Below are 115343 nucleotides of genomic sequence, written 5' to 3'. Positions count from 1 at the left end.
TGCGTGGTGTCTTCCGGGCCGTTGTCTTTTTCATCGGCCAGGATATCCAGCAGCGCTTTTTCGGAATCGCCACCTAAAGGTGTATCAACCGAGGTGATGCGCTCGTTGAGACGCAGCATACGGCTGACATCATCAACTGGCTTGTCTAACTGCTCGGCAATCTCTTCAGCACTTGGCTCATGATCAAGCTTGTGCGAAAGTTCACGCGCGGTACGCAGATAAACATTCAGCTCTTTAACAATGTGAATTGGCAGACGGATAGTACGGGTTTGATTCATGATCGCCCGTTCAATTGTCTGACGAATCCACCAGGTGGCGTATGTTGAGAAACGGAACCCACGTTCTGGGTCAAACTTCTCTACAGCGCGAATCAGGCCAAGATTACCCTCTTCAATCAGATCCAGCAGAGCCAGACCACGATTGCTATAACGGCGGGCAATCTTTACCACCAAGCGTAAGTTACTTTCAATCATGCGGCGGCGAGAAGGAATATCACCCCGCAGTGCACGGCGCGCAAAGAAGACTTCTTCTTCTGCCGTCAGCAGTGGTGAGTAACCAATCTCTCCGAGGTAAAGCTGCGTCGCATCCAAAACGCGTTGCGTCGCACCCTGTGACAACAGCTCTTCTTCCGCTACGTCGTTGTTATCACTAGGTTCGTTCTCAACGAGAGCCTTCTCATCAAAAACCTCAGCTCCGTTGTTTTCCTCGAATTCCGCATCTTCATTTAAATCGGTAACTTTCAGCGTATTCTGGTTCATTAGCGGCTCCTACCCGTGATCCAAGGGCAGAACCAAGGTTCTGCCGGATTATCGCTGCGGTAAATAACGCAACGGGTTTACGGATTTCCCCTTGTAACGAATTTCAAAGTGCAATCTTACTGAACTGGTACCGGTGCTACCCATGGTAGCGATTTTTTGCCCCGCCTTAACTTCCTGTTGTTCCCGGACCAGCATAGAGTCGTTGTGGGCGTAGGCACTCAGGTAGTCATCATTGTGTTTGATGATGATTAAATTGCCATACCCGCGGAGCGCGTTGCCTGCGTACACCACTCTTCCCGAAGCTGTGGCGACAACAGGTTGTCCACGCGAACCGGCGATATCGATTCCTTTGTTTCCGCCTTCCGCAGCGGAGAAGTTATCGATGATCTTCCCATCAGTCGGCCAACGCCAGCTTCCCACTGGAGTTGTGCTATTTGTCGTGCTGCTGACTGTAGGTGGTGCGACAACCGGAGCTGTGGTCGTTGCCACATTATTTGCTCCTTTCGACGGCAGCAATTTGCTACCTGACGAATTACCCGAATCATCAGAATACGTAATAACAGGTTGCTGTGCAACAGGGGTCGATTTAATTTGCGTCTGGTTTGGCGTTGCAGGTACGCCCCCCTGGGTTGCATCCGCTACGGTTATCGCATTGCCGCCGGTAATCGTCTGGCCATTCGCGTTACCTACCTGCAGCGTTTGGCCTGCGGTCAAGCCATACGGGGCTGCAATGTTATTGCGCTGAGCCAGATCGCGAAAATCGTTGCCGGTAATCCAGGCAATATAGAACAGGGTATCACCGCGTTTTACGGTATAAGTCTCGCCACCGTAGCTACCTTTCGGAATATTCCCATAATTTCGATTGTACACAATATGACCATTTTCTGTGGTCACATTATTATTATCACTAACCATTGCACCAGAGGTTGGCGCTGAAGAAGTACCGCCACTTAACATTCCACCACGCGGCATCGCTGGCACACCGCTGTTTTGCGAGGAGATCATGCCACCACTTGGGGCTGAAGCCATACCGCTGTCGCCGCCGTTACTGCCTACCTGGCTAATGGGTGCCTGAGTATTATCGCCTGAGCTACAGCCCGCCAGCCAAAAACCTACCAAAGAAAGTGCCGCCAAACGGCGTAATTGAAATACTGTGCTTCCCATGCTCACTGATCCCCCGTGATGGCAACCCTGAATATTAATGTGTAACGACTGAAACCGCATTATTCACTGCGCGTAACGTCAAAAACGGTTTTTAGCATTGATAAACAAGGATAGTAACAATATCAACTGTGCCGTGCCATGTAACAGTTGTGAAGAATTGCGTAATAACGGCTCAGGCCAGATCGCCCTGCACCAGCGGTACAAACCGGACAGGTTCTATGATTTCTTCAATCAGTTCTCCGCCCTGGCGACGTAAACGCTTCAACACTTGCTGGTCGTCGCCCACCGGCAGCACCATTTTGCCGCCTTCGCCCAATTGCGCTATCAGCAAAGTCGGAATTTCAGGTGGCGCTGCAGTCACGATAATGGCATCGAACGGACCGCGCGCTGCCCAGCCCTGCCAGCCATCACCATGCCGCGTTGAAATGTTATGCAGATCGAGTTGCTTGAGGCGGCGCTTAGCCTGCCACTGCAACCCTTTGATTCGTTCTACGGAGTAAACATGATTGACCAGATGCGCCAGAATCGCGGTCTGATAACCCGAACCGGTGCCGATTTCCAACACGCGCGATTCCGGTGTGAGTTCGAGCAGTGCGGTCATCCGCGCCACCATATAAGGCTGTGAGATGGTCTGACCGCTGCCAATGGGCAGGGCAACGTTTTCCCACGCTTTATGCTCAAATGCCTCATCGATAAAACGCTCACGAGGCACTTCAGCAATGGCTTTCAGCAGGTTTTCATCATGAATGCCCTGCGCGCGCAGTTGCTCCAAAAGCGTTTCGATGCGCCGATTCACCATGCCAGCTTTACCTCGGCTTGCAGCAGCCAGTCGCTCAATACCTCTTGCGCAGCATGTGCAGTCAGATCCACATGTAGCGCGGTAAGCGATACATAGCCCGCATCGACGGCGGCAAAATCCGTATCCGGACCAGCATCCAGCTTCTCACCCGGCGGACCAATCCAGTACAGTGGCTGGCCGCGCGGATCCTCGGTACAGATCACCTGATCGGCCGGATGGCGGCTACCACAGCGTGTGACGCGAAAACCTTTGATTTCGGCTAACGGTAGATCGGGGACATTGATATTGAGAATGCGGCCGGTACGTAATGGCGCCCGCGAGAGCGCGCGCAGCAGAGTGCAGGTTACGCTCGCAGCGGTAGCATAGTGCTGATGTCCATTGAGCGAGACGGCGAGTGCAGGCAGTCCAAGATGCCGGCCCTCCATGGCCGCAGCAACCGTTCCGGAATAGATCACGTCATCGCCAAGATTAGGCCCGGCGTTAATACCCGACACGACAATGTCGGGACGCGGCTGCATCAGCTTGTTGACACCGAGAAACACGCAATCGGTCGGCGTCCCCATCTGTACGGCAATATCGCCATTTTCATGGGTAAAAGTGCGCAACGGGGTTTCTAATGTCAGAGAGTTTGATGCGCCACTGCGATTGCGATCGGGCGCAACCACCTGCACCTCAGCAAACTCACGTAGCGCGCGAGCCAGCGTCTGAATGCCGGGAGCATGAATTCCATCGTCGTTGCTGAGCAATATCCGCATCTATTCCTGACCTTTGTTCATTCAACTGGCCCTCAACCCACCTGCTAAACGCAGCTCAACCGTAAAAAGAGGCAATCTGGCGGGACAAGGATGTTTGCATTCTAGCGGTGAGGCGCGGGAAGTGGTAGGCGAAAATCAAGGAACTGCCGGTGTTTGCCGTAACAATATGCAATTAGTGATGATGCGTGAAACAGAAATGCCCGGCGAAAAAGCCGGGCAAATGTGAAGATTACTGACGGTCAGGTAAGCTGACCGCATACAAGTACCAGGCCGAATGAGGCAACCAACCCTCCGCCCAGCGCCAGTCATCGTCTTTTCGTGTAACCGCATAACCTTCGTCGAAGGCGATGCCATCGGCAACCTGATTGGATGCACCGGTAATACCGTTAACAATGCCACCCGGCAGCGTGGTGTATTTCCATGAATTGAAGAACAGATAGCTGATATGGCGATAACCGCTGCCAGTCAGCATGCTGACATCATACGGATTGTTCCCCAGAATCCAGTTAAGCTGATCCCAGGCATAATTTTGCAGCTGCAGCGTAAAGGCTTTGTCTTCAGCAAACAGCGGCATTGCCTGACGTGCCGCCGCAGCCAGCGACGCGACGCGCGCATTTTCACCCTGCCACCACGGCGCGGCTTCACTGTCATGCGGGAAGAAGAAGCTGGTGCGCTTCTCGCCATTTTTTAGCTGAATCAACTGGCGTGCATAGCCAAACGGATTACTGGTTTCTTTTGTCACCGCCAGCTCAAAGCCCAGTGAACGTTTCACCGTATCTTTGATTTTTGTCTGCTGATCGGGGGACGCAATGCGGGCATACTCCAGCAGCGCGATCACCGGCAGGCCAGCATCCGATGGGTGGAAGAAGGGACGCTGCTGCGCATCCGCTCTCCAGTAATCATGCCAGTTATCCAGGGATGTCAGGCGCGCCATCAGGCTTTGCGCCCGCTGTTGTGCTGCCGCCAAATAGTCAGCTTTATGCGAAGCACGATACAGTTCAGTTGCCGCCAACAGCGCGGTATAGTCATCAACGATATTTTCCTTACCGTCGTTAACCATCTGCACATTGTGTTTTTGCAGGAAAGCAAAGGCGTCTTCGGCGGTTTGCAGATACTGTTTGCGACTGAAGTTACCGTCATTTTCCATGGTGCTAGCCAGCGCCAGCGCGGCAATCGACATACCGGCACCGGAACGGAAGCTTGCCTGCCACGCCAGTGGCCCAACGGCATCTTCCTCAACAATGGTTGAATCTGACTCTTTCTCTTTAATCTGCGTACGCCAATTCGGATTAGCAATGACCCGATCCTGCGCCAGCTTCTCTTTACCCGGAGAGGAGATCGCCTGGAAGAACGATTCACCAGGACGTTTCATGCGCACCAGGAAATCTGCGCCGTAGAGACCTTCATCCAGCATACGTTGGCGATACTCATCAAAATTCTGATTATGCCGTTCGCCAAGATGTTGATATCCACGCAAGAGGCTCCAGGCCACCAGCGGAGCCTGCTGTGGATTGAAATAGGAGGTCAGATTTTGGTGTGACAGGTGTACACCGTAATCGCCGGTGGCATCATACCAGCCACCGTGCACATCAACGGTGCCCGATCCTGTGCCGGCTGGCAGCGGGAGTTTCCGATCGGCTTTGTCAAACAGGCCGGTAACGCGCTGGCTTTTGAAGTAAGCAATCACATCAGAAAGCGTGTAGCGTTCCAGCAAATCGGCACCGATGATAAAGGGCCCCGAACGGACGTCACCATCGCTACTGGTGGTTTGCAGCACGTAGCGCCCCGCTTTTTTCCAATCCGAGAAATCGGCACGGTAGAAGGTGCGATCGCCCCAACTCTGCACTTCACCCTGCGGCTGCAAAGTGCCGCTCAGCACTTGCTGATTGGTTTCACTGTCGAGCAATACAAAGTTGACCGGCGGTTTAACGCGTGATTCGCCAGTCAATTGCACTATCGCGTTTTTCGGTGCGGCAATGTCGTAGCCCACCTGATTAATTAAAACCTGGGTTTCGGCGTGCGCGAGACCGGCCACCAGCAGCGCTGCGGTTAGCGCGGAGAAACGAATCCTCATACTCATCATCCTTTGTGTCGTGAGTGATTAAAACAGGCTAAAAGGGGCAATCATCAGGAATTTGATGTCCTTTTCGTCCTGGAAAACGTTGCCATAGCCACCACCCCAACTTGGGTTATCGCTATGATTATTGAAGGCGGTGAGATGCAGTTTGAATACGGTGTCTTTAGCCCAGCCAGATTGCACCTGCCAGACCAGATCGCCATTAATGGCGGTTTCGGTCAGGCGCTGGTTCTGTGACCAATCACCACCGCGCGCCGGTTTGCCATCCCAGCCCCAAGCAAAGGAGCCGCCGATGCTAACGCCAGGCCAGACGATATCGCTGAGATCGACCATCATGCCGGCAAACAACGCCTTCTCGCCGTCGGCATTGAAGTCAGAACGCGAGTCCCACCACATATCGATGCGGCCTGCGGAGTTAGGGTAAATCGGTGTCATCGCGACGGTGTAATAGCCCTGTTTACCCGGCGAGTGCACCACACTGCCCTCCAGACGGAACTGATAACGATCCACCTGATACGACAGCGTTAACCCTTGTTGCCAGGCGAATTCATCATAAACATCATGGCGGCCCGTACGATCCTGCGAGCCGTAAAATTGCCAGCTCATGCTCAGCGGATTTTCCCAAAGCGTGGTTTGACGCGCGGCCTTGGCGAAATATTTATCGAGATAGTGCGGTGATTCTCCCCACGCCAGCTCAAGCGTGTTGCCGTTTTTGAAGTCGTATTTGCCGCCTAACGAATGCAAATAGCGAATGCGCGTCTGGCGGTCAATTTCGCGAAACTCGTACATTTTGCGATACCACGGCGCTTTATATTTGTTGGCTCCCATCCATGAAAGCGACAGCGCCCCGGCTGAGCCATAATCATATACAGCTCCGACTTCAACACCCTGATAAGTGCCGGGTAAAAATCCCCACTGCGTACCCAACAACGTCTGGCCGCTCGGCTGGATATAACCGGCACGTAGCCAATAATCACCGGCATTGACCTTCAGCGCTGCACGATAAAGATCGAGGCTATTTTTTTCGCCGACGCCGCGGTCTTCCCACATAGAGGGACCATGGCTAAAGCTAATTTCGTTAGGATGTGCCGGGCTTCCTTCAAACAGATCCCAGGTTCCAAAGGCGGCGATATCAACGCCGACAACGTCCGCCAGATAGCCCGATTGATAATCCAGCGCGCCAGTCAGCGTGCTGTGATGCAAATTGGTTTGATAGTGCTGGTAATGGCTACTATCGGGATTGAGATCTTTGCGTTCGCGATGGCGCTGCCAGTAGTACAGCGTGCCATCTAATTTGCTGTCTTCAATAAAACCTGCGGCTTCAACCGCGGGCGGTGCCGCAAACAACATCAACGTTGCCAACGGCAGCAGCGCCACTTTTTTTCCCTGAAGTAAAGCGTTCATTATATTTCCTTAAGGTGTACGCAACCCTGCGATAGCGGCCGCATACCTATTCCCTGTTGGTCAGTATTTAAAAAATGTTGCGCGTCAGGCGCGGGGCGTCGTCACACTCGGCCGCGTCCAGCGACCATAAATCAGCGTTAGAATGAAGGGGACCAGGAAGGCCACGGCAATTGCCGCCACTTCATAAATCATTTTCGACTCGGGTCCTTCAAACAGACCGAGTTCAAACACGTTTAGTACTGGCAGGAAGCTGTAGGTTTTTACCTGTAGCAGTCCGGTAATGCCGCCGCCCAACGCCGCACCGATGCAGCCGAAGATAAACAACATGCGGAATTTGAGGTTTACGCCGTACAGCGCGGGTTCAGTAATGCCGAAGAAAGCGGAGAGCGAAGCCGAGATGGCAATCTGGCGGTCACGAAGATTACGGGCAATAAAGATCGCGCCGCTCACCGCGCCAAACTGCCCCATCACCGCCGACATGAACATCGCCATGATGGTGTCATAGCCCTGCACCTGAATATTAATCAGCGCGAGGGGGATGATGCCCCAATGCACACCGAATACCACGAACAGCTGGCCAATACCCGCCAGTAGAGCGCCGGAGATCATAGGACTGAGCTGATATAGCCAGCTGTAACCATTGGCGATACCGATCCCCACGTAATCGGCCAGCGGGCCGATGATGGTAAATACCACAAAGCCACAGATAATCAGCGCGAGACACGGCACAAAAACCAGCGCCGCGACGTCCGGAATCCACTGCTTCAGTTTGCGTTCAACTTTGCTCAGCAGCAGGACCGCCAGAATCGCGGGGATCACCGCTCCACCGTAAATTTTCAGGCTGATACTCAAACCAAACAGGGCGAAGTGCTGCGGCAGATCGGGCTGCGTAAGAGGAAATACCATTGCTGCGGTTAGCGCCAGCGCGGTGAAGCGGCTGGCCCCGAAACGATCGGCGGCAGTCACGGCGATAAACAGCGGCAAGAAGACAAATACGCCGCTGGCCAGGGCATTGAACATGGCAAAAAGCAGGTCATCACTGGAAACCAGACCCTGCGTTTGCAGCAGCACCATAACCCCTTTGATGACGCCAATTCCAGCCAGCACGCCGATATAGGGGGTGAAAATGGCGCCAAGCGTCGCCAGCATTTTTCCAGCAAGGCCGCGTTCGTCAGTACCCGGTTTAGCGGGCTCCACTACCGGTGCAGCACCGTGCTGCATGGCCTGATACAGCTGCTCAACCTGCGGGCCTACGACTACCTGCAGTTGTCCAGGTGCATTCACGACGCGAATCACCCCCGGCAAACCGCTAATTGCGGGGATATCGACCTTGGCTATATCGTGAATAGCCAGGCGTAAGCGAGTCGCACAGTGCGAGATATGGCTGATATTATCGTCGCCGCCGATCTGCTCTTTGATGGCTTGCGCCAGCTTCACGTAATCGAGTTTCATCGTTATTATCCTTATTACATCGCGCCCGATGTTAGTCGTAATCGCCCGGTTTGGTTTTGCTCTTCATCGACACACCAAAGTCGGTGAAAATACGCTGCGGCAGATTGTTGCCCTTCGCTTCCGCAATGTGGTGCGCCAGGATTTGGAAGGGCACCACCAGCAGCAGCGGCGCGATCCATTCGCTCACTTCTACACCCAGCGCCAGCGTGCGTTCGTCATTGCTTTCGCCCAGGCACAGGCTCCAGACATGAGGCGTCACGCGCTGTTCATAGTCACGTAGCAGGCGCAGACGTTCGCGAACAGGCGCATCAACATCAATAAAGAACAGGCGGTGCTGCGGGTTAATCTCAAAATAGGGGCCGTGCATAAACGCCTCTAGCTCAATTCCCTGCGAAGGTACGCGCACCGTTTCACTGAACTTGGTCTCCATCTCCTTAATCACACCCAACGCTGGACCAAAGCCAATCGAGATAAAACGTGGCGCGGCGGTAAGATCTGCCTGCCAGCGCTGCCAGAAGGTTTCGGTACGCGCAATAATGTCTGGAAGGGCTGCCGCACCGCGCTGCAGCATCGCGAGTTCTTGTTGCTCTTGTTCAGCACTCAAACGGCCGCTCTGGCGAGCGCTATGCAGGCCGATGAGCATCAGCGTCATGATGGTGGCTAAATAGCCTTTCGTAACATAGCCAACGCGCTCTTCGCCGCTGCGGATCTCCACGGCGCGATCCACCGTCTGAGCGAGAGGACTCGCCATCTTGCTGGTCATTCCCCAGGTTGCCACGCCGTGCTGCTGCTTGAGCGCCTCAATGGCGGCCAACGTTGAAGTGCTTTCACCGCTTTGTGAAATCGCGAAAACCAGATCGGTGGTGGGATCCCACTGCTCGTAATGCTGGAAATGAAACGGCTCCTGCACGCTGATGCGCACGCCCGTTAGCCGTTCAACATAATATTTTGCGCTTAGTGCGGCGTTAATGCTGGAGCCTGTGGCAAGCACCAGCACCGATTTTGCAGCGCCAAGCGCGGGCAAACCTTCTGGATAGTTCGCTAGCAGGTTGCTCAGCACCTCAGGCTGCTGGTGGATGTAAGTCATCATGGTGGGTTTCATTGCCGCTCCTTAAACCGATTTCCTGAAAAAACCTGAAAACGTTTTCAGGTTGCAGGCAAACTTATTTAATGGCGCAGATTAAGTCAACGAGATGATCGACAAAATGCGATCGCGCTAACAAAGCGCGGATCGCTGGGAATTAAAGGAGCGCGTAAAGAATCAGGCGGATTCGCCGGCGATCAGCGCCGGTAGCGGCGGTGCAGTTCGACGCGCCTCATCGGCTAAGATCCCGTCGAGTTGGGCCATCATCATCGTGATGATGTTCTGCCCAAGAAGCGGATTTTGATGATCGACGCTGGTGATGCGGGGAATGAAGAATTCACTACCGGGAAAGCGCTCGCAGCTGATCACGGCAACCTGTTGAGGCACCTGAATGGCGCGATCGTTGAGGGCGCGAATGGCCCCCATCGCCACACGATCGTTGATAGCCACCAGCGCCTGCGGCGGCTGAGGCAAATCCCATAGCGTTTCAACTGCTTGATAACCGTGCTGCGGATAGAAGTTATTCAGGCAAATCCACGCCTCGCACGGCGTAACGCCCCCCTGTTCAAGAGCGCGACGAAAATGGCTGACGCGCTCGCGCGTAACCCATACTTTGCGCGACCCGCCGATAAAGGCGATATCACGCAGACCACGCGACAGCAAATGATTAACCGCCAGCTCGACACAGTGTTGGTGGTCGCGCATCACGCACGGCCAGAGATTATCCGGATGAGGTTGCCCCACCACTACCACCGCCATTTTGCTCATCAGCGTGTCCAGCATCGCCAGATAGCTCGGAGGAATAGGCGCATAGTCGCTATGACCACCCAACACGATCACGCCATCAATTTGGCTATCAATAATTGATTGAAAAATAGCGCTTTCGTCGCCTGAAGCCTCCTGACTGCGGTTGGCGGACTGCGTATCGTAAAGCGTAATTTTATAGCCGATGGCCAGGCAGGCTTGCTGAATCTGCGCCACCAGCGTAACGAAGTAGGGGTTGGTGATATCGGAAACGATGACAGCCAGAGTGTAACTCTGGCGCGAAATCATGCCGCGCGCCATCAGGTTAGGACTGAACTGATGCTCAGCAATCACTTTATCGACGCGCGCGCGCGTCTTTTCTGAAACCCACGCATGCTTATTGAGCACGCGCGAGACGGTAGTAATGGAAACACCGGCGAGCAGCGCAATATCCTTAATAGTGAGATTTTTGCTCATGATTGCCGAATGAGCCTATTCATCGCCAATCGGCGCTGCCGCACCGTTGCTCAGCAGCTCACGCACGACGCTGGTAGCAAAGCTTCCGGCGGGTAGCCAAAACTGCATCTCCAGCGTGACATCATCCCACCAGCTCCAGCGCAGATCTTTTGGTACCACGAGCATGGCGCGACGTGCCGCATCAACGCGTTCGCGATCCAGCAAAGCCAGCAGATCGGATGCGGTCGCCAGCTGTTCCTGTTCGAACGCCAGCACCTCACCCTGGGTCCCTAATTCCCCGCGTCCGGCCAGTGGCGCGGTGATACGCAGCTCATGGTTCGCAACGCGCTGTTGCAGCGACGGCAGCTCTTCAGCTTGCGCGACAAACCAACTGCCGCGACCGGCCAGCTGCAGTGCATCGCCTACCTGTACGCGATCGAGGGAACCTTCGCTTACCAGTCGCGCGCTGGTGAGCTGGTTGAACAGCTGGCTGCGCGTAGCGGAGAGTAAAATGCCTTTCATACTGCGATCGCGCGGGCGGAATTTACCCTCAGCCCACAATTTCGCCTGCGTCAGGTTGTTACCACCGCGACCAAAGCGCTGCTCGCCAAAATAGTTCGGCACGCCGTGCTGCTGGATTTGCTGCAGGCGCGTTTCAACGTCGCTGCGATCGGAAATCTGGCGCACGATTAACCGAAAGGCGTTGCCTGCCAGCGCGCCGGTGCGCAGTTTGCGTTTGTGACGGATCACCTGCAGAATTTCGACGCCCTCCAGCTGAAAACCGGCCAGATTGGGCATCGCATTGCCCGGCACGCGGAAGCACAGCGTCTGCTCGGTGACGGCATGACGATCTTTCATGCCGGCATAGCTGAGATCGCGTACCGGCACCTTAAGAAATTTAGCGATAGCTTCGGCGACAAAGCGGGTGTTGCAGCCAATTTTACGAATGCGAACTAAAACCTGCTCCCCTTCGCCATCGAACGGATAGCCAAGATCTTCAATCACGACAAAATCTTCGGGATTGGCTTTAATCACGCCGCTGGCATTGGGGACGCCGTGCAGGTAACGCAGCTCACTCATGCCCGATCGGCCTTAATCAGCAGCGCAACCGCCTCACAGGCAATGCCCTCACCGCGACCGGTAAAGCCGAGCTTTTCTGTGGTCGTCGCTTTAACGTTAACTTCATCCATGTGACAACCGAGATCTTCGGCGATATTGACGCGCATTTGTGGCACGTGTGGCAGCATTTTGGGGGCCTGCGCAATGATCGTCACATCAACGTTGCCGATGCGGTAGCCTTTCTGCTGGATACGACGCCAGGCTTCGCGCAGCAGGCCGCGGCTGTCCGCGCCCTTAAACGCCGGATCGGTATCGGGGAATAACTTGCCGATATCGCCCATCGCCACGGCGCCGAGCAAGGCGTCCGTCAACGCATGCAGCGCCACATCGCCATCAGAATGGGCGATAAAACCGTGTTCGAAGGGAATACGCACCCCACCAATCACTAACGGACCTTCGCCGCCAAAAGCGTGAACGTCAAAACCGTGACCGATACGCATTATGCGCTCTCCTGTAACTGAATCTGGGTAAGATAGAAGGCCGCCAGCGCCAGATCTTCTGGCCGCGTCACCTTAATATTGTCACTGCGCCCGCTCACCAACTCAGGATGATAACCGCAATACTCCAGCGCTGACGCTTCATCAGTAATGGTAGCGCCTTCATGGAGTGCGCGCGTCAGGCAAGCGGTGAGCAGTTGCTGCGGGAAAAATTGGGGTGTTAACGCATGCCATAAATCTTCGCGATCCACGGTATGCGCAATGGCGTTTTTGCCCGGCTCGCCGCGTTTCATGGTGTCGCGTACCGGCGCGGCTAAAATCCCGCCCACCTTGCTGTATTCACGTATTGCCAGCAGGCGCGCTAAATCGTCAGGATGCAAACACGGACGCGCAGCGTCGTGTACCAGCACCCATTCGTGATGCTGAATGGCGTTTAAACCCGCCAGCACCGATTCGGCGCGCGTGTCGCCACCCGTCACTCTGACAATTCGCGAATCCTGCGCCAGCGGCAGCGAATCAAACCAGCCGTCGTCGTTACTGACCGGCACAATGACCTGTTTAACCGCCGGATGAGCCAGAAGCCGTGCGACGCTGTGTTCAAGAAGGGTGAATTGACCAATGGTCAGATACTGTTTTGGGCAGGCAGCCTGCATACGGCTGCCCACACCTGCGGCGGGCACCACGGCAATCACATCCGCAAGGATCGGGCGCTGGTTCATGGCTTATCGTTGTTGGTTTTGCGCAGCTTGTTGCGCGTTACGTTTGTTCTGGTCTGGCACCAGACGATAGAAAGTCTCACCGGGCTTAATCATGCCCAGTTCATTGCGTGCGCGTTCCTCGATCGCTTCAGAGCCGCCATTGAGATCGTCAATTTCGGCAAACAGCTGATCGTTACGCGCTTTAAGTTTGGCGTTATTCGCCTGTTGTGACGCCACGTCATCGTTGACGCGCGTATAGTCATGAATACCGTTCTTACCCAGCCACAGGGAATATTGGAGCCATCCCAGCAGCACGAGTAGCAGTAACGTCAGTTTTCCCATCCCCGCCCCCTGAAAAACGGCCCAATCATCCCATAACTTGACGCAGGACTCCACTGCGGCGGCGAAAATGCTGCGTACCCGCGATGATCCGGACAAATAATGACAGAGAGAGGCGCGAGACGGCAGGTAAAGTTTTGTAACCAGCCGATGCGTTTGCACATCAGGTGCGGGTTACCAACCTGAAAGAAATGAGAACAGCAGCCAGAACAGGCACACCACCACCATCGCCGTGGCGATACCGCTCCAGAATAAGTGGGTGCGGAAAGTCAGGCTCAGCACGATGCCAATCAGCACCGAAACCGGTAATAGCGCGAGGAAGAAGGGCCAGGTGTAGAGGAAGAAGAACAGCGTGTTGGAGCCGTAGAGCAAGAACGGAATCGCCAGCGCGCACCAGTACGAGAGAAAGCCAATCACGCCGCCCGGCAGCGATGAGCGAGGCTCATCTGGGGTGCGTTCATCTTTACGGGCTAGCATGGGCGTTACGTTCTGCATAGAGATCCTGTTGACGCTAAGCGCGGCAAACCCAAGAGGATTCGCCGCTGTCGATTCAGGATTTGATGATATCGCGGTGACGCAGCAGGTCTAACAATTGGCCGGTCAGTTTTGTAACCAATTGTTCGCCATCAAGATGGATTTCAGGGGCATCTGGCGCTTCATATACGCTATCAATGCCGGTGAAATTACGCAGCTCGCCGGCACGGGCTTTTTTGTAGAGACCTTTGGGATCGCGCGCTTCGCATACTGCTAATGGTGTATCGACAAACACTTCGATGAACTGCCCTTCAGCGAGCAAATCCCGCACCATTTGACGCTCGGCACGATGCGGCGAGATAAAGGCGGTCAACACCACTAAACCGGCATCGACCATTAATTTCGCCACTTCGCCCACGCGGCGGATGTTCTCTTTACGATCGTCATCGCTAAAACCAAGGTCACGGCACAGGCCGTGACGCACGTTGTCGCCATCCAGCAGGTAAGTGTTCACCCCGGCGCGATACAGCGCCTGCTCCAGCGCGCCGGCCACGGTGGATTTGCCCGAGCCGGAAAGTCCGGTGAACCACAGCACCACGCCTTGATGGCCATGCTGCTGTTCACGCTCCTCACGCGTTACCGGATGATCGTGCCACACCACGTTTTCATCGTGCTGCGCCATTACTGACCGCCCAGCAGATCGCGTGCGTTCCAGTGCGGGAAGTGACGACGCACCAGCGCGTTCAGCTCCAGCTCGAAATCGCTGAACTGACCTGCTTGCGCACGCACATCGCTAAGCGGCTGATTGATCATCCCCGCGCCGACCGTGACGTTGCTCAGGCGATCGATAAAGATCATGCCGCCGGTGACCGGATTCTGACGATAGGCATCCAGCACCATCGGTTCGTCAAAGGTCAGTTCCACCAGGCCGATGCCGTTGAGCGGCAGGCTATCAACCGTGCGTTTCTCTAGCGAGTTAATCTCCACCTGATGAATCACTTTCTCCACGCGCGCACGGGTTTTCTTCCCGGCGATCTTCACTTCATAGCTTTGACCCGGCTGCAGCGGCTGCTCGGCCATCCACACCACGTCCACCGTGGCGGATTGCACCGCTTGCAGATCGGCAGCGGCATCTACCAGCAGATCGCCACGGCTGATGTCGATCTCATCTTTCAGCACCAGCGTAATGGCTTCACCGGCACCCGCTTCAGGCAAGTCGCCATCGAAGGTGACGATGCGTGAAATGGTGGATTCCACGCCTGATGGCAGCACTTTCACGCGCTGGCCCACTTTCACCACGCCAGATGCCAGCGTACCGGCATAACCGCGGAAATCGAGGTTGGGACGATTGACATACTGCACCGGGAAACGCATCGGCTGATGATCCACCACGCGGTTCAGCTCCACGGTTTCCAGTACGTCGAGCAGCGTTGGGCCGCTGTACCACGGCATGGTCACGCTCGGCGTCGCCACGTTGTCGCCTTCCAGCGCCGACATCGGCACAAAGCGAATATCGAGATCGTCCGGCAACTGCGCGGCGAAATCGAGGTAATCCTGTTTGATTTGTTCGAAGGTCTCTTGCTTATACTCCACCAGATCCATCTTGTTGATGGCGACCACCAGATGTTTGATGCCCAGCAGCGTGGAGATAAAACTGTGACGGCGCGTCTGATCCAGCACGCCTTTACGCGCGTCGATCAGCAGGATCGCTAAATCGCAGGTCGAGGCGCCCGTCGCCATATTGCGCGTGTACTGTTCGTGTCCCGGCGTGTCGGCAATGATAAATTTGCGCTTCTCGGTGGAGAAGTAGCGGTATGCCACATCAATAGTGATGCCCTGCTCGCGCTCGGCCTGCAAACCATCGACCAACAAGGCGAGGTCAAGCTTCTCGCCTTGGGTACCGTGACGTTTGCTGTCGTTGTGCAGCGAGGAAAGCTGATCTTCATAAATTTGACGCGTGTCGTGCAGCAGGCGACCAATCAGCGTACTTTTGCCGTCGTCGACGCTACCACAGGTGAGGAAACGCAGCAGGCTTTTGTGTTGTTGCGCGGTCAGCCAGGCTTCTACGCCGCCCTGATCGGCAATCTGTTGTGCAATAACGGTATTCATCTGCGTCTCCTTAGAAATAACCCTGACGTTTTTTCATTTCCATCGAACCGGCCTGGTCGCGGTCAATCACGCGCCCCTGGCGTTCACTGGTGGTGGAGACCAGCATCTCTTCAATAATTTCCGGCAGCGTCTGCGCTTCGGATTCCACCGCGCCGGTTAACGGCCAGCAGCCGAGGGTACGGAAACGCACCATACGCTGTTTGATCACTTCGCCGGGCTGCAGATCGATACGGTCGTCATCGATCATCATCAGCATACCGTCACGCTCCAGCACCGGGCGCGGCGCAGCAAGGTACAGCGGCACGATTTCGATATTTTCTAGGAAGATGTACTGCCAGATATCCAGCTCGGTCCAGTTGGAGAGCGGGAACACGCGAATACTTTCGCCTTTGTTAATCTGGCCGTTGTAGTTGTGCCACAGCTCCGGGCGCTGGTTTTTCGGGTCCCAGCGGTGGAAGCGATCGCGGAACGAGTAGATACGCTCTTTAGCGCGAGACTTCTCTTCGTCACGACGTGCGCCGCCAAAGGCCGCATCGAAGCCATATTTATTCAGCGCCTGCTTCAGGCCTTCGGTTTTCATGATGTCGGTATGCTTGGCACTACCGTGTACGAAGGGATTTATGCCCATCGCCACGCCTTCCGGGTTGCGGTGCACCAGCAGCTCCGCACCCATCGCTTTCACGGTGCGATCGCGGAACTCGTACATTTCACGGAACTTCCAGCCGGTATCAACATGCAGCAGCGGAAATGGCAGCGTGCCTGGATAGAAGGCTTTGCGTGCCAGATGCAGCATCACCGAGGAGTCTTTGCCGATGGAGTACATCATCACCGGATTACTGAACTCGGCCGCCACCTCGCGGATGATATGGATACTCTCTGCCTCCAGCTGGCGCAGATGAGTAAGACGATTTTGGTCCATAATTTTTCCTCAAGCCAAATTGACAACGGCGGACTCGCGAGCCCCCTGCTGTGCCGAATGTTGGAACCAGGCCAATTGCCCGTGCAAATTCACTACTTCGCCAATCACTAACAGTGCGGGCGTGGGCGCGGCGGCTGCCAGCGACTCCAGTTGATCTAATGTCCCGGTCAGCACCTGCTGATCCTGACGCGTGCCGCGGCCAATCACCGCCACCGGCGTGGAGGCCGCGCGCCCATGTTCGATAAGCCCGGCGGCGATTTCCGCTGCTTTCACCGTGCCCATGTAAATCGCTAAGGTTTGCCGTGCGCGCGCCAGCGACGGCCAATCAATGCCGTCACCCTCCGCGCGGCAGTGCCCGGTAATAAACAACACGCTCTGCGCGTAGTCGCGATGAGTGAGCGGGATACCAGCATAGGCGGTTGCGCCCGCTGCCGCGGTAATGCCGGGCACCACCTGGAAGGGAATCCCGGCGGCCTGCGCGGCCTGCAGCTCTTCGCCACCGCGACCAAAAATAAACGGATCGCCACCTTTCAGACGCACCACGCGTTTACCCTGCTGCGCCAGGCTCACCAACAGCTGATTGGTCTCTTCCTGCGGCACCGAATGCGCACCGGCGCGTTTGCCGACGCAGATGCGATCGGCATCGCGGCGCACCAGCTCTAACACTTCGTCGCTGACCAGATGGTCATACAACACCACATCAGCCAACTGCATCACCTGTAAGCCCCGCAGCGTCAGCAACCCGCTGTCGCCTGGACCGGCGCCAACCAGCGTAATTTCGCCCTGGTTATCGCTGTCATTCTCCAGCTCATGATCGAGCGTGCGGCGCGCTTCGTTCACGTTGCCCGCCGCCATCTGGCTGGCGAACAGCCCGTTAAAGGCGCGCTCCCAAAAACGACGACGTTCAGACATGCGGTGATAGCGCTGCTTCACTTTGTCGCGCCACTGTCCCGCCACTTCGGCCATCTGCCCAAGGTTGGCAGGCAACAACGCCTCAATCTTTTCACGCAGCAGACGGGCCAGCACCGGCGCGGTGCCGCTGGAGGAGATCGCAACCACCAGCGGCGAGCGATCGACAATCGATGGGAAGATAAAGCTGCATTTCGGCTGATCGTCCACCACGTTCACCAGCTTGTGGCGCGCGTTGGCGGCTTCAAATACCTGGGCATTGAGCGCGTTGTCATCGGTAGCGGCAATCACGAGGAACACGCCGTCCAGCTGGGCCGGATCGAAGCTGTGGGCGATCCATTCAATCGCCTTAATCTCCAGCAACGCCTGCAGTTCATGGCCGAGATCGCGCGCCGCTACCAGCACGCGCGCGCCGGCGCGCCGCAGCAGCTCAATTTTGCGCGCAGCAATGTCGCCACCGCCGACAACCAGCACCGGACGGCTTTTGAGATCGGCAAAGAGAGGCAGATAATCCACGTTAACCTTGCTAGTTTTACAATAAGTTAACGCGACTATACGTCCCGCCCTTCCGGCAGATGAAATTACGAATTGGAATGAGTAGTTACCGAATGGAATAACGACCCAGGATTACTGATAACATTTTGTGCTTAACAAATGATATTGCTGGTGTTTCGGAGCAAATCAAATTGTGCAAGCGTCGTCACAGTTTCATACTATCTCGGAATTTTTTTAGCATGACGGGATGTCAGAAAAGGATAATAACTATGTTTGCCACTCTCCGCCGCAGCGTGCTGGCTGCACTGATTGCGGGCGGTTTGCCTTTCTTTGTTCAGGCAGCGAATCCCCTCGCGCCGGGACACTTTGCAGAACAGCAGCTACGCCATATCGCCACCTATTTTCCTGGCCGCATGAGCGGCAGTCCGGCCGAATTGCTGACCGCCGATTATTTACAGCAGCAGTTTGACCAGCTCGGTTATCAGAGCAATACCCGCCAATTCAACACCCGCTATGAATGGGTGGAGAAAAAGGGTGAGAGTCGCACCCATAAAGTCACCGCCACGTCGGTGATTGCCGCACGTGCCGGGGAAGTGCCGCAGGAGATCCTGATCGTTACCCACCTGGATACCTGGACACCGCTCAGCCGCCATGAGGCCGATAACAATCTCGGCGGCCTGCGTTTGCAGGGCGTGGATGACAATGCGTCTGGCCTTGGCGTGATGCTGGAGCTGGCACAGGCGCTGAGCAAAACCCCGCTACACTATGGCGTGCGCTTTGTGGCGCTGAGCGCCGGTGAGGCAGGCCTGCACGGCATGGATGATTACCTGGCGCGCATGAGCGCGCAGGAGAAGAAGAACACGCTGTTGGTGGTTGATCTCAATAGCCTGATTGTGGGCGATCATCTCTACTTTAATAGCGGCATCAATACGCCGTCGGCGGTGCGCAAGCAGACCAGCGCGCGCGCGGTGCAGATCGCACGTCGTTATGGTATTTCCGCCGCCAGCCATATTATGACCGCACGTGATTATCCGGGCGTGAATCCGTTTGATAAAGCCGGTATGCCGTTAATGGATGTCACCGCCGCCAACTGGACGCTGGGCAATAAAGATGGACAGCAGCAGCGCGCGCGTTCCAGCCATTTTCCGGAAGGCAACGTGCGCCATCAAACCGATCGCGATAACCTGAATTATCTCGATCGCTGGCTGCCAGGCCGTATTACCCAACGCACGCGCGATAGCGTAAAGATTTTGCTGCCGCTGCTGACCGAACTCGCCAATCCGACAACCTAAGGATTCACTATGTACGTGATATATCTGAACTATTTTCGTCCGGTAGAAGAAGTCGAAGCGTTGCTGGCACCGCATATCGAATGGCTGGACCGCTATTTCGCCAATGGCGTGTTTATCGCGGCGGGACGTAAAGAGCCGCGCACCGGCGGCGTGATCCTGGCTAAGGATATCGATCGCGCCCGGTTGGATACCATCCTGGCGGAAGATCCGTTTGTCGCGGTGGCGCATTATGAGGTGACGAAGGTGAATGTGACGCGGGCGGCGGAGGCGTTTGCGGGGCTGCAAGGGGATTGAACAAAAAGGAGCGCATGAATGCGCTCCCTACGTTGTAGGGTCGGCATTTATGCCGACCTGGCTAATCACCCTTCATGCAACCCGCACTCGCGCTTCAGGCCGAAGAAACGCGTCTCCTCTTCGGCCATGCCCGGCTCCCACTTCCTGGTGGTGTGCGTATCGCCGACTGACAGATACCCTTCATCCCACAGCGGATGGTATTTCAGTCCGTGCTGCTTCAGATACTGGTGCACCTGGCGGTTATCCCAATCAATGATCGGCAGAATTTTCAACACGCCGCGCTGCACCGCCAACACTGGCAAACTGGCGCGACTGCCCGATTGATCGCGGCGCAGGCCAGCAAACCAGGTTTGCGCCCCCAGCGTTTCCAGCGCGCGGTTCATCGGCTCGACTTTATTAATCTGGTTGTACTGCTCAATCCCTTCGACACCCTGCTCCCACAGTTTGCCGTAACGCGCTTCCTGCCACGCCGCGGAGGTCTCCGCGCGGAAGATCTGCAGGTTGAGATTGAGCTTGTCCGTCAGCTCATCAATAAAGCGATAGGTTTCCGGGAACAGATAGCCGGTATCGGTCAGGATCACCGGGATGTCCGGTTTTTGCTGCGTTACCATATGCAGCAAAACCGCCGCCTGAATACCAAAGCTGGATGACAGTACAAATGCACCCGGCAGATGTTCCAGTGCCCAGCTGACGCGCTCTTCGGCCGAGCGCTTCTCCAGCTGCACGTTGCTCTCTGCCAACGCCATAATGCGATCCACTTTTGATGAACCATTCAGTGCTGCGAGATCGAGTACCGTCATACTGCCTCCGAGTCCCAAAAATCACGGGCGGGATCAACCACGGCTTTAATGATGCCTGCACGAATCACAAAGTCACCGAAACCTTCATCGGCCTGACGCTCGGTTGCCCAGCGCGCCACCAGCTCATCGATACTGGCGAGGATTTCGCCTTCGTTGATATTCTCGCGATACATGCGCGGAATACGCGTACCCACGCGGTTGCCACCAATATGTAAGTTGTATCGACCCGGCGCTTTACCCACCAGACCCAACTCAGCCAGCAAAGCACGTCCGCAACCGTTCGGGCAACCGGTAACGCGTAGCACTATGTGCTCTTCACCCACGCCATGCTTATGCATGATCTCTTCCACCTTGGTGACGAACGACGGCAGGAAGCGCTCGGCCTCGGCCATGGCCAGCGGACAGGTCGGGAACGCCACGCACGCCATCGAGTTTTCACGTTGCGCCGTCACGGCTTCCATCAAACCGTGTTCACGGGCGATGGCTTCAATCTGTGCTTTTTGCTTCTCGGGTACGCCAGCCACAATCAGGTTCTGATTAGCAGTCAGACGGAAATCACCCTGATGAACTTTGGCGATTTCGGCGATACCGCGTTTCAGCGGGCGGCCCGGATAATCCAGCAGACGCCCGTTCTCGATGAACAGCGTCAGGTGCCATTTTTTATCAATGCCTTTCACCCAGCCGATGCGGTCGCCGCGCGTGGTGAACGTATAGGGGCGGATTGGCTCAAAGGTAATACCGGCACGTTTTTCCACTTCAGCTTTAAACGTTTCGACGCCGACACGTTCTAGCGTGTATTTGGTTTTGGCATTTTTACGATCGGTACGATTACCCCAATCACGCTGGGTGGTGACAACTGCGGCCGCAACATCAAGCACCTTTTCCAGCGGCAGGAAACCGAATTCACTGGCGGTGCGCGCATAGGTGGCTTTGTTACCGTGATCGATCGACAAACCCCCGCCGACCAGCAGGTTAAAACCAATCAGCTTGCCCTGCTCGGCAATAGCGATGAAGTTCATGTCATTGGCGTGCAGATCGACATCGTTATGCGGCGGCACCACTACCGTGGTTTTGAATTTTCGCGGCAGATAGGTTTCACCCAGAATCGGTTCTTGATCGGTGGTGGCGACTTTCTCTTTATCCCACCAAATCTCAGCATAAGCACGGGTTTGCGGCAGCAGATGTTCAGAGAGCTTCTTCGCCCACTCGTACGCTTCCTGATGCAGTTCTGACTCAACCGGATTTGAAGTGCACAGCACGTTACGGTTTACATCGTTCGCCGTTGCCAGCGCATCCAGTCCGACCTCGTGCAGCATCTGGTGTGTCGGTTTCACGTTCTTCTTCAGAATGCCGTGAAACTGGAAGGTTTGGCGGTTGGTTAAACGAATGCTGCCGTAAATGGTTTTATCGGTGGCGAACTTATCAATCGCCAGCCACTGCGTTGGCGTGATGATGCCGCCCGGCAGACGGCAGCGCAGCATCATGGCGTGACGCGGCTCAAGCTTCTGCGCGGCGCGCTCGGCACGGATGTCGCGGTCATCCTGCTGATACATGCCGTGGAAACGGATTAGCAGGAAGTTATCGCCAGTGAAACCGCCGGTCAGGCCATCGTCGAGATCGTCGAGGATGGTACCGCGCAGATAGTTGCTCTGTTTTTTTAGACGCTCAGCGTCGACCAGCTTGCCTTCAACGACCAGCGGTCCAGGATGTTTTTCGCTCATTAGTAAACGTCTCGCTGATAACGGCGCTCAATGCGCAGCTCACTCAAAAATTCGTCAGCCGTTTCACGATCCATGCCGCCGTGTTCGACCACCACATCCAGTAATGCTTGCTCAACGTCTTTCGCCATGCGATTAGCATCGCCGCAGACGTAAAGGTGCGCGCCCTCTTCAATCCAGCGCCACACTTCCGCGCCTTTCGCACGGATTTTATCTTGTACGTAAACTTTCTCGGCCTGATCGCGCGACCATGCCAGATCGATATTTGTCAGCAAGCCATCTTTGACGTACTTCTGCCACTCCACCTGATAGAGGAAATCATCGGTGAAGTGCGGGTTGCCAAAGAACAGCCAGTTTTTGCCGCCTGCGCCATCGTTATCACGCTGCTGCATAAAGGCGCGGAACGGCGCGATGCCGGTGCCCGGGCCAATCATTATCACCGGGGTTTCCGGATTTGCCGGCAGGCGGAAATTGTCGTTATGTTCGATGAAGACGCGGATTTCGCCCTCTTCTTCAATGCGATCGGCCAGCCAGGTGGATGCCCCGCCGCCGCGCTGGCGACCATCGATCTCAAAGCGCACCGCACCCACGGTGATATGCACTTCGCTTTCGGTTTCCGCTTGCGAAGAGGCGATGGAGTAAAGGCGCGGCGTCAGCGGACGCAGCAGACCGGTAAGTTGTTCTGCATTCAATTCAGTAGGTGCCTGACGCACCATATCGACAATCGGGAAACTCTGCGCATAGCTCTGCAACTTCGGCTTGTCGCCGGCCAGCGCCAGCAGCGCATCGTTGCGTGACAAGGCAGCATACTGCTCGACAATTTGCGGCGTGTTCACCGTCAATTCGAAATGTTTTTGCAGCGCTTCAGCCAGCGGCAGCGTTGTGCCCTGCACCTCAACCGGCTCGTCACCTTTGAGCCACACCAGCTGCAGCAGTTCCTGCACCAGCTCGACATCGTTTTCAAACCACACCCCGAGCGCATCGCCCGGCTGATAGCGCAGGCCCGAATCGCCAAGGTCGATTTCGATGTGACGCACATCTTTATCTGAATCACGGCCCGTGATTTTCTGGTTAGCGGCAAAGCTGGCGGTTAATGGCGCTTCTTTAGTATAGGGGCTGCTGTCGACTTCATTGACGGCGCCCGCCGCGGTGACGGCCGCCTGCGCTGGCGACTCACTTGGCACCCGGGCTTTGAGAATCTCAGTAATCTGCTGACGCCAGGCACTGGCCTGCTCTTTGTATTCAACATCGGCATCCACGCGATCCAGCAGGCGCTCTGCGCCCAGCTCAGCCAGACGTTCATCAAAATCTTTTCCGGCTTTGCTGAAAAATTCATAAGAGGTATCGCCAAGGCCGAAGACGGCAAAGGCGGTGCCTGCGAACTTCGGCGCTTTCTTCGATAGCAGGAACTTATGCAGCGCAACGGCCTCTTCCGGCGGCTCGCCTTCGCCCTGCGTGGACGTCACGACCACCAGCAGCTTTTCCTGGCCAATTTGCTTGAATTTATAATCGCCGGCATTTACCAGGTTAACGCTCAGCTTCGCGGCCAATAGGTCATCGCGCAGCTGCTCAGCGAGGCGACGTGCGTTACCGGTCTGCGAGGCGGAGATCAGCGTGATGGTCGGTGCTTCTGACTGAATCGGCGCGGGGGCGGCAGCCGCACCCGGCGTTTGGTTGACCATGCCCCAAAAGTAGCCAGAGAGCCAGGCCATCTGCGTGGTGTTGAAATCCGTGGTCGCCGCCTGTAAGCGCGCGAGTTGCTCCGGTGAAAGCGGAAGCAGTGAACCTGGTGCCTGAGTCGTCATTGCGTTAAAAATTCCAGTGTCAGAAGTCCGGATCAATATGTTGCGGAAGAGTGCGTAGGTTACCGGGCTGTATATTAACGATTAAATACGCCTTCGACATATTAAATAACCAAAATGACTAAGTGGTTTTTCGGGTAAAGTTAACCAGCAAAAGTGGTAAATGAAGGCGATACGATTCAATGAGTTAATTAGGCGTTTTTCGCGGTGCGCCAGCGTAAAATGCCCTTTTCACGGCGAGCGGGTGCGAAAAATCTGCATTTCAGGTAGACTTCAGCGGTTTTTAAGTCTGAGAGCCATTATGTCTACCACCTTATTTAAAGAGTTCCAGTTTGAATCTGCACATCGTCTGCCACATGTGCCGGAAGGCCACAAGTGTGGACGCTTGCACGGCCATTCGTTCCTGGTGCGATTAGAAATTACCGGCGAAGTGGATGCGCATACCGGTTGGGTAATGGATTTTGCCGAACTCAAGGCGGCATTTAAGCCTCTATATGAACGTCTCGATCATCACTATCTGAATGACATTCCGGGACTGGAGAATCCTACCAGCGAAGTGCTGGCCAAGTGGATTTGGGATCAAATGAAGCCGCTTCTGCCCGAGTTGAGTGCGGTGATGATTAAAGAGACCTGTACCGCAGGTTGCGTGTATCGCGGTTGAGGTCAGTGAAGCAGTAACCGTTGAGTGAGGTCGCCATGAATGGCGACCCTACGTTTACAGAGCTGGGTTTTTCGTAGGGTGCGCATTCATGCGTACCGTGCCGACTCAGGCAATATTCAGATATTTGTGCGTCTGCATTGAAAGCCGCCAGTTACGGGCGATACAGGTTTCAATACACAGTTTGGTGGCAGCATCACCGCGACTGATCGGCTGTAGCGCCACAATGCGCTTTTTATCGTCGTGCAATCCTGCCAGCAACGCATCCAGCGCTTCGACGTCACGCTCACGCGCTACCGGATGTTTAATTTCATCCGCACGTTGTAGCGCCTGCGGCAGCACATCGTAACCACCGCGCATATTCACCTTTGGTGAAACCGTCACCCAGGTCGCCTCTGAACACTGCACTTCATGCGTGCCGCTGGTTTCGATCTGGCACGCAAATCCCGCCACTTCTAACGCTTCCGTCAATGGACGCAGGTCGAAAATCGCCGGTTCACCGCCGGTAATCACGACATGACGTGCGGTCCAGCCTTGACGCTGGATAGTGTCGAGAAGCATCGCGGCATCGGCGCTGCCCCACGCATCGCTCTCCACGGTCTTCACCAAAATATCACCCAGCGAGGTCTCCCGATCCGCCCGCTTTTCCCAGGTATGTTTGGTATCACACCAGCTACAGCCCACCGGACATCCTTGTAAGCGGATGAACAGCGCCGGAACACCGGTGTAAAAACCTTCGCCCTGCAGCGTCTGGAACATTTCGTTAATCGGGTAGAACATTTTTCACTCACATCTAAAATTTGAGGCGCAGATTATGGCAGATCTTGCGCGCCGAGTAACAGCTGCTTCGTGCCAAATAAAAGCAAAAGCCCCGCACAAGGCGGGGCTTCATTCGGACGATGCTGCCCGCAGGCAGCATACTCAGGCGATTATGCCTGGCCTTTAACTTCTTTCAGACCGTTAAACGGTGCTTTTTCGCCCAGCGCTTCTTCGATACGAATCAGCTGGTTGTACTTAGCAACGCGGTCAGAACGGCTCATAGAACCGGTTTTGATCTGGCCAGCCGCAGTACCTACCGCCAGGTCAGCGATGGTGGCGTCTTCGGTTTCACCTGAACGGTGTGAAATCACCGCGGTGTAGCCAGCATCTTTCGCCATCTTGATTGCAGCCAGGGTTTCGGTCAGTGAACCGATCTGGTTGAATTTGATCAGGATGGAGTTAGCGATACCTTTATCGATACCTTCTTTCAGGATCTTGGTGTTGGTTACGAACAGATCGTCACCAACCAGCTGGATTTTGTCGCCCAGCACTTTGGTCTGGTATGCGAAACCAGCCCAGTCAGATTCGTCCAGACCATCTTCGATAGAAACGATTGGGTACTGTTTGGTCAGGTCTTCCAGGAAGTGCGTGAACTCTTCTGAAGTGAAGGCTTTGTTGCCTTCGCCAGCCAGCACATATTTGCCGTCTTTGTAGAATTCAGATGCTGCGCAGTCCATCGCCAGAGTGATGTCTTTGCCCAGCTCATAGCCCGCTGCTTTTACCGCTTCAGCGATAACAGCCAGTGCTTCGGCGTTAGAACCCAGGTTTGGTGCATAGCCACCTTCGTCACCGACTGCGGTGTTCATGCCTTTAGACTTCAGCACTTTCGCCAGGTGATGGAACACTTCAGAACCCATACGCACGGCTTCTTTCAGGGTTTTCGCGCCAACCGGCTGAATCATGAACTCCTGAATGTCGACGTTGTTATCCGCATGCTCACCACCGTTGATGATGTTCATCATTGGCAATGGCATAGAGAATTTGCCCGGAGTGCCGTTCAGGTCAGCGATGTGTGCATACAGCGGCAGGCCTTTAGAGGCAGCAGCAGCTTTAGCAGCAGCCAGTGAAACCGCCAGAATGGCGTTTGCACCGAAGTTAGATTTGTTCTCAGTACCGTCCAGCTCGATCATGATCTTATCGATGTTCGCCTGGTCTTTCGCGTCTTTGCCTTTTACCGCTTCAGCAATCGGACCATTAACCGCAGCAACAGCTTTGGTTACGCCTTTGCCCAGGAAACGAGATTTGTCACCGTCACGCAGCTCCAGTGCTTCACGAGAACCGGTAGATGCACCTGATGGCGCAGCAGCCAGACCAACGAAACCGCCTTCCAGATGCACTTCTGCTTCAACAGTTGGGTTGCCACGGGAGTCGATGATTTCGCGACCGATGACTTTTACGATTTTGGACATTCGATTTTCCTCAGTACAAGTTAGTCAATCCTAAGACAAACAACGCGCGAAAAGTTCGCGCGCTGCTCGTGAAACTTACTTCGCTAAACGCTTCTGGTGCTCCTGCGCGGCTTTTACAAAGCCAGCGAACAGCGGATGACCATCACGCGGGGTCGATGTGAATTCCGGGTGGAACTGACAGGCAACAAACCACGGGTGATTCGGGATCTCAATGATCTCAACCAGCTGATCGTCGCCGGAACGACCGGCAATATGCAGACCCGCCGCTTCAATCGGCTTCAACAGCATATTGTTTACTTCGTAACGATGACGGTGGCGTTCGGTAATGATTTCAGAACCGTACAACTGACGCACCTTGCTTTCCGGCGTCAACTGGCACTGCTGGCTGCCTAGACGCATGGTGCCGCCCAGATCGCTCTGCTCAGTACGCTGCTCCACGTTGCCCTCTTCGTCACGCCATTCGGTGATAAGCGCCACCACCGGATACTTACAGTCTGGCACAAATTCAGTAGAGTTCGCGCCTTCCATACCGGCAACGTTGCGGGCAAATTCCATCAGCGCAACCTGCATACCCAGGCAAATACCGAGATAAGGCACATTGTTCTCACGGGCGTATTGCGCCGTCATCATTTTGCCTTCCACACCGCGGTAGCCGAAGCCGCCAGGGATCAGAATAGCATCAAGATCTTTCAGTAATTCGACACCGCGCGTTTCCACATCCTGCGAGTCGATCAGCTTGATATTCACGGTCACGCGATTTTTCAGGCCGCCGTGTTTCAACGCTTCAATCACCGATTTGTACGCATCCGGCAGTTCGACATATTTGCCGACCATACCGATGGTCACTTCGCCACCCGGATTAGCTTCTTCGTAGATAACCTGTTCCCATTCGGCCAGGTTCGCTTCCGGCGCGTTCAGATTGAAACGCTTGCAGATGTAATCATCCAGACCTTGCGACTTCAGCATGCCTGGAATTTTGTAGATGGAATCCACATCTTTCAGGGAAATAACCGCTTTTTCCGGCACGTTACAGAACAGCGCGATTTTAGCGCGTTCGTTGGCAGGCACCGCACGGTCCGAACGGCAGATCAGCACATCTGGCTGAATCCCGATCGACAACAGCTCTTTCACTGAATGCTGGGTTGGCTTGGTTTTCACTTCGCCTGCGGCCGCCATATAGGGCACCAGCGTCAGGTGCATATACATGGTGTGTTCACGACCGACATCGACCGCCATCTGGCGAATCGCTTCGAGGAACGGCAGAGATTCGATATCACCCACGGTACCGCCGATCTCAACCAGAACGACGTCATGACCTTCGCCACCTTCAATAATGCGTTCTTTGATGGCATTAGTGATGTGCGGGATGACCTGAATCGTGGCGCCCAGATAGTCGCCGCGACGCTCTTTGCGCAGCACTTCTGAGTAGATACGACCGGTAGTAAAGTTATTGCGGCGCGACATTTTGGTACGGATGAAGCGCTCGTAGTGACCTAAATCCAGATCGGTTTCGGCCCCATCATCGGTAACAAACACTTCACCGTGCTGCGTAGGGCTCATGGTACCCGGATCGACGTTGATGTACGGATCGAGTTTCATGATGGTCACATTCAGACCACGTGCTTCAAGGATGGCTGCGAGGGAGGCTGCGGCAATGCCTTTCCCCAGAGAGGAAACGACCCCGCCGGTCACAAAAATATAATTCGTTGTCATGCTGAACCTGAGAGTTTAGGTTTAAAGACGGTGGAATAACCAAGACGGGAAAATAGTATACCCGAAGTCGTCTTAAGCCACAATTGATGAATCACACCATCCTCCTACGCATGTAGGCCGGTAACATAGCGGATAGCGGGGGGTGAAATGTTGATGTACGTCACAAAGTCACCGCAAAGCTGAATCGAGTAAGCTCAAGCGGTGAAATTATGCGCAGTGCTGGAATAATCACCAGATTACGCTTAACCTTTGTTCTCGCTAACTTTAACCTGCTGCCAGGCCTCTTCCATCTGAGCCAAAGTTGCATCGCTCATCGCTAACCCTTGCGATGCGATAATTGACTCAACCTGGCGGAAGCGGCGCTCAAACTTATCGTTAGCTTTCTGCAAAGCAACTTCCGCTTTGCTGCCTAAATGGCGCGACAAATTGACGGTGGCGAAGAGTAAATCGCCGATTTCCTCTTCCAGCTTGTCTTTATCGACCACCGCTTGCTGCGCTTCATGCATCACTTCATCAATCTCTTCATGCACTTTATCCAGCACCGGGCCGAGATTGTTCCAGTCGAAACCGACCGTGCTGCAACGCTTCTGAATTTTGTGCGCGCGCATTAAGGCAGGCAACGCTTTGGGAATGTCATCTAAAACTGAATGCTGCGATTTTTCCGCGCGTTCACTGTGTTTGATCGCTTCCCAGTTTTTCAGCACGTCTTCGCTGGTTTCGGCCTGAACGTCGCCAAAAATGTGCGGATGACGCCGCTCAAGTTTGTCACTGATGGCATTGCAGATGTCGTCGAAATTAAAGCGCTGCTGCTCATCGGCCATTTGAGCGTAGAACACCACCTGAAACAGCAGATCGCCGAGTTCACCGCGTAAATCATCAAAATCCTCGCGCTGAATGGCATCGATGACTTCGTAGGTTTCTTCCAGCGTGTAAGGCGCGATCGAGGAGAAAGTTTGCTGACGATCCCACGGGCAGCCACGTTGCGGATCGCGCAGGGTTTGCATGATGGTGAGCAGGCGGTTTAACGGGGTCATGAAGGGATCCTTTGGGGCTGCTATGTAAAAAGGTCGCCATAAATGGCGACCCTACGGCGTAATTTGTAGGGTCGCCATTCATGGCGACCTGGAAATCAATGCAAACGGCGCGCGTCGATAATATCCGGCACCTGATTAAGACGCGCCAGCACGCGGCCGAGCACCTGCTGGTTATAGATCTCAATATCCATATCGATGGTGGCAAGCTGCTTTTTGGTATCGCTGCGGCTGGAAACGCCCAGTACATTGACCTTTTCGTTAGCCAGAATCGTGGTGATGTCACGCAGCAGACCGCTGCGATCGTTGGCGGTGACGCGCACCACCAGCGAGTAACCGCTGGAGTAATCTTCACCCCACACGGCATCAACGATACGTTCCGGCGCGTGGGAAATGAGTTCGGTTAACTGGTCGCAATCCGCGCGGTGAATCGAGATGCCGCGACCTTGCGTGATAAAGCCCACGATATCATCACCGGGAATCGGCTGGCAGCAGCGTGCGATGTGGTGCAGTAGATTGCCCACACCTTCCACCACCACGCGTCCGCTCTCTTTGCGTGAAGACGATGCATGCGACTTCTGCGTCAGCTGGCGCAGCGCTTCGCGATCTTCCTCTTCCGCACTCGGCTTGTTGAGCTTGCCCTGCAGGAAGTTCACCATCTGATTGAGGCGAATATCACCGCCGCCAATCATCGCCAGCAATTCATCCTGCGAGCTGACGTTATAGCGCGGCAGCAGCAGTTTCTCGGCCTCGCGCATGCTGATATCCATCTGATTCAGCTCGCTTTCGAGGATCTGACGGCCGGCAATAATATTTTTGTCACGATCCTGCTTACGGAACCAGGCGTGAATTTTCGAACGGCCGCGGCTGGTGGTGATATAGCCGAGGTTCGGATTCAGCCAGTCGCGGCTTGGATTTGGCTGCTTTTGGGTGATCACTTCAATCTGATCGCCCATCTGCAGCTGATAGGTGAACGGTACGATGCGTCCGCTGATCTTAGCGCCAATGCAGCGGTGGCCGATATCGCTATGAATATGGTAGGCGAAATCGAGCGGCGTTGAGCCCGCTGGCAGATCGACCACATCGCCTTTCGGCGTAAACACGTACACGCGATCGTCAAACACCTGGCTGCGCACCTCTTCCAGCATCTCGCCAGAATCGGCCATCTCTTCCTGCCAGGTAATCAGCTTACGCAGCCAGGCAATGCGCTCTTCGTGTCCCGCCGCGCCGCGCGCGTTGCTGGTGGTCGGCCCTTCTTTGTACTTCCAGTGCGCCGCTACGCCCAGTTCCGCATCTTCGTGCATTTGACGCGTACGAATCTGGATTTCAACCGTTTTGCCCTGCGGTCCCAGCACCACGGTATGAATGGATTGATAGCCGTTGGGTTTCGGATTAGCGACGTAATCGTCAAACTCACTCGGCAAATGGCGGTACAGCGTGTGCACCGTTCCCAGCGCGCCGTAGCAATCCTGCAGACGCTCAGCGACAATACGCACCGCGCGTACGTCAAACAGTTCATCAAACGCTAATGACTTCTTCTGCATCTTGCGCCAGATGCTGTAGATGTGTTTCGGGCGGCCGTACACTTCTGCCCGCACGCCCTCTTTCTGCATTTCTGCGCGCAGGTTCTCCACGAAGCTCTCAATATACCCTTCGCGGTCGATACGGCGCTCATGCAGCAATTTAGCGATGCGCTTATATTCGTCGGGGTGCAGATAGCGGAAGCAGTAGTCTTCCAGCTCCCATTTGAGCTGACCGATACCCAGACGATTGGCCAGCGGCGCGTAGATATTGGTGCTCTCTTTCGCCGCAAGCACGCGCTCATCTTCAGGCGCATCTTTCATTTCACGCAGATGCGCAATGCGTTCGGCGAGCTTGATGACCACGCAGCGGAAATCTTCCACCATCGCCAGCAGCATACGGCGGACATTATCCACCTGCTCAGAGGCCATCGAATCGTTATGAATGGCTTTCAGCTGGCGAATGGCATCCATATCGCGTACGCCGTGCACCAGCATGACAATGCCTTTGCCGAACGCTTGCTCCAGATCCTCTTCGCTCACCACATCGGCATTGGCTAACGGAAACAGCAGCGCAGCGCGCAGGCTATCAATGTCCATGCTGAGCATGGTGAGGATTTCCACCATCTCAATGCCACGCCACAGCAGCAGAGCCTGATCAGGATGGTTGTGCGTTTCGGCTTCACAGTAGCGCCACGCATCCGCCAGTCGCTGGCAAGATTGCGGATTGTTGATACTTAAACTGGCGATCCACTGGTCAAGGGCAAACTCACCCGCCGTATTTAAATGCGCACTTCTAACCGCAACCATATCCTCTCCTGCCACAGCGATGTGGACATCGCTTATGTTTTGCTAAATAGCACCATGGACTCGAGATGACTGGTATGTGGGAACATATCCAGCATCGCAACCCTTTCCAATTGGTAGCCCGCTGACAGCAATGTTTGACTGTCGCGTGCAAGTGTTGTTGGGTTACAGGAAACATAGACCACACGTTCCGGCGCAAGTTTAACCACATGCGCCATTACGCCCGCAGCCCCAGCACGTGCTGGATCCAGTAACACCTTGTTAAATCCCTGCGTCGCCCAAGGCTGACGCGTCACGTCCTCTTCCAGGTTATGCTGGAAAAAGCGAACATTCCCAAGATTATTCTGGGATGCATTATACGCTGCCTGTTGCACTAATGCTGCAACACCCTCCACACCTACTGCATTTTGTACGAATTTTCCCACAGGCAAAGTGAAATTTCCCATGCCACAGAACAGATCCAGCACGCGATCTTCCGGCTGTAAATCCAGCCACTCAATGGCTTTTGCCACCATCTGCTGGTTCACCCTATCGTTCACCTGAATAAAATTTTGCGGGCTAAAAGTGAGAGGTAAATCATAAGAACGATAAAACGGTTCGCGATCGCTCAGGGCCTGCAAAGTGTCACTGCCATCAGCCAAATAGAGCATTACCTGCTGCTCATGCGAAAAGCGTTCCAGCTTTGCACGATCGCCTAGCGATAACGCATCAAGATGACGAAGTACCATCAGCGGACCATTGTCTGCCAGCACCAATTCAACGTGGCCCAAACGTCGAGCCGCGCTTAGTTCACTCAGACAGCGGTACAACGGCGCTAACAACGCTTCAAGTTCGGGCACCAAAACCGGGCATTGCTTCAGTTCAACCAGGTCATTGCTGGCCGCCTGACGAAAACCCATTTGCAGACGCTGCTGTTTTGGCTGCCACTGCAACCCTAAACGGGCACGACGGCGATAGCCCCAGGCATCGCCGCTGATAATCTCATCAACGATAACCGGCAGTGGCGCATCACGGCTCAACATACGGCTTAATGCGCGCGCTTTGCTCTCCTGTTGTAACGCCACTGAGGCATGCTGTTGCTGGCAACCGCCACACACGCCGAAATGAACGCAGCGCGGTTTTTCACGCTGTGGGCTAGGATTGATAATCTTGGTAGCTTTGGCGCGCGCATACTGACGCTTATCTTCCTGCACCGTAACGTCCGCCTGTTCACCCGGCAGCGCACCGCTAACAAACATCGCCTTGCCTTTATGGCGCGCAACACCTTGTCCAAAGGGATCAAGGTCTTCGATGGTGACGGATAAGCGTTGCTTTGTCGCCACACGCTGTTTTGCCGAGTAAAATTGCGCCATAGTATTGTGAAATCTCTATTTTATTGGGTGTGCAGCCAATCACGGCCGTTGCACAGGGATAAAAATGCCAGGAGTCGCCAGGCCACAATTATGACCAAATATAGCCTGCGGGCGCGAATGATGATTTTGATACTGGCGCCAACGCTGATGATTGGCCTGCTGCTCAGTACCTTCTTCGTGGTTCACCGCTATAACGAATTACAACACCAGGTGCAGGACGCCGGGGCGAATATTATCGAACCGTTGGCGGTCTCCAGTGAATACGGCATGACGTGGCATAATCGCGATGCTATTCGCGAGTTAGTGAGCCTGCTACATCGTCGCCACTCTAATATTGTCCGTGCCATCACCATTTTCGACAACAATAATCACGTCTACGTCACCTCGAATAACAATCAGAATCTGGCACTGCTGCAAAAAGAGGACATCTCCACGCTGGAAGATAGCGTCTCCGTTGAGCGCCAGGGCAATTTGATGATCCTGCGCACGCCGATTATTTCTGAACGCTACTCGGTAGATGAACTCCCGGGCGAAGACGCTAAACCTGCGGGCAATCCGTTAGGTTATGTGGCCATCGAGTTGGATCTGCAATCGGTGCGGCTGGAGCAGTACAAAGAGGTATTTGTTGCCACGCTGCTGCTGCTGTTTTGCTTGTGCATCGCCATGCTGTTTGCCTATCGCCTGATGCGCGATGTCACCGGGCCGATTCGTAATATGGTGACCACCGTTGACCGCATTCGCCGCGGCCAGCTCGATAGCCGCGTCGATGGCTACATGCTGGGTGAACTGAGCATCCTGAAGAACGGCATTAATGCCATGGCGATGTCGCTTACGGCTTATCACGAAGAGATGCAGCAGAATATCGATCAGGCAACTTACGATCTGCGTGAAACGCTGGAACAGCTGGAGATTCAAAACGTTGAGCTGGATCTGGCGAAGAAGCGCGCCCAGGAAGCGGCGCGCATTAAGTCCGAGTTCCTTGCCAATATGTCGCACGAGTTACGCACGCCGCTCAACGGCGTCATCGGTTTTACCCGTCAGATGCTAAAAACCGGGCTGAGTACCAACCAGCACGATTACATGAGCACCATTGAGCGCTCGGCCAATAATTTGCTCAGTATCATCAACGACGTGCTCGATTTCTCGAAGCTGGAAGCCGGCAAGCTGGTACTGGAATCCATTCCCTTCCCGCTACGCGCCACGCTGGATGAAACGCTGGTATTATTGGCACCCTCCGCGCATGACAAAGGGTTGGAAATCACCGTGTGCCTGGAAAAACAGGTGCCAGACAATGTGATTGGTGACCCGCTGCGTCTACAGCAAATCATGATCAACCTGATTGGCAACGCCATCAAATTTACCGAGCACGGTCATATTGATCTGCGCGTTGAACTGCGCAGCATTAACACGACACGTGTCGAGCTGGAAATACAGGTACATGACACCGGTATCGGCATTTCTGAACAGCAGCAGTCGCAGCTGTTCCAGGCATTCCGCCAGGCCGATGCCAGCATTACACGCCGCCACGGCGGTACCGGTTTAGGCCTGGTTATCACGCAAAAACTGGTGAGTGAAATGGGCGGTGAGATTGCGTTCCACAGCCGTCAAAATCAGGGTTCGACGTTCTGGGTACACATTCATCTCGATCTCAATCCGAACGCCCCCACCATTCCGCGCATGTTGGGCGATTTACGCGCCACGCCGCTCGCCTATATTGAGCCACATCCTGCAGTCGCCAAAGCGGTGCAGGAGATGCTGAGCATCACGCCGTTACAGGTGCAGCATTTCACCACTCTGGAAGAGATGCCCGATACGCACTTCCCGCTGCTGTTGATGGGATTGCCGGTTTCAGAGACCCATCCTGCCACGCTGCCCGATGCCTTAATAAAACAGCTGCACGCGCGCGCTGATTCCGTGCTGCTGGCGCTGCCCAGCGAAATGATGCTGTTTGCCGACGATCTGCGGGCTCGCGGCATTGCGGGCTGCATTGCGAAACCGGTATCACTCACGCGCCTGCTGCCAATGTTACTGGATTTAGATGACTGGCAGCGTGATGCGCAGCCGCGAGGAACGCGGCAGCCGCTCACGGTAATGGCGGTGGATGACAATCCCGCCAATCTGAAACTGATTGGCGCCCTGCTGGAGGAGCAGGTACAGCACATTATTCTGTGTGATAACGCCGAGCAGGCCATTCGCCAGGCACGCCTGCACAAACTGGACGTGATTTTGATGGATATTCAAATGCCGGATATTGACGGCATTCGCGCCAGCGAAATCATCCGCAGCCTGCCGCTGCATGCCACCACGCCGATTGTTGCCGTTACCGCGCACGCGCTGGATGGCGAGCGTGAGCAGCTGATTAATGCTGGCATGAATGACTATCTGGCCAAGCCGATTGATGAAGATAAACTCAGCCAGTTACTGCAGCGTTATGCGCCACCTCGCGCGGCGCCACAGCCGCTGCGGCCGGATGTTGCGCCGTCGCTGGATTGGGCGCTGGCACTGCGTCAGGCCGCGAATAAACCCGATTTAGCCCGCGACCTGCTGCAAATGCTGCTCGATTTCCTGCCGGAAGTGGAAGAGCGCGTTGAAAGCGCGATGGCGAGGAACGATGTGGTTGGCCTGCGCGAGATTATTCACAAGCTGCACGGCAGCGCCAGCTACAGCGGCGTACCGCGTTTGAAACAGCTGTGTCAGCAGCTGGAGAAGAGTCTGCATCAGGAGAGCGATATCGAGGCGCTTGAGCCGGAGCTGCTGGAGTTAAGCGATGAGATGGCGAACGTGGCGCGTGAGGCGAGGAAGCTGTTAGCGTTGGGTTAATGTTGTGCCACGTTTCCCCTCACCCCAGCCCTCTCCCGCAAGCGGGCGAGGGGGCTGTCCTATGCGGAGTTGGAGATGAGTGCAAAATACTTCACCTCTACGAACGGTTCACTCACCCACTAGCGGCCGACGGGGCCGTCCTATACGAAGTTGAATTTGAGTGCAAAATACATCGCCTGTCCGAACGGTTCCCTCTCCCACTTGTGGGAGAGGGTTAGGGTGAGGGCAACAGGAAAAACCATCACAACCCCTGCCCCGCCTTTATCGTCGCCGCCACATTGCGCGCCGTCAAGCGCACATTCTGCGCCGCATTCGCCAGCGCTTCTTCCAGGGAGCAGATGCTAAACAGCACGCTGAACACCGCATCTAACCCATGCTGATGCACCACGCCAACATCGGCCGTCAAACTCCCGGCGATGCCAATCACCGGCTTGTGATACAGCTTCGCGACTTTCGCAACGCCGACCGGCACCTTGCCATTGACGCTTTGGCTGTCGATGCGCCCTTCGCCTGTAATCACCAGATCGGCATCTTTCACCTGCTCGGCCAGGCCCAACGCTTCGGTGACGATCTCAATGCCGCTGCGCAACTCGGCCTGACAAAATGCGTGCAACGCCGCGCCCATGCCACCTGCCGCGCCGCCGCCGTCGATATGCAGCACATCAATATCCAAATCGCGATGAATAATCTGCGCGTAGTGTTCCAGGGCCTGATCCAGCTGCTGGACCAACGCTGGCGTCGCGCCCTTTTGTGGGCCGAAAATCGCCGACGCTCCTTTATCACCGGTCAATGGATTGGTGACATCGCAGGCCACTTCGAAGCGACACTGCTTAATGCGTGGATCAAGCTGCTCAATATCAATCCGCACCAGCTGTGGCAACGCGCCGCCACCGAAGGCAATTTGCTCGCCATGCTCATCCAGTAAATGCGCACCAAGCGCCTGCACCATGCCGGATCCGCCATCGTTGGTGGCAGATCCGCCAATGCCGATAATGACGTGGTCGACACCGCGATCGAGCGCATCTTTAATCAGCTCACCGGTGCCAAACGAGGTGGTAATCAGCGGATCGCGCTGCGCGGCCGGCACGAGTTCCAGCCCGCTGGCCGCCGCCATTTCGATAAACGCGGTGCGCGCGTCGCCTGATAAGCCGTAGAACGCATCCACGGGTTTGCCGAGCGGTCCTGTAACCGTCAGCCGGACAATGTTTCCCTGCGTTGCCGCCACCATCGCTTCAACCGTGCCTTCGCCACCGTCGGCAACCGGTATTTTCACGTAGTCAGCTTCAGGAAAGATCTCGCGGAAACCCGCTTCAATCGCCGAAGCCACTTCCAGGGCGGATAAACTCTCTTTATATGAATCCGGTGCGATGACAATTTTCATAGGCAATCCAGCGCGGTTGATGACGGACATCCGTCCTTGCTATGGCAGCGAGCCGCCCGGCATCCGCAGACGCCGGGCGCATGCACTACCGGGTGATCTCAACTTTTGCTAATTTTTCATAATAGCAGGCCAGCGCGCTATGATCCGACGTACCCTGTCCGTCCACTTTTAGCGCCTGCATCATCTCCATCACCGCGGCGGTCAGCGGCAGATGCGCGCCAATCTCGTGTGAAGTGTCCAGCGCATTGGCCAAATCTTTGATATGTAAATCGATACGGAAGCCCGGCTTGAAGTTACGATCCAGCACCATCGGCGCTTTGGCATCCAGCACGGTGCTGCCCGCTAAGCCTCCACGAATGGCCTGATACACCAGTTCCGGATTCACGCCCGCTTTGGTTGCCAGCGACAGCGCCTCCGACATCGCCGCGATGTTCAGCGCCACAATCACCTGATTGGCCAGCTTCGTGACGTTACCCGCGCCGATGTCGCCGGTGTGTACCACCGAACCCGCCATCGCTTTCATGATGTCGTAACACTGGTCGAATACCGCTTTATCACCGCCAACCATCACTGACAAGGTGCCTTCAATCGCCTTCGGCTCGCCGCCGCTCACTGGCGCATCGAGCATTTTGATGCCTTTCGCCGCCAGCGCATCGTGCACTTCGCGGCTGGCTAACGGTGCGATAGAGCTCATATCGATGACGATGAGGCCTGGCTTCGCGCCTTCAATAATACCGTTGGGTCCCAGGCAGGCTTCTTTTACCTGCGGTGAGTTCGGCACCATAGTAATCACCACGTCAACCTGCTCGGCTACCTCTTTAGCGCTTTTCGCCACGGTAGCGCCCAGCTCAACTAATTCTGCTTCGTTGCTGGCATTGTGGTCACGCACCACCAGCGCATAACCGGCTTTCACCAGGTTCTTACTCATCGGTTTGCCCATGATACCGAGGCCGATAAATCCAATTTTCATTGCCTTTCCCCTACGTCAGTTATTTTTTGAATCTGTCACACAGCGCCTGCGTGGCGTTGCGGAAAACACCCAAATCGCTGCCGACCGCCACAAAGCTGGCGCCCCACTCCAGGTAGCGACGCGCATCGGCTTCAACCGGTGCCAGAATGCCGCTCGGTTTACCCGCTGCTTTGGCGCGTTCAAATACGTGTTTAATCACTTTCAATACTTCAGGATGTGCCGGTTGACCGAGATAGCCCAGCGCCGCCGACAGATCGCCCGGTCCGACGAAGATGCCATCAACGCCGTCCACCGCAGCGATGGCATCAATGTTGTCTACTGCCTGCTGGGTTTCGATCTGCACCAGAACGGTAATGTTGTCGTTGATGGTGCTGTTGTAGTCCGACAGCGTGCCGTACATGTTGCTGCGATGCGAAACCGATACGCCGCGAATGCCAGCCGGTGGGTAGCGGGTGGAAGCCACCGCGCGAATCGCCTCTTCCTCGGTTTCCACAAACGGCACCAGGAAGTTGTAGAAACCAATATCCAGCAGACGCTTGATGATAATCGGTTCGTTGCACGGCGGACGCACCACCGGCGCGCTGTGGCTGCCCTTCAGCGCCATCAGCTGCGGCACAAAGGTAGTGATGTCGTTCGGCGCATGTTCGCCATCCAGCACCAGCCAGTCAAAGCCCGCCAGTCCCAGCACTTCGGTGGTGAGTGGATTAGCCAGCGCACACCAGCTGCCAATCAGGGTTTCTCCTGCCAGCAAACGGCGACGAAAATTGTTCGGCCAGGCATTGCTCATTGTTTTCACTCCTGTCGGTTACAGCAGGCTCCCGCGCGGGGAGCCGGAAAAGTTAGCGCACCAGGCACGGACGCTTGTTATCAAAGGTCCAGTTCGGTACCAGGAACTGCATAGCCTGCGCATCATCGCGCGCGCCCAAACCGTGTTGCTGATATAGCGCGTTGGCCTGCATCACCTGATCCATATCCAGCTCGACGCCCAGTCCCGGTTTCTGCGGCACTTGCACCATGCCGCCTTTAATCTGGAACGGCTCTTTGGTCAGTCGCTGATTGCCTTCCTGCCAAATCCAGTGCGTATCGATAGCGGTAATCGCTCCCGGCGCGGCGGCAGCCACATGCGTGAACATCGCCAGCGAGATATCGAAGTGATTGTTAGAGTGCGAGCCCCACGTCAGGCCAAAGTCATGGCACATCTGCGCCACGCGCACCGAGCCCTGCATCGTCCAGAAGTGTGGATCCGCCAGCGGAATATCGACCGATTGCAACGACAGCGTGTGGCCCATCTGACGCCAGTCGGTGGCAATCATATTGGTGGCGGTCGGCATGCCAGTGGCGCGGCGGAACTCAGCCATCACTTCGCGACCGGAATAGCCCTGCTCAGCACCGCACGGATCTTCCGCATAAGCCAGCACGCCTTTCAGCTGCTTGCCGAGCAGAATCGCTTCGTTCAGTGACCAGGCACCATTGGGATCAAGCGTCACGCGCGCCTGCGGGAAGCGCTTCGCCAGCGCCGTTACCGCTTCAGCCTCTTCGCCACCGCGCAGCACGCCGCCTTTCAATTTGAAATCGTTAAAGCCGTATTTTTCGTAGGCCGCTTCCGCCAGACGCACCACCGTTTCCGGCGTGAGCGCCTCTTCATGACGCAGACGATACCAATCGCATTTGTCATTTTCCTGGCTCTGATACGGCAACGCGGTTTTCTTGCGATCGCCGACGTAGAACAGGTAGCCCAGCATCTCAACGCGATCGCGCTGCTGGCCATCGCCAAGCAGTGATGCAACGTTAACGCCTAAATGCTGACCCAGCAGATCGAGCAGCGCCGCTTCAATGCCGGTCACCACGTGAATGGTGGTACGCAGGTCGAAGGTTTGATTGCCGCGCCCGCTGGCGTCGCGGTCGGCAAAGGTGCTGCGCACCAGATTGAGAATGTTTTTGTATTCACCGACGGTTTTCTGCACCACCAGCGCTTCAGCCTCGACCAACGTCTGACGAATCTTTTCTCCGCCTGGGATTTCCCCCACGCCGGTATGCCCGGCGTTATCTTTAATAATGACAATGTTGCGGGTAAAGAACGGCGAATGTGCGCCGCTCAGATTGAGCAACATGCTGTCGTAACCGGCCACTGGGATGACCTGCAGCGATGTAATTTTCGGTGTCTGACTCATTTCCTGCTCCTTAGACTTTATCGCGACCGAAGGCCGGACGCTTGCGGTCGAATGACCAATTGGGCACCAGATACTGCATCGCAGTGGCGTCATTACGCGCGCCAGCCGGCAGTGATGTGTACAGCGCGTTAGCCTGATGCAGGCGATCCCAATCCAGCTCGACGCCAAGGCCCGGCTTATCCGGCACGGCGATTTTGCCGTTGCGAATTTGCAGCGGCTCTTTGGTCAGGCGCTGATCGCCTTCCTGCCAAATCCAGTGCGTATCAATGGCGGTGGGTTTGCCGGGCGCAGCCGCGCCAACATGCGTGAACATCGCCAGCGAAATATCGAAGTGGTTATTGGAGTGACAACCCCAGGTTAAGCCCCAGTCATCGCACAGCTGCGCCACGCGCACCGCACCGCTCAGCGTCCAGAAGTGCGGATCGGCCAGCGGGATATCGACTGAGTTAAGCATTACCGCGTGGTTCATCTCGCGCCAGTTGGTGGCGATCATATTGGTAGCCACCGGCAACCCGGTGGCGCGGCGGAATTCAGCCATCACTTCGCGACCGGAGTAGCCTTGCTCGGCACCGCACGGATCTTCGGCGTAGGTCAGCACATCGCCCATGCCCTTACATAAGCGAATCGCTTCATCAAGCGTCCAGGCACCGTTGGGATCAACGGTGATGCGCGCATCGGGGAAGCGCTTTTTCAACGCCGCCGCCGATTCAATCTCCTGTTCACCGGGCAGCACGCCGCCTTTGAGTTTGAAATCTTTGAAGCCGTATTTGTCCTGTGCCGCTTCCGCCAGACGCACCACGGATTGCGGCGTCAACGCTTCCTGATGACGCAGGTGATACCAATCGTGGCTAGCCCCTTCGCCGGTCAGATACGGTAAGTCGGTTTTACGACGATCGCCGAGATAGAACAGATAACCCAGCACCGTCACTTCATCGCGCTGCTGGCCCGGACCAAGCAGCTCTGCCACCGGCACGCCAAGGCATTGGCCGAGTAAATCGAGCAGCGCCGCTTCCAGCGCAGCAACCGCGTTGACGCGCAGTTCGAAGGTCCAGGCGCCTTTGCCGAAGGTATCAAAGTCCGCCGACTGATTGCCTTTGTGCACCTGCTGCACCAGGCGATTCATGCGTGCCACCTGCTGGCCTTTAACCTGCGGAATCGCCTCAACCAGCGTTTGGTAGATGGTTTCGCCGCCGGGCGCTTCCCCCACGCCGGTATGTCCCGCACTATCGGTGAGCACCACAATATTGCGGGTGAAGCAGGCGCTGTGCGCGCCCCCGATGTTCAGCAGCATGCTGTCGTAACCGGCAACCGGAATCACCTGCATTTCGGTGATCACCGGCGTGCTTTGCGTAGTCATAGTCCGTCCTTATGCTCGGGTTTTCAGTTCGACGCGTTTGATATCGCCCGCAATCACCAGGAAGCTAAACGCGGCGACAAAGGCATGGATACCGACATAAATCAGCGCGCCTTCAAACGATCCGCTGGTGGCGATGATGTACCCGATGGCAATCGGCGTGACGATGCCGGAGAAATTACCGAACATGTTGAACAGACCGCCGCTCAGGCCACTGATCTCTTTCGGTGCGGTATCCGCCATCACCGCCCAACCCAGCGCACCAATGCCTTTCCCAAAGAATGCCAGCGCCATGAAGAACACCACCACCCATTCGGTGTCGGTGTAGTTACACATCACCATCGAAATGGAGAGCAGCATGCCGAGCACAATCGGCGTTTTACGTGCGATATTCAGCGAGCCGGTTTTACGCATCAGGTAATCGGAGATCACTCCGCCCAATACGCCGCCGAGGAAGCCGCATACCGCCGGAATCGAGGCGATAAAGCCGGCTTTCAAAATCGACATGCCGCGCGCCTGCACCAGATATACCGGGAACCAGGTAATAAAGAAGTAGGTTAAGGCGTTGACGCAGTATTGGCCGAGGTAGATGCCCAGCATCATGCGGGAGGTGAGCAGCTGTTTAATCTGGAACCACTTCTCGCTCCAGCTCACTTTGCGTTCGGCTTTTTTAGCATCCATGTTGATCAGCGCACCGCCCTGCTCCATGTACTCCAGTTCGGCTTTGTTGACGCCCGGATGATCGGTGGGATCGTGGATCACTTTCAGCCAGATGAAGCTGAGGATGATGCCCAATCCGCCCATGAACCAGAACACGTGCGCCCAGCCCACTTCTGACACCAGCCAGCCCATGATTGGCGCAAAGATTACCGTGGCGAAATATTGCGCCGAGTTGAAAATGGCCACCGCTGTGCCACGCTCCTGCGCCGGGAACCAGGCCGCGACAATGCGGCTGTTGCCAGGGAAGGAAGGTGCTTCTGCCAGCCCCACCAGGAAGCGCAACATAAACAGCGAAACGATGATGCCAAAGCCGCTGAACACGTCGACAAACCCTTGCAGCAGGGTAAACAGCGACCAGGTAAAGATGCTCCAGAAATAGACGCGTTTCGAGCCGAAGCGGTCAAGCAACCAGCCGCCCGGAATCTGACCGATAACGTAAGCCCATGAGAACGCTGAGAAGATGTAGCCTAATCCGACTGAATCGAGACCGATCTCTTTAGACATCGCCGAACCGGCGATCGAAATGGTGGCGCGGTCACCGTAGTTGAACGAGGTAACGATAAATAACATCACCACAATCCAGTAACGGGCATTGGTGCGCTTTTGCACCGCTTCCGCTGTCTGGCTGAAACTATTCATGATGCACTCCTGAAATATAGCGTGAGCTACATTCGCTCTGACTGCATACACATCGCGTTGGGTATCAGAGAGAAGTTGGGTTAAACACGGCGATTTTTATAGTGGCAATACGATGATGCGTCGTGACGAATAACCTAACGTTGAAGAACGAGAATCAGTATAGGAACAGCCAGGCGGCGATACACTGGAAGAACGCATGAGGATTCGGGGTTATTAGTACTGTTTTTGTGGCATCTGCACATAACGCTGCGGCGTGGCTCACGGAACGGTTCGTTACCCCGTAAAGTTGCTCATTAAACGCACAAGCTAACGATACTTTGTGAGTCTCTTCACTTGCTTTTGGTTAAACGAACCAATTTGCCGTGATAAATCCCCTTAAAGCCAGTCAGTTGCACAATGCGCAGGCCAATACCCCTGCATATACTGAGGCTGGCAAAAAACGATGACGTGATGGAAGCATTTTTAAACCGCGCCGCTATGTACCGCGCGACGAACTGGAAGGTGAGCAATGAACCGTCCTCTGACTGAAAAACCGCTCTATATCAAAGTACACGATGCCGATAACGTGGCGATCGTGGTCAATAATCAGGGATTGCCGTCCGGCACACGTTTCGACGACGGACTGCAGCTAACCGAACATGTGCCGCAGGGGCATAAAGTCGCGCTGAGCAATATCCCACAGGATGGCGCTATCCTGCGCTACGGTGAAGTGATTGGCTACGCGCTACGCCCGATTGCACAAGGCAGCTGGATTGAAGAATCGCTGGTGGCGCTACCCGAAGCGCCGCCGCTCAACAGTTTACCGCTGGCAAACAATGTGCCGCCCGCCCTGCCACCGCTGGAGGGTTATACCTTTGAGGGTTATCGCAACGCCGATGGCAGCGTAGGAACACGCAACCTGCTCGGTATCACTACCAGCGTGCACTGCGTGGCTGGGGTAGTGGATTACGTGGTGCAGATCATTGAACGAGATTTGCTGCCGCGTTATCCCCATGTCGATGGCGTGGTGGCGCTGAATCATCTGTATGGCTGCGGGGTCGCGATCAATGCGCCTGCCGCGGTGGTGCCGATTCGCACCATTCATAATCTCGCGCTCAATCCTAATTTTGGCGGTGAAGTGATGATCGTCAGCCTCGGCTGCGAAAAATTACAGCCGGAGCGTCTGCTGACCGGTACGCCGGACGTGCAGGCCATTTCGCTCGATGATAACGACATTGTGCGTCTGCAAGATGAGCGACTGGTGGGCTTTGGAGCGATGGTGGATGAAATCCTGCAGGTCGCCGAACGTCATCTGAAAAAGCTCAATCAACGCCAGCGGGAAACCTGCCCGGCCTCTGAGCTAGTGATCGGCACGCAGTGCGGCGGCAGCGACGCCTTTTCCGGTGTAACGGCGAATCCGGCGGTAGGCTTTGCTTCTGATTTGCTGGTGCGCTGCGGCGCGACGGTGATGTTCTCGGAAGTGACTGAAGTGCGCGATGCCATTCATCTGCTGACGCCACGCGTGGTGGATGAAACCGTCGGCAAGCGGCTACTGGAAGAGATGGCGTGGTATGACGATTATCTCAGCCAGGGCCAGACCGATCGCAGTGCAAATCCCTCACCGGGTAATAAAAAAGGTGGGCTGGCAAACGTGGTTGAAAAAGCCCTGGGATCGATTGCCAAATCGGGCCGTAGTCCGATCGTCGAGGTGTTGTCACCAGGCCAACGTCCAACCCAGCGCGGGCTGATTTATGCCGCGACGCCCGCCAGTGATTTCGTATGCGGCACGCAGCAGATGGCATCGGGTATTACGTTGCAAGTGTTCACTACCGGGCGCGGCACGCCTTACGGTTTGGCGGCGATTCCGGTGATTAAAATGGCGACGCGCAATGCGCTGGCCGAACGCTGGCATGATTTGATGGATATCAATGCCGGAACCATTGCGACGGGCGAAGAGAGTATTGAGCAGGTCGGCTGGCGATTGTTTGAGTTGATTCTGGATATTGCCAGCGGGCGCAAACAAACGTGGTCAGATCGATGGGGGATCCGCAATCAGCTGGCGGTGTTTAATCCTGCGCCGGTGACGTGATTGCTAATCTGGCAGGTTAATGTAGGGTCGCCATTCATGGCGACCTTATGTATTACAGCAACTTACCCCAGCTCTCCACCCACGGTGACGTTACCGATTCTGGCTCAGGATGTTCCGTCGCATCCACCAGCAACACCTCTCCAACACGCTTGGCGCTTTGATCCTGCAAGGTGACATCGAAGGTTTTACCGGCACCGCAGAAATTGTCATAGCTGCTGTCGCCCAGCCCAATCACGCCATAACGTAGCTCAGGCTGATAACCGAGATCATCACGCACCGCGACATACAGGCGGGCAATGTTGTCCGGGAAGTCGCCCTGACCGGTGGTTGAAGTCACGATCAGCACCACGTCTTTGCTGTAAGCCTGCCAATCCGCCAGCGACGGATCTTCAAATACCTTCACCTCGTGGCCCTGCTCTTCCAGCACCGTCTGTGCTTCTTCAGCCACCAGCAGCGCATTGCCGTAAACCGTACCTGTAAAAATGCCAATCTTTGCCATCTTGCCGCTCCCTTTATTCTGTCGGCTTATCCTGGACTGCATCAAGGGCAAACTCAACCCTGGGAACATCAGGGATCTGATCCTGCCAGCCAAACTGCTCGAGCATCTGCTGCCAGACGCGGTCCAATCCGGCACGGATTATTAGCGGCTCACCGGTTACCGGATGCGTGAAGCTGAGCGCGCTAGCATGCAACATCAGACGGTTAAGCCCAAAATGCGCCGCCGCGCCACGATTCTGCCGCAGATCGCCATGTGCACTGTCGCCAATAATCGGGTGCCGCAAATGCACCATATGACGACGCAGCTGATGCTTGCGGCCGGTATGTGGCGCCATCTCCACCAGCGTATAGCGCGCGGTGTTATAACGACTGATTGCGACCGGCATCTCAACGTGCGCCAGCGCCTGATAATCCGTTACCGCTGGTTGTGCTACGGGTTCTTGCGTGGCGAATTTGTCGGCAATCTTATCCAGCTCTTCCACCAGCGGATAATCCAGCGTCGCACCACCTTCAAGCCAGCCGCGCAGCACCGCATGATAGGTTTTCTGCATGTGATGCTGCTCAAACTGTTGCGCCAGTAAATGGGCAACCTCGCTTGATAAGGCCATCAGCAGCACGCCGGACGTTGGACGATCGAGACGATGCACAGTGAAAACGTGCTGACCAATTTGATCGCGCACCGTTTGCATCACCACCACTTTTTCGTTGCGGTCGAGCCAGCTGCGATGCACCAGCCAACCAGCCGGTTTATTCACCGCGACCAGCCATTCATCTTGATAGAGGATTTCGAGCATCAGACAGCAGCGTCCTGGAAGAGCGCGTCAAACTCATTGAGAACCAATAATAATGCAGCATAACCGGGCGTATCGTTCGGCAGTGCCACTTCATAATAGGGTGCGATAGCGAAGTTTTGCGGCAGTGGAGCACCGCTCTCGAGTAGCGCATAAAAACGCGGCATCAATACCCATTGCAGCCACTGCAGCGGCTCCATGGTGTCGAGACAGAAAGGCTCGGTACTGGCGAAGGCATTCGCCTCAGGCGATTGCGTCTGCCAATGGTCGTGCTCGCGCATCACCGTTTCGACCTGCTGCAGGCGCTGAATAATCATTTGCGACGACATGCGCCACCTCCAGAGAAAAATTGGGCGGCAAGCATATCATCAGTCGCGCGATGCGCAAAAAACGCATAAAAAAAGGGAGCACTGTTGTTACAGTGCTCCCGGTTTTCGTTCGCAGCATTCCAGCCACCGCAGTGCTCCCTGCTCATCCATGACAACTTTTCCTGCGCTATCCATCGCTTGTCATCATGACATGAATCCTTAGCATCCTGGCCCGCCACAATCCGCGTGGCTCTCATTCTCCGTCCTGGAGGTGTCCCTGACTCAATCCTGAGTGTCCTGCTTCATCCTGAAGCCTTCCATGTGCCGTAAACTCCGTTACGTTCCCGCCTCCTGGCTGACTTTCTCCTGAACGTCTCTTAATCCTTAGCATCCTGCCAGTGGTGACTATTCTCCCAGAAACCATCACAATAACAACCAGGTAAGAGGTGTTAATGGATCAAGTCCTGTCTTGTTTTTCAGATTGATACCATAAGTTCATGATTCACAATCTTTTTACATCTCCGGTTTCCGGAAGTCTGCAGAATGATCAAGCGATCTCTTACACCTCACGTGAGAGATCTCTCACAGCAGCCACGCGAAAAATCTGTAGCTCATCCACTAACCGGTTGTAAATCATTAAGAAATGTCTTAATGCTTTGTGACAACACCTCACGCTTTTTAGTACCAGGCTCTTCTAGAATAACCTCCCCGGTAAGATTACACAGGGCAATCACCTCACTCTCCGAGTCGGTTGTGGCGACAAATAGGGTTGGCGCTTGTCTTAAGCGGCGCTTCATAACCAGGTGCCCAATCAGATTCTCCTGCAAGCGAGTGAAATCAGCCTCGCTCCACACCTGCAGCAGCGTCACCGGCTGCTGCTCAAATGAGGCCGTCATATCGCCGGCAAATTGCGTGGTATAGAACGCCGTGATTTCGGGCTGCAGCTGAATATCCAGCGCACGCTCTACTGCTTCAAGCGTAGCGGGCAGAGTAAAGGGCTGCGGCTGCCACAGCACGCGATCGTTCAGCGTGCTGATAATACATTCGGAAGGAACGCCAAGTAGATCTGTGCTGGCAGGTAAATGCCCTGTGTGTTGCTGCCAATGGCTTACGTAGCGGGCGGTAAACTCACGCAGAGCCTCTGCGGTTTGCTGCATCATTCATATTCTCGTCGGTGTTGGGTTACACTTATCCACTTTGATGAAATTTAGTGGTAACCGTTATGTCTTCTGAAAACCGCGATCCGGCACTAAGCGGCCTGACCTTAGGCAAGCCCACGGCTTATGTCGATCGCTACGATAACACGCTGCTGCAATCCGTACCGCGCAGCCTGAACCGTGAACCGCTAGGACTTTACCCTGATAGTCTGCCTTTTACGGGCGCAGATATCTGGACGCTGTATGAACTCTCCTGGTTGAATAGCAAAGGCGTACCGCAAGTGGCCGTAGGTGAAGTGGTACTGCGCGCCGATAGCCAGAACCTGATCGAGTCCAAGAGCTTCAAGCTTTATCTTAACAGTTTTAACCAGACAGTTTTCGCTGACTGGGGCGAAGTACGCCAGACGTTAGAGCGCGATCTCAGCGCCTGTGCCAACGGCGACGTCAGCGTGGCACTGTTTCGTCTGAACGAAGTGGAAGGCCAACCTATTGGTCACTTCAGCGGTGAAGTGATTGACGAACAAGATATCGAAATTCACGACTACGCTTTCAATGCGGATTATCTGGCGCAGGCAACAGGACGCGAGAGTGTCGAAGAAACGCTGGTCAGCCATTTGCTGAAATCCAACTGTTTAATCACCAATCAACCCGATTGGGGATCGGTGATGATTCGCTATAAAGGTCCACGTATCGATCGCGAAGCACTGCTGCGTTACCTGATCTCCTTCCGCCAGCACAATGAGTTCCATGAACAGTGTGTTGAGCGCATTTTCAATGATATTCAGCGCTTTTGTCAGCCAGAAGCTTTAACCGTTTATGCGCGCTATACCCGTCGTGGAGGCCTGGATATCAACCCATGGCGCAGCAACGTGCCCTTCTCTCCGGGATTTTCCCGCTTGGTTCGCCAGTAACAGATTGCGAGACGCCTCGCAGGCCGCTGCACGGATGCGCGGTTCCTCTTGAGCATTCACGGCGGACAACGTTACTCTGGTGAAGGCGCGATCGTTACAGCAGGCGCGACCAGGGATTTTCGTCACTGCGCTCAATATGTTAAGCGTAGCGTCATCAGTCACGCATTTGCGTGTAAAGGAGTTCTCTTGATTACACATATCAGCCCCCTTGGCTCGATGGATCTGCTTTCACAATTTGAAGTCGATATGCTGAAGCGCACGGCGAGCAGCGACCTGTATCAGCTTTTCCGCAACTGTTCTCTTGCGGTACTTAATTCTGGTAGCCAGACCGATAGCAGCCACGAATTGCTTTCACGCTTCGAAAACTTTGATATCAATGTGTTGCGCCGTGAACGCGGTGTGAAGTTAGAGCTCATCAACCCGCCGGAAGAAGCCTTTGTTGATGGCCGTATCATCCGTTCGCTGCAGGCCAACCTCTTCGCCGTGCTGCGTGACATTCTGTTTGTAAATGGTCATCTCTCCGCGATCGAGCGTTTCCAGCCAGAAGATACCGAAGATTCCGCGCACATCACCAACCAGGTATTCTCGATTTTGCGTAACGCACGTGCACTTCATATCGGCGAATACCCGAACACGGTGGTGTGTTGGGGTGGCCACTCCATTAATGCGGTGGAGTATCAATATTGCCGTAATGTCGGCACCCAAATGGGCCTGCGCGAACTCAACATCTGTACCGGCTGCGGGCCGGGTGTGATGGAAGCGCCAATGAAAGGTGCCGCGGTTGGCCATGCACAGCAGCGCTATCATGACAGCCGCTTTATCGGCCTGACTGAACCTTCAATCATCGCCGCTGAGCCACCGAATCCGCTGGTTAATGAATTGATCATCATGCCGGATATCGAAAAACGCCTCGAAGCCTTCGTGCGTATCGCCCACGGCATCGTGATTTTCCCCGGCGGCGTAGGGACGGCCGAGGAACTGCTGTATCTGCTGGGTATTCTGATGAATCCGCACAATCGCGATCAGGTATTGCCGCTGATTCTAACCGGACCAAAAGAGAGCGCCGATTACTTCCGCGTACTGGATGACTTCATTGTTAACACGCTGGGCGAAGACGCGCGTAAGCATTACAAAATCATCATTGATGACGCAGCTGAAGTGGCGCGTTTGATGAAGAAGGCCATGCCGCAGGTGAAAGAGTATCGTCGCGAAACCGGCGATGCATACAGCTTCAACTGGTCAATTCGTATCGCACCCGATCTACAGGTGCCCTTCCTGCCAACGCACGAGAACATGGCTAACCTGAAGCTGTTCCCGAATCAACCTGCCGAGCAGTTAGCGGCAGACTTACGTCGTGCCTTCTCCGGGATTGTGGCCGGTAACGTTAAAGAGGTGGGTATCCGCGAAATTCGTGAAAAAGGGCCGTACAAGCTGCATGGCGATGCGGATCTTATGCACCGCATGGACGAACTGCTGCAGGGCTTTGTTGCGCAGCAGCGTATGAAGCTGCCGGGCAGTGCTTACACGCCCTGCTATGAAATCATCAAATAACCTCTCAGGAAGGCAGCCTGCGGGCTGCCGCTATCGCTATGTCGCTTCATCTTCTTATCATTGATGCATTAAACCTGATTCGTCGCCTGCATGCCGTTCAAGGCTCGCCGTGCCGTGATAGCTGTGTTGCGGCTTTGCATCAGCTATTAGGTCACACACAGCCCACGCACGTGGTGGCGGTTTTTGATGGCGTTGAGCGTCAACCGGGTTGGCGTCATCAACTTCTGCCGGATTACAAAGCGGGCCGCCCGCCAATGCCAGACGATTTACATCATGAAATGCCGGCCTTACAGGAAGCCTTTCGCGTCGCGGGCGTCAGCTGCTGGGTAGCCGATACCGATGAAGCCGACGATCTCGCCGCTACGCTGGCGGTAAAAATGGCGGATGCCGGTCATCAGGCGACGATTGTGTCCACCGATAAAGGCTACTGCCAGCTGCTGGCACCCAATATTCGCATTCGCGACTACTTCCAGAAGCGCTGGCTGGATGTACCTTTTATCGAGCAGGAGTTTGGTGTCTCACCGGTGCAGTTACCGGATTACTGGGGATTATGCGGCATCAGCAGCAGTAAAATCCCGGGCGTTCCAGGGATTGGCCCAAAAAGCGCGCGCGAGTTGTTAATGCAGTTTGGCTCGCTGGATGCGATCTATCAGCAATGGGAAAAAGTACCGAGCAAGTGGCAGGGAAAATTGCAGGAACAGCGGGAAATGGCAGAAATTTGTCGGCAAGTATCAACGTTAAAGCGGGATTTGGTGTTGCAGGGCAATCTCAACACGTTGAGATATCAAGCTAAATAGCGGTCGCCATAAATGGCGCCCCTACGAAACAGTTCGTTATCAAACGCATCCTGCGTTTCGTTATCAAACGCATCCTGGCGTTTCGTTATCAAACGCATCCTGCGAAATAATTTGCGCTACAGCAAGGCGGCAAGTGCGCGAGTCCCCGGGAGCATACATCAGTATGTGACCGGGGCGAGCAAACGCAGCCAACGCAGCTGCAGCGCAAAGTATGAAGCAGGATTAGCGCTCGTCGCGACGGCCGCCAACTGCCGCCCAAAGACGACGTACATGAACGGTGACTTCTTCGCGATCGTGATACAGCTGGCGTGCCTGGATTTGCGCATTGATGCCCTGCGCTTTTAGCGCGTCATCAATCATTGCCAGGTTCTGCGTAACCTCTTCGTAGCGCTTCTTCATCGGCAACTTGAGATTGAAGATGGCTTCACGACACCAGCCATTCACCAGCCATTCGGTCATCAGACTGGCCACGCGCACCGGTTTTTCCACCATGTCGCACACCAGCCAACTGATGTTGGTACGCGGCGGACGAAATTTAAATCCGTCTTCACGGCAGTGAGTGACCTGTCCGGTATCCATCAGGCTTGGCGCCATTGGACCGTTATCGACCGCAAAAACCCACATGCTGCGTTTCACCAATTGATAGGTCCAACCGCCCGGGCAAGCGCCGAGATCGACGGCGTACATGCCGCTGGCTAAACGCTCATCCCACTCATCGGCGGGCACGAACACGTGAAAAGCTTCTTCGAGCTTCAGCGTCGAACGGCTCGGTGCATCCGAAGGAAACTTCAGACGCGGAATGCCCATGTAGAACGGCGAGTTGTTTTCTGGCAGCGAATAGCCAACATAACAGGTACCTGGCGCAATAAAGAAGACGTGCACTACCGGGCGTTTCGCCGTTTCATAGTTAAGCAGGATTTTGCTTTCACGCAGGCTGGCGCGCAGCGGTACGGTTAATTTACGGCAGAACTTAGTGAGTTCCTTCGCTTCATTGGTGTCTGGCACTTCAACCCGCAGTTCACCGCCTTTCTCCACCACGCCGGTCAGCATACCGACAATCGGGGTGATGCGATCTTCCTGGGGTAAATCACGCAGCAATTCGCCAACCACTAACATCTGACGCGCAAAAATCAGCTCAGCAAACGGCAACGTTTGGATCAGCTTCTCCGCGTCTTCCGGTTGATAGCATTCATACAGCACATAACCCGAGTCATCTTTTACGCGTGGGAAACCGTAAACTTCGCGTTCAGCCGCTTTCGCGCTGATTTCTGCCGCACACTCTTTCTCAAATCCCGGACGGCAATAGAGTAAAACTTTATTCATGGCGATCTGCCTTTCGTTTCAGACGCAGTGCGCCAATCAACATCAAGAACCAGCCAATCAGGAAGCACAAGCCGCCCACTGGCGTAACAAAAACCCAAAACTTCATATGCGACAGCGCCAGACAATAGAGACTGCCACTGAACAACACGGTACCCAACGCCATCGCGGCGCTACTCCAGTAAAACCAGATATTGGCGCGGCGCAGCATAGCGGCTCCCAAGCCAATGACCGCAAGCGTGTGATAAGCCTGATATTCGAGGCCGGTATGTATCCACGCCATTTCAGCAGGACCGAGCGATTTGCTCAGCACATGCGCCCCGAAAGCACCAAATGCCACCAGCAGAAATCCGCTAATGGCAGCAAAAACAAACATGGCACGACTGGACATCAAAGAATCCTCAAGGTATTGCGCACGTTACCGTGCAGCCATTAACGCGTTAATGATCGTAGCGAAAACGGAATTTTTCTTGTTCATTGGCCGCTTTTTCCAGGATCCACTGGCGAAAGGCGGCTATTTTACCCAGTTCTGCCTGGCTGTCATGACAAACCAGATAAAAAGCATTTTTACTGACCAATACATCGTTAAAAGGACAGACCAGACGCCCGGCTTCGATTTCACTCTGCGCCATCACATTGTTGGCCAGCGCCACGCCCTGGCCATGAATGGCCGCCTGTAGCACCATCGCACTGTGACTAAAAATCGGCCCCTGCTGCACATTAATATGCTGCAGGCCGAGCTGGCGAATATACGATTGCCAATCACGGCGCGACGCATCATGCAGCAACGTGCAGTGCGCCAAATCCGCAGGCGATTTGAGGGGATGATCGCCAGTGAGCAACATCGGAGAACAAACCGGCAGCAAATATTCGGCGTACAATTTTTCCACGCGCAGGCCCGGCCAGTTACCGCGACCATAGAAAATTGCCACGTCGACATCGTCGGCTAATTTCTCTTCGTCGCGGTCCACCGCCTGAATGCGTACGTCGATGCCCGGATAAGCCATATTAAAGCTGGAAAGGCGAGGCACCAGCCACTGAATGGCGAAGCTTGGTAGCAAACTGACGGTCAGCGCGCCCTTAGCGCTACGCGCTTGTAACTTGCGCGTTGCATCATTCAGTGCGGAGAAAATCTCCTTGATATCCAAATAGTAGCTTTGCCCTTCTTCCGTCAGTAAAAGCGAACGATTCCTCCGGCGAAACAGCTTTAGACCAAGGAAATCCTCCAGAGATTTAATCTGATGGCTGACAGCAGCCTGGGTAACAAACAGCTCTTCGGCGGCTTTGGTAAAGCTTAAATGACGGGCAGCAGCATCAAAGACGCGTAGGGCATTGAGCGGCGGAAGGCGTTTAGACATGGTTTTCCGTATCCGGATTGATAAGGTAATACTTCAACTTATACAAAGTCGCTACGTATTAGTTTTTTTAATCCGAGACATTATAATTTGTCCGTTGAGGAAGCTCCAGCAAATACCTATAGTTGCCGCACTTCCTAAGCCGGAACGAAAAGATTTCTAGAAACGTGCGAGAGATCGCAGACTTTTGGAGAGCTTTTGGCTTGTGGTCGTGATGTTGTGTTTGCATTTTGATCTGACGCTTGCAGATCAAGCTTTTAATTCCTGTAGATTTACCCTGTCTGTCCATAGTGATTTTAAATAGCACCGCAAATTGCGGTGCTTTTTTTTACGTCTTTACTGACCCATCTCTACCATCTCTTTGACATCAGAGCGGTTAATCTGCTGCTTGTTGCCATTGGCATCCTTATAGCTGATCATACCGGTTTCATCATCAACTTTGGGTTTGCCATCGGCTACGATAGTGCGACCATCGTTAGTGTGCATGACATAATTGCTGGAACAAGCGGTCAGGGTAAAGGCCATGGTGCACACGGCCAGCACTGCGGTGAGTTTATTCATCTTCTATCTCCTTGCAGATTGATTGCATTAAACCACCCGCATGCGCCAACCAGCGGTGGCACTAGTGAAATCGACCAAGAATCGCGACTCGATATGCGGGTTTCGGTTCAAACCTTGCAATAATTAGCATAACGCGCTTTTCCAGCTTTGCCAGGCAACCGGCCAGCTTTCGTCCTGGTCCTAACATGATTAAGAGTGGGCTGAGTATGACCATTTTTTCCCCTGGCGCCTTTCGCCAGCAGTTTCCCGCGCTGAGCGATGCCGGTATCTATCTTGATAGCGCTGCCACTGCATTAAAACCGCAGGCCGTGATTGACGCTACCACGCAGTTTTATAGCTTAAGCGCCGGCACCGTACATCGCAGCCAATTCGCCGCTGCCCGCGCACTGACGGAAAAGTATGAGCAGGCGCGCGGTCTGGTTGCTGGCTGGCTTAACGCGGCTGACGATCGTCAGATTGTCTGGACGCGCGGCACCACTGAGGCGATTAATCTGGTCGCCAATGGCTGGCTGGCACCGCGCCTGCAGGCAGGTGATGAGATTGTGGTGAGCGAAGCCGAGCACCATGCCAATCTGGTGCCGTGGCTGATGGTGGCGCAGGCCTGCGGCGCAAAAGTGGTGAAATGGCCGCTGGGTGCCGATCGCCTGCCGGATATCGCTCAACTGCCCGCTTTGCTCAACGGCCGCACCCGATTACTCGCCGTGGGTCAGATGTCGAACGTCACCGGTGGCTGCCCCGATCTGGCGCAGGCAATTCGTTTAGCCCATGACGTGGGCGCAAAAGTGATGGTCGATGGCGCGCAGGGCGTGGTGCATTGCCCACCCGATGTACAGGCGCAGGATATCGACTTCTATGCGTTCTCAGGTCACAAGCTTTATGGGCCAATGGGCATTGGCGTGCTGTATGGCAAGGCTGAATTACTGGAGGCGATGCAGCCATGGCAGGGTGGCGGCAAGATGCTGACGCAGGTTGATTTCAACGGGTTCACACCGCAGCCGGTGCCGTGGCGCTTTGAAGCTGGCACGCCGAATGTGGCGGGCGTGGTGGGATTAAGCGCTGCATTGGAGTGGCTGGCGCAGCATCATGCCGAAAAGGCCGAAATGTGGAGCCAGCAACTGGCAAGTCTGGCTGAAGAGCAATTGAGCGAGATCCCCGGCTTCCGTAGCTTTCGCTGTGGCAATGCCAGCCTGCTGGCGTTTGATATAGAAGGTATTCACCACAGCGATATCGTTACGCTACTCGCCGAGCAAGGTATTGCGTTACGCGCCGGGCAGCACTGTGCGCAACCCTTAATGGCGGCGCTGGGCGTCACTGGCACATTGCGCGTCTCATTCGCCCCCTATAATAATCTGCAGGACGTGGATGCGCTGGTGCGCGCCATGCACCACGCCATTGACCTACTGAGTGAATAATCCCATGACATCATCCCTGCTCGCTCCGCATCCGTTTGGCGATTTGATTACTGAAGCCAGCCTGACAGAGAAATTTACCCATTTTCATCAGTGGGAAGATCGCTATCGTCAGCTGATCCAGCTCAGCCGCCAGCTGCCTGCATTATCGGAAGAATTAAAGACAGCGGAAATCGAGCTAAGTGGCTGTGAGAACCGCGTCTGGCTCAGTAGCCAGCTGCTGAACAACGGCACGCTGCACTTTTACGGCGACAGTGAAGGACGTATCGTGCGTGGTTTACTGGCGGTGTTATTGACGGCGGTAGAAGGCAAAACGCCAGCCGACTTGCTTGAGCAAGATCCGCTGGCGCTGTTTGATACGTTAGGTTTGCGCGCGCAGCTGAGTGCATCGCGCAGCAGCGGTTTACAGGCGCTGGCGGATGCGGTGCAACGCGCCGCACGCGAGCACACTCAGGCCGTTTGACGCGCCGCCTTAGCAAGAAACTTCTTCAGCGCATGAGCAACCGCCACAAAGCCAAAGGTGGCGGTTACCATGGTGGCAGCCCCAAACCCGGCGGCACAATCCATGCGTTTTGGCCCTTCGGCGGTACTCCGTGAGGTACACACGCTGCCATCAGGCTGCGGATACATCAGCGCTTCTGTCGAAAACACGCAGTCGATGCCGAGCTTTCCTTTACTGTTCTTCACCACGCCAAAATCGCCTTTCAATCGTTCGCGCAGCTTGGCCGCCAGCGGGTCCTGAATGGTTTTCGCCAGATCGCTAACCTGAATCTGCGTGGGATCGATCTGGCCGCCTGCGCCGCCAGTGGTGATCAGCGGGATCTTGTTACGCCGACACCAGGCAATCAACGCCGCTTTCGGACGCACGCTATCAATCGCATCAATCACATAGTCAAATCCTGCGGACAACAGTTCAGCGGTATTCTCCGGCGTGATGAAATCATCAATGCAAATCACTTCGCATTCAGGGTTGATAGCACGCATCCGCTCCGCCATGACCTCGGTTTTCGCCTGGCCAACTTTACCCTGCAGCGCATGAATTTGCCGGTTGGTATTGGTGATGCAAACATCGTCCATATCGATCAGGGTGATTTTACCGATGCCGGTGCGCGCTAGCGCTTCCGCCGCCCACGAGCCCACGCCGCCAATACCAATCACACAAAAATGGGCGTCGGCAAAACGCTGTAACGCATCCTGCCCATATAGACGCGCCGTGCCGCCAAAACGTTGACGCCAGGCATCGCTTACCACAGTCATAACAAACCTTTCTCAACAAGACGGAACATCAATTAGACCCCAATAGCAGTGAACCATTGTTGCCATTTTGTGGGTTGCTAAACACCGGCTGACCGGTGCCCGGCGCGGCTTTCAACACCCAAACGCGACCATAATGGTTGTAAAATCCGGCCAGATGCGCGGCATCCGGGCCCACGCCCTGATAGATATCGAAGTGCTGGCCTTTAATCGCGCCGCCCACATCTAGCGCCACCATCAAGCGCATCTCATATTTTCCGTTGAATTTACCCTTCTCGTTCAGCTGCGGCACTTCCGCTAATAGCACGGTCCCGGCAGGGATCAGCGACCGATCGGATGCAACCGAAGCCTTAGCGATTAGCGGCACCGCGCTGGCACCGCGAACCGGCACGTACTCTTCTGGCTTGAAAAACACGAAGGATTGGTTGGTTTCCAGCACCGAACGCACTTCCTGCGGCGAATGGTCTTGCGCCCACTGACGAATTGCCTGCATCGACATATCTTCGCGCTTCACTTCACCGCGATCGATCAGCTCTTTTCCGACGCTGTGGTACGCCCAGCCATTTTTGCCGCCGTAGCCAAAGAAGCGCAGCGGGCGACCATCACCAAAATCAACATAACCGCTGCCCTGCACATCCATCATGAAATTATCGATCAGCGAATTGCTGTAAGCGATCACGTAGCGCTCATCAAGGCCGCCACTATAGATAGAAGCGCGGCTCGGCAGTTTCTGTCCGCGCGGACGCGGTGGCATGCGATAGATTGGATACTGGAACTCGCCCTGACGGGTATAACGCGCTTCCACTACCGGCGTGTAGTAGCCAGTGAATTGCACGTTGCCATAATTGTCGGTGCCTTCCATCTGATAAGCATTCAAACCAAACTGGTTGAGCTGGCGCGTATCGGCACCGGACAGCAGCCAGTTTTGCACCGCGCTATAGGTGCCGTTGTTGCGTCCGAACAGACCGGAAGAGGCCGTTTGAATCTGCACAACCTGATCGCTAAAGTCTTTACCGTTGACCGGACGCCCTTTGGCATTGGGCTGATTCACCAGCCCGAGCGGCTGCTCCAGCTTGCCATCGATATATTGCTGACCACGATCGGTCGGTTTAGAACTACAACCCGCTAACAGCGCGAAAAATGCGCCAGTCAGTGCATACTTCGCCCAATGTCCTTTCATACCCTTCTCTTTTTATCGATTGTTTGCCCGGCGACGATAGCAAACGGGCGGAGAGAATGAAATCCACCACAACCTGCCTTGCTCACATCTGTATAATAAAGCGACGATTGGCGACTTTATTCATCAACTAACTGTAAATTTAGTGATTTGTCTCAAAAAGGAGTTGCATCGCCGCGCGTCCAGAGTATAGTGCGCATCCACGGACGCGGGGTGGAGCAGCCTGGTAGCTCGTCGGGCTCATAACCCGAAGGTCGTCGGTTCGAATCCGGCCCCCGCAACCAATTCTTCTTAAGTGAAGAGACAATGTGAAGTGTCGTGTAACGCGTCAGACGGACGCGGGGTGGAGCAGCCTGGTAGCTCGTCGGGCTCATAACCCGAAGGTCGTCGGTTCGAATCCGGCCCCCGCAACCAATTGTCTATAAGAAGAATACAATGTGAATTGTCGCTTAACGCGACAGACGGACGCGGGGTGGAGCAGCCTGGTAGCTCGTCGGGCTCATAACCCGAAGGTCGTCGGTTCGAATCCGGCCCCCGCAACCAATCATTTAAACACCTTAACGGGTGTTTTTTTGTTTCTGCCTACGCTAAAAGCGGCATTTCTGCCGCCCGCTTCAACGATGCGCCAGCGCCGCCCCTTTATCAAAATACGCCTTGATACCATGCAAAATCGCCTCAGCCACCTGATGCTGATAGCGCGCGGTACGCAGCTTACGCTCCTCCTCCACATTACTGATAAACGCGGTTTCTACCAGAATGGAAGGAATATCAGGCGCTTTCAGCACGGCAAATCCAGCCTGATCAACCGTGCGCTTATGCAGATGATTAATGTGCCCCATACGCGCCAGCACCTCTTTGCCGAACTTCAGGCTGTCGCTGATCGTTTGACGCTGCACCATATCGAACATGGTGTGATCGAGATAGCGATCGCCGCTCATGCTGACACCCCCAATCAAATCGGCTTCATTCTGCGTCTGCGCCAGGAAGCGCGCTGCCGTCGAGGTTGCGCCCCGCGTTGAGAGTGCAAACACCGATGATCCACGCGCCGCCCGGCTGGTGAAGGCATCGGCGTGGATCGAGATAAACAGATCAGCACGCTGCTTACGTGCTTTCGCGACCCTTACACGTAATGGAATAAAGACATCTTCGTTGCGCGTCATGTAGGCTTTCATGTTGCGCTCTTTATCGATCAGCGCCTTCAGATAGCGCCCGATTTTCAGCACGATATCTTTCTCACGCGTTTTATATTTACCATGTGCGCCCGGATCTTCACCGCCATGCCCAGGATCGATCATGATAATAATTGGCCGATCGCGCCCTGCTTTGCCCGGCAGCGCAGCCTGCACGGGCTGATCGCGTTCGAGATCGCCCTGATTGTAATCCTGCAGTAACGCCAGAAGCGGATCCTCTTCCTGTGACTTTTGGCTGGGATAGAGATCCACGACTAAACGATGCTTAATGCCCGCCACCGGCGCCAGAGTGAAGGTCTTCGGCGCGATACTGCGCTTGAGCTCCAGCACGATGCGCACCGTATTCGTATCGAATTGACCAACGCGCGCGGTTTTGATGTAGGGATCGTCCATACGCACCAGCTTATCCACGCCTTTTAGTACCGGATTGATGTGCATATTTTCGATATCAATAACCAGACGATCGGGATTACTCAGCGTGAATTGCTTGTACTTGAGGGGAACATTCGATTCCAGTGTAACGCGGGAGTATGTTGAGGATGGCCAGATGCGCACCGCCACAATATGCTGGCTGGCTGCCACTCCAGTGCGCGTGACGCTCAACAGCCATAATGCCCCAGCGCCCTGTAATAATCGTCGTCGTGTAAAAGCTTCGGACATGCCGCTCCACTTGCTATGTTATGTCTAAAAAAACGTCAAATGATGGCAAGAAAGCGAAAACTTTGTTCGGTCAGAAATGTCTTGTCTTGCCGGAAAAACCAGATAATGCAGTCTGTTAGCGAGTGTTGCATCAGGAAAATCGTAAAGTAACGTCAGGCCGGGCACTTGCATTAATTTGCGAAAGAGCATAAAAATACGAAAATTACGAATAAAAATGCAAAGAGGGTTTGCCGTGAAGGAACGCAGTACAGAACTGGTTCAGGGTTTTCGCCATACCGTTCCCTATATAAATACCCACCGCGACAAGACCTTTGTCATCATGCTGGGTGGTGAAGCCATCGAGCATGAGAACTTCTCAAGCATCGTAAATGATATCGGCCTGTTGCATAGTCTTGGCATTCGGCTGGTGGTGGTCTACGGTGCCCGTCCGCAGATTGATGCCAGCCTGGCGCAGCAACAGCTGGAACCGATTTACCATAAACACACGCGCGTCACCGATGCGCAGTCGCTCGAGCTGGTCAAGCAGGCAGCTGGTCGACTGCAGCTGGATATCACCGCGCGTCTCTCGATGAGTCTTAATAACACGCCGCTGCAAGGTGCTCATATTAACGTCGTGAGCGGCAACTTTATTATTGCGCAGCCGCTAGGCGTGGATGATGGCGTCGATTACTGCCATAGCGGCCGTATCCGTCGTATTGATGAAGAGGCGATTCATCGCCAACTGGATAATGATGCGATCGTGCTGCTGGGACCAGTGGCCGTTTCAGTGACCGGCGAAAGCTTTAACCTGACGTCAGAAGAAGTCGCGACGCAGCTGGCCATCAAATTGAAGGCCGAGAAAATGATTGGTTTCTGCTCCGAGCAGGGCGTCACCGATCGCGAAGGTAACATCATTTCCGAGCTGTTTCCCAATGAAGCCCAGGCGCGCATTGACGAAATGGAGAGCGATGGCGATTTCCTTTCGGGCACCGTACGCTTCCTGCGCGGTGCGGTTAAAGCCTGCCGCAGCGGGGTGCGTCGCAGCCATCTGATCAGCTATCAGGAAGACGGAGCGTTACTGCAAGAACTGTTCTCCCGCGACGGTATCGGCACGCAGATTGTTATGGAATCGGCCGAGCAGATTCGCCGCGCCAACATCAATGATATCGGCGGTATTTTGGAGCTGATTCGTCCGCTGGAGCAGCAGGGCATTCTGGTGCGCCGTTCACGCGAGCAGCTGGAGATGGAGATTGATAAATTCACCATCATCCAGCGCGATAATCTGACCATTGCCTGTGCAGCGCTGTATCCGTTCCCGGACGAGCAGATTGGTGAGATGGCCTGTGTCGCGGTACATCCAGATTATCGCAGCTCATCGCGCGGCGAATTGCTCTTAGAACGCGTAGCGCTGCAGGCGCGTCAAATGGGGCTGAAAAAGCTGTTTGTGTTGACGACCCGCAGTATTCACTGGTTCCAGGAACGCGGTTTTACGCCGGTGGATATTGAGTCGCTGCCCGAGAGCAAAAAGCAGATGTACAACTACCAGCGCCGTTCGAAAGTGCTGATGGCAGACTTGGGTTAGCACTTGCTGGTGGGCATTTATGCGCATCGGGAAGAGGTCGCCATGAATGGCGTAATGCTCGTCAGTTAAGCATGAATCGGTCACCATGAATGGTGACCCTACGTGGATATCGCCGGGTTTTCGTAGGGTGCGCATTCATGCGCACCTGCATAAACAGGCATTTTTTTGCTTAAGTGAGCGGCATTACGCCATGAATGGCGCCCCTACGGTGCATTTGTAGGGGCGGCATTTATGCGCATCGGGAAGAGGTCGCCATGAATGGCGACCCTACGGTGCATTTGTAGGGCCGGCATTCATGCGCATCGGGAAGAGGTCGCCATGAATGGCGACCCTCTGGTGCATTTGTAGGGGCGGCATTTATGCCGACCAGGGTTTATTCCCCGCTCAACCGCTCGAGCAATCCGCTGCGCCGTTGGGTACGCAGCTGTACCGCCCGGCGGAATACGCTTTCATCGCTGTACAACGTCAGCTGCTTTCGCGCACGCGTAATGGCGGTATAAATCAGTTCACGCGTTAGCACCGGTAAAAACTGCGCCGGCATCACTAACGCCGTATGATCAAACTCCGATCCCTGCGATTTGTGCACCGTCATTGCCCACGCGGTATCGTGCGTGGGTAAACGACTTGGCTGTACCGCTTTGATGCTGCCATCTGGCAATGGGAAAAACACTTTCAGCAGACCTTCATCATCAAACAGCGTAATGCCGATATCGCCGTTAAACAGGCCCAACGCGCTATCGTTGCGCGTCACCATCACCGGACGTCCCTGATACCAACGACTGCCGCCGGTGGGACGACGAATCAGTTGCAGCTGCATCAACTTCTGTTCAATACGTTGATTCAGCCCCTGCACGCCAAAAGGCCCTTCGCGTAGCGCACACAGCAGCTGATAGCGACCAAATGCCGCGATAATCTCTGCCGGATCTGCTCGCTGGCTAATCAGTTTCAGGAAAGGCTGATAGCCTGCTGCAATCTCCGCCAGCATCGCCTGATAAGCCTCCGCATCATTTAAAGGTTTACGCGCGATATCACTAAACCCTGCCTGCAATGCCGCCTCGACTGCTTTCGCATCACCTGCATTAACGGCGCTAGCCAGCTGCCCGATGCCGGAGTTGGCGTCAAAGCGATAACTTTTGCGCAGCAGGCAAATAGAGTCGCGCACAGGGGGAGCGCTGTGCTCATCATTGCCCGCCACTGCACAGCCAGTAATTTCACTGAGTTGTAACGCACGCGCGGCACTGTAGCCGGCCTCAGCGCAGCGGCAGATATCGCCGAGCACCGCGCCCGCTTCAACGGATGCAAGTTGATCGCGATCGCCCAGGAAAATGACTCGCGCCTGCGGAGGCAACGCGGCGATAAGATTGGCCATCATACCGAGATCGACCATGGAGGCTTCATCCACCACCAGCACATCCAGATGCAATGGATTTCCCGCGTGATAGCGCAGACGCTGCGTTTCCGGTTGTGCGCCTAACAGACGGTGCAACGTAGTGGCCTCAGCCGGAAAGCGTAGTCGTTCCGCCTCGCTAACCGGCAGCTTTTGCAGCGCCTTACCCAGTGATTCGGTGAGACGCGCCGCGGCCTTGCCGGTTGGAGCAGCCAATTGAATACGAAGTGCGTCCCCACTCAGGCGAATGAGCGCTGCCAGTAGTTTTGCCACCGTAGTGGTTTTACCGGTGCCGGGGCCGCCAGAAATAACCGCGGTTTTTTGCGTCAATGCTACGGCGGCCGCAATTTTCTGCCAGTTATCCGGCGCGATACCAAACAGCTGATCCAGTACTTCTCTTACCTGCTCAGATGCAAACTGCTGCGCTGTGGCCTGTGACTGGAAGAAGCGTGCCACCTGCCCTTCGTGATGCCATAAGCGATGCAGATAGAGACGATTCTCGCTCAATACGATCGGCGCCGCCCGATCGTGACTGTGCAACGCAGGCCAGTCACTCAGTTCTGCGTGCCAATCTTGCGGCTCCCCGGCAGCTTGCCAGATAGCGTGCGCCAGCTCCTCATGACGACCATTAAACAGGTTGTCGCGGCTCAGCTGCGTCAGCGGTAAACAGACATGCCCATCCCCTGCTTCTGCACTCAGGCATGCTGCCAGCAGTAATCGCGCCGGATAATCATCATCGGCCAACAGTTGGGCAAACTGGACATCCAGCGGCCGCAGCAAGCGCAGCTCAGCCGCCTGTGCCAAAAGCGCCGTCATACCGCTCATGCAGACTCTCCTGGCCCGCGAAACAGGCTGTCCAGTTGTGAAACAAAATCGAAGCTTGGACGCGTATGGAACACGCCATTATCGGGTGAGCTACCATCCATGCCGCGCAGGAAAAGATAGAACACGCCGCCAAAGTGCTGTTCATAATCGTAATCAGGCACACGATGCTGTAAATAGCGATGCAGCGCCAGCGTATAGAGCTGATACTGCAAATCGTAGCGGTGGTCGATCATCGCCTGCGCCATCGCCTGCGGTGTATAAGCTTCGTGGCTGTCACCCAGCCAGTTGGATTTATAATCCAGCAGGTAGTATTTACCCTGCCAGCGAAACACCAGGTCAATAAAGCCTTTTAGCATGCCCTGCACCTGACGGAAATCAAGCGGCGGAGCCTGTGCCGATAACGCATCCTGAGCGATTAATGCACTGAGTTCATGCGCCGTCAGCACGTTATCAATTGGCAGATAGAAGGCCATTTCAACCAAACAATCGTGACGGTGAACGCCCGCTAGATGGATGCCCTGCGCATTCAGCGGCGTAGTGACCACGCGTGCAATCCACTCGCTGAGCATCGGCTGCCAATGGAGCGGGTAACCGTTTTGCTGCAGATGCTGCGTCAGCTTCTCTGCGGAGGGCGGCTGTGGGAAATCCAGTGATTCAAACAGCTCATGTAAAAACGTCCCCGGTGCAGCACCGCGCGGGAAATGGTGGGGTGTTAACGTCGCTTCCAGCGTCTCCTCATGGTTCTCCTCGCCCGCTGCTTCTACATCGAAGTTTGGCATCACATCCAGCAGGCGATGAGTGCCATGCTGCTGCAAACCGGAGTAGCTGGTTACCCGCCACGGATCGGCCAACACACGCGTTACGGCACGTGCGGCAAGTTCGCTATCGGCAACGGCATCATTCTGCCAGCGCTCGGCATGGATATCATCCGCCAGCACCACATCGGTGCCTACTGCCTCCATATCATTGAGCAGAATAGCCAACTGCTCTGCCGTGGCCGCTTCACCACGCTGCAACAAGAACCCGAGTGCGCTTTTGTGCACATCGCTCTCGCCCTCTTTCTTACGCGTGCCACGAAACAGCGGCGCCACCCCAACGCTGCAGTGATAAATCGAGCGGGTCAGCGCCACGTACAGCAGACGCAAATCTTCCGCGAGACGCTCCTGCTCGGCCAGCGCCAGACTCGCCTCATCCGCTTGCAGATCCAGCACCGCCCCAAAACTTTCACGATCGTGATACAGCGCGGTATCGGCTTCGCGGAAACCGGCGGCGAATGGCAGCCACACTAACGGATATTGCAGTCCTTTGGACTTGTGAATGGTGACAATCTGTACCAGATGGCGATCGCTCTCCAGACGCAGCTGCTGGCTGGCAGACTGACTATCCGGACGTGCGATCTGCTGCGCCAGATGGCGCACCAGCGCATGTGGACTATCCAGCTGTGCTGCCGCCTCCTGTAACAGTTCGCCCAGATGCAGTAAATCGGTCAGGCGGCGTTCACCGTTGTCTGATGCCAGCAAATTCTCTGCCAGCTGACGCTCCAGCATCATCTCGCGCAGCATCGGCAACACGCCACGTTGCTGCCACACCAGCTGCCAGCGAGCAAAGGTATCGACCAATTCATCCCAACCACGCGCATCCTGATCCAGCGCATCCAGCTGCGAGGCATCAAAGGCAAACAGCGAGGTAGCCAGCGCCGTACGCAGCATACGCTCCTGTTCCGGCGCCAGCACCGCCTGCAGCAGCCACAACAGCTCGCGCGCTTCCGGCGTGGTGTAGACGCTGTCGCGGTTAGAGAGATACACCGACGGAATCCCCAGCAGATTTAACGCTTCGCGAATCAGATTAGCTTCGTTACGGCTGCGCACCAGCACGGTGATATCTGAAGCTTGTACCGGGCGCAGTGCAGGAGCTTTGCCCAGCATCGCGCGCTGTTGCTGCCCAGCCTGTAGCCAGCGGCTTATGTCGGCCGCACACTGCTGCGCCATCCGTTGCTGATAGTCTCCCACGCTGCAACCTGTCCCGGGTTGCAGCCAGAAGCGCAATGCCGCTTGCTCAACCTGATCAATGCTGAGCGACAGACGCTGATTAGGTGGCGCGAACTGCACCGGCTGGAAGGGAATGTCAGCGAACAAAAATGGCGCTTCAAGACGCATAAACAGCTGATTGACGCTGCTAACCATCGCCGGCGATGAGCGCCAGTTGGTATCCAGCGTATAGTGCGCGCTTACCTCACTCCGTGCCCGAATATAGGTAAAAATATCCGCGCCACGAAACGCGTAAATCGCCTGTTTTGGATCGCCAATCAGCAGCAGCGCATGCGCTGGTTGATTGATGTAAAGCGTGCGGAAAATGCGGTATTGCAGCGGATCGGTATCCTGAAATTCATCAATTAACGCCACCGGAAAACGCTGACGGATGGCCTGCGCCAGCTGTTCACCACTGGGCTGCTGCAGCGCTTCGTCCAGACGGCTTAGCAGGTCATCAAAACCTAGCAGTGCCTGCTGGCGCTTTTCTTTACGTACCGCAGCGCGCACCTCAACCAGCGCACGGGCAATTACCAAATCACGCAGCGACAGCGGCTGCGCGATAAAGCTATCAATGGCGTCAAATAAGCCATGCTGTGGCGGAAGGCCCTTTTTGGTCTTCTCTATCAGCACCTGCTGGCCAAAGCGCGCCAGCTCGGCAGGAACCTGATAATCGCACGTTTCGCTTTGTGCCCAGAAGCTAACCTTGTTAACCCAAACCGGCAAATTTTTACTGCTGTAGCTACGCTTATCCACATCCGATTGTCCAACCAGCGTCAGCACCTCTTCGCTGACCGCCAGCCACTGCGCTTTCATGGCGGCGATACGCGCCAGATTTTCACTGTGGCGTGAGGCCAGCGTTTCACCCTCGGCAGGCGGAAGACGCAGGCTGGGAGACTCGCCCTGTAACCATGGACGCAAGGTTGCCAACAACTGCTCCGGGCCGCTCCACTCGCTGACAATCACGCGCGCAATATCCAGCGTCAGTGGATAGCAGTGGCGGCGCCAAAAATCGGCCGTCGCCTGCCGCAGCAGAAGCTGTTCATCCTCAATCAGCTGCTGTTCAAACAGCATCCCTGACTCAAAGGCATTGAGATTGAGCATGCGCTGGCAGAAGCCGTGAATAGTGAATATCGCCGCTTCGTCCATCTGGCGCTCGGCAGCAAGCAGCAGTGAAGCCGCATCGGCAGGTTGCGGAATCTCCTGCAACAGTTGCATCAGCATCGGGTTGCCGCTGACGCCGCGCAGGCAGGCCAATCGCAGTTCGTGAATATTGGCACGAATACGTCCACGCAGCTCGGCGGTAGCAGCCTCGGTAAAGGTCACCACCAGAATTTCTTCTACCGACAGTGGGCGGGAATATGCATTTTGTCCACCTAACCCGAGCAGCAGGCGCAGATAGAGCAGACCGATGGTAAAGGTCTTGCCTGTTCCGGCTGAGGCTTCAATCAGACGCTCACCGCGCAGCGGCAGCGTCAGGGGATTGAGGGTTTCAGGTAACAAACTCATTGCGCATCACTCTTCACTGGCAATGATTGCTGCAATTTCTGCACCTCATCCCACGTGGTCCAGTCCGGCAATGGCGCGTAATCATCTTTGGTCGCACCATCATGGCTACCGCCAATCTGCGAAATCATCGCCATGCCCTGCTGCGCTAACACCGCCTGATGGAAGAAGTCGGCCAGACCCGCTGGCGTCAGCTTTTGAATTTGCTCAATCGCTTTTTCACGCGTATTGAAAGCAAAATTCTGGCGATTGAAGTCGCGGTTAAAGCGGTTCGCCTCTTCATCCAGCGTTTGTGGACGCTGCTTCATATCGTTGATCAACGCCTGCTGATACTGGGCGAAATCTTCCGGTTTCATGGTGCGCAGACGCTGTTCAGCCTGCGGATAAAAGGCCTGGAAGCGTTGCAGTAAGAAGGCGGGTTGTTTGCTGTTACTTTGCAGTAAGAAACCGATCCCCCATTGGCGACCAATCGGCATCTGGTAGGCAAACACCGCATAGCCGAGTTGCTCTTCGGTACGCAACTGATTGTAGAACCACGGCTGCACTATCTGGCTGAGCATGGTGCTGTTAGCCATGCTTTGATACTCGCTGTAGCCCAACGGCACATACAGCGCCGCCAGCGCGGAATCGGTGCTGCTACCTGCTTTCTGCAGGTTGGCCTTCATCGCCTTATCGACGACCACATAATCACTGTGCCAGTAGCCGTGGCCATCGCTCTGCAACTGCTGTTTAAGTTCATCACCCAACTGTATAACGCGATCGGCTGATAGATTCCCCACCACCATCATCTCTGGTGTTGCGTGATGAATCATCGCATCACGATAGTCAGTGACCTCTTTCAACGTGATCTCTTTGACCAGCTTGCGGCGCGTTTCGCGCTGGGTATAGGGCAGCTGCGAGAGCATTTGCATTGGCTGAATGGCTTGCTCAAACGCTTTGCCTTTTTCAGCCGCCTCCAATCGATCCAGATACCAGGATTTGGCCTGTTCCAGCTGCTGTTGATCCGGGGTAAACGTGGCGTAGCCTTCCACCAGTTTTTTCAGCAGTTCCGGCAAGCGTTGGGTAAACCCGCTGGCGCTAAACACGATGCCATCATCTTCACCGGTGGAGAAGCTGATGCCGCCAACCGATGCCTGCGAGTTGAGCTGATCCAGAGCCAGACTGGAGAGATAGTCATTCAACCCAAACAGCACCTGCTGGCGGGCATCGCTAATCGCGGCTTTGTTGCGCAGTGCCAGGGTGATCGCCGCTTTGGGTTCACTGGCAAACATCTGGCTTGGCATCCAGTAGATGCGCATGCTGTCACCGCTGGTGAGCGCCACGGGATGATCGTAGGTTTTACCTGTGGAAGGCATGATGGTGAAATCAGACGGAATATAGGGATTCAGGGCCGGCATCGATAGCTGCAGCTGAGTGGCACGCTGCTGCCAGTCACTGAACTGCGCGGCGCTGATTTTATCCACCTGGTAAGGCGCGTTCACAAAATAGGCTTCTTTGTTGTGCGGCTCCTGCGGACTGATGTACCAGATACGCGCGTTCTGCGGCGTCATCTCATCAAGACGTGATTTGATGGCGGCTGGGTCGAATTGATCGGCCAGATATGGCGCGTCCAGCGTATGTTCAACTGGCACACGTAGCATGGTGTCCACCAACCATTCGATGTAATCCATATCGCGCGTGATTGATGGATAGCGGAAATCCAGTGCCAGTACATGAGAGACTTCATCAAAGTACTCTTTGCTGATGCCTTTACTACGCAGCAGATCCAGGTAGCTAAATACTGCGGCTACGACCTCATCGCGCTGTGCCAACCCTTTATCGGTGAGCGATACGCTGATAGCAAACACGCCGCTGTTGCGCTCGGTCATCGGATCGGCACCCGCGCTGACACCGTCAGCCAGCCCCTGCTTTTGCAGCCAGTCATTAAGGGTATTCTTGCTGCGGTTGCCCAGAATATAACTAATCAACGTATCCGTTTTACTGCGGAACTGGCCGCTGTTATTGGCAATACGGAATTCGATTTTTAACTGCTTGCGCGGCTGTGCAGGCACGTAATGAATAATGATGCCCTTTTGTGCATCGGTGACCACGGGGACATCTATCTCAGGCACTGCCGTCTGATGATTGGCCACTCGACCAAAGGTCTTTACTGCAATGTCGGCCATCTCTGGCAGCGGCTTGTTGCTGTAAATCACCGCCTTCATCAGATTCGCCGAATAATGGCTGTGATAAAAATCGGTTAGCGCCTGATGTAATTTGCTGTCGGGCTTATCACTCAGCGTATCAAGGTTACCGCCGGAATAACGTGAACCCGGATGTGCAGGGTTTAGGGTTTCTGCACCCACTTGCGACATACGCAAACCATCACGCGAGCGGGCCATGGTGAGCTCAGCGTTAACAGCGTGGCGTTCACGGTCAGCATTGATCGGATCCAACAGCGGTTCAGCAATCGCATCAGCCAGGCGATCGACAGCCGGCTGCAGTGCATCGTTCTCCACTTCAAGATAGAACGCCGTACGATAGGAGGCCGTGCTGGCATTATGGCTACCACCGTGCTTCTTCAGAAATTCTGCAAGATTGTCAGGCTGCGGATAAAGCTTAGATCCCATCAGCACCATATGTTCCAGATAGTGCGCCAGGCCCAGTTGCTGATTAGGATCATCCAGCGAACCTATCGGCAACGTCAGCGCCGCCAGGGATTTCGGTGCTTCTGCGTCCGAGACCAGCAGCACGGTCATGCCGTTACTTAAGGTAATCGCCTGATAGCTGCGTGGATCGTGATCGCTTTTACGAATGGTGTCATTAATGGGTTGCCAGCCGCGATCGGTATCGGCAAAGGCATTCAGCGCCAGCATGCTCAGCAGCAGCGCTCCAATCCAGCGTGCGTAAATCCGCATTTAAACCCCTTACGTTACCCTTTTCCGCTGTCTGTGTGCCCAGCGGTGAAATAGAAAAACTTTTTTATAGTAGTGAGAACAGCGTTAACGAGGCTGTTCCCGATTGCTATTCATCATGTTGATGCGCAAGGCGCACCGGCAAATACCATTGCCGTGCGGCAGCGGTAATCGCCTGGATAGCCTCTTCATCAAGTGTTCGGCTAAGGCGCTGAAGATAGGGATCGCTGCTCTCGCCTTCAACCTGGAAACCACCCTGCCAGGCTTGCAGCAGTTTGTTAAGTGCCTTTTTCTGCGTTGCTTCGTCTTCCAGCAGCAGGTGCGCCTTGCTATCAAAGCTGGCCTCCAGCCAGGCCCCACCCGATTTATTGAGCAGCATCAGCGGCTGTACTAATCCCGCCTGATAACCCCCAACATACTCGCTCAGCAAAACTAATGCCCGATCGGCATCCAGTGCCGTAAAACGCCAGTGACTCTGTTTACGACCGTACATACGGCTTTCACCCGTACCGCCTAACGCGCAATACACCAGATGTTCGATCCATAACAACAGTCCATCGTTCATATTAAGCACGCCCGGACGCCAGCGCAGCAGCCCATCAGCTTGCACCTGGGTCAGCCAGCCGGTCAATTGCACATCGCCCAGCTTCAGATTGATCTCCCAACTCTCCGCCGGCTGGCGTTGACCGCTCACCTCCGCCGCCACTTCCTGCATCTCTTCGGTCTGGCTCTGCCAGAAAATTTCCCCAAAAGCGCCGTACGGTAGATTGCCTGCGGCACGATGGCGAGCATACAGCTGCGCCGGATCGTCACCGTTGACCAGCGTATTTAACAGCTGGGCGTTGATTTGATAACGCTCCAGACTGTCGGGAGCGAAGGGTTCGCTGTCGGGCAGTTCGCTCTCTTCCATCCAAAATGCGACGCCTAAGCGCTGCTGGAACCAGGCGCGCACCGGATGGCGCCAGAAACGCAGCAGTTGCTCCAGCGACAACGTTTCCAATGGCACAGGCGGTAAAGGCTGGACAAAATCAGGTTGCGCGACCCCGCTGCCGGTTGCGGCAGGTAGCCATTCCGCCGCAAAACTTTGGCCATATGCGCCCGGTTGGAAGTTCTCCGCCGCAAAAGGCATTCGGCTATGTAGCGTTTGTAGATGTTCACGCACATGCTGCTCGCTGACGTCAGGCTCACAGGCTTCGTCGCCGGGTAAACAGAAACTCTGCCCAAGATAATCCACCAGCTCACTCACTAATACTGAGGGATAGCGCTCGGTGTTGTCCTGAATAGCGCGGCCGATATAGCTGATATACAGCTGCTGCTGCGCCGAAATTAACGCTTCGAGGAACAGGTAGCGGTCATCATCACGGCGACTGCGATCGCCCTTACGCATCTGCTGCTGCATGAGGTCGAAACCAAGTGGCGCTAATGTGCGCGGGTAAACCCCGTCGTTCATGCCCAGCAAACACACCACCTTGAAGGGAATAGAGCGCATTGGCATCAGCGTACAAAAGTTGATCGGGCCGGCAAGAAAACGTTGGCTAATCCGCTGCTGATCGAGGCGCGAACGCAGCTCATCGCGCAGTAATGTGACCGGAATCGGCTGGTGATAAGCCGCTTGCATACCCTGTTCAATAATCTCCTGCCACTGCGTTTCCACCAGCAGCAGTGCGGCGTCACTTTCGGCATCACCGCTGAAGAAGCTGGTGATCAGCTCGCGACATAATGGCAACCAATCCTCAAGCGTGCGCTCTTGCGCCAGACGCGCGCGCCACTCTTCAAGCCGAGAGAGTAATTCGGCCAGATGTCCCGCCAGCTCAGCGATGAGGCCACTGGACTCGTCATACGGCAAAATACCCTGCCAGTCGCCGTTGCCACTTTCTAGCGCGTAGCCCAGCAGCATGCGCTGCAGACCAAAACGCCAGGTATGTTGTCCGGTCACCGGCAGCGCCAACGCTTCCACACTGGCATCATCCAACCCCCAGCGGATACCGGATTCCATCACCCAACGGCGTAGCAGTCGCAGCCCGCTTTCATCCACTGAGAAGCGTTGCGCCAGCGCTGGCACTTCCAGCAACGCCAGCACATCTTCCGAAGCAAAACGGCTTTCCGGCAATGCCAGTAAACCGATCAACGCCAATATAGCCGGGTGCGCCTGGCTGGCGCGGCGGTCTGAAATGGCAAAGGGTAAATAGCGCTTACTCGGCGCGCTGGCAAAAGCGGCCTGAATAAAGGGGGCATAACTGTCAATGTCTGCCACCATGACAATGATGTCGCGCGGCTTGAGCTCGGGATCGGCTTCCATTAGCGTTAGCAGGTGATCCTGCAACACTTCAACTTCACGCTGCGCACTATGGCACACCTGCAGCGTGATCGAGCGATCGTGCGGATCAAGCTGGCGTTTCTCACTGCTGTCGGCCAGTTCACCGGCGTTCAGTCCAATCACCGCTTTATCGTCGAGATTGAGCAGGTCCGACTGCAGACTGTGCAGCAGATTGTCTTGGGGCAATTCCACAAAGGCATCAATGTCGTTGGCGGCGGATTCCATCTGGCTCAGTAAAAACAGATTATCGCGCCCCAACTTGCCCCATGACGCGAGCAGTGGATTGGTGAGCTGTTGCTCGCCGAGATCGTTAAATAACGACGTGGCGCTAGCCGGATCGCGAAACAGCGGCTGTAGCTCATCTGATTGTAAACGACGCCGCTGGCGGCTTTGCAGCTTCGCCAGGAAAGCATAATCCTGAATGTCACCCCAATAGTGGCGACATGGATTGGTGAACAGCAGATGGATATCGATATGCCGTCCCAGCGCTTCTAACGCCTGAAGATAGACCGGCGGCAGCGCGGAAATACCGCAAATGAATACGCGCTGTGGCAGACCTGGCGGCGGCGTGTTTGCCTGTTCCAGTTCACGGATAAAGCGCGCATAAAGATTGGCACGATGCCACATCGGCTGGCCGAGGCTCTCCGTAAAGCTGACCAGATCGCACCACAGCGGTGCCTGCCAATGCTGCGATTCGCCTAAGCCATCAATTCGTTCACCGCGCTCCCAGCTATTGAGCCAGTCCGAGCGGTACACCAGATATTGGTCAAACAGGTCGGCGACGCGGGCGCTGAGCTGATACAGCTTACGCTTATCATCGTCGTCATTGAGATAGTGCCGCAGCGGCTGGAAGGCCTCCTGCTCCAGCAAGGTCGGCAGCCGATGCATCAGCTTCCAGCTCATGCTGGCTTTGGTGAAGGCGCTCTCTTCAGGGATATCGGGTAGCACCTTAACGAACATGTTCCAGATAAAACTGGCGGGCAAAGGAAACTCGATGTTGGCGGCGATACCGAAACTGTTAGCCAGCTCCATTTGCAGCCATTGCGCCATACCGGGACTCTGTACCAGCACCTGTTCAGCAGCAAGCGGATCGGCTAGCGGCTGGTTTTCAATCAGAATACCTGCCAGATTTTTCAACAGATCGAGCTGATTGGAATGATAGACCCGGAACATAACTCTCCTTCAAAGATATACCCACCCTACTTCAAGCTGCAGGTGCGTTAGCTGCACGCACTCAGCCGAGCCACTCTACCGTTTATCGCCATTGATGCCTACCGCTGAGGCCATCTCAGCGGCAATTGAGCTGTCCTAATGAGGCCGAGCGCTGTTGCGGTCCCGTCACCGTGACCTGCTCAAGTGTACAGCCGCCTGCGATGCTTTGCTGCTGGCGCTGGCTCTGCCAGCCCGCTACGTCATGACCAAGCAGCGCCTGCCCTGCAGCACGCCAGGCCTGCCGCTGCTGCCACTGCTGGCTAAAACCCAGTGCCAGCGCCCGATGATATTGCAACAAAGTGCTGATGGTCATTGCCAGCAGCAGCATCGCCACCAGCGTTTCCGCCAGGCTAAAGCCCTGTTGCTTCTGGCTGACACAGCTCCGGCTGCGAAAGCGGGCAATAATCGATCCAGCCATGTTCTTGCCGCTGGGTCTGCGAGTTACGTAGAGAAACCCAACGATAGAGCCACAGCGCTCGCCCTTCTCCATGTGCTGATAACAACGCATTGTCATCCTCCATACGTAATAGACAGCTTTGCCACTGCTCTGCCGCCCACTGCTGGCACTGCCAGCCGGTCGCCTGCGGCCAGTTTTGCACGCTCCCCCACTCCAGTGCGGACTGCGCCTGCCAGAAATCCTGGTGATGCTGCTGCTCGTCCGCCACTGATACCATCCCTTGCGACAGCTGGCTGCGCGTTGCATGCAACGTCAGTCCACCCATGATTAACATCATCAGCACCATACCCAATGTGCTGTTGCCGCGTTGCTTCATAGATTGATTCCTTCAATCCAGTGTTCCAACGTCACGCTTTGGCTAGCCGCATGCCCTGCCAGTTGCAGGATAAGGCGTGTTCCCTGTCGTTCAAGTTTGAAGGTGTCGAGGGTGAGAAAGGCCGGATCGGACACTCTCTCCCACCCGCTGCTGCTGCACTCATCCACACCACGCTGCATTTCCAGCTGTCCACTGCGCAGCCGATAGCCGTAATAGTCACTTTCGTTGTGCCCCACACCTTCCCAGCGCCCGTTGCTGTTCTCATCCCAGCGCAGTAAAACGCAGCTGCCATTCGCCGCAAGCGTTAGCGCAGCACCGTTGCACTGCCCGTGACAATAGCCCGCTCGTCGCAGTGCCTTCTGTAAGGTATTGGCGATCTGCTGCAGTTCCTGTTGCAGCTGCACACGCTGCTGCAGGCGCAGATTCTGCTCCAGTAGCAGGGGCAAAAAGCGCCCTACGCTGAGCATCAAAATGGCACCAATCGCCATAGCAATCAGCATTTCCAGCAGGCTAAAACCCCTTTGCGCTATTCGCATCCTTTCTCTCCCGGCTGACAGGCTCGGATACGCGCTCTGGCGGAGATGATTAGACGCCAGTGTCCGGCATCGCTAATGAGATCGATACTGCCAGGGCGTGCCACATCACGTCGCCCATAAAACCCCACTTCACCCGTCATGCCGGCAATGCGCACGCTGGCATGTGGCGGCCTGAATAGCCAACGAGATGCCAACGCACAGCCTTCCACAGGCTTTTGCCCCGCGCCAAGGCAGCCGTTTTCCCCTGGCTGCAACCACAGAACAAGATCGCGATTGTGCCAGCTCGCGTAAGCGCGGGCCCGCAGCAGAAATCCCTGCAGTTGCGCAACGCTTTCGCGTAGCTGTTGATAGTGCTGCCAGCGCTGCCAGCCTTGTAAGGCACCCACGCTGAGTATGCCGGCAATCACCATCACCAATAACAGTTCAGGCAAGGTGAATCCGTGGTGAATGTTTCTGTTCATGCCGGGTAATTTGCCGGTTGGGATGACGCTCAACAAGCGGAGGATTAGTGCTTTGGAAAATGCTGCGCAGGAAATCGCTGAGAGGTGCAGAGAGATACAGATTTTTGCGAGGCGGATTCAGAACTGAGGTGTGGTTGGGAATTGAGGTGCGGTTGGTAAGTGGTCGCCATAAATGGCGACCCTACGGATAAATAGCGTTAAATCGCTACGGGTGCTTTAATCGCCGGATGCGGATCGTAGCCTTCAATGTCGAAATCTTCGAATTGATAATCGAAGATGGAGGCCGGTTTGCGCTTGATCACCAGCTTCGGCAACGGACGCGGTTCGCGCGTCAATTGCAGGCGTGCCTGTTCCAGATGGTTGCTGTAGAGATGCGTATCGCCACCCGTCCAGACAAAATCACCCACTTCGAGGTCGCACTGCTGCGCCACCATATGCACCAGCAGCGCATAGCTGGCGATATTAAACGGCAGACCGAGGAAGATATCGCACGAGCGCTGATACAGCTGGCAAGAGAGCTTGCCGTTAGCGACGTAGAACTGGAAGAAGGCATGACAAGGCGCCAGCGCCATCTGGTCCAGCTCACCCACGTTCCACGCCGAAACGATGATGCGGCGGGAATCCGGATCGCGCTTCAGCTGCTCAATCACTTTGCTAATCTGATCGATTTCTTCGCCCGAAGCGTTGCCCCAGCTGCGCCACTGCTTACCGTACACCGGGCCAAGATCGCCGTTCTCATCGGCCCACTCATCCCAAATGGTTACCTTGTTCTCTTTCAGATAACCGATGTTGGTTTCGCCTTTGAGGAACCACAGCAGCTCATGAATAATTGAGCGCAGATGCACTTTCTTGGTCGTAACCAGCGGAAAACCGTCCTGCAAATTGAAACGCATCTGGTGGCCAAAAATGGAGAGCGTGCCGGTTCCGGTACGGTCGGCCTTTTCTGCGCCTTCATTCAGCACATGTTGCATTAAGTCCAGATATTGTTTCATTTTACCTCACGCGTTTGTTGCTGCGGGCGACGGCGATACGCCCAAACCATCATAATCACACCGGCCAGAATCATGGGGATTGAGAGAATTTGTCCCATGCTGACGCCGCCTTCGAACAGACCAAGCTGCGCATCGGGCTGACGGAAGAACTCAACGATGATGCGGAATGCGCCGTAGCCAATCAGGAACAGGCCAGATACGCTGCCCATCGGACGCGGCTTGCGAATAAACAGATTAAGAATGATGAACAGCACAATACCTTCGAGGCACAGCTCATACAGCTGCGAGGCATGACGCGGCAGCACGCCGTAGGTGTTCAGCAATTCCTGGTATTGCGGATTATTGGCCGCCAGCGCGATATCTTCGCTACGCGAACCCGGAAACAGCATGGCGAATTTGAAATCTGGCGCCACGCGGCCCCACAGTTCGCCGTTGATGAAATTGCCCAGACGACCGGCACCTAAACCAAACGGGATCAGTGGCGCAATAAAATCGGCTACCTGGAAGAAAGTGCGTTTGGTACGACGTGCAAAGATCAGCATCACCACAATTACGCCGATTAAGCCGCCGTGGAACGACATACCGCCATCCCAGACCTTAAACAGATAAAGCGGATTCTCCAGGAACAGCGGCAGGTTGTAGAACAGCACATAGCCAATACGTCCGCCGAGGAACACGCCGAGGAAACCTGCGTACAGCAGATTCTCCACTTCCTCTTTTTTCCAGCCGCTGCCAGGTTTGTTAGCACGGCGCGTCGCCAGCCACATGGCAAAAATAAAGCCCACCAGATACATCAAACCGTACCAGTGAAGCGAAATCGGTCCGATTGAGAAAATCACCGGATCGAATTGGGGAAACGAAATGTAGCCGTTAGTCATCTTTCACCATCGTTCTTCTGCCCTTAAACGGGACAATAAAAGGCTGCGCATAATAGCACAGCCGGGTTGTACACAGGTCGGCAAGATGTAACCGTTAACGCCCGCCGCGAATCAGGCCGCCTAAACCGCGACGCTCCATAAAGGTTGAAACCAGGTGACGTACTTCTGATGCCGTATGCGCCGCCAATCCATGCTCGCTCAATTTCTGCGCTTCCTCGAAATCGAGATGACGCAACAGATATTTCACGCGCGGCACGTTCTTGCCGTTCATGCTGAGGTGGTGATAGCCCATGCCCACTAACAGCGCGACACACATCGGATCGCCGGCCATTTCACCACACAAGCAGAGCTCCAGTTTGGCCTCGCGGGCTTCGCTGGCAATGGTGTGCAGCGCCCGCAGCATTGCCGGATGCAGCGAATCATACAAGTTCGCCACGCGCGTGTTGTTGCGATCCACTGCCAGCAAATATTGCGTGAGATCGTTGGTGCCCACCGAAATAAAATCAATGCGATCCGCCAGATGCGGGATCATAAATAGCATCGAGGGCACTTCGATCATGATACCAATCCGCGGCTTGGGAATCACATACCCCAGCATCTCTTCCACTTCACGACCAGCACGATCAATCAGACGACGCGCTTCATCGATCTCATCAATATGGCTAATCATCGGCAGTAAAATGCTCAGGTTGCCAGATGCCACATTGGCACGCAGCATGGCACGCACCTGCACCAGGAAGATTTCCGGCTGATCGAGCGTTAAACGAATACCGCGCCAGCCAAGGCAGGGATTCTCTTCACTGATCGGCATATACGGCAGCTGTTTATCAGCCCCCACATCCAGCGTGCGTAGCGTGACCGGCTTATCATAAAACAGCTGCAGCATGCCCTGGTACTGCGCCACCTGTTCCTCTTCGGAAGGGAAACCGTTGTGCAGCATAAACGGGATTTCGGTGCGATACAGGCCAATGCCGTCAACCCAGCTGTCGAGCGCCTGTTCATGTTCCGGGCTGAGGCCTGCATTCAGCATCACCTGCACGCGCTCGCCGCTTTTCAGCTCACCGGATTGCTCAACCACGCCTTCAGCCATTTTGCTCAGCGCGTTCTCTTCGCTGATCAAACGCTGATATTCCTGTACCAACACCGGTTCAGGATCGATCAGCACTTCGCCGCGGTAGCCGTCAACAATCAGCAGGCGTTTGTTAAGCTGCGCGGGCAGGATATCCGCGCCCATCACGGTTGGAATGCCCATCGCGCGCGTCAAAATCGCCGCATGCGAGTTGGACGCACCGTCGCGGACCACCACGCCGGCTAAACGCTCCTGCGGCAGTTCGGCCAGGGTGGTGGCTGTGAGTTCATCGGCAACCAGTACGAAGCGTTCCGGCCAGGCATTGGTGCCCACCAGCGAATCATCGAGGTGAAAGAGCAGACGCTGACCGAGCACGCGCAAATCGCCGGCGCGCTCGCGTAAATATTGATCCTGCAGATTAGCGAACTGTTCGGCGAACTTCTCGATTACCGTCTTGACTGCCCATTCCGCGACCGATCCGCGATCGATCTCGTCAAAAAGATCTTTTTTCAGCCGCGCATCCGTGAGCAGATGCGAATAGAGATCGAAGATCGCCGCACTCTCTTTCTGCACGCTGGCGGCAAAGCGTTTACTGAAGCGGCGAAATTCGTTGCCCGCCTCACCCATTGCCAGCACCAGGCGCTCGCGCTCGCGCTGCACGTCCAGCGTGGAAGCGGCAGTGACCTGATCGAGCAGCGGCTGGGTTTCATCTACCCAACCTGGCGCAACCGCCACGCCAGGCGCAGCGGCAATCGCTTTGACGCGCGTCTGGCGGAATTGGCCAAACAGTTGGCCAAGCTGCGATTGCGACAGTAAGCCGGCCATTTGCGTGGCAAGCGTGACGAGAAACGACTCTTCGCTTTCATCGAACTGGCGGTGTTCGCGCTGCTGCACAACCAACACGCCAAGCAGCTGGCGGCGGCTGATAATCGGGACACCGAGGAAGGAGCGATAACGCTCCTCTTTAACAGAAGGAATGTATTTGAAGCTGGGATGGCTCTGAGCATCGGCGAGGTTGATCGGCTCGGCTAAGCGTCCGACAAGGCCAACAATGCCTTCGTCAAATGCCAGCGTGACCGTACGACCACGCGGCTTTTTTAGTCCGCGTGTCGCCATCAGGTAGTAGCAACGACGATCGTGATCGGCGAGATAAACCGAGCAAACCTCGGTTTCCATCGCAAGGCAAATTTCGTTTACCAGAATGTCGAGTGCTTCATTCAGACGTGGAGCACTCGCCACTTTTTCTACTATTTCGCGCAACTGAGTGAGCATAAAGGGCGTGGCCTATCCTCTTTTACGTCGTTGGGCGGCGTTATTGCGCTGCCCCGCACTCTCCTGCATAGACATCACCACGCCAGCGAATTCTTTCATTACGCGGCGATAAACATCGCGCTTGAAAGAGACGACCTGACGTACCGGATACCAGAAGCTAACCCAGCGCCAACCATCAAACTCGGGCGTGCTGCTGTGCTGCACATTGATCTCCGCGTCACTACACATTAACTGCAGAAGAAACCACTTTTGTTTCTGGCCGATACACACCGGCTTTGTGTCCCAACGCACCAAACGTTTTGGCAACTTGTAACGTAACCAGTTACGGGTTGAAGCAAGTATTCGAACATCTTTGCGGTGTAAGCCCACTTCTTCGAACAGTTCGCGATACATCGCCTGTTCAGCAGTTTCACCCGGATTGATGCCTCCCTGAGGAAATTGCCAGGAGTGCTGTCCAAAGCGCCTGGCCCATAACACTTGTCCTTGCCTGTTGCAGATTACGATACCAACATTCGGGCGGTAGCCATCATCATCGATCACTGGACTACCTCAAAGCTAAATTTGAATAGCCTGATTGTTTCACACTCCTTACAGGCGGTAAACCACTGGATACTGAGGGTGATAACGGAATAAAAACAGGATAACTCACAGAGATAAGCCAAGTTATAAACAGCAAGCGGGAATTATGGGCGATCTTATTCACCTTTTCTGTGGATAGCGTTGTGCAGAACACGGGAATGAAGTGAATAACCACTTCAGAAAACTCTTACAAAACAATAAGTGAAACGCACAAAAAAAATTATTTTTCAGCGAGTTATTAAAAAATCGTCGACTAAATCCTAAGAGGATCGTCCTTTACTCACATTTGCTTTTTGGCGATCGGTTAAAGATCCATCAGCGGCGTTTTTATCCACAGAGAATGCCCTAAACCTGGTCAAAGAAAGGAAAAAAAGCGTTCAAAACGCGAAAGTCAAGGCTGTAAATGGAAACAGGTATCTTCATAACCAGGGGTTATCCCACTTTTCTGTGGATAACTAGGTTCAACATCTGTTCATTGTCGATAACAAGCTGGGATAACCTTAATAGCACTTCTGCTGTTAACGGGCATCAATCTAAAAAAAGCACGCTGAATCATGCTATTATCACACTTATTCACGTATCTGCCATGTGGACAAATTCAGCCAGCTTTTACTGTTCACTCTTCAACCAATGTGAGTTTTACCATGCACTCCTCACCGTTATTGCCGTCGCCACCGGAAAATGAAGCGGAATTACTGCAGCGCGCACAGCGACTGGCCGGCCAAACATTTGCCGCGCTGGCGGCACAGCTTAACCTGCCCATTCCGCCAAACCTGAAGCGTGACAAAGGCTGGGTGGGTATGCTGTTAGAGCTGCATCTGGGCGCCAGCGCGGGCAGCAAAGCCGAGCAGGATTTCGCCCATCTCGGCATTGAATTGAAAACCATACCGGTGGATGCGCAAGGCAAACCGCTGGAAACCACCTTCGTGTGCGTTGCGCCGCTTACCGGTAACAGCGGCGTCACCTGGGAAACCAGCCATGTGCGCCACAAACTGGCGCGCGTGCTGTGGATCCCGATCGAAGGCGATCGTGGCATACCGCTAGCCGATCGCCGCGTGGGATCGCCTTTGCTGTGGCATCCCAGTGAAGAAGAGGAACAGCAACTGCGTGAGGATTGGGAAGAGCTAATGGATATGATTGTGCTGGGTCAGGTAGAGCGCATCACCGCACGTCACGGCGCCTGGCTACAAATCCGTCCTAAAGCGGCGAACAGCAAAGCGTTGACGGAAGCCATTGGCCAACACGGCGAGCCTATCATGACGCTGCCACGCGGTTTTTATTTAAAGAAAAGCTTCACCGGTCCTTTGCTCGCCCGTCATTTTCTAATGTAAATGCACTTTTCTGCCGATAAATTTTAGGAATGATGCGATTACTCCTAACGGCGAAAGCATTTATTACTACACTTTTGCTGTTGAAGTCGTTGGAAGGAGAGAAGAATGAAAGGGTTGGTAAGTGCAGTGGGTGTCATGTTGGCTGCGGTATTGATGAGTGGTTGCAGTAGTGATTACGTGATGGCGACCAAAGATGGTCGTATGATTATGACCGATGGTAAGCCCGCCATTGATAAAGAGACCGGTTTAGTGCAGTACACCGATGAGCAAGGCCATCAGATGCAGATCAATGGTGATGAGGTCTCGACCATCATTGAGCGTTAAGTGCCAAATTACATCGCCTGCACACGTTTTCTCCCTGTGCAGGCGGTTTCCCGAACTTTCCCCCCTTCCTTCCGCGCCGCTTCACACGCTATAGTCCCACAGGACACAACATTCCCTTTCATAATGAAAATAGGATGCCGGCACATGCACTATCACCGTATTCCCCATAGCACGCTGGAAGTGAGTCAGCTGGGGCTTGGAACCATGACGTTTGGTGAGCAGAACAGCGAAGCCGACGCCCACGCACAACTCGATTACGCAGTTAGCAGCGGCATAAATCTGATTGATACTGCGGAAATGTATCCGGTGCCGCCGCGCCCGGAAACCCAGGGTTTAACTGAACAGTACATTGGTAGCTGGCTGAAAAAGCGCGGCAGCCGCGACAAAATCATTCTGGCCAGTAAAGTAGCGGGGCCAGTGCGCGGTGCCGATGCATCGATTCGCCCGCACCAGGCGCTGGATCGCAAAAACATCCGTGAAGCGCTGGATGCCAGCCTGAAACGCCTGAATACCGACTATCTCGATCTCTATCAGCTGCACTGGCCGCAGCGCCAGACCAACTATTTTGGCAAGCTGGGCTATCAATATACCGATTCCAGCGTGCCAGTGACGCTGCTGGAAACACTGGAAGCGCTGACGGAACAAGTGCGCGCCGGTAAGATTCGTTACATTGGTGTATCGAATGAAACCGCGTGGGGCGTGATGCGCTACCTGCAGCTGGCGGAAAAGCATGAGCTGCCGCGTATCGTCACCATCCAGAATCCGTATAGCCTGCTGAACCGGAGTTTCGAGGTGGGTTTGGCAGAGATCAGCCAGCATGAAGGCGTTGAGCTGTTGGCTTACTCCAGCCTGGCGTTTGGTACCTTGAGCGGTAAATATCTGAACGGGGCAAAACCGGCCGGTGCGCGCAATACGCTATTCAGCCGCTTCACGCGCTACAGCGGCGATCAGTCACAGCAGGCGATTGCTGCCTACGTGGATCTTGCGAAGAAGCACAACCTGGATCCCTCGCAGATGGCGCTGGCCTATGTGCGTCAGCAGCCGTTTGTCGCCAGCACCCTATTGGGCGCCACCACGATGGAGCAACTGAAGGTTAACGTGGAGAGTTTCAATCTGACGCTGAACGCCGAGGTGTTAGAGGAGCTGGAAGCGATTCATCGCCAGTTTACTTATCCCGCGCCTTAAAACCAGGTGCGCATTAATGCGCACCCTACATGTCAATCGTAGGGTCGCCATTCATGGCGACCCATTCATTTACCGCACGATTTAACGACGGCTTTTCCACCATAAGAGCGCAATCGCCACGGCGAAGATCGCACCGAATCCTACGCCGGTCGCCACTGCTGGCGCACCCAGCTTGATCGCCACCGTGTACAATCCCAGCATCAGCAGCATGGCGGTGTTCTCACCAAGGTTCTGCACCGCAATCGCGTTACCCGAACCCACGGTATCCTTGCCGCGCTCCTGCAGTAGCGCATTGAGCGGCACCACGAAGAAACCGCCCAGTGCACCAATCAGCATTAATATCAGATAGGCATTCAGCAAACTCTGTTGCAGCGCGAACACGACCACCATCACCCCAATCAGCACGCCAGCTGGCATGCAACGGCGCACGGTTTGCAGCGTCACCAGTTTCGCCGCCGCCGCCGCACCAATTACGATGCCAATCGCCACCATCGCATTCAGCGTGGTTGGTGTTTTATTGTCGCTGATGCCGAGCGCCACCGGCACCCACAGCACCAGCAGGAAACGCAGCGTCACGCCCGCGCCCCAGAACAAGCTGGTGCCGAGCAGCGAGAAACGCGTCTCGCCGTTGCGCCACAGTATTTTGGTCGCCGCCACGAAACTGCGCAGCATCGCGCCAAAGTGCCAGCTCTGGCCCGGACGCGCCGCCGTTAGACGCGGAATAAAGATATTCGCCACCACCGCCATCGCATACGTCATGGCGCACACCACCAGCGCGGCGACCAGGTTCCAGTCCGCCAGAATACCGCCCGCCACGGAGCCCAGCAGAATCGCCGCTATGGTCGAGCCTTCCATTAAGCCATTGGCTTTAACTAAGCGTTCACCGTGGGTGATTTCCGTCAGGATGCCGTACTTGGCCGGCGAGTAGGACGCCGCACCAATTCCCACCAGCGTGTAGCCGAGGAACGGATTGAAGCCAAAGCAGATGATTAGCGCGCCCAGCAGCTTGAGGCTGTTGGCAAACATCATTACCCGGCCTTTGGCGAAGCTATCCGCCATCTGACCGACAAACGGTGCGAGCAGAATGTAAGTCGCCACAAACAGCATTTGCAGGATCGGCTGGCTCCAGTCCGGATAGTACTGATTTTTCAGCACCGCCAGCGTCACGAACAGCAGCGCGTTGTCGCCAAACGCTGAGAAGAACTGCGCCACAATTACCGCCAGCATGCTGCGCGATAGCAGCGGTGCATCCCTATTTAACGGCTGGCTCATACCTGCTCCTCTTCCGCCAGCTGTCTGAGGCTGACATAGTCCGGTTTGCCGCTGCCCAGCATTGGCAACTGCTTCATCACGCGGATGTCGCGCGGCACCGCCAGCTCCGGCGCACCAATCTCACGCGCGGCTTTCAGCAGCGAGTCGCGACTCAATAGCGTGTCAGTGGTGAACAACACCAACGCTTCACCACGATTGCCGTCCGGACGCAGCGATGCGGCATGCTGCTTCTCATGCGAGGCTTTCAGCGCAATCTGCTCAACGATTTCCAGCGATACCATCTCACCGGCAATTTTTGCGAAGCGCTTCGCACGGCCCTGAATCTGACAGAAACCGCCTTCATCAAAGCTGACGATATCGCCGGTGTCGTACCAGCCTGCTTCCATCTCGCCTTCGCCGTTATCGGCCACCGGCACTTCCAGCACGCCTGGATTCTCTACGCGCAGATAACCGTTCATCACGTTTGGACCACGCAACTGCAGGCGACCGCCCTGCTCAATGCCCGGCACCGAAATCAAACGCGAATCCATGCCGGGTAGAATACGGCCTACCGTGTGACTTTTTGCCGCCATCGGCACGTTGATCGCCACTACCGGCGCGCATTCCGTCACGCCGTAGCCTTCAAGAATGCGGATGCCGTACTTCTCCATGTAAATCTGGCGCGTCGCTTCCTGCAGTTTCTCTGCGCCGGCTACCACATAGCGCAGCCGCGCAAAATCATATGGGCTGGCGAAGCGCGCGTAGTTGCCAAGGAAGGTCGAAGTGCCAAACAGCACGGTGCAGTTACGGTCATACACCAGCTCTGGCACAATGCGGTAATGCAGCGGGCTCGGATAGAGAAATACCTGCGCGCCGGTCAGCAGCGGCGTAAACAGGCCAACGGTCAGACCGAAAGCATGGAACAGCGGCAGCGCAGACATAAAGCGGTCACGCGGCGTGAAGTCCGCCACGGTACGAATCTGTTCCACGTTCGCCAGCAGGCTTTTGTGTGAATGCACCACGCCTTTGGGATTGCCTTCCGAACCCGAGGTAAACAGCACCATCGCCGCATCTTCCGGCTGCTGCTGCACCTGTGCACGGTGCGGCATCAGCAGATGCGCCACAATCCACAGCTTGTCTTTCAGTGTGACGGTATCTTTCAGATCTTCCAGATAGATCCACTGCACGTCGCTGAGGCCCTGCGGCAAGTGCCACAAGTTGCCCTTTTCGAGGAACTGGCGCGAGGTGAAGACGGTTTTCACCTGTGAAGCGGTGAGCGCCGCGCGCATACCTTTTACGCCAGCGGTGTAATTCAGCATGGCCGGAATACGTCCGCGCAGCGACGCGCCAAGAATCGCCGCCGCGGTGACGGTAGCGTTCGGCAGCAGCAGGCCCACGTATTCGCCTTGCTGACTATAGCGTTCAAGAATGCGACCCACGCCGAGCGATTTCTTCAGCAAGCCGGTATAGCTGTCGGGCTTGAAATTGATGTCTTCAATGCACGGTTTCATCAGCCCATAACGCTGGCGCGCACTGAGGAACGCTTCGAACAGCGTTTCTCGCGGACGCACCGCCATGCGCGCCTCCATCATCACATGGTGTAAGTGCTCACCCGCCAGCTGGCGGCGATCGCGCGCGCGTTTCGCTTCAGGCATCGGAATCACTGTCGCCGGTAGCACCGTTAAGGTGATGCGCGGGAACAAGCGACGTTTAAATACGCCCGCCAGCCGACCAAACGGCGTATATTCCGCCCCTTCGATACGCATCGGCACCACGGTCGCGCCGGATTTTGCCGCAACAAAACCCGCACCGCTGTAGATCTTCATCAGCGAGCCGGTCACGGTAATGCGCCCTTCCGGGAAGATCACCACCGGACGGCCTTCATTGATCATCCGCACCAGATGTTTGACTGACATCGGTCTGGTAGGATCGAGCGGCACGAAGTCGATAATCGGCTTCAGCAGGCGCATGTACCACTGTTCGCTGATCGACGAGTAGACGGCGAACACCGGTTTGATCGGCAGAAACAGCGCCACCAGCACCCCATCAAGAAATGACATGTGGTTAGGTGTGATCAGCACTTTTTCTTTGTGTAGTGCAGTGAGGTCGCCACGCAGTTCCACGCGCCACAGCAGGCGGAACAGGAAACGGAAAAAGGTGAGTAGCATGCCAGCTCCCTAGCAATCGTAAAAAATGGCTCTTACGATGCAGGATCTGGGGATATTCGACAAGTGGCGGGATGATTTAAACACAGTTGCGCTTTGCGAGCAGGTAAGCATATATGCGTCATCAAAATTTCTGCGCGTTGCTGGGCGGTGCGCATATATGCGTCATCAGAATTTCTGCGCGTTGCTGGACGGTGCGCATAAATGCGCACCCTACACGTAGGGTCGCCATTTATGGCGACCTGGGTTACTGCGGATCCGCCTGCCAGCCGCCGCCCAGGGCGGCGATCAGCGCCACGCTGCTGACCCACTGCGTGCTCTGCAATGACAGCAAACTCTGCTGTGCGCTCAGGCTGCTGTTTTCGGTAGTGGCGACGTCGAGATAATCGATCATGCCCGCCTCATACTGATTGCGCGTGACGCGCGCCGATTCCTGCGCCGCGTCGGTGGCGCGCTGCTGCGAGGCAATTTCACCCTGCAGGGTATTCAACTGCACCAGATAATCCTCCACTTCCTGCATCCCTTCCAGCACCGACTGGCGATAGCTGGCGACGCTGGCATCATAAGCCGCACGCGCCTGCTCCACCTTCGACGAGGTGGCACCGAAGTCTAACAGCGTACCGCTCAGCTCCGGCCCCAATGACCAGACGCGATTGGGCAGTGAGAACAAGCTATTAATCGCCGATGAACTCACGCCGCCGCTGGCGCTCAATGTCAGGTCGGGATAGTAACCGGCAATCGCCACGCCCACCGCCGCATTGGCCGCCGCCACGTTACGCTCGGCATAGGCGATATCGGGACGGCGCTGCAACAGCTGCGAGGGCACGCTATTGGGGATCGCAGGTAACGCGGCATCCAGCTTCGCCACCGGCAGGGAAAAATCGGCCGGCGCGCGGCCCAGCAGCAGCGCAATCGCGTGCTCCATCTGGGCCCGCTGCCATTGATAATCCTGCGCCGAGGCGCGCGCGCTCTCCAGCTGCATCTGCGCCTGCGCTAAGGTGGCGCGTGATTCGCTGCCAGCGGCATATTTGTTTTCAATCACCGTCAGATAGCGCTGATACGCCTCAATGCTGCGCTGATACAGCGCAATTTTCTCGTCGATGATGCGCAGCTGGAAATAGTCCTGCGCCAGTTCGGACTGCGCGCTCAGGGTGATATTCGCCAGTTCAGCTTTGCTGGCTTCGGCGCTGGCGTTGTTCTCCTCCAGCGTGCGGCGCAGTTTACCCCACAAATCCAGCTCCCAGCTGGCGCTGAGATCGGCGGCATGGCTGTTGCTGACGCTGCGCTGTCCGCTGGTACTGGCACGGCTACCGCTGCGCGTGCTGCTGGCGTCGTAGCCAACGGACGGCAACAGTGCGGCGCGTGACTGCGACGTTAGCGCCTGCGCTTCACGGTACTGCGCGGCATAGTTGGCGACATTCTGATTGGAAATGCTGACCTGCTTCAGCAGGCTATCCAGCGTGGCATCGTGATACACCTGCCACCACTCGCCTTTACTCACGGCATCCTGCGGCGTGGCCTGCTGCCAGCCTTTGGCTTCTTTAAAATGGGTCGGCATCGCCATGGTCGGGCGCTGATAATCCGGACCAACCGCGCAACCGGCCAGCAACAACACCAACAGTACGGGGGTAATTTTCAGGGACATTTTCATCTATCGGGATTCCACATGACGCAACCGCAGCCATTGACGCTGCGTGGCACGGCTTAAACGATCGAGCCAGAGATAAACCACCGGCGTAGTAAACAGCGTCAGCAGCTGGCTGAGCGCCAGACCACCGGCAATCGCCAGCCCGAGCGGGCTGCGCAAGTCGGCATCGCCACCGCTGCCCAGCGCCAGCGGCAGCGCGCCGAAGAAGGCGGCCAGCGTGGTCATCATGATCGGGCGGAAGCGCATCAAACAGGCTTGGGTGATCGCCTGCTGCGGCGACATGCCCTGCGTACGCTCGGCGTGTATGGCAAAATCAATCATCATAATGGCGTTCTTTTTCACGATACCGATCAGCAGGATGATGCCGATCAGCGCGATTACCGTCAGCTGCGTATTGGTGAGCAGCAGCAGTAACAGCGCACCGACGCCCGCCGACGGCAGCGTCGAGAGAATAGTGATTGGGTGGATATAGCTCTCATACAGCACGCCGAGCACGATATACACCGCCGCCAGCGCGGCGATAATCAGCCATGGCATGGTGGCAGTGAGCTGTGAAAACGCCGCGGCGGTGCCGGCAAAACCGGCCTGAATGGTGGACGGCAAGCCGAGCTGCGCCATCGCCTGCTTGATCAGTCCCTGCGCCTGCTCCAGCGATACGCCATCATTCAGGTTGAACGCCACGGTGCTGGTGGCCGATTGCCCCTGATGCGCCACCGACAGCGGCGCGTTGCCGCCTTTGAAGCTGGCGAACGCCGCCAGCGGCACGCGATCGCCACTGTCGTTGATCACATACAGCTGCTGGAGAATCGCCGGATCGCGCGTGTAGCTGTCCTGCAACGACATCACCACATGATACTGATTGAGCGTGTGGTACAGCGTGGCGACCTGGCGCTGGCTGAAGGCGTTATTCAGCATGGTGTCGAGCATCTGCACGTTAACGCCCAGCCGCATGGCGCGATCGCGATCGATGTTGATCACCACCTCCTGACCGCCGGTTTGCGCATCGGAATCCACGCTGTTGAGCTGCGGGATCGCCGCCAGCGCCGCCTGCACTTTCGGCGTCCAGGTGCGTAGCAGATCGAGGTCGTCGGCCTGCAGGCTGTACTGATAGGTGGCGTTGGCGCTGCGCCCGCCGATATGCAAATCCTGCGCCGCCATCAGGAACATCTGCGCCCCGGCGATGTGGCTGGTTTTCATGCTCAGGCGATTCGCCACTTCGGTGGCGGTGGCATCACGCTGATCAAAATCCTTCAGCCGCACAAAAAAGTTGGCGCTGTTGCGCGAACCGAACATGCCGCTGCCCATCGACGACATCACGCTTTCCACCGCCGGATCGGACTGGATGATGTGGGTGAACTGCAGCATTTTCGGTTTCATCGCCTGGAAGGAGATGTTCTGATCGGCACGCAGCGCGCCCATCAGCAGGCCGGTATCCTGATTGGGGAAGAAGCCTTTTTGAACCACCGAAAACAGGAACAGATTGAGCAGCACGGTCAGCACCAGGCTAAACATCGTCAGCTTTTGGTGCGCCATCACCCAGCTTAAGCCGCGCGAGTAGGCCGCCAACAAACCATTAAGCTGGTTTTCGATAAACTGATACAGCGGATGCGGCCGCTGAGTGACTTTCGCTTTCGGCTTGAGTAAGCGCGCGCACAGCATCGGCGTCAGGCTCAGCGACACAAACATCGAGATCAGCAGCGACACCGTCAGCGTCACGGCAAACTCGCGGAACAGGCGGCCGACAATGCTGCCCATCAGCAGAATGGGGATAAACACCGCAATCAACGACATGGTCATCGATAGCACGGTAAAACTCACTTCCTGCGCGCCACGCAGCGCCGCACGCAGCGGACTCAGTCCCTCTTCGATATGGCGGGTGATATTTTCCAGCACCACAATCGCATCATCCACCACAAAGCCGGTGGCGATAATCAGCGCCATCAGCGACAGGTTATCGAGGCTGTAACCGAGCAGATACATTACCGCGCAGGTGCCAACCAGCGACACCGGCAGCGCCAGCGCCGGGATCACCACCGCCTGTACGTTGCGCAGGAAGACAAACACCACGGCGATCACCAGCAGCATCGCCACCAGCAGCGTCTCTTCGGTGTCGTACAGCGACGCGCGCACCGTTGGCGAACGATCCACCACCACTTTCAGCTGGGTATCGGCGGGCAAATCTTTCTCCAGCGCCGGCAGTTGCGCTTTGATGGCATCGATGGTGTCGAGCATATTGGCGCCGGCCTGGCGCTTAATGCCCACCATCACCGACGGCTTCGAATCCAGAAAACCGGCCTGATATTGATCTTCTACCGAATCGTACACCGTGGCGACATCGTGCAGGCGCACCGCTTTGCCGTCCTGATAGCTGACGATCAGATCCTGGTACTGCGCGGCTTTATCCAGCTGGCCGTTGCTGTCCACCACCCAGGATTGGCTGCTGCCCTGCAAAATGCCCTTCGGCTTATTGGTGGTGCCGTTGGCGATGGCGCTGCGCACCGTATCGAGCGAAATGCCGTATTGCGTCAGCTTCAGCGGCTGCAAATCGATGCGCACCGCCGGCAAGGCGCTGCCCATCAATGACACTTCGCCCACGCCTTGCACCTGCCCCAGCGCCTGCTCGATTTTGCTTTCAGCAAGGTCGTAGAGTTCGCCCGGCGTGCGCGTGGCGGACGTCAGCGCCAGCATCACAATCGGCGCATCCGATGGGTTAGCTTTGCGGTAGGTCGGCAATGACTCCATCGCGCTTGGCAGCAGGCTGCGCGCGGCGTTGATCGCCGCCTGCACGTCACGCGCCGCGCCGTTGATGTCGCGATCGAGATCAAACTGCAAAATCACGCTGGTCGATCCCTGCGAACTGGTCGAGGTCATCTCGGTGACACCCGCGATCTGCCCGAGCGAACGCTCCAGCGGCGTCGCCACGGTGGCCGCCATGGTTTCCGGGCTGGCACCCGCTAAGCTGGCGCTGACCATGATGGTGGGGAAATCCACCTGCGGCAGCGGTGCCACCGGCAGCAGCCGATAGCCCAGCGCACCAAGCAGCAGGATCGCCAGCGTCAGCAGCAGCGTGGCGACCGGACGGAAGATAAACAGCCGGGTTAAGTTCATCGATCGCCCCGCGCCTGTTGCTGCTTGCGCTGCATATAGCGCTTGCCGCGCTGGGCGATGCCATCAAACCACAGGTAAATCACTGGCGTGGAGAACAGCGTTAGCACCTGGCTGACAATCAGGCCGCCAACAATCACCAACCCGAGCGGCTGGCGCAGTTCGGCACCGGAACCGGACGCCAGCATCAGCGGTAGCGCGCCGAGCAGCGCCGCCATGGTGGTCATCAAAATCGGGCGGAAGCGCAGCAAACAGGCTTGATGAATTGCCTCGCGCGCGCTCATGTGCTGTTTGTTCTCCGCTTCCAGCGCGAAGTCGATCATCATAATCGCGTTCTTTTTGACGATGCCGATCAGCAGGATCACACCAATCAGCGCAATCAAGCTGAACTCGCTGCCGGCCAGCAGCAGCGTCAGCAACGCGCCAACCGCCGCCGACGGCAGCGTCGAGAGGATGGTTACCGGGTGGATAAAGCTCTCATACAGAATGCCGAGCACCACGTACATGGTGATCAGCGCCGCCAGAATCAGCCACAGCGTGTTGCCGGTAGCGCTCTGGAACGCCGAGGTTTCGCCCTGATAGCGCAGGGTGATGCTCGACGGTAGATTGAGCTGCTGCGTCACTTCGGCAATCGCCTTCTGTCCATCCTCCAGCGAGTAACCGCTGTTGAGGTTGAACGACACCATCACCGCCGGGAACTGGTTGAGGCGCATGTGCATCAGCGAGCCGGTGCGCTGATGAATAGTGGCGATGGACGTCAGTTTCACCATGCCGGTCGTTGTACTGGTGTCATCCGACGATGACGACGACGTGCTGCTGTCGTCGCTGGATGAAGTGCTGCTGCTGGTCACCGGCAGATAAACATCATCAAACGAGGCTGGCGATTGCTGATACTGCGGTGCCACTTCCAGCACCACGCGATACTGATTAGCCTGGGTAAAGATGGTGGAGACCAGCCGCTGGCCGAAGCTGTTATACAGCGCGGTGTCGACATCGGCGGCGGTGATGCCGTAGCGCGCCGCCTTATCACGGTTCAATTCCACGTAGGCCACGCGGCCCTGATCCTGCAGGTTGCTCACCACGCCGTTGAACTCCGGACGCTGCTGCAACGCGGCGACCATCTTCGGCGTCCAGCTCACCAGATTTTCACTGTCGGCATCATCGAGCGTGAACTGGTACTGGCTCGGCGACACCTGATCGTTAACGGTTAAATCCTGCGCCGGTTGCAGATAGAGCTGAATGCCCGCCACCTGCACCGCCGCCTGTTGCAGCTGTTTAATCACCACGTCAGCTTTGTCATCGCGATCGTCAAACGACTTGAGGTTGATCTGGATGCGCCCGCTGTTCAGGCTGGTATTGCTGCCGTCGATGCCAATGGTCGAGGACAAACTCTCCACCGACGGGTTTTGCAAAATCACTTGCGCCAGCGCCTGCTGACGTTTCGACATCTCGCTAAACGACACATCCTGCGACGCCACGGTAACGCCCTGAATCAGGCCGGTATCCTGGGTCGGGAAGAAGCCTTTCGGGATGGCGATATACAGCAGCGCGGTGAGCGCAAAGGTCGCCAGCGCCACCAGCAGCGTCAGCTTCTGATGATTCAACACCACCGTCAGCAACCGGTCATAGCCGCGCACCAGCTTGTCGAACACCTCGCCGCCTTTGCGTGAAAAGCGTGACTGTTTCTCCGGCGGAATATGCTGCAGCAGATAGGCGCACAGCATCGGCGTGAGCGTCAGCGATACCACCATCGACACCAGAATGGATACCGCCAGCGTGATGGCGAATTCGCGGAACAGCCGCCCGACCACATCGCCCATAAACAGCAGCGGAATCAGCACCGCAATCAGCGAGAAGGTCAGCGAGATGATGGTGAAGCCAATCTGCTGCGATCCTTTCAGCGCCGCCTGCATCGGCGTTTCGCCCTCCTCCAGCCGCCGCGAAATGTTCTCCACCACCACGATGGCATCGTCGATAACGAAGCCGGTGGCGATGGTCAGCGCCATCAACGACAGGTTATTCAGGCTGAAGTCGGCCAGATACATCACGCCGAAGGTGCCAATCAGCGACAGCGGCACCGCCACGCTCGGAATCAAGGTCGCCGCCACGTTACGCAGGAACAGGAACGTCACCATCACCACCAGCGCCACCGACAGCATCAGCTCAAACTGCACGTCGCTGATGGAGGCGCGAATGGTTTGCGTACGATCCGACAGAATGCTCATCTTCACGCCGTCCGGCAGCGCCGCCTGCAGCTTCGGCAGCTGCGCTTTGATGCTGTCCACCACCTGAATCACGTTAGCGCCAGGCTGACGCTGCACGCTAACTACAATCGCCGGGCTGTTATTCGCCCACGCCGACTGGAAGCTGTTCTCAGGGCCCTGTTCGATATGCGCGATATCTTTCAGCCGCAGCGCCGCACCGTTCTGATAAGTGATAATCAGATTGCCGTACTCATCGGCGGTGCGCAGCTGGTCGTTAGCGTCGATGGTCACCGAGTGATATTTGCCGTCAAAGCCACCTTTCGAGCCGTTAACGTTGCTGTTGCTGATGAGCGTATTGACGTCTTCCAGCGACAGCTTGTGCGCCGCGAGCGCTTTCGGATCCATCTGCACGCGGATCGCTGGCTGATGGCCGCCTGCCAGCGTCACCATGCCGACACCGTTAATCTGCGACAGCTTGAGCGCCACGCGGGTATTGACCAGATCCTGCACCTGCGTCAGCGGCAGCGTGTCGGAACTCACCGCCAGCGTGATCACTGCCGTATCGGCCGGGTTAACCTTTTTATACGTCGGCGGATTAGGCAGATCGCTCGGCAGCAGATTATTGGCGGCGTTGATCGCCGCCTGCACTTCCTGCTCGGCGACATCCAGCGACAGATCGAGGCTGAATTTCAGCGTGACGATTGACGATCCGCTCGAGCTGGTCGAGGTCATCTGGCTTAATCCCGCCATCTGCCCCAGCTGGCGCTCCAGCGGCGAGGTGACGGATGACGCCATGACATCCGGGCTGGCGCCGGGATAGAGCGTGGTGACCTGAATGGTCGGGTAATCCACCTGCGGCAGCGCCGAAGTCGAGAGAAAGCGATAGGAAAAGATACCGGCGATCAGCACGCCGACCATCAGCAGAATGGTGGCGACCGGACGCTGGATAAACAGGCGAGACGGATTCATTGGCTCGCCGCGCCCGCGCTGGTTTTGCTCTCATCGGCCAGCTGCACTTTGCTGCCGTTGGTTAGACGATCAATGCCTTCGGTCACCAGACGATCGCCCGGTTCCACTCCTTTCAGGATCGCCTGCCGATCGTCACCAAAGCTCGGCCCGGTGGTGACGGCTTTGCGCGTCACGGTGTTGTCTTTATTGATGACAAACACGAAGCTGCCGTCACTGCTCAGTTGCAACGCCTGCGCCGGGATCACCGTGGCATTTTTCAGAATGTTGATTTGCAACCGCAGATTGACAAACTGATTGGCAAACAGCGTTTCATCTTCATTCGGGAAGGTGGCTTTCAGCGCGATGGTGCCGGTCGCGGTATCGATCTGGTTGCTGATGAACTGCACCTCGCCCTGCGCCAGCGGTGTGGTGTTGTCCTGATCGAAGGCGGTGGCGGGCAGGCTTTGTCCACCATGCAGCGCTTTGGTCAACTGCGGGATGTTGCTCTGCGGCACGCTAAACGTCACGGCGGCGGGTTGCATCTGCGTCACCACCACAATGCCGGTGGTGTCGGTGGTTTGCACCATGTTGCCGGGATCGACCAGGCGTAAACCGACGCGTCCGCTAATCGGTGAAGTGATGCGCGCGTAGTCGATATCCAGCTTGGCGCTGGCGATCTGCGCTTCATCGGCGGCCACCGCGCCTTTGTATTGCCCGACGGTGGCGGTTTGCGTGTCGAGATCCTGACGCGACAGCGAATCCTGCGCCGCCAGTTTCTGATAGCGCGTTAAGGTTAACTGGGCGCTTTTTAGCAACGCCTGATTCTGATTGAGATCGCCCTGATATTGCGCCAGCGTCGCCTGATAGCTGCGCGGATCGATCTGTGCCAGCAGCTGACCGGCGCTGACTTTCTGCCCTTCGGTAAAGAACACTTTTTCCAGCTGACCGGCCACGCGGCTGGTGACCGTGACGCTGGCGTTAGGGAGCACCGTGCCAAGCGCGTTGAGATACTGCGGCACATCCGCCGTGCTGGCTACGCCGCTGTGCACCAGCGTCGCACCGCCCGTCATCGCCATACCAGGCCTAACGCCTGCGCCACCGCGATGTCCGCCGCGTGCGCCCTTCTCCGCGCCTGGCGGCATGCCGCCGTGTCCGCCCACCACGCGCCAGACCACGCCAGCTACGATCAATAGCACAAGCAAAAGAAGCAGCCATTTCAGCCAGCGGAAAGAGGAGGAGCGGGAAGCGTTGTTAGTCATCAGAGTCTTCAGGTTAACAAGGAAATGGAAAATCCCCTGCAAAACAGGGGATTATTTCAATGGGAAATCATCACTTGCCGCATTATCGGCTGAATGCCCGCGCGAATTCCATACGCGAACCGTAAGGGTTTCGTTAAGATTGTCAGGATTGCCAGCCGCCGCCCAGCGCCTTGTACAGGGTGATTTTCTGGCTGAGCTGGCCCAGATGCGCGCTAATCAATGACTGCTGCGAACTGTAAAGCGATCGCTGGGCCACTAACACATTGAGATAATTGTCGACGCCCTGCTTAAAGCGCAATTCTGAATAATCGTAGTCGCGTTGGTTGGCGCCCACTTCCTGCTGCAGCGCCGTCAGCTGATCCTGCCAGGTATCCTGGCCGGCCAGCGCATCATTCACCTCTTTAAACGCGGTCTGGATCGTCTTCTCATAGTCAGCAATTTCAATACGTTTCTCGATATGCGCGATATTGAGATTAGCCTCGTTTTTACCACCGTCAAAAATCGGCAGGTTAATCGATGGCATAAACGACCACGCGCCGGTGCCGCCGCCCAGTAAACTGCCGAGTGAACTGCTGGTCGAGCCGCCGGATGCCGTCAGCGTGATGCTGGGGAAGAAGGCGGCACGCGCCGCGCCGATATTGGCGTTGGCCGCTTTCAGTGAGTGCTCGGCAGCCATGATATCCGGACGACGCGTCAGCAGATCCGACGGTAAACCAGCGGGTGTGGCCGGGAACTGCCAGTGGGCATCAAGCGTGGCGTGCGACAGCAGCGTAGCGGGCAGATCGGTGCCAACCAGCAGGCGCAGCGCATCAACGTCCTGCCGCACCTGACGGGTATAGCTCGCCACATCCGCCTGCGCCGCACGTACCGTACTTTCGGCCTGCGCCAGATCCATCGCGCTGCTGGCGCCGCCGTCATAGCTGAGTTTGGTGATGCGATACGATTCCTGCTGGCTGTTGGCCGTGCTTTGCGCCAGATGCAGCAGATCGTTATCTGAACTCAGCGTCAGCCATGCCGTCGCCACTTCCGAGATCAGCGAAATGCGCGTGGCGCGCTCGGTAGCCGCGCTCGACAAATAGGTTTCCTGCGCCTGATCGCTCAGGCTCTGCAGGCGGCCAAAGAAATCCAGCTCCCATGAGGTGACGCTCAAGCCGCTGTTGAGTTCGTGATAGGTCACCGCGCCGGTGCTTTTGGTGTTATAGAGATTGGCCGGCTCATGCGCTGAGGTCTGGCTGGCAGTGGCGTTGATCGACGGCATCAGCGCCGCTCGCTGCACCGTGACGCCCTGCTGCGCCTCTTCAACATTCAATGCCGCCACGCGCAGGTCGCGGTTGTTGTCGAGCGACAGCTGAATCAGGTTGCGCAGCGTGGCGTCGGTGAAAAAGTTCTGCCACGGCAGATCGGCAACGTTGCCGACCGGCGTTGGCTGGTCGTATTTGGCGTCCACCGGCATTGCCGGACGCTGATAGTGCGGCGCCAGCGAGCAACCGGCCAGCACCAGTGCCAGCGGCAATAGCGCCAGACGGAAATTTTTACTGTTCATTGTCAATATTCTCAATAGGTTATGCCGTGCAGTTTGCCAGGTGCGCATTAATGCGCACCCTACGTAACACACCTCACACGTAGGGTCGCCATTCATGGCGGCCGCTTAACGATCTTGCACGACCTCTGTGGATGTTTTTTTCTTGCGCGCAAACAGCTGTGAAACCACCACGTAAAACATCGGCACAAAGAAGATGGCGAGGAAGGTGGCGGTAATCATGCCGCCCGCCACCGCGGTACCAATCGAGTGCTGGCTGCCCGCGCCTGCGCCGTTAGAAATGGTGAGCGGCAGCACGCCGAGGATAAACGCCATGGACGTCATGATGATGGGTCGGATACGCAGCCGCGCCGCTTCCACCGCCGCGTCCACCAGCGTTTTGCCCTCGCGCTCATGCAGCTCTTTGGCAAACTCGACGATCAGAATGGCGTTTTTCGCCGCCAGCCCCACCGTGGTCAGCAAGCCCACCTGGAAAAACACATCGTTTTGCAGGCCGCGCAGCAGCACTGCGCTGATGGTGCCGAGGATGCCGAGCGGCACCACCATGATCACCGAGAACGGAATCGACCAGCTCTCGTACAGCGCTGCCAGGCACAGGAACACCACCACAATCGAGATCAGATAGAGCTGGGTGGTTTGGTTGCCAGACGCCTGCTCCTCATACGAAATGCCGTACCACTGCACGCGAAAACCGTGCGGCAGCTGCTTCGCCAGCTGTTCCACCGCCTTCATTGCTTCACCAGTGCTTTGGCCCGCCGCTGGCGATCCGAGGATCTCCTCGGCGGTTAAGCCGTTAAAGCGTTCAAAGTGCGGCGAACCGTACACCCATTTACCGGAAGCAAAGGCGGAGAATGGCACCATGGTGCCGCTGCTGTTGCGGAAGTACCATTTGTCGAGATCTGACGGCGTGACGCGGGAATCCGCTTTGCCCATCAGATACACCTCTTTGACGCGGCCGTTATACATGAACTGATCGATGTAGCTGGATCCCCACGCCACCGACAAGGTGTTGTTGATATCGGTCATGCTCAGGCCGAGCGCGCTCGCCCTCTCATCATTGATCTCCAGCTGATACTGCGGCTCATCTTCCAGGCCGTTGAGGCGCACCTGCGCCAGATGCGGATCGTTGTTCGCCAGCGTAATCAGCTGATGTGCGGCATCCATCATCTGCTGATGGGTGTGCGCGCTGGTATCCTGCAGATAAAGGTCAAAACCGGTGGCATTCCCCAGCTCCATCACCGCAGGCGGCACCATGGCAAAGATTTTAGCGTTCTGGTAGTTGGCAAAGTGCGCCATCACGCGGTTCGCCAAATCCTGCACGCTTTGCCCGCGGTGGGTACGATCGCCCCAATCTTTCAGGCGTACGAAGGCCATGGCGTTGCTTTGACCGCGACCGGCAAAGTTAAAGCCCGCCACGCCAAAGGTGGTGGTCACCACCGAGGCTTCGTTCTTCTCCAGATAATCATTGAGATCGTTAATCACCTGCTGTGTACGCTGTGAAGACGCATTCACTGGCAGCGTCATCTGCACCATCATCAGGCCCTGATCTTCTCCCGGCAGGAAGGTGGTCGGCACGCGGGTGAAGAGAAAGCCCGTCACGCCGACGATGACCAGATAGATCACCAGGAACAGGCCGCGACGGGAAATCACTTTGCTGACGCCGTGGGTATAGTGCATCGCGCCGCTATCGAACTTGCGGTTGAACCAGCCGGCGAAGCCGGTGGTTTTGTGCTCTGCTGCCGCCGGTTTCAGCAAGGTGGCGCACAGCGCCGGGGTGAAGATCAGCGCCATGATCACCGACAGCGCCATCGCCGACACGATGGTGATGGAGAACTGACGATAGATGACGCCGGTCGATCCGGAGAAGAACGCCATCGGCAGCAGCACCGCCGACAGCACTAGCGCGATACCAAACAGCGCGCCCTGAATTTGCTGCATCGATTTAATGGTGGCGGTTTTCGGGTCGAGCTGCTCTTCGTGCATTACGCGCTCAACGTTCTCCACCACCACAATCGCATCATCCACCAAGAGCCCGATGGCCAGCACCATGCCGAACATGGTTAGGGTGTTAATGCTGTAGCCAAACGCCGATAGAATGCCGAAGGTACCGAGCAGCACTACCGGCACCACCAGCGTGGTGATCAGCGTCGCACGCAGGTTTTGCAGGAAGATCAGCATCACAAAGAACACCAGCACCACCGCTTCGATCAGCGTTTTCACCACCTCCTCAATTGAGGCGCTCACCACCGGCGAGGTGTCGTACGGATACTGAATTTCGACGTTGTCCGGCAGCGAATCTTTTAAATCGGCGATGGTTTGGCGCACCGCTTTGGCGGTATCCAGTTCATTGGCACCGGTCGCCAGACGCAGTGCGATACCGGCGGCGGGCTTGCCGTTCATAGTTGCATCAATGCCGTAGCTCTGCGGACCCAGCGCCACGCTCGCCACGTCTTTCAGCCGCACCTGCGAACCGTCGCTGTTCACTTTCAGCAGCACATTCTCAAATTGCTGCACGGTAGTGAAACGGGTTTTGCCAAGAATCGTCGCCTGCGTTTTTGCCCCCTGAATGGTCGGCAAGCCGCCGAGAGAACCGGATGAAACCTGCACGTTCTGGTTATCGATGGCGGTAGTAACGTCGCTTGGCATCAGGTTGTATTTGTACAGCTTTGCCGGATCGAGCCAGATGCGCATCGCGTATTCCGAACCCAGCACCATAAAGTCGCCGACGCCCGGCGTACGCGAGATCGGATCTTCTAGCTTCGATACCAGCATGTCGGCCAGATCGCCGTTGGTCAGCTTGCCGTCTTTGGAGATCAAGCCGATGACCATCATGAAGTTTTTCTGGTACTTACGGATGCGAATCCCTTGCTGCGTCACATCAGTTGGCAGCTGCGACTCGGCGAGCGACACGCGGTCTTGCACTTGTACTTGGGCGATATCCGGATTGATGCCCTGATTAAAGGTGGCGATGATCTGTGCGCTGCCGTCTGAGGCGCTGCTCGACTCCAGATAACGCAGGCCATCCAGACCATTGAGCTGCTGCTCAATCACCTGCACTACGGTGTTTTGCGTGGTTTCAGCGCTGGCACCCGGATACGTGACGGAGATCGACACTGCCGGCGGTGAGATATTGGGGTATTGATTAACCGGCAGACTGATGGCGGCAATCGCGCCGACCAGCATCACGATAATCGCGATAACCCAGGCGAAGATGGGACGTTCAATAAAAAACTTCGACATGCCGCCCCCTATTGCGCTGCTGCGTCGGTCATGGAAAGGCTGACCGCGTTGGCGGATGGCGTGTCATCGGTATTGGCCGCCGTAGTGGTAACTTTCTCTCCGCTGCGCACGCTTTGCAGGTTGTTCACCACCACGTTTTCCCCTTGCTGCAAGCCCGACGTCACCAGCCATTCTCCTTTGATCATCTCGCCGGTATGGATGCTGCGCTGCTCAATAGTGCTGTCACTTTTGACCACGAAGACATACGGCTGGCCTTTGGTGTCATGCATGATTGCCTCTTGCGGCAGCAAAATCCCCTGCTGCTGAATGCCCTGCGGGAAACTGGCATGCACGTACATGCCCGGCAGCAGTTCGTTATGCGGATTGGGGAATACCGCGCGCAGCACCACGGTGCCGGTGGTGGTATCAACGTTTACCTCCGAAAATGCCAGCTTGCCCTGTTCGGCATATTGGCTGTTATCCTCCAGCGATAACCCCACTGCCGCGGTGTTATCGGCCACTTTGGCAATTTTACCATCGGCTAATGCGCGACGCAGACGCAGCAGATCGGTTGCCGATTCACTGACATCCACATAGATCGGATCGAGCTGGGTAATGGTGGCGAGATAATCGGTTTGGCCATTGGTCACCAGTGCACCGGCGGTGTACAGCGAACGGCTGATGTGGCCGGAAATGGGCGCTTTCACCAGCGTGTAATCGAGATTGACCTTGGCGGTTTCAACATCGGCCTGCGCTTCGCGCGCGGCAGCAACTGCATCATCGTATGTCTGCTGGCTGATAGCGTGCGCATTGGCCAGCGGCTGATAGCGTTTCACCACCATGGCATCGTTCTGCCAGGTTGCCATGGCTTTATCGTAGGCCGCTTTATAGGTGGCGGGATCAATCTGATACAGCGGCTGGCCGGCTTTCACTTCACCGCCTTCGGTAAACAGGATTTTTTCAATCACGCCGCTTACCTGCGGACGTACCTGCGCCGTTCGCACCGCCGTGGTACGGCCAGGCAATTGGGTAACAAGCGTAACGGGTTCGGCTTTCAGGTTTACCACGCCAACTTGCGGCGTGGCGGATGCGGCGGGTTTAGCTCCGCCCTGGTCACAGGCTGCCAGTAAAAACACCACGCTGGCAGAAAGAAGTTTCAGGCGCATAGTTGTTCTCTAAAAGATAGGAGGGGAATAGTCACGAAGGTAATGACGCTAAAAAGCCATTGTAGGGAGGCGGGTTAAGCGAGGTTGTTAAGGTTGCGTAAAATATATTTTCCAAAGGAAAATGGTAAACCTTTCGTGCCATAAATCGTTGGGATTTTTAGCGTTTTGTGGGTTTAACCGTAGGGTCGCCATTCATGGCGACTTGGTTATTGGCCGCACCGTGCGGTCAGTTAAATGTCGTCATGAATGACGGCCCTACGCGTTTTGGTAAATTGCAGGCAAAAAAAACCCACGCATCTGCGTGGGTCGGTGTAATAACAGGGATGCTGCAAAGCAGCGTTGTTTCACACCCATCAATACCTCTGGGATGACCATATTGGCACCGAACCGCCGGTGAAAGACAGGTGCAAAAAGCAACGGTGTTCGGCGAAGTGAAACGAGGTGTGAATTTTCTCCACACCTTAATTACATTTTGATTTCACTGAGATTTATCTGAAGGCGGCTTACTGTAGATGGCATCCGGTGCCACATTCATGTGCTTCAGCACCGGGCCCATGATATTGCCGAAGATCGGGGCGGCCACCGATCCACCAAAGTGATCGCCCGCGGTGGGATGGTTGATCATCACCACCAGCGCCACTTCCGGATGGCTGGCCGGCGCGATGCCGGCGGTATAGTTGATGTAGCCGCCATCGTACTTACCGCTGGAGCCCATCTTCTCCGCCGTACCGGTTTTGGTCGCCAGACGATATCCCGGCACCGCGGCTCTCACGCCGGTGCCGCCCGGCAGCACATCACTCTCCAGCATGTGCACCACGGTTTGCACCACCTGCGGATTGGCCACCTGCTTGCCCAGCACCGGCGGCGTCACCTTGGTGATCGACAGCGGGCGATAAATACCGTACGAACCGAGCGTGGCGTATTCACGGGCAATTTGCAGCGGCGTCACGCGCAGGCCGTAGCCAAAAGCGAAGGTAGCGCGTTCGATGTCGGCCCAGCGTTCACGATGCAGCGGGAAGTAGCCGACGCTTTCGCCGGTCAGGCCCAGTCCGGTGGGTTTACCCAATCCAAACGCCTGATAGGTGTTGACCAGCGCTTCGGCGGGCATTGCCAGCGCAATGTGCGACACGCCGATATCACTCGATTTTTGCAAAATGCCGGTCATGGTAAGTCGCGGCCAGTGGCCAACGTCGCGGATCAGGTGGCCATTTACGCTGTAGGGCGTGGTATCAATCACCGAATCGGCGCGCACCAAATGGCGCTCCAGCCCTTCCATCACCACCAGCGGTTTCACCGTTGAGCCCGGTTCGTAGCTGTCGTTGATCGCCGAGTTACGCATCTGTGCCGGCGTGGCGTTCTCATAATTGTTCGGGTTGAAAGACGGATAAGAGGCCATCGCCAGAATTTCGCCGGTATCGATTTTTACCAGCACCGCCGCGCCCGAATCCGCTTTGTTGAGCAGCACGCCGTCGCGCAGTTTGCTGTAAAGCGTGAACTGGTCGAATTTGTCGATGCTGAGCTGCACCGTTGGCGGCTGCTGCGGCGGCTGGTAATCGATCATCGCAATGATGTTGCCTTCACCATCCTGACGATAAACCTCTTTGCCCGGATCGCCCTGCAACACATGATCGAAGCCTTTTTCGATGCCGTTCAGGCCATTGCTGTCGGCGCCGACGATACCAATCAGCGGCGCGGCCGCTTCACTCATCGGATAGAAACGGCTGTCGTTATACACCGAGCTGATGCCTTTCAGTTTCAGCTCGGCGATGTCTTTAGCGATGCCGAGTTCGATCTTGCGTCCCAGATAAAGGAAGCGCTTTTTCGGGTTAGCGGTGATTTGCGCGCGCAGATCTTCCGGACGCAGATTGAGCGCCGCCGCCAGATAGGCCCATTTGGCGCTGGTGAAATCAGGATTGGCCTCCAGCACGCGCATCGGATCGGCGATGATATCGCGCGCTGGCACACTCAGCGCCAGCGCCTGACCATCGCGATCCAGCAAGGTGCCACGGTTGGTGGGCAGCGTGACGGTGCGCAGCGAGCGCTGATCGGCCTCGTGTTCCAGCATCGGATGTTTAATCAGTTGCAGGTCGCCGACACAGATCAGTAATAGCACCAGACAGCAGAAAACGCCGAGGCAAATCAGGCGAAAACGAAACGGGTTAAAGGGGGCTTTGATCTGGTCTTTTCCCAGAAATTTTTTAATAGGAGGCATGGTAATCCACTGAGGCGAAAATCAGGCTTAATGCCAGCAGTTATAAAGAAACGTAAAGCGAGTTGACAGGAAAACTATGTTTCAAAAAAAAACCTGCGCATCTGCGCAGGTCGGTGTAATCAAGAAAACTTTTTGATGTTCACCCATCAATACCTCTGGGACCCTGACTGTAGCAAGGCGGCATGATGAGAAACCATCGCCTAAACGCAACAGTTACCCGCAAAATGTAACCAGCGGTGAGATTGTTAACCGTTTGTGCAAATCCGATGTTTTTTGATTTCTACCAGGCAACTCATGGCGTTTGGCCCCTGCGTCAGCGACGAGGTGCCGATATCCAGCGTCAACACATTGGGGTTGCCGGCACGATCCCACGGCTGCCACGCGCGACCAAATCCGGGATCGAACCACGCGCCGGTGGCGATGATCACCACACCCGGCGTTAAACCATCGGTAAGGCGTACGCCAGCCAGCATGCGGCCCCGCGCGTTGCTCACCTCAATCTCATCGCCATCCGCAATCGCGCGCGCGGCGGCATCCTGCGGATGCATATACAAGGTTTCATGTCCGGCGGTTTTATTGGCTTGTACGCTGGCGGTCGCATCCATCTGGCTGTGCAAACGATCCGACGGTTGAATGGAGATCATATGCAGCGGGAACTGCGCGCTGAGCGGCGCGCCCAGCCACTCTTGCGGCTCGCGCCATTCGGGATGGCCGGCGAAATCTTCCAGCTGATAGTCCGCGATGGTTTGGCTAAACAGTTCGATCTTGCCGCTGGCGGTTTGAATCGGGTGACTTTGCGGATCAACACGAAAATCATCCATAAATACGTAAGGCTTGCCGCCTTCCGGGATCTCGACATACCCGCGCTGCCAAAACTCACCAAACTCTGGGAAATGAATATCTCTGCGCGCATGCGCGGTGGCGCACTGCTGATACAGATGTTCAATCCACTGCATCTCGCTACGGCCTTCGGTGAAAACATCGCGATAGCCGAGGCGATCGGCAATATCGGCGAAGATATCGAAATCGTTACGCGCCTGATGCTGCGGCTTGATCGCCTGATGCATCGCCAGCACGAAGCGATCGCGCGATGAGCCGCCAATGTCGTTGCGCTCCAGCGTCGTGGTGGCGGGCAACACGATATCCGCCATCTGGGCCGCCGGCGTCCAGACAATATCCTGCACAATCACGGTGTCCGGGCGCTGCCAGCCTTCCACCAGACGATTGAGCTGCTGATGATGATGGAACGGATTGCCGCCCGCCCAGTGCACCAAATGGATATCCGGATAGTGCTGGGTTTCCCCCTGAAAATGATAGGGCTGGCCCGGATTGAGCAGCATGTCGCTGATGCGCGCCACCGGAATCGACAGATTGCCCGGATTCGGCCCGGTGCTCATCATCGGTGCCGGGCCATCCTGACGCGGATTGCCGACGCTATTCATCGAACCGTGACCAAACGAGAAGCCGCCCCCCGGCAAGCCTGGCTGGCCGAGCATTGATGACAGCGCAATCATCATCCAGTACGGCTGCTCGCCGCGATGCGCGCGCTGCACCGAATAGGAACAGGTAATAAAGCTACGTTTGCCAATGAGCTGCTGCGCCAGCAGGGCAATGCGCGCCGCCGGAATGCCGGTGATCGCACTCGCCCACGCAGGCGTTTTAGCAATGCCATCGCTCTCGCCCAGCAAATAGCCGCGCAGCTGCGGCCAGCCGGTGCAGTGGCTGGCGAGGAAGCGTTCATCAATGCCGTTGCGGCGCGTTATTTCATATCCGAGCGCCAGCATCAGCGCGACATCGGTGTTGGGGCGAATCGGAATCCACTCGGCATTGACGAACGCCGGGCAATCATCGCGCATCGGGCTGATGTTAACGATCGGCGTGCCTTTGGCGCTGAGCTGTTCCAGCGCCGGTTTCAGGCTGTGCTGCCCGGCACCGCCGGATGCCACCTGGGCGTTTTTCAGCGCCAGACCACCAAAGGCGATAAAGATGTCGGCGTGTTCCACCACTTGCGGCCAGTCAGTCACGCGGCCAGTCAGCGGCATATAGGTGCCAATCACATACGGCAGGAAGAACTGCGCTGCGCCCCAGCTGTAGTTACCTTGCTGATCCACCCCGCCGCCGCCCTGAAAATAGAAGCGGCGAATCAGCGTGCGCGCGTGGTTGACGCGTCCCGCCGATGACCAGCCGTAAGAGCCATTGAAAATGCCCGATGCGCCGTAGCGATCGCGCACGCGGCGATTCTCTTCCGCCACCAAATCCAGCGCGGTATCCCAATCCACCGCCACAAAATCTTCACGGCCACGTAAGGTGCGATCGCTGTGCTCGCGTGACTTAAGCCAGGAACGGCGCACCATCGGCTGGCGGATACGCTTATCCGAATAGACCAGTTCAGGGATGGTGTTAAGCATCGGCGACGGATCGGCATCAGCAAAAAATGGTTCGCAGCCAATCAGGCGATCGTTTTCAGTGACGGCGGTGAAGGCGCCCCAGTGCGCCAGATGCGGCACGCGAGTTTTCATGGTTTTAAGTCCGGCAGGCAGGTGTGATTAAGGTTGGCAGCATACCATGAGGCGAACAATGAGCTAAAGTGCGGTCGTGAGCGCCTGATTTTCCGTGCTTTTGCGACAGCGCTGGCATTCTGGCGGGTTGCTACAGGGGGTGTTTTCCGTAACACTGATGGCATGTGTAAACGTTTTCCCGGATGTCGATAATCGCATGGCTACCATTAAGGATGTTGCCCGCATGGCGGGGGTTTCGGTCGCAACCGTCTCTCGCGTCATCAATAATTCGCCCAAAGCCAGCGAGAGCTCTCGCCTCGCCGTGACGCAGGCAATGGAGCAGTTGCAGTATCACCCGAACGCCAATGCGCGCGCCCTGGCGCAACAATCCACTGAAACCCTGGGTTTGGTGGTGGGCGATGTGTCCGATCCGTTTTTTGGCGCGATGGTCAAAGCGGTGGATGAAGTCGCAGGGCAGACCGGCAACTTTTTGCTGATTGGTAACGGTTACCATAATGAGCAAAAAGAGCGTCAGGCGATTGAGCAGCTCATGCGTCATCGCTGCGCCGCGCTGGTGGTGCACGCCAAGAAAATTCCCGACGACGATTTAGAGATGCTGATGAAGCAGGTGCCGGGCATGGTGCTGCTGAATCGCTTGCTAAAAGGCTTTGAGAATCGCTGCATCGCGCTGGATGACCGCTACGGCGCGTGGCTGGCAACCCGTCATCTGATTCAGCAGGGCCACACGCAAATCGCCTTTATCTGTTCCACCCACACCATTTCCGATGCCGAAGATCGCCTGCAGGGCTATTACGATGCGCTGAAAGAGCACGGGTTGCCGTGTAACGATCGTTTAGTGGCGTGGGGCGAACCGGACGAAGTGGGCGGCGAACAGGCCATGACGGAGTTGATGGGGCGCGGCAAGCAATTCACCGCGGTGGCCTGCTATAACGATTCGATGGCGGCCGGTGCGCTGGCGGTGCTGAGCGATAACGGCATCCGCGTGCCGGAAGAGATGTCGCTGATTGGCTTCGATGATGTGCTGGTGTCGCGCTATGTGCGTCCGCGATTGACCACGGTGCGCTATCCGATAGTGACCATGGCGCAACAGGCGGCGCAGCTGGCGCTGGCGTTAGCCAATGGCAGCGAGATGCCGGAAGTCACCAATATGTTTAGCCCAACGCTGGTGAGACGGCATTCGGTGAGTGGACCGGGTTAAGCAAGATTGCGCGCCGCACAATTTGTAGCGGCGCAATTTATTGCGCGATAAATCGCGCCGCTACGACTCAGTGCATTGTGCAACTACAACTCCCGCGCGTACACCTTCACCCGCACGTCCGGGAACTCCAGCGCCTCGCACTGATACTGCCAGCCAAAACGTTCGTAATAACCACCAAACGTCGACCATAACCACAGCTTGTCATACCCACGCTGACGCGCGAACGCAATCACATGCTGCTGTAGCGCTTCGCTCAATCCCTTGCCGCGCGCGGATTCCTCAACAAATAACGCGGCCACCCACGGATAGAGATCCTGACGACTGATCAAATCGCAGCGCCAAAATCCCACCGTACCCAGCGGCGTATCGCCATCGAGCGCCACAAAGGTCACCGGGAAATCGGCACCGTTGAGGCTGCTGCGCACAATGCTGTCGTAAAACTCGCGCGAGGTGCCATCGCCAAACGCCTGCCACAACCAATCGGTGATCTGTGTGGCATGATGCGGCACCGCGCTAAGCGCAACGATCTTCATCCGTGCAGTTCCAGCGCCAGCAGTTCCTGAATGGTCTGCGCGCGACGAATTTCCCGCACCTTGCCGTTCTCAAACAGCACTTCCGGAATCAGCGGGCGGCTGTTGTAGTTCGACGACATCGATGCGCCGTACGCGCCGGTATCATGAAACACCAGATAATCACCCACCTGCGCCGCTGGCAGCGCACGGGTTTCCACTTTGCCGCCTTCCAGCTGGGTAAACACGTCACCCGATTCACACAGCGGACCGGCCACCACACTTTCAATCGTGTCATCACCCAATGCACGGCCATCTGCCGGCAGCAGCGAAATATGGTGATAGCTGCCATACATTGATGGGCGCATCAAATCGCTGAAACCGGCATCAACCAACACAAAATGGCGACTGCCCATATCTTTCACCGCCCGCACCTGTGAAACCAGCACGCCTGATTCCGCGACGAGGAAGCGGCCCGGCTCAATCTCCAGCTTCACCGGATGACCAAGATGCGCAGCAATGCGCTCGCGCGCGCCGTTCCACAAGCCGTAATAGTGTTGAGTATCAATGGCCTCTTCACCAAAACGATAAGGAATCGACAAACCGCCGCCGGCGGAAATCGCCTCGAGGTCCTGACCAAACGCCACCACCTGATCGACCATCGCGTCACACACCTGTTGCAGGTGGCCGTAATCCACGCCGGAACCGATGTGCATATGCAAGCCCACCAGATGCAGACCATGCTGCTGGATCGCCGCCAGCGCCAGCGGTAGATCGCTGTGCCAGATGCCGTGCTTGCTGTTCTCGCCGCCGGTGTTGGTTTTCTGGCTATGACCATGACCAAAACCGGGATTGATGCGCAGCCACACCGCGTGGCCCGGCGACAGTTCGCCCAGCTGATGCAGCATATCCACTGAACCGGCGTTGACCGGCACCTTCAGCTCGGCGATGCGCGCCAGCGTGGGCTGGTCGAACACGTCGGCGGTGAAGACGATATCTTCGCCCCCGGGCTGATAACCGGCGGCGATGGCGCGCTCGATTTCCCCCAGCGATACCGAATCCACTTTAACGCCCGCCGCACGCATCAACCGCAGAATGTGAATATTGGAGCAGGCTTTCTGCGCAAAACGCACTACGTCGAACGCGCTCAGCTGGGCAATGCGCTGCTGGATGATCGCCGCATCGTAAGCCCAAAATGGACCGACATAACGCTGCGCCAGCGGCAGTAAATGGGCGGCGGTTAACGCCGTTTCGGTGTTGTTCAGTGGACGGGGCATGTCAATTCTCCTGTGTCATTGAACGTATTTAGCCACAGCACAGCGATTCAGAAAAATATCTGTTTTAGCGACAGCTATACAAATATGATATGGCTTTAGCAGAGGGCGCAATGGCAAAAATTAACTGGCGACATATCGAAATTTTTCACGCGGTGATGACCAGCGGCAACCTGACGCAGGCGGCGACGCTGCTGCGCACCTCGCAGCCGACGGTAAGCCGCGAGCTGGCGCGGCTGGAGCAGCAGCTCGGCCTGCAGCTGTTTGAGCGGGTGCGCGGACGCCTGCAGCCGACGGTGCAAGGCCTGCGGCTATACGAAGAGGTGCAGCGCTCGTGGTACGGTCTCGATCGCATCATGGATGCCGCCGAAGGATTACGTGAGTTTCGCCAGGGCGAACTGTCTATTGCCTGTTTGCCGGTATTTTCGCAGTCGCTGCTGCCGCCGCTGCTGCAACCTTTTTTGCAGCGCTATCCACAGGTTAGCCTGAATATCATTCCGCAGGAGTCGCCGCTGCTGGAAGAGTGGCTATCGGCGCAGCGCTACGATCTCGGTCTGACCGAAACCCAGCATGCACCTGCCGGCACCGAGCGCCTGCCGCTGCTGACCTGTGATGAAGTGTGCGTGCTGCCGCCGCAGCATCCGCTGTGCCAGCGCGCGGTGCTGACGCCGCAGGATTTCCATGGCGAGAATTACGTCAGCCTGTCGCGCAGCGATAGCTATCGCCAGCTATTGGATTCGCTGTTTCATGAGCAGGAGGTGGATCGTCGATTGGTGCTGGAGACGCACAGTGCGGCGTCGGTATGCGCGATGGTGCGCGCGGGCGTGGGGATTTCGATTGTGAATCCGCTGACGGCACTTGATTACGCCGCCAGCGGAGTGGTGATGCGCCGCTTCAGTATCACCGTACCGTTTACCGTCAGCCTGGTGCGGCCACAGCATCGACCGGCTTCGGCGCTGGTCGATCACTTCTGCGACCACCTGCAACAGCAGGTAGCCGCGTTTCCACAACGTATTGCCGAGCAATTAGCTTAAGCGTTGACTGCTTCGCCCTGCCCGCCCGATTTGCGGAAGGTGACGAGGCAGATCACCAATCCGATAGCCGCCAGCGCCGCCGCCGCAACCGGCACCGACGTCAGGCCGTAACCTTTCTCGATCACCGCACCACCGACCCATGCGCCAAGCGCGTTACCGACGTTGAAGGCGGAGATGTTGAGCGTGGAAACCAGGTTTGGCGCATCTTTACCGTGGCGCACCACGTTAATCTGCAGACCCGGCACGGTAGCAAAGGTCGCCATTGCCCACAGGAACAACGTAATTTCCGCCAGCCACAGCGCATGGCTGGTCCAGCTGAACAGCAGCGAGAATACCGCAATCAGTACAAAGCTGAGGATCAGGCTGAACGACACTTTCCAGTCGGCCAGCTTACCGCCGAGGATGTTGCCGACCGTTAAACCAGCGCCGATCAGGAACAGCGTCCAGCTGACGCCACGATCGCTAATCCCGGTCACCTGCAGCAACAGCGGAGCGATATAGCTGAACAGCGCAAACATCGCCGCCGCGAAGAACACCGTCATCAGCAGCGATAGCCACAGTTTGCCATTCGCCAGCGCGCTGATTTCACTCGCCAGGTGCACCGGCTTCTCTTCTTTGTTGTTCGGCAGGCTAACAATCAGCGCGATAAAGGCGAAGATGCCGATAATCGCCACGCCCCAGAAGGTGGCACGCCAGCCAAACATCTGACCGAACCAGGTACCCAACGGCACGCCGAGCACGTTGGCCAACGTCAGGCCGGTGAACATCAGCGCCACGGCAGAAGCCTGACGACTCGGTGCCACCAGGCTGGCGGCCACCACCGCGCCAATGCCGAAGAAGGCGCCGTGACACAGCGCTGTCACCACACGCGCCAGCATCAGCAGGTTATAAGTGTAGGCCAACGCACAGAGCACGTTACCGATGATGAAGATGATCATCAGTAGAATCAGCGTCTTCTTCCGCGGCAGTTTAGCGGTCAGCAGCGCCATGATCGGCGCACCAATGGCCACGCCCAGCGCGTAACCGCTGATCAACCATCCCGCAGAGGGAATCGACACCTGAAGATCGCCCGCCACATCCGGCAGTAATCCCATGATGACAAATTCCGTGGTGCCGATGGCGAACGCACTCAGCGCCAGCGCCAGTAATGCAACAGGCATAACACACTCTCCCAATAAATTTTTTGCAGGCGGGCCGCACTGCGAGCGCAGTACGGTTACAACAGACGCTTATTAAAATTTGAACTGCGTCACATTGTTATTAAAGCATAGCCCTTGCACCGCAACCACCCCGCGTGGCGCAAGGCTATTTTGCCCGCACAGCAATAATCGCCGCGCGGAAAAATGACCGAAACCAACCATTGAGACAGATTGACGTTTTCACGCTACGCTTGTAGCAGGATGTGACGGTGGTCACAGTGGAACAGTTTTTGGCAATAAATCAGTCAGTAAAGGATGGACGCGTACTGCCGATACCTCAATGGATTGCCCGGTTAGGGGGTGTCAAAAATCGAGGGGAGAGCGTATGCGATGGCTCATTGCGCTAACGGTTGGCTGCCTGAGTGGCTGTTCTGTTGGGCATTACGAATACAGCAAAGAAGCAGCAAAACGCGTCGATATGACCGTCACCGGTATTCCCACCGTTCTGGGTATTGGTGCGCTCGGCACCACCATTCCTCTTACGCGTGACTACAGCCTGACGGCGGCGCACGTGGCGAAGTTTTCCTTGTATCGGGTCAAAGCCTGGCATCCTGAATGTGATATCGCGGTGGTGTACCACAAAAACAGTGAAGCTAATTTGCCACCGCCGTTTCGCAACAGCCATATTGGCGACAACGTGAATTTGTATGGCTACAGCTTTATTTCGGCGATGCCGGTGTCATCAAGCGGCAAGAATTTGATCAACACCACGCTGGCGAATGACTGGAATAAGGCCAGCTGTGTAGTGGTGGCGGCCAATGCCGGCGTGGTGAAAGGCATGTCCGGCGGCGCAGTGTATAACGCCAGCGACGATACGCTGGCGGGTGTGATTGTCGGTTATAGCAGCCAGATCGACGATAATAAGAGCGGTAAAACGCTGTATAAAAATGTGGCGCTGTATGTGCCCTATGCGCGTTTTCAGGCGTGGCTGGATGGGGTGGTTAAGTCGTAGATTGTGCGGATCACAACAAGGTCGCCATGAATGGCGCCCCTACAGGTGTCGTAGGGTGCGCATTTATGCGCACCGTTTCAAGGTACGCGCGAAATCTGATGATGCATTAATGCGCACCGGGAAATTACGCGGGAACCCACGCGCCCTTCAGCTGCACCTGCGGGAATCCGCTGGTCAAAATGCGCAGCTCGGCATCACGCGGCGTATTATCGCCCTGCCCCTGAATGCTAACGATATCCTGCGGACAGGCCGAGAACGCCACAAAACAATCCATCTCGGCGCGCAGCACGATGTAGTCGCCCGGTTTGGTCACTACCGGCAGCGTCTTTAGCGTAATGCCGTCCGGCTGCACCTGAATATTCATAAAGATATTAAATGACGCCAGATTACCGTGCGGCAGCGTCACGCCCAGCTCGCGCATCCCCTCAAACAGATTGTCATGGCAGTTGCGATGCGGTTCGGTACAGCCGAGCAGCTCATAGCGCCGCGCGTCGCAGGCGGCCATAAAGGTATCGTGCACGCCGGGCGACGTATCCGCCACCAGCGTCAAAATCGGATGGCGCTGGCTGGTGATGAAGCTGTCGCCCACTTTAGGATTGAGACGCTGATTCCACACGCGCGTCGCCTCCATACACATATATTCGCTCACATCCTCGGCGTTATAGGCCCAGCAATCTACCACCTGGGTACCGTGCAGGTTAATCACCTGTACCGCTTCGCCCTGCTTCAGGCGCACCGCTTTGCCGTAGCGTGCCGGGATGGTAATCGCTTCACGGTGCTGAAATTCAGCTGACATGTTGTTCTCCAGATTAATGCTGCATGGCGCGACGATAGCGCGTCATGCGGGATTCAAGGCCGCGCGCCAGCCAGTCGATCGCGCTGTTGAGCAGCCAGTAACAGAGCGCCACGGTGAGATAGATCTCCAGCGGCGCGTAGGTATCCGAAATCGCCTGTTTGGCGGCGTACATAAACTCCTGCACCGAGACAATCGATAGCAGCGCCGAGTCTTTAATCAATCCGATCATCAGCCCGACCAACGGCGACAGCATCTGCGGCAGGGTTTGCGGCAGCACCACATCGCGCAGCTGCTCGCGGCGGCTTAAGCCCAACACGCGGCACGCTTCCCACTGCCCTTTCGGCAGCGCATCAATCGCCGAGCGAACCACCTGCGCAATGTAGGGCGCGTAGTAGAGCGTTAGCGCCAGCACACCCACTACCGGCGACGACAGCGTGATGTCATATTCCGGCAGCACGAAGTAGAGCAGATAGATCACCACCAGCAGCGGCAGCGCGAGGGTTAGCCCGCAGTACAGATTGAGCAGACGCAGCCAAAACGGCGAGGCGCGCATCAGCAGTACGGCCAGCAGCGCGCCCCACAGCAGCGAACAAAGTGCCGCCACTAAACAGAGCTGCAGGGTAGCCACCAGGCCGTCAGCGAGCGACGGCAAGGAAGTGATAATTGCCTGCCAATCCATTATGCCATCCTCCGTTTTGCTTCCAGACGCCGCGCCGCTGCAATCAACGGCATGGCGATCAACAGATATCCGGCCGCCACCAGCAGCAGCACCTGGGTGGCTTCGTAGGTGCGGGCGATGACGATTTGCCCGGCGTAGGTCAACTCGGTCAGCGCCACCACCGAGGCCAGCGGCGTGGTTTTTAGCAGAATGGTGAACTCGTTGACCAGCATCGGCAGGCTGGCGCGCATCACCTGTGGATTGATCACATACCACCAGCTGAGAAAACGGCTCAGGCCCAGCGTGCGCGCCGCTTCAAGCTGCCCGCGCGTCACCAAACTGCGATTAACGCGCAGGATTTCCGCCACGTAAGCGCCGCTGTTGAGGCCGATAGCAATCACCGCCGCCAGCATCGGCTGGCCACCCAACCCCAGGCGCGGCAAGGTGAAAAACACCACAAACAGCTGCACAATCGCCGGGGTGCCGCGCATCACGCTGACATACAGGCGGCCGATGGTGCGCCAGATCCAGGCGCGACGCAGCTGCAGGAAGCAGCCAAGCTGCCCCATCACTACGCTGACGAGCGACGCCAGCACGGTGAGCAGCAACGTCATCAGCAGGCCGCGTCCGAGTTCCGGCAGCGCGGCCACTACCTGTTGATCCAGCCCCATGCGTTACTCCGCGTTAAAGTCGTGCAGGTTTTCCGCCACCGACAGCAGCAGCGGCGCGGGCTTATCGTTACCCTCAATGCCGGTGTTGCAGGCGGAGACGATGAACTCGGTATCCATCACCACGCGACAGGTAATGCTGTCGCCGGCTTTGGTCTGATTGGTTTCCGGCAGAATATCGCCCTCGCGCGTGAGCTTGACGTGCATAAACAAGTTGATCG

91 protein-coding genes and 3 tRNA genes (2 of these 94 running past the window's edge) are annotated in these 115343 nt (G+C 56.1%); 20 read left to right on the top strand and 74 right to left on the bottom strand.

The annotated features are described in order from the left end of the window. From rpoS to cysG, 18 genes are all read right to left on the bottom strand, one after another. Nucleotides 1-758 carry the 5' portion of an RNA polymerase sigma factor RpoS gene (gene rpoS, locus CRO19_RS13390; protein ID WP_097096268.1) on the bottom strand. The gene continues 241 nt to the left of window position 1, outside the view, so 758 of the gene's 999 nt are visible here — the first part of the coding sequence; its start codon is at nt 756-758; its stop codon lies beyond the left edge, outside the window. 48 nt (nt 759-806) lie between these two features. Beyond that, nucleotides 807-1922 carry a murein hydrolase activator NlpD gene (nlpD, locus tag CRO19_RS13385; RefSeq protein WP_097096267.1) on the bottom strand — a complete coding sequence of 372 codons (1116 nt, stop codon included), beginning with the start codon at nt 1920-1922 and terminating at the stop codon, nt 807-809. Between the two features lie 172 nt (nt 1923-2094). Further along, nucleotides 2095-2721, bottom strand: a complete 627-nt coding sequence (locus CRO19_RS13380) for a protein-L-isoaspartate(D-aspartate) O-methyltransferase (protein WP_097096266.1) — start codon at nt 2719-2721, stop codon at nt 2095-2097. After that, nucleotides 2715-3476: a 5'/3'-nucleotidase SurE gene (gene surE, locus CRO19_RS13375; protein ID WP_061719939.1), complete on the bottom strand. Its 762-nt coding sequence runs from the start codon at nt 3474-3476 to the stop codon at nt 2715-2717. The genes CRO19_RS13380 and surE overlap by 7 nt, the downstream gene beginning before the upstream one ends. Nucleotides 3477-3705: 229 nt before the next feature. Continuing rightward, entirely contained in the window at nt 3706-5550 is a 1845-nt protein-coding gene (locus CRO19_RS13370; RefSeq protein ID WP_097096265.1) for a glycoside hydrolase family 9 protein, read from the bottom strand. 27 nt (nt 5551-5577) lie between these two features. After that, complete coding sequence (locus CRO19_RS13365; protein WP_097096264.1) at nt 5578-6957, bottom strand: OprD family outer membrane porin; 1380 nt, start codon at nt 6955-6957, stop codon at nt 5578-5580. An 84-nt stretch (nt 6958-7041) separates the two neighbouring features. After that, nucleotides 7042-8409, bottom strand: coding sequence for a PTS transporter subunit EIIC (locus CRO19_RS13360; RefSeq protein WP_097096263.1), 1368 nt, complete (start codon nt 8407-8409; stop codon nt 7042-7044). 31 nt (nt 8410-8440) lie between these two features. After that, nucleotides 8441-9511, bottom strand: coding sequence for an SIS domain-containing protein (locus tag CRO19_RS13355; RefSeq protein ID WP_097096262.1), 1071 nt, complete (start codon nt 9509-9511; stop codon nt 8441-8443). 159 nt (nt 9512-9670) lie between these two features. After that, entirely contained in the window at nt 9671-10714 is a 1044-nt protein-coding gene (locus tag CRO19_RS13350; protein ID WP_097096261.1) for a LacI family DNA-binding transcriptional regulator, read from the bottom strand. A 15-nt stretch (nt 10715-10729) separates the two neighbouring features. Further along, nucleotides 10730-11773, bottom strand: coding sequence for a tRNA pseudouridine(13) synthase TruD (gene truD, locus CRO19_RS13345; protein ID WP_097096260.1), 1044 nt, complete (start codon nt 11771-11773; stop codon nt 10730-10732). Continuing rightward, nucleotides 11770-12252 carry a 2-C-methyl-D-erythritol 2,4-cyclodiphosphate synthase gene (gene ispF, locus CRO19_RS13340; RefSeq protein WP_097096259.1) on the bottom strand — a complete coding sequence of 161 codons (483 nt, stop codon included), beginning with the start codon at nt 12250-12252 and terminating at the stop codon, nt 11770-11772. Before ispF ends, truD begins: the two co-directional genes overlap by 4 nt. Further along, complete coding sequence (ispD, locus tag CRO19_RS13335) at nt 12252-12968, bottom strand: 2-C-methyl-D-erythritol 4-phosphate cytidylyltransferase (protein ID WP_097096258.1); 717 nt, start codon at nt 12966-12968, stop codon at nt 12252-12254. Before ispD ends, ispF begins: the two co-directional genes overlap by 1 nt. A 3-nt stretch (nt 12969-12971) precedes the next feature. Further along, nucleotides 12972-13289 carry a cell division protein FtsB gene (ftsB, locus tag CRO19_RS13330; RefSeq protein ID WP_013510229.1) on the bottom strand — a complete coding sequence of 106 codons (318 nt, stop codon included), beginning with the start codon at nt 13287-13289 and terminating at the stop codon, nt 12972-12974. A 171-nt stretch (nt 13290-13460) separates the two neighbouring features. Beyond that, nucleotides 13461-13781, bottom strand: coding sequence for a DUF3561 family protein (locus CRO19_RS13325; protein WP_097096257.1), 321 nt, complete (start codon nt 13779-13781; stop codon nt 13461-13463). Nucleotides 13782-13836: 55 nt separating this feature from the next. Next, nucleotides 13837-14442, bottom strand: a complete 606-nt coding sequence (gene cysC / locus CRO19_RS13320) for an adenylyl-sulfate kinase (protein ID WP_097096256.1) — start codon at nt 14440-14442, stop codon at nt 13837-13839. Next, nucleotides 14442-15869 (bottom strand): sulfate adenylyltransferase subunit CysN, encoded by a 1428-nt coding sequence (gene cysN / locus CRO19_RS13315; protein ID WP_097096255.1) that lies wholly within the window; start codon nt 15867-15869, stop codon nt 14442-14444. Before cysN ends, cysC begins: the two co-directional genes overlap by 1 nt. Nucleotides 15870-15879: 10 nt before the next feature. After that, complete coding sequence (gene cysD, locus CRO19_RS13310; RefSeq protein WP_007893231.1) at nt 15880-16788, bottom strand: sulfate adenylyltransferase subunit CysD; 909 nt, start codon at nt 16786-16788, stop codon at nt 15880-15882. Between the two features lie 9 nt (nt 16789-16797). Next, the gene (cysG, locus tag CRO19_RS13305) at nt 16798-18213 is read right to left on the bottom strand and encodes a siroheme synthase CysG (protein ID WP_097096254.1); all 1416 of its coding nucleotides are present in this window, start codon (nt 18211-18213) and stop codon (nt 16798-16800) included. 248 nt (nt 18214-18461) lie between these two features. Between cysG and CRO19_RS13300 the strand changes: the two genes are divergently transcribed. Then, nucleotides 18462-19484 (top strand): aminopeptidase, encoded by a 1023-nt coding sequence (locus CRO19_RS13300; protein WP_097096253.1) that lies wholly within the window; start codon nt 18462-18464, stop codon nt 19482-19484. A gap of 9 nt (nt 19485-19493) precedes the next feature. Next, the gene (locus CRO19_RS13295; protein WP_097096252.1) at nt 19494-19778 is read left to right on the top strand and encodes a YciI family protein; all 285 of its coding nucleotides are present in this window, start codon (nt 19494-19496) and stop codon (nt 19776-19778) included. Nucleotides 19779-19843: 65 nt separating this feature from the next. Here the strand turns inward: CRO19_RS13295 and CRO19_RS13290 are convergent, their stop codons facing one another. The 3 genes from CRO19_RS13290 to cysJ are packed head-to-tail and all read right to left on the bottom strand — an operon-like array spanning nt 19844 to nt 24101. Continuing rightward, nucleotides 19844-20578 carry a phosphoadenylyl-sulfate reductase gene (locus CRO19_RS13290; protein ID WP_097096250.1) on the bottom strand — a complete coding sequence of 245 codons (735 nt, stop codon included), beginning with the start codon at nt 20576-20578 and terminating at the stop codon, nt 19844-19846. After that, entirely contained in the window at nt 20575-22299 is a 1725-nt protein-coding gene (gene cysI, locus CRO19_RS13285; RefSeq protein WP_097096248.1) for an assimilatory sulfite reductase (NADPH) hemoprotein subunit, read from the bottom strand. The genes CRO19_RS13290 and cysI overlap by 4 nt, the downstream gene beginning before the upstream one ends. Then, on the bottom strand, nt 22299-24101 hold the full coding sequence (gene cysJ / locus CRO19_RS13280; protein ID WP_097096247.1) for an NADPH-dependent assimilatory sulfite reductase flavoprotein subunit: 1803 nt from the start codon (nt 24099-24101) through the stop codon (nt 22299-22301). Before cysJ ends, cysI begins: the two co-directional genes overlap by 1 nt. Before the next feature lie 298 nt (nt 24102-24399). Here cysJ and queD point away from each other — a divergent pair, with 298 nt between their 5' ends. Further along, nucleotides 24400-24759, top strand: a complete 360-nt coding sequence (gene queD / locus CRO19_RS13275; RefSeq protein ID WP_097096245.1) for a 6-carboxytetrahydropterin synthase QueD — start codon at nt 24400-24402, stop codon at nt 24757-24759. A gap of 105 nt (nt 24760-24864) precedes the next feature. Here the strand turns inward: queD and queE are convergent, their stop codons facing one another. From queE to rlmD, 6 genes are all read right to left on the bottom strand, one after another. After that, nucleotides 24865-25536: a 7-carboxy-7-deazaguanine synthase QueE gene (gene queE / locus CRO19_RS13270; RefSeq protein ID WP_097096243.1), complete on the bottom strand. Its 672-nt coding sequence runs from the start codon at nt 25534-25536 to the stop codon at nt 24865-24867. A gap of 149 nt (nt 25537-25685) precedes the next feature. After that, nucleotides 25686-26984 (bottom strand): phosphopyruvate hydratase, encoded by a 1299-nt coding sequence (gene eno, locus CRO19_RS13265; protein WP_097096241.1) that lies wholly within the window; start codon nt 26982-26984, stop codon nt 25686-25688. Nucleotides 26985-27059: 75 nt separating this feature from the next. Then, a complete protein-coding gene (pyrG, locus tag CRO19_RS13260; RefSeq protein ID WP_007891723.1) occupies nt 27060-28697 on the bottom strand; it encodes a glutamine hydrolyzing CTP synthase in 1638 nt (545 codons plus the stop codon). 242 nt (nt 28698-28939) lie between these two features. Continuing rightward, a complete protein-coding gene (mazG, locus tag CRO19_RS13255; protein WP_097096239.1) occupies nt 28940-29731 on the bottom strand; it encodes a nucleoside triphosphate pyrophosphohydrolase in 792 nt (263 codons plus the stop codon). A gap of 95 nt (nt 29732-29826) precedes the next feature. Further along, a complete protein-coding gene (gene relA / locus CRO19_RS13250; protein ID WP_097096237.1) occupies nt 29827-32058 on the bottom strand; it encodes a GTP diphosphokinase in 2232 nt (743 codons plus the stop codon). Nucleotides 32059-32090: 32 nt separating this feature from the next. Next, complete coding sequence (rlmD, locus tag CRO19_RS13245; protein WP_097096236.1) at nt 32091-33407, bottom strand: 23S rRNA (uracil(1939)-C(5))-methyltransferase RlmD; 1317 nt, start codon at nt 33405-33407, stop codon at nt 32091-32093. A gap of 90 nt (nt 33408-33497) precedes the next feature. Here rlmD and barA point away from each other — a divergent pair, with 90 nt between their 5' ends. After that, nucleotides 33498-36227 carry a two-component sensor histidine kinase BarA gene (barA, locus tag CRO19_RS13240; protein WP_097096234.1) on the top strand — a complete coding sequence of 910 codons (2730 nt, stop codon included), beginning with the start codon at nt 33498-33500 and terminating at the stop codon, nt 36225-36227. A 241-nt stretch (nt 36228-36468) separates the two neighbouring features. Here barA and CRO19_RS13235 read toward each other — a convergent pair whose 3' ends face one another. The 6 genes from CRO19_RS13235 to CRO19_RS13210 form a co-directional block, all read right to left on the bottom strand. Next, nucleotides 36469-37608, bottom strand: a complete 1140-nt coding sequence (locus CRO19_RS13235) for a glycerate kinase (RefSeq protein WP_097096233.1) — start codon at nt 37606-37608, stop codon at nt 36469-36471. A gap of 85 nt (nt 37609-37693) precedes the next feature. Beyond that, on the bottom strand, nt 37694-38578 hold the full coding sequence (garR, locus tag CRO19_RS13230) for a 2-hydroxy-3-oxopropionate reductase (RefSeq protein ID WP_097096231.1): 885 nt from the start codon (nt 38576-38578) through the stop codon (nt 37694-37696). Between the two features lie 19 nt (nt 38579-38597). Then, complete coding sequence (gene garL, locus CRO19_RS13225) at nt 38598-39365, bottom strand: 2-dehydro-3-deoxyglucarate aldolase (RefSeq protein ID WP_097096229.1); 768 nt, start codon at nt 39363-39365, stop codon at nt 38598-38600. Between the two features lie 52 nt (nt 39366-39417). Next, the gene (gene gudD, locus CRO19_RS13220) at nt 39418-40749 is read right to left on the bottom strand and encodes a glucarate dehydratase (RefSeq protein ID WP_097096228.1); all 1332 of its coding nucleotides are present in this window, start codon (nt 40747-40749) and stop codon (nt 39418-39420) included. 10 nt (nt 40750-40759) lie between these two features. Beyond that, nucleotides 40760-42106 carry an enolase C-terminal domain-like protein gene (locus CRO19_RS13215; RefSeq protein WP_097096226.1) on the bottom strand — a complete coding sequence of 449 codons (1347 nt, stop codon included), beginning with the start codon at nt 42104-42106 and terminating at the stop codon, nt 40760-40762. Between the two features lie 9 nt (nt 42107-42115). Next, complete coding sequence (locus CRO19_RS13210) at nt 42116-43462, bottom strand: MFS transporter (RefSeq protein WP_097096225.1); 1347 nt, start codon at nt 43460-43462, stop codon at nt 42116-42118. Nucleotides 43463-43970: 508 nt separating this feature from the next. Here CRO19_RS13210 and garD point away from each other — a divergent pair. Next, nucleotides 43971-45530, top strand: a complete 1560-nt coding sequence (garD, locus tag CRO19_RS13205; RefSeq protein WP_097096223.1) for a galactarate dehydratase — start codon at nt 43971-43973, stop codon at nt 45528-45530. 52 nt (nt 45531-45582) lie between these two features. Here garD and CRO19_RS13200 read toward each other — a convergent pair whose 3' ends face one another. The 4 genes from CRO19_RS13200 to syd all read right to left on the bottom strand — a co-directional run bounded on the left by CRO19_RS13200 (nt 45583) and on the right by syd (nt 48287). Further along, on the bottom strand, nt 45583-46029 hold the full coding sequence (locus tag CRO19_RS13200) for a flavodoxin (protein WP_097096222.1): 447 nt from the start codon (nt 46027-46029) through the stop codon (nt 45583-45585). Between the two features lie 13 nt (nt 46030-46042). Next, nucleotides 46043-46822, bottom strand: coding sequence for a tRNA pseudouridine(65) synthase TruC (gene truC / locus CRO19_RS13195; protein WP_097096220.1), 780 nt, complete (start codon nt 46820-46822; stop codon nt 46043-46045). Next, complete coding sequence (locus CRO19_RS13190; protein ID WP_097096219.1) at nt 46822-47148, bottom strand: YqcC family protein; 327 nt, start codon at nt 47146-47148, stop codon at nt 46822-46824. The genes truC and CRO19_RS13190 overlap by 1 nt, the downstream gene beginning before the upstream one ends. 590 nt (nt 47149-47738) lie before the next feature. Further along, nucleotides 47739-48287 (bottom strand): SecY-interacting protein, encoded by a 549-nt coding sequence (gene syd, locus CRO19_RS13180; RefSeq protein WP_097096217.1) that lies wholly within the window; start codon nt 48285-48287, stop codon nt 47739-47741. Between the two features lie 62 nt (nt 48288-48349). On the opposite strand from syd, the gene queF reads away from it, so the two are divergent. The 3 genes from queF to xni all read left to right on the top strand — a co-directional run bounded on the left by queF (nt 48350) and on the right by xni (nt 51543). Continuing rightward, nucleotides 48350-49195 carry an NADPH-dependent 7-cyano-7-deazaguanine reductase QueF gene (gene queF, locus CRO19_RS13175; protein WP_097096216.1) on the top strand — a complete coding sequence of 282 codons (846 nt, stop codon included), beginning with the start codon at nt 48350-48352 and terminating at the stop codon, nt 49193-49195. A gap of 186 nt (nt 49196-49381) precedes the next feature. Continuing rightward, complete coding sequence (ppnN, locus tag CRO19_RS13170; protein WP_097096215.1) at nt 49382-50746, top strand: nucleotide 5'-monophosphate nucleosidase PpnN; 1365 nt, start codon at nt 49382-49384, stop codon at nt 50744-50746. A gap of 38 nt (nt 50747-50784) precedes the next feature. After that, on the top strand, nt 50785-51543 hold the full coding sequence (gene xni / locus CRO19_RS13165) for a flap endonuclease Xni (protein WP_097096213.1): 759 nt from the start codon (nt 50785-50787) through the stop codon (nt 51541-51543). A 222-nt stretch (nt 51544-51765) separates the two neighbouring features. On the opposite strand, the gene rlmM is transcribed toward xni, so the two are convergent. The 4 genes from rlmM to CRO19_RS13145 all read right to left on the bottom strand — a co-directional run bounded on the left by rlmM (nt 51766) and on the right by CRO19_RS13145 (nt 54779). Next, nucleotides 51766-52866 (bottom strand): 23S rRNA (cytidine(2498)-2'-O)-methyltransferase RlmM, encoded by a 1101-nt coding sequence (gene rlmM, locus CRO19_RS13160; RefSeq protein ID WP_097096211.1) that lies wholly within the window; start codon nt 52864-52866, stop codon nt 51766-51768. Then, nucleotides 52859-53254: a DUF423 domain-containing protein gene (locus CRO19_RS13155; protein ID WP_008109570.1), complete on the bottom strand. Its 396-nt coding sequence runs from the start codon at nt 53252-53254 to the stop codon at nt 52859-52861. The genes rlmM and CRO19_RS13155 overlap by 8 nt, the downstream gene beginning before the upstream one ends. Before the next feature lie 49 nt (nt 53255-53303). Further along, a complete protein-coding gene (locus CRO19_RS13150; protein ID WP_097096210.1) occupies nt 53304-54221 on the bottom strand; it encodes a transcriptional regulator GcvA in 918 nt (305 codons plus the stop codon). 333 nt (nt 54222-54554) lie between these two features. Next, nucleotides 54555-54779: a YgdI/YgdR family lipoprotein gene (locus CRO19_RS13145; protein ID WP_097096208.1), complete on the bottom strand. Its 225-nt coding sequence runs from the start codon at nt 54777-54779 to the stop codon at nt 54555-54557. A gap of 206 nt (nt 54780-54985) precedes the next feature. Here CRO19_RS13145 and csdA point away from each other — a divergent pair, with 206 nt between their 5' ends. Together csdA and csdE are read left to right on the top strand one after the other, a co-directional pair. Continuing rightward, nucleotides 54986-56191: a cysteine desulfurase CsdA gene (gene csdA / locus CRO19_RS13140; RefSeq protein ID WP_097097657.1), complete on the top strand. Its 1206-nt coding sequence runs from the start codon at nt 54986-54988 to the stop codon at nt 56189-56191. Between the two features lie 4 nt (nt 56192-56195). Continuing rightward, nucleotides 56196-56651 (top strand): cysteine desulfurase sulfur acceptor subunit CsdE, encoded by a 456-nt coding sequence (gene csdE, locus CRO19_RS13135; protein WP_097096207.1) that lies wholly within the window; start codon nt 56196-56198, stop codon nt 56649-56651. Here csdE and tcdA read toward each other — a convergent pair. Both tcdA and mltA read right to left on the bottom strand, forming a co-directional pair. Continuing rightward, a complete protein-coding gene (gene tcdA / locus CRO19_RS13130; RefSeq protein ID WP_097096205.1) occupies nt 56639-57445 on the bottom strand; it encodes a tRNA cyclic N6-threonylcarbamoyladenosine(37) synthase TcdA in 807 nt (268 codons plus the stop codon). The two genes, csdE and tcdA, sit on opposite strands and share 13 nt — an antisense overlap. A gap of 28 nt (nt 57446-57473) precedes the next feature. Continuing rightward, nucleotides 57474-58622, bottom strand: coding sequence for a murein transglycosylase A (gene mltA, locus CRO19_RS13125; protein ID WP_097096204.1), 1149 nt, complete (start codon nt 58620-58622; stop codon nt 57474-57476). A gap of 204 nt (nt 58623-58826) precedes the next feature. Between mltA and CRO19_RS13120 the strand changes: the two genes are divergently transcribed. From CRO19_RS13120 to CRO19_RS13110, 3 genes are all read left to right on the top strand, one after another. Further along, a tRNA-Met gene (locus tag CRO19_RS13120) sits at nt 58827-58903 on the top strand. 53 nt (nt 58904-58956) lie between these two features. Continuing rightward, nucleotides 58957-59033, top strand: a tRNA-Met gene (locus CRO19_RS13115). Nucleotides 59034-59085: 52 nt separating this feature from the next. Then, nucleotides 59086-59162 (top strand) — tRNA-Met (locus CRO19_RS13110). Between the two features lie 71 nt (nt 59163-59233). On the opposite strand, the gene amiC is transcribed toward CRO19_RS13110, so the two are convergent. Then, entirely contained in the window at nt 59234-60469 is a 1236-nt protein-coding gene (gene amiC / locus CRO19_RS13105; protein ID WP_141400241.1) for an N-acetylmuramoyl-L-alanine amidase AmiC, read from the bottom strand. A gap of 214 nt (nt 60470-60683) precedes the next feature. Between amiC and argA the strand changes: the two genes are divergently transcribed. Beyond that, complete coding sequence (gene argA / locus CRO19_RS13100) at nt 60684-62030, top strand: amino-acid N-acetyltransferase (RefSeq protein ID WP_176519152.1); 1347 nt, start codon at nt 60684-60686, stop codon at nt 62028-62030. Between the two features lie 373 nt (nt 62031-62403). Here argA and recD read toward each other — a convergent pair whose 3' ends face one another. From recD to rppH, 12 genes are all read right to left on the bottom strand, one after another. Then, the gene (gene recD / locus CRO19_RS13095) at nt 62404-64242 is read right to left on the bottom strand and encodes an exodeoxyribonuclease V subunit alpha (protein ID WP_097096201.1); all 1839 of its coding nucleotides are present in this window, start codon (nt 64240-64242) and stop codon (nt 62404-62406) included. Then, on the bottom strand, nt 64239-67778 hold the full coding sequence (gene recB / locus CRO19_RS13090) for an exodeoxyribonuclease V subunit beta (protein WP_097096200.1): 3540 nt from the start codon (nt 67776-67778) through the stop codon (nt 64239-64241). The genes recD and recB overlap by 4 nt, the downstream gene beginning before the upstream one ends. Further along, nucleotides 67775-70672: a pitrilysin gene (gene ptrA, locus CRO19_RS13085; protein ID WP_097096199.1), complete on the bottom strand. Its 2898-nt coding sequence runs from the start codon at nt 70670-70672 to the stop codon at nt 67775-67777. Before ptrA ends, recB begins: the two co-directional genes overlap by 4 nt. Before the next feature lie 106 nt (nt 70673-70778). Further along, nucleotides 70779-74159, bottom strand: a complete 3381-nt coding sequence (gene recC / locus CRO19_RS13080; protein WP_097096198.1) for an exodeoxyribonuclease V subunit gamma — start codon at nt 74157-74159, stop codon at nt 70779-70781. 115 nt (nt 74160-74274) lie between these two features. Beyond that, nucleotides 74275-74616: a prepilin-type N-terminal cleavage/methylation domain-containing protein gene (locus CRO19_RS13075; protein WP_141400240.1), complete on the bottom strand. Its 342-nt coding sequence runs from the start codon at nt 74614-74616 to the stop codon at nt 74275-74277. Next, complete coding sequence (locus CRO19_RS13070; protein ID WP_097096197.1) at nt 74549-74971, bottom strand: DUF2509 family protein; 423 nt, start codon at nt 74969-74971, stop codon at nt 74549-74551. The genes CRO19_RS13075 and CRO19_RS13070 overlap by 68 nt, the downstream gene beginning before the upstream one ends. Next, the gene (locus CRO19_RS13065) at nt 74968-75507 is read right to left on the bottom strand and encodes a prepilin peptidase-dependent protein (protein WP_097096195.1); all 540 of its coding nucleotides are present in this window, start codon (nt 75505-75507) and stop codon (nt 74968-74970) included. Before CRO19_RS13065 ends, CRO19_RS13070 begins: the two co-directional genes overlap by 4 nt. After that, nucleotides 75498-75968 carry a prepilin-type N-terminal cleavage/methylation domain-containing protein gene (locus tag CRO19_RS13060; RefSeq protein ID WP_097096194.1) on the bottom strand — a complete coding sequence of 157 codons (471 nt, stop codon included), beginning with the start codon at nt 75966-75968 and terminating at the stop codon, nt 75498-75500. The genes CRO19_RS13065 and CRO19_RS13060 overlap by 10 nt, the downstream gene beginning before the upstream one ends. Nucleotides 75969-76165: 197 nt before the next feature. After that, a complete protein-coding gene (gene thyA, locus CRO19_RS13055; RefSeq protein ID WP_097096193.1) occupies nt 76166-76960 on the bottom strand; it encodes a thymidylate synthase in 795 nt (264 codons plus the stop codon). Continuing rightward, a complete protein-coding gene (gene lgt / locus CRO19_RS13050; RefSeq protein WP_097096192.1) occupies nt 76957-77838 on the bottom strand; it encodes a prolipoprotein diacylglyceryl transferase in 882 nt (293 codons plus the stop codon). Before lgt ends, thyA begins: the two co-directional genes overlap by 4 nt. Nucleotides 77839-77932: 94 nt before the next feature. After that, nucleotides 77933-80179 (bottom strand): phosphoenolpyruvate--protein phosphotransferase, encoded by a 2247-nt coding sequence (gene ptsP, locus CRO19_RS13045; protein ID WP_097096191.1) that lies wholly within the window; start codon nt 80177-80179, stop codon nt 77933-77935. Nucleotides 80180-80191: 12 nt separating this feature from the next. Beyond that, nucleotides 80192-80719, bottom strand: coding sequence for an RNA pyrophosphohydrolase (rppH, locus tag CRO19_RS13040; protein ID WP_007890933.1), 528 nt, complete (start codon nt 80717-80719; stop codon nt 80192-80194). Between the two features lie 683 nt (nt 80720-81402). On the opposite strand from rppH, the gene mutH reads away from it, so the two are divergent. The 3 genes from mutH (at nt 81403) to CRO19_RS13020 (ending at nt 83598) form a co-directional block, all read left to right on the top strand. Further along, nucleotides 81403-82089, top strand: a complete 687-nt coding sequence (gene mutH / locus CRO19_RS13030) for a DNA mismatch repair endonuclease MutH (RefSeq protein WP_097096189.1) — start codon at nt 81403-81405, stop codon at nt 82087-82089. A 105-nt stretch (nt 82090-82194) separates the two neighbouring features. Further along, nucleotides 82195-82413 carry a YgdI/YgdR family lipoprotein gene (locus tag CRO19_RS13025; RefSeq protein ID WP_097096187.1) on the top strand — a complete coding sequence of 73 codons (219 nt, stop codon included), beginning with the start codon at nt 82195-82197 and terminating at the stop codon, nt 82411-82413. Nucleotides 82414-82557: 144 nt separating this feature from the next. Then, nucleotides 82558-83598: an NADP(H)-dependent aldo-keto reductase gene (locus tag CRO19_RS13020; protein ID WP_097096186.1), complete on the top strand. Its 1041-nt coding sequence runs from the start codon at nt 82558-82560 to the stop codon at nt 83596-83598. Between the two features lie 81 nt (nt 83599-83679). Here the strand turns inward: CRO19_RS13020 and lplT are convergent, their stop codons facing one another. The 11 genes from lplT to CRO19_RS12965 all read right to left on the bottom strand — a co-directional run bounded on the left by lplT (nt 83680) and on the right by CRO19_RS12965 (nt 106834). Continuing rightward, nucleotides 83680-84870, bottom strand: a complete 1191-nt coding sequence (lplT, locus tag CRO19_RS13015) for a lysophospholipid transporter LplT (RefSeq protein WP_097096184.1) — start codon at nt 84868-84870, stop codon at nt 83680-83682. Then, nucleotides 84867-87017 (bottom strand): bifunctional acyl-ACP--phospholipid O-acyltransferase/long-chain-fatty-acid--ACP ligase, encoded by a 2151-nt coding sequence (gene aas / locus CRO19_RS13010; RefSeq protein ID WP_097096183.1) that lies wholly within the window; start codon nt 87015-87017, stop codon nt 84867-84869. The genes lplT and aas overlap by 4 nt, the downstream gene beginning before the upstream one ends. A gap of 244 nt (nt 87018-87261) precedes the next feature. After that, entirely contained in the window at nt 87262-88665 is a 1404-nt protein-coding gene (locus CRO19_RS13005; protein WP_097096182.1) for an efflux transporter outer membrane subunit, read from the bottom strand. After that, nucleotides 88666-91770 (bottom strand): efflux RND transporter permease subunit, encoded by a 3105-nt coding sequence (locus CRO19_RS13000; protein ID WP_097096181.1) that lies wholly within the window; start codon nt 91768-91770, stop codon nt 88666-88668. Beyond that, nucleotides 91767-94940, bottom strand: coding sequence for a multidrug efflux RND transporter permease subunit (locus CRO19_RS12995; RefSeq protein WP_097096180.1), 3174 nt, complete (start codon nt 94938-94940; stop codon nt 91767-91769). The genes CRO19_RS13000 and CRO19_RS12995 overlap by 4 nt, the downstream gene beginning before the upstream one ends. After that, nucleotides 94937-96178, bottom strand: a complete 1242-nt coding sequence (locus CRO19_RS12990; RefSeq protein ID WP_097096179.1) for an MdtA/MuxA family multidrug efflux RND transporter periplasmic adaptor subunit — start codon at nt 96176-96178, stop codon at nt 94937-94939. Before CRO19_RS12990 ends, CRO19_RS12995 begins: the two co-directional genes overlap by 4 nt. Nucleotides 96179-96320: 142 nt before the next feature. Further along, nucleotides 96321-97721, bottom strand: coding sequence for an efflux transporter outer membrane subunit (locus CRO19_RS12985; RefSeq protein WP_097096178.1), 1401 nt, complete (start codon nt 97719-97721; stop codon nt 96321-96323). Nucleotides 97722-97826: 105 nt separating this feature from the next. Further along, nucleotides 97827-100958: an efflux RND transporter permease subunit gene (locus CRO19_RS12980; RefSeq protein ID WP_097096177.1), complete on the bottom strand. Its 3132-nt coding sequence runs from the start codon at nt 100956-100958 to the stop codon at nt 97827-97829. A gap of 8 nt (nt 100959-100966) precedes the next feature. Beyond that, nucleotides 100967-102103 carry an efflux RND transporter periplasmic adaptor subunit gene (locus tag CRO19_RS12975; RefSeq protein WP_097096176.1) on the bottom strand — a complete coding sequence of 379 codons (1137 nt, stop codon included), beginning with the start codon at nt 102101-102103 and terminating at the stop codon, nt 100967-100969. 478 nt (nt 102104-102581) lie between these two features. Further along, nucleotides 102582-104315 carry a penicillin-binding transpeptidase domain-containing protein gene (locus CRO19_RS12970; RefSeq protein ID WP_097096175.1) on the bottom strand — a complete coding sequence of 578 codons (1734 nt, stop codon included), beginning with the start codon at nt 104313-104315 and terminating at the stop codon, nt 102582-102584. 245 nt (nt 104316-104560) lie between these two features. Further along, nucleotides 104561-106834, bottom strand: coding sequence for a molybdopterin-dependent oxidoreductase (locus tag CRO19_RS12965; RefSeq protein WP_097096174.1), 2274 nt, complete (start codon nt 106832-106834; stop codon nt 104561-104563). A gap of 196 nt (nt 106835-107030) precedes the next feature. On the opposite strand from CRO19_RS12965, the gene galR reads away from it, so the two are divergent. Next, on the top strand, nt 107031-108032 hold the full coding sequence (gene galR / locus CRO19_RS12960; protein ID WP_097096173.1) for an HTH-type transcriptional regulator GalR: 1002 nt from the start codon (nt 107031-107033) through the stop codon (nt 108030-108032). An 83-nt stretch (nt 108033-108115) separates the two neighbouring features. Here galR and CRO19_RS12955 read toward each other — a convergent pair whose 3' ends face one another. Continuing rightward, nucleotides 108116-108565 (bottom strand): GNAT family N-acetyltransferase, encoded by a 450-nt coding sequence (locus CRO19_RS12955; RefSeq protein ID WP_097096172.1) that lies wholly within the window; start codon nt 108563-108565, stop codon nt 108116-108118. After that, the gene (lysA, locus tag CRO19_RS12950; RefSeq protein WP_097096171.1) at nt 108562-109818 is read right to left on the bottom strand and encodes a diaminopimelate decarboxylase; all 1257 of its coding nucleotides are present in this window, start codon (nt 109816-109818) and stop codon (nt 108562-108564) included. The genes CRO19_RS12955 and lysA overlap by 4 nt, the downstream gene beginning before the upstream one ends. A 110-nt stretch (nt 109819-109928) precedes the next feature. On the opposite strand from lysA, the gene CRO19_RS12945 reads away from it, so the two are divergent. Further along, a complete protein-coding gene (locus CRO19_RS12945; RefSeq protein WP_097096170.1) occupies nt 109929-110849 on the top strand; it encodes a LysR family transcriptional regulator in 921 nt (306 codons plus the stop codon). Here CRO19_RS12945 and CRO19_RS12940 read toward each other — a convergent pair. Continuing rightward, the gene (locus CRO19_RS12940; protein WP_097096169.1) at nt 110846-112009 is read right to left on the bottom strand and encodes an MFS transporter; all 1164 of its coding nucleotides are present in this window, start codon (nt 112007-112009) and stop codon (nt 110846-110848) included. The genes CRO19_RS12945 and CRO19_RS12940 overlap by 4 nt on opposite strands. A 364-nt stretch (nt 112010-112373) precedes the next feature. Here CRO19_RS12940 and CRO19_RS12935 point away from each other — a divergent pair, with 364 nt between their 5' ends. Next, nucleotides 112374-113000, top strand: coding sequence for a hypothetical protein (locus tag CRO19_RS12935; protein ID WP_097096168.1), 627 nt, complete (start codon nt 112374-112376; stop codon nt 112998-113000). Nucleotides 113001-113124: 124 nt separating this feature from the next. On the opposite strand, the gene CRO19_RS12930 is transcribed toward CRO19_RS12935, so the two are convergent. The 4 genes in view from CRO19_RS12930 to CRO19_RS12915 are tightly spaced (at most 13 nt apart) and all read right to left on the bottom strand, a layout consistent with a single transcriptional unit that may run on beyond the window. Beyond that, nucleotides 113125-113796, bottom strand: coding sequence for a DUF1989 domain-containing protein (locus CRO19_RS12930; RefSeq protein WP_097096167.1), 672 nt, complete (start codon nt 113794-113796; stop codon nt 113125-113127). Nucleotides 113797-113809: 13 nt separating this feature from the next. Further along, entirely contained in the window at nt 113810-114475 is a 666-nt protein-coding gene (locus CRO19_RS12925) for an amino acid ABC transporter permease (RefSeq protein WP_097096166.1), read from the bottom strand. Further along, on the bottom strand, nt 114475-115125 hold the full coding sequence (locus CRO19_RS12920; protein ID WP_097096165.1) for an amino acid ABC transporter permease: 651 nt from the start codon (nt 115123-115125) through the stop codon (nt 114475-114477). Before CRO19_RS12920 ends, CRO19_RS12925 begins: the two co-directional genes overlap by 1 nt. 3 nt (nt 115126-115128) lie before the next feature. Continuing rightward, nucleotides 115129-115343, bottom strand: partial view of an urea carboxylase-associated family protein gene (locus CRO19_RS12915; RefSeq protein ID WP_097097654.1) — the end only. Its footprint extends 433 nt past the window's final position; the window shows 215 of its 648 coding nt (coding positions 434-648); its start codon lies beyond the right edge, outside the window — the gene reads right to left on this strand; its stop codon occupies nt 115129-115131.

Origin of the sequence: Candidatus Pantoea floridensis (assembly GCF_900215435.1) — a bacterium.
Classification (GTDB): Bacteria; Pseudomonadota; Gammaproteobacteria; order Enterobacterales; family Enterobacteriaceae; genus Pantoea; species Pantoea floridensis.
The sequence above is the reverse complement of the archived record's forward strand: the minus strand, read 5'-3'. Positions and strand labels throughout refer to the sequence as shown.

Coding starts and splice junctions, on each gene's coding strand:
- nlpD (WP_097096267.1), bottom strand. CDS start 1,922: ATGGGAAGCACAGTATTTCAATTACGCCGTTTGGCGGCACTTTCTTTG.
- CRO19_RS13380 (WP_097096266.1), bottom strand. CDS start 2,721: ATGGTGAATCGGCGCATCGAAACGCTTTTGGAGCAACTGCGCGCGCAG.
- surE (WP_061719939.1), bottom strand. CDS start 3,476: ATGCGGATATTGCTCAGCAACGACGATGGAATTCATGCTCCCGGCATT.
- CRO19_RS13370 (WP_097096265.1), bottom strand. CDS start 5,550: ATGAGGATTCGTTTCTCCGCGCTAACCGCAGCGCTGCTGGTGGCCGGT.
- CRO19_RS13365 (WP_097096264.1), bottom strand. CDS start 6,957: ATGAACGCTTTACTTCAGGGAAAAAAAGTGGCGCTGCTGCCGTTGGCA.
- CRO19_RS13360 (WP_097096263.1), bottom strand. CDS start 8,409: ATGAAACTCGATTACGTGAAGCTGGCGCAAGCCATCAAAGAGCAGATC.
- CRO19_RS13355 (WP_097096262.1), bottom strand. CDS start 9,511: ATGAAACCCACCATGATGACTTACATCCACCAGCAGCCTGAGGTGCTG.
- CRO19_RS13350 (WP_097096261.1), bottom strand. CDS start 10,714: ATGAGCAAAAATCTCACTATTAAGGATATTGCGCTGCTCGCCGGTGTT.
- truD (WP_097096260.1), bottom strand. CDS start 11,773: ATGAGTGAGCTGCGTTACCTGCACGGCGTCCCCAATGCCAGCGGCGTG.
- ispF (WP_097096259.1), bottom strand. CDS start 12,252: ATGCGTATCGGTCACGGTTTTGACGTTCACGCTTTTGGCGGCGAAGGT.
- ispD (WP_097096258.1), bottom strand. CDS start 12,968: ATGAACCAGCGCCCGATCCTTGCGGATGTGATTGCCGTGGTGCCCGCC.
- ftsB (WP_013510229.1), bottom strand. CDS start 13,289: ATGGGAAAACTGACGTTACTGCTACTCGTGCTGCTGGGATGGCTCCAA.
- CRO19_RS13325 (WP_097096257.1), bottom strand. CDS start 13,781: ATGCAGAACGTAACGCCCATGCTAGCCCGTAAAGATGAACGCACCCCA.
- cysC (WP_097096256.1), bottom strand. CDS start 14,442: ATGGCGCAGCACGATGAAAACGTGGTGTGGCACGATCATCCGGTAACG.
- cysN (WP_097096255.1), bottom strand. CDS start 15,869: ATGAATACCGTTATTGCACAACAGATTGCCGATCAGGGCGGCGTAGAA.
- cysD (WP_007893231.1), bottom strand. CDS start 16,788: ATGGACCAAAATCGTCTTACTCATCTGCGCCAGCTGGAGGCAGAGAGT.
- CRO19_RS13300 (WP_097096253.1), top strand. CDS start 18,462: ATGTTTGCCACTCTCCGCCGCAGCGTGCTGGCTGCACTGATTGCGGGC.
- CRO19_RS13295 (WP_097096252.1), top strand. CDS start 19,494: ATGTACGTGATATATCTGAACTATTTTCGTCCGGTAGAAGAAGTCGAA.
- CRO19_RS13290 (WP_097096250.1), bottom strand. CDS start 20,578: ATGACGGTACTCGATCTCGCAGCACTGAATGGTTCATCAAAAGTGGAT.
- cysI (WP_097096248.1), bottom strand. CDS start 22,299: ATGAGCGAAAAACATCCTGGACCGCTGGTCGTTGAAGGCAAGCTGGTC.
- cysJ (WP_097096247.1), bottom strand. CDS start 24,101: ATGACGACTCAGGCACCAGGTTCACTGCTTCCGCTTTCACCGGAGCAA.
- queD (WP_097096245.1), top strand. CDS start 24,400: ATGTCTACCACCTTATTTAAAGAGTTCCAGTTTGAATCTGCACATCGT.
- queE (WP_097096243.1), bottom strand. CDS start 25,536: ATGTTCTACCCGATTAACGAAATGTTCCAGACGCTGCAGGGCGAAGGT.
- eno (WP_097096241.1), bottom strand. CDS start 26,984: ATGTCCAAAATCGTAAAAGTCATCGGTCGCGAAATCATCGACTCCCGT.
- pyrG (WP_007891723.1), bottom strand. CDS start 28,697: ATGACAACGAATTATATTTTTGTGACCGGCGGGGTCGTTTCCTCTCTG.
- mazG (WP_097096239.1), bottom strand. CDS start 29,731: ATGACCCCGTTAAACCGCCTGCTCACCATCATGCAAACCCTGCGCGAT.
- relA (WP_097096237.1), bottom strand. CDS start 32,058: ATGGTTGCGGTTAGAAGTGCGCATTTAAATACGGCGGGTGAGTTTGCC.
- rlmD (WP_097096236.1), bottom strand. CDS start 33,407: ATGGCGCAATTTTACTCGGCAAAACAGCGTGTGGCGACAAAGCAACGC.
- barA (WP_097096234.1), top strand. CDS start 33,498: ATGACCAAATATAGCCTGCGGGCGCGAATGATGATTTTGATACTGGCG.
- CRO19_RS13235 (WP_097096233.1), bottom strand. CDS start 37,608: ATGAAAATTGTCATCGCACCGGATTCATATAAAGAGAGTTTATCCGCC.
- garR (WP_097096231.1), bottom strand. CDS start 38,578: ATGAAAATTGGATTTATCGGCCTCGGTATCATGGGCAAACCGATGAGT.
- garL (WP_097096229.1), bottom strand. CDS start 39,365: ATGAGCAATGCCTGGCCGAACAATTTTCGTCGCCGTTTGCTGGCAGGA.
- gudD (WP_097096228.1), bottom strand. CDS start 40,749: ATGAGTCAGACACCGAAAATTACATCGCTGCAGGTCATCCCAGTGGCC.
- CRO19_RS13215 (WP_097096226.1), bottom strand. CDS start 42,106: ATGACTACGCAAAGCACGCCGGTGATCACCGAAATGCAGGTGATTCCG.
- CRO19_RS13210 (WP_097096225.1), bottom strand. CDS start 43,462: ATGAATAGTTTCAGCCAGACAGCGGAAGCGGTGCAAAAGCGCACCAAT.
- garD (WP_097096223.1), top strand. CDS start 43,971: ATGAACCGTCCTCTGACTGAAAAACCGCTCTATATCAAAGTACACGAT.
- CRO19_RS13200 (WP_097096222.1), bottom strand. CDS start 46,029: ATGGCAAAGATTGGCATTTTTACAGGTACGGTTTACGGCAATGCGCTG.
- truC (WP_097096220.1), bottom strand. CDS start 46,822: ATGCTCGAAATCCTCTATCAAGATGAATGGCTGGTCGCGGTGAATAAA.
- CRO19_RS13190 (WP_097096219.1), bottom strand. CDS start 47,148: ATGTCGTCGCAAATGATTATTCAGCGCCTGCAGCAGGTCGAAACGGTG.
- syd (WP_097096217.1), bottom strand. CDS start 48,287: ATGATGCAGCAAACCGCAGAGGCTCTGCGTGAGTTTACCGCCCGCTAC.
- queF (WP_097096216.1), top strand. CDS start 48,350: ATGTCTTCTGAAAACCGCGATCCGGCACTAAGCGGCCTGACCTTAGGC.
- xni (WP_097096213.1), top strand. CDS start 50,785: ATGTCGCTTCATCTTCTTATCATTGATGCATTAAACCTGATTCGTCGC.
- rlmM (WP_097096211.1), bottom strand. CDS start 52,866: ATGAATAAAGTTTTACTCTATTGCCGTCCGGGATTTGAGAAAGAGTGT.
- CRO19_RS13155 (WP_008109570.1), bottom strand. CDS start 53,254: ATGTCCAGTCGTGCCATGTTTGTTTTTGCTGCCATTAGCGGATTTCTG.
- CRO19_RS13150 (WP_097096210.1), bottom strand. CDS start 54,221: ATGTCTAAACGCCTTCCGCCGCTCAATGCCCTACGCGTCTTTGATGCT.
- CRO19_RS13145 (WP_097096208.1), bottom strand. CDS start 54,779: ATGAATAAACTCACCGCAGTGCTGGCCGTGTGCACCATGGCCTTTACC.
- csdA (WP_097097657.1), top strand. CDS start 54,986: ATGACCATTTTTTCCCCTGGCGCCTTTCGCCAGCAGTTTCCCGCGCTG.
- csdE (WP_097096207.1), top strand. CDS start 56,196: ATGACATCATCCCTGCTCGCTCCGCATCCGTTTGGCGATTTGATTACT.
- tcdA (WP_097096205.1), bottom strand. CDS start 57,445: ATGACTGTGGTAAGCGATGCCTGGCGTCAACGTTTTGGCGGCACGGCG.
- mltA (WP_097096204.1), bottom strand. CDS start 58,622: ATGAAAGGACATTGGGCGAAGTATGCACTGACTGGCGCATTTTTCGCG.
- amiC (WP_141400241.1), bottom strand. CDS start 60,469: ATGTCCGAAGCTTTTACACGACGACGATTATTACAGGGCGCTGGGGCA.
- argA (WP_176519152.1), top strand. CDS start 60,684: ATGCAAAGAGGGTTTGCCGTGAAGGAACGCAGTACAGAACTGGTTCAG.
- recD (WP_097096201.1), bottom strand. CDS start 64,242: ATGAGCGGTATGACGGCGCTTTTGGCACAGGCGGCTGAGCTGCGCTTG.
- recB (WP_097096200.1), bottom strand. CDS start 67,778: ATGAGTTTGTTACCTGAAACCCTCAATCCCCTGACGCTGCCGCTGCGC.
- ptrA (WP_097096199.1), bottom strand. CDS start 70,672: ATGCGGATTTACGCACGCTGGATTGGAGCGCTGCTGCTGAGCATGCTG.
- recC (WP_097096198.1), bottom strand. CDS start 74,159: ATGTTCCGGGTCTATCATTCCAATCAGCTCGATCTGTTGAAAAATCTG.
- CRO19_RS13075 (WP_141400240.1), bottom strand. CDS start 74,616: ATGGCTGGATCGATTATTGCCCGCTTTCGCAGCCGGAGCTGTGTCAGC.
- CRO19_RS13070 (WP_097096197.1), bottom strand. CDS start 74,971: ATGAAGCAACGCGGCAACAGCACATTGGGTATGGTGCTGATGATGTTA.
- CRO19_RS13065 (WP_097096195.1), bottom strand. CDS start 75,507: ATGCGAATAGCGCAAAGGGGTTTTAGCCTGCTGGAAATGCTGATTGCT.
- CRO19_RS13060 (WP_097096194.1), bottom strand. CDS start 75,968: ATGAACAGAAACATTCACCACGGATTCACCTTGCCTGAACTGTTATTG.
- thyA (WP_097096193.1), bottom strand. CDS start 76,960: ATGAAACAATATCTGGACTTAATGCAACATGTGCTGAATGAAGGCGCA.
- lgt (WP_097096192.1), bottom strand. CDS start 77,838: ATGACTAACGGCTACATTTCGTTTCCCCAATTCGATCCGGTGATTTTC.
- ptsP (WP_097096191.1), bottom strand. CDS start 80,179: ATGCTCACTCAGTTGCGCGAAATAGTAGAAAAAGTGGCGAGTGCTCCA.
- mutH (WP_097096189.1), top strand. CDS start 81,403: ATGCACTCCTCACCGTTATTGCCGTCGCCACCGGAAAATGAAGCGGAA.
- CRO19_RS13025 (WP_097096187.1), top strand. CDS start 82,195: ATGAAAGGGTTGGTAAGTGCAGTGGGTGTCATGTTGGCTGCGGTATTG.
- CRO19_RS13020 (WP_097096186.1), top strand. CDS start 82,558: ATGCACTATCACCGTATTCCCCATAGCACGCTGGAAGTGAGTCAGCTG.
- lplT (WP_097096184.1), bottom strand. CDS start 84,870: ATGAGCCAGCCGTTAAATAGGGATGCACCGCTGCTATCGCGCAGCATG.
- aas (WP_097096183.1), bottom strand. CDS start 87,017: ATGCTACTCACCTTTTTCCGTTTCCTGTTCCGCCTGCTGTGGCGCGTG.
- CRO19_RS13005 (WP_097096182.1), bottom strand. CDS start 88,665: ATGAAAATGTCCCTGAAAATTACCCCCGTACTGTTGGTGTTGTTGCTG.
- CRO19_RS13000 (WP_097096181.1), bottom strand. CDS start 91,770: ATGAACTTAACCCGGCTGTTTATCTTCCGTCCGGTCGCCACGCTGCTG.
- CRO19_RS12995 (WP_097096180.1), bottom strand. CDS start 94,940: ATGAATCCGTCTCGCCTGTTTATCCAGCGTCCGGTCGCCACCATTCTG.
- CRO19_RS12990 (WP_097096179.1), bottom strand. CDS start 96,178: ATGACTAACAACGCTTCCCGCTCCTCCTCTTTCCGCTGGCTGAAATGG.
- CRO19_RS12985 (WP_097096178.1), bottom strand. CDS start 97,721: ATGAACAGTAAAAATTTCCGTCTGGCGCTATTGCCGCTGGCACTGGTG.
- CRO19_RS12980 (WP_097096177.1), bottom strand. CDS start 100,958: ATGTCGAAGTTTTTTATTGAACGTCCCATCTTCGCCTGGGTTATCGCG.
- CRO19_RS12975 (WP_097096176.1), bottom strand. CDS start 102,103: ATGCGCCTGAAACTTCTTTCTGCCAGCGTGGTGTTTTTACTGGCAGCC.
- CRO19_RS12970 (WP_097096175.1), bottom strand. CDS start 104,315: ATGCCTCCTATTAAAAAATTTCTGGGAAAAGACCAGATCAAAGCCCCC.
- CRO19_RS12965 (WP_097096174.1), bottom strand. CDS start 106,834: ATGAAAACTCGCGTGCCGCATCTGGCGCACTGGGGCGCCTTCACCGCC.
- galR (WP_097096173.1), top strand. CDS start 107,031: ATGGCTACCATTAAGGATGTTGCCCGCATGGCGGGGGTTTCGGTCGCA.
- CRO19_RS12955 (WP_097096172.1), bottom strand. CDS start 108,565: ATGAAGATCGTTGCGCTTAGCGCGGTGCCGCATCATGCCACACAGATC.
- lysA (WP_097096171.1), bottom strand. CDS start 109,818: ATGCCCCGTCCACTGAACAACACCGAAACGGCGTTAACCGCCGCCCAT.
- CRO19_RS12945 (WP_097096170.1), top strand. CDS start 109,929: ATGGCAAAAATTAACTGGCGACATATCGAAATTTTTCACGCGGTGATG.
- CRO19_RS12940 (WP_097096169.1), bottom strand. CDS start 112,009: ATGCCTGTTGCATTACTGGCGCTGGCGCTGAGTGCGTTCGCCATCGGC.
- CRO19_RS12935 (WP_097096168.1), top strand. CDS start 112,374: ATGCGATGGCTCATTGCGCTAACGGTTGGCTGCCTGAGTGGCTGTTCT.
- CRO19_RS12930 (WP_097096167.1), bottom strand. CDS start 113,796: ATGTCAGCTGAATTTCAGCACCGTGAAGCGATTACCATCCCGGCACGC.
- CRO19_RS12925 (WP_097096166.1), bottom strand. CDS start 114,475: ATGGATTGGCAGGCAATTATCACTTCCTTGCCGTCGCTCGCTGACGGC.
- CRO19_RS12920 (WP_097096165.1), bottom strand. CDS start 115,125: ATGGGGCTGGATCAACAGGTAGTGGCCGCGCTGCCGGAACTCGGACGC.